This window comes from Thiobacillus denitrificans DSM 12475 (genome assembly GCF_000376425.1).
In the GTDB taxonomy this organism is placed as follows: domain Bacteria; phylum Pseudomonadota; class Gammaproteobacteria; order Burkholderiales; family Thiobacillaceae; genus Thiobacillus; species Thiobacillus denitrificans.
In genome coordinates this window covers 1-112,791 of sequence record NZ_AQWL01000006.1, presented here as the reverse complement: position 1 = coordinate 112,791, position 112,791 = coordinate 1, and the positions used below count along the sequence as shown (strand labels likewise).

106 protein-coding genes, 2 tRNA genes, 1 other RNA gene, 2 pseudogenes and 2 riboswitches (1 of these 113 only partly in view) are annotated in these 112,791 nt (G+C 64.5%); of the genes and pseudogenes, 56 read left to right on the top strand and 55 right to left on the bottom strand.

Features of this window, described 5'->3' with window-relative positions:
* Positions 1–17, top strand: the 3' portion of a protein-coding gene (locus B059_RS0111340) for a universal stress protein (RefSeq protein ID WP_018078374.1). 448 nt of this gene lie to the left of the window's left edge; only the last 17 of its 465 coding nucleotides appear in the window; its start codon lies beyond the left edge, outside the window; its stop codon occupies positions 15–17.
* A 50-nt stretch (positions 18–67) separates the two neighbouring features.
* Positions 68–628, top strand: coding sequence for an LbetaH domain-containing protein (locus tag B059_RS0111335; protein ID WP_018078373.1), 561 nt, complete (start codon positions 68–70; stop codon positions 626–628).
* Here the strand turns inward: B059_RS0111335 and B059_RS0111330 are convergent.
* Complete coding sequence (locus B059_RS0111330) at positions 625–2,799, bottom strand: SulP family inorganic anion transporter (protein ID WP_018078372.1); 2,175 nt, start codon at positions 2,797–2,799, stop codon at positions 625–627. The two genes, B059_RS0111335 and B059_RS0111330, sit on opposite strands and share 4 nt — an antisense overlap.
* Before the next feature lie 162 nt (positions 2,800–2,961).
* Between B059_RS0111330 and B059_RS0111325 the strand changes: the two genes are divergently transcribed.
* The 3 genes from B059_RS0111325 to B059_RS18970 all read left to right on the top strand — a co-directional run bounded on the left by B059_RS0111325 (position 2,962) and on the right by B059_RS18970 (position 5,069).
* Entirely contained in the window at positions 2,962–3,522 is a 561-nt protein-coding gene (locus B059_RS0111325) for an LbetaH domain-containing protein (RefSeq protein WP_018078371.1), read from the top strand.
* A 136-nt stretch (positions 3,523–3,658) separates the two neighbouring features.
* Positions 3,659–4,054, top strand: coding sequence for a DUF6627 family protein (locus B059_RS0111320; RefSeq protein WP_018078370.1), 396 nt, complete (start codon positions 3,659–3,661; stop codon positions 4,052–4,054).
* A gap of 109 nt (positions 4,055–4,163) precedes the next feature.
* Complete coding sequence (locus B059_RS18970) at positions 4,164–5,069, top strand: PA2778 family cysteine peptidase (RefSeq protein ID WP_018078369.1); 906 nt, start codon at positions 4,164–4,166, stop codon at positions 5,067–5,069.
* Positions 5,070–5,151: 82 nt separating this feature from the next.
* On the opposite strand, the gene B059_RS0111310 is transcribed toward B059_RS18970, so the two are convergent.
* Both B059_RS0111310 and B059_RS0111305 read right to left on the bottom strand, forming a co-directional pair.
* Positions 5,152–6,510, bottom strand: a complete 1,359-nt coding sequence (locus tag B059_RS0111310) for a sigma-54-dependent transcriptional regulator (RefSeq protein ID WP_018078368.1) — start codon at positions 6,508–6,510, stop codon at positions 5,152–5,154.
* Positions 6,507–8,000, bottom strand: a complete 1,494-nt coding sequence (locus B059_RS0111305; protein WP_018078367.1) for a sensor histidine kinase — start codon at positions 7,998–8,000, stop codon at positions 6,507–6,509. Before B059_RS0111305 ends, B059_RS0111310 begins: the two co-directional genes overlap by 4 nt.
* Positions 8,001–8,347: 347 nt before the next feature.
* On the opposite strand from B059_RS0111305, the gene B059_RS0111300 reads away from it, so the two are divergent.
* The 8 genes from B059_RS0111300 (at position 8,348) to B059_RS0111260 (ending at position 18,236) form a co-directional block, all read left to right on the top strand.
* Entirely contained in the window at positions 8,348–8,674 is a 327-nt protein-coding gene (locus B059_RS0111300) for a hypothetical protein (protein ID WP_211206904.1), read from the top strand.
* A 26-nt stretch (positions 8,675–8,700) separates the two neighbouring features.
* Complete coding sequence (locus B059_RS0111295; protein WP_018078365.1) at positions 8,701–10,824, top strand: SulP family inorganic anion transporter; 2,124 nt, start codon at positions 8,701–8,703, stop codon at positions 10,822–10,824.
* Between the two features lie 193 nt (positions 10,825–11,017).
* The gene (hyfB, locus tag B059_RS0111285) at positions 11,018–13,015 is read left to right on the top strand and encodes a hydrogenase 4 subunit B (protein WP_018078363.1); all 1,998 of its coding nucleotides are present in this window, start codon (positions 11,018–11,020) and stop codon (positions 13,013–13,015) included.
* Positions 13,012–13,959, top strand: a complete 948-nt coding sequence (locus B059_RS0111280) for a respiratory chain complex I subunit 1 family protein (RefSeq protein ID WP_018078362.1) — start codon at positions 13,012–13,014, stop codon at positions 13,957–13,959. The genes hyfB and B059_RS0111280 overlap by 4 nt, the downstream gene beginning before the upstream one ends.
* 1 nt (position 13,960) lies before the next feature.
* The gene (locus B059_RS0111275) at positions 13,961–14,623 is read left to right on the top strand and encodes a formate hydrogenlyase (RefSeq protein ID WP_018078361.1); all 663 of its coding nucleotides are present in this window, start codon (positions 13,961–13,963) and stop codon (positions 14,621–14,623) included.
* Between the two features lie 3 nt (positions 14,624–14,626).
* Positions 14,627–16,078: a hydrogenase 4 subunit F gene (locus B059_RS0111270; RefSeq protein ID WP_018078360.1), complete on the top strand. Its 1,452-nt coding sequence runs from the start codon at positions 14,627–14,629 to the stop codon at positions 16,076–16,078.
* Between the two features lies 1 nt (position 16,079).
* Positions 16,080–17,621 (top strand): hydrogenase large subunit, encoded by a 1,542-nt coding sequence (locus B059_RS0111265; protein ID WP_018078359.1) that lies wholly within the window; start codon positions 16,080–16,082, stop codon positions 17,619–17,621.
* 81 nt (positions 17,622–17,702) lie between these two features.
* Complete coding sequence (locus tag B059_RS0111260; protein ID WP_018078358.1) at positions 17,703–18,236, top strand: NADH-quinone oxidoreductase subunit B family protein; 534 nt, start codon at positions 17,703–17,705, stop codon at positions 18,234–18,236.
* Between the two features lie 56 nt (positions 18,237–18,292).
* Here the strand turns inward: B059_RS0111260 and B059_RS0111255 are convergent, their stop codons facing one another.
* On the bottom strand, positions 18,293–18,541 hold the full coding sequence (locus B059_RS0111255; protein WP_018078357.1) for a hypothetical protein: 249 nt from the start codon (positions 18,539–18,541) through the stop codon (positions 18,293–18,295).
* Positions 18,542–18,576: 35 nt separating this feature from the next.
* Positions 18,577–19,458, bottom strand: coding sequence for a spermine/spermidine synthase domain-containing protein (locus B059_RS0111250; RefSeq protein ID WP_018078356.1), 882 nt, complete (start codon positions 19,456–19,458; stop codon positions 18,577–18,579).
* Positions 19,459–19,652: 194 nt separating this feature from the next.
* Between B059_RS0111250 and B059_RS0111245 the strand changes: the two genes are divergently transcribed.
* Positions 19,653–19,853 (top strand): hypothetical protein, encoded by a 201-nt coding sequence (locus B059_RS0111245; RefSeq protein WP_018078355.1) that lies wholly within the window; start codon positions 19,653–19,655, stop codon positions 19,851–19,853.
* 217 nt (positions 19,854–20,070) lie between these two features.
* On the opposite strand, the gene B059_RS0111240 is transcribed toward B059_RS0111245, so the two are convergent.
* The 4 genes from B059_RS0111240 to B059_RS0111225 all read right to left on the bottom strand — a co-directional run bounded on the left by B059_RS0111240 (position 20,071) and on the right by B059_RS0111225 (position 25,484).
* Entirely contained in the window at positions 20,071–22,443 is a 2,373-nt protein-coding gene (locus B059_RS0111240; RefSeq protein WP_018078354.1) for a nitric oxide reductase activation protein NorD, read from the bottom strand.
* A 137-nt stretch (positions 22,444–22,580) separates the two neighbouring features.
* Positions 22,581–23,384, bottom strand: a complete 804-nt coding sequence (locus B059_RS0111235) for a CbbQ/NirQ/NorQ/GpvN family protein (protein ID WP_018078353.1) — start codon at positions 23,382–23,384, stop codon at positions 22,581–22,583.
* Between the two features lie 223 nt (positions 23,385–23,607).
* Positions 23,608–23,964 (bottom strand): ribulose bisphosphate carboxylase small subunit, encoded by a 357-nt coding sequence (locus tag B059_RS0111230; protein WP_018078352.1) that lies wholly within the window; start codon positions 23,962–23,964, stop codon positions 23,608–23,610.
* Between the two features lie 98 nt (positions 23,965–24,062).
* Positions 24,063–25,484, bottom strand: coding sequence for a form I ribulose bisphosphate carboxylase large subunit (locus B059_RS0111225; protein ID WP_018078351.1), 1,422 nt, complete (start codon positions 25,482–25,484; stop codon positions 24,063–24,065).
* A gap of 309 nt (positions 25,485–25,793) precedes the next feature.
* On the opposite strand from B059_RS0111225, the gene B059_RS0111220 reads away from it, so the two are divergent.
* The 4 genes from B059_RS0111220 to B059_RS0111205 all read left to right on the top strand — a co-directional run bounded on the left by B059_RS0111220 (position 25,794) and on the right by B059_RS0111205 (position 30,593).
* Positions 25,794–26,717 carry a LysR family transcriptional regulator gene (locus B059_RS0111220; RefSeq protein WP_018078350.1) on the top strand — a complete coding sequence of 308 codons (924 nt, stop codon included), beginning with the start codon at positions 25,794–25,796 and terminating at the stop codon, positions 26,715–26,717.
* Between the two features lie 211 nt (positions 26,718–26,928).
* Positions 26,929–28,548, top strand: coding sequence for a Na/Pi cotransporter family protein (locus B059_RS0111215; RefSeq protein WP_018078349.1), 1,620 nt, complete (start codon positions 26,929–26,931; stop codon positions 28,546–28,548).
* A 263-nt stretch (positions 28,549–28,811) separates the two neighbouring features.
* Positions 28,812–29,108: an HU family DNA-binding protein gene (locus B059_RS0111210; RefSeq protein WP_018078348.1), complete on the top strand. Its 297-nt coding sequence runs from the start codon at positions 28,812–28,814 to the stop codon at positions 29,106–29,108.
* 336 nt (positions 29,109–29,444) lie between these two features.
* A complete protein-coding gene (locus tag B059_RS0111205) occupies positions 29,445–30,593 on the top strand; it encodes a GGDEF domain-containing protein (protein ID WP_245538785.1) in 1,149 nt (382 codons plus the stop codon).
* A 42-nt stretch (positions 30,594–30,635) separates the two neighbouring features.
* On the opposite strand, the gene B059_RS0111200 is transcribed toward B059_RS0111205, so the two are convergent.
* The 9 genes from B059_RS0111200 to B059_RS0111160 all read right to left on the bottom strand — a co-directional run bounded on the left by B059_RS0111200 (position 30,636) and on the right by B059_RS0111160 (position 42,129).
* Complete coding sequence (locus B059_RS0111200) at positions 30,636–31,520, bottom strand: patatin-like phospholipase family protein (protein WP_018078346.1); 885 nt, start codon at positions 31,518–31,520, stop codon at positions 30,636–30,638.
* Positions 31,521–31,643: 123 nt separating this feature from the next.
* Positions 31,644–32,003 (bottom strand): hypothetical protein, encoded by a 360-nt coding sequence (locus B059_RS0111195; protein ID WP_018078345.1) that lies wholly within the window; start codon positions 32,001–32,003, stop codon positions 31,644–31,646.
* Between the two features lie 72 nt (positions 32,004–32,075).
* Positions 32,076–33,518 carry a sucrose phosphorylase gene (gtfA, locus tag B059_RS0111190; protein WP_018078344.1) on the bottom strand — a complete coding sequence of 481 codons (1,443 nt, stop codon included), beginning with the start codon at positions 33,516–33,518 and terminating at the stop codon, positions 32,076–32,078.
* Between the two features lie 110 nt (positions 33,519–33,628).
* On the bottom strand, positions 33,629–35,134 hold the full coding sequence (gene ggpS, locus B059_RS0111185; protein WP_018078343.1) for a glucosylglycerol-phosphate synthase: 1,506 nt from the start codon (positions 35,132–35,134) through the stop codon (positions 33,629–33,631).
* A complete protein-coding gene (locus tag B059_RS0111180; protein ID WP_018078342.1) occupies positions 35,091–35,882 on the bottom strand; it encodes an HAD family hydrolase in 792 nt (263 codons plus the stop codon). Before B059_RS0111180 ends, ggpS begins: the two co-directional genes overlap by 44 nt.
* Positions 35,875–37,050 carry an NAD(P)H-dependent glycerol-3-phosphate dehydrogenase gene (locus B059_RS18965; RefSeq protein ID WP_157273681.1) on the bottom strand — a complete coding sequence of 392 codons (1,176 nt, stop codon included), beginning with the start codon at positions 37,048–37,050 and terminating at the stop codon, positions 35,875–35,877. The genes B059_RS0111180 and B059_RS18965 overlap by 8 nt, the downstream gene beginning before the upstream one ends.
* A gap of 432 nt (positions 37,051–37,482) precedes the next feature.
* Entirely contained in the window at positions 37,483–39,744 is a 2,262-nt protein-coding gene (locus B059_RS0111170) for a nitric oxide reductase activation protein NorD (protein ID WP_018078340.1), read from the bottom strand.
* A 68-nt stretch (positions 39,745–39,812) separates the two neighbouring features.
* Positions 39,813–40,619, bottom strand: a complete 807-nt coding sequence (locus B059_RS0111165; RefSeq protein ID WP_018078339.1) for a CbbQ/NirQ/NorQ/GpvN family protein — start codon at positions 40,617–40,619, stop codon at positions 39,813–39,815.
* A 130-nt stretch (positions 40,620–40,749) separates the two neighbouring features.
* Entirely contained in the window at positions 40,750–42,129 is a 1,380-nt protein-coding gene (locus B059_RS0111160; RefSeq protein ID WP_018078338.1) for a ribulose-bisphosphate carboxylase, read from the bottom strand.
* A gap of 140 nt (positions 42,130–42,269) precedes the next feature.
* Here B059_RS0111160 and B059_RS0111155 point away from each other — a divergent pair, with 140 nt between their 5' ends.
* The 5 genes from B059_RS0111155 to B059_RS0111135 all read left to right on the top strand — a co-directional run bounded on the left by B059_RS0111155 (position 42,270) and on the right by B059_RS0111135 (position 45,889).
* Positions 42,270–43,166 carry a LysR family transcriptional regulator gene (locus B059_RS0111155; protein WP_026177467.1) on the top strand — a complete coding sequence of 299 codons (897 nt, stop codon included), beginning with the start codon at positions 42,270–42,272 and terminating at the stop codon, positions 43,164–43,166.
* A gap of 126 nt (positions 43,167–43,292) precedes the next feature.
* Entirely contained in the window at positions 43,293–44,630 is a 1,338-nt protein-coding gene (chrA, locus tag B059_RS0111150) for a chromate efflux transporter (protein WP_018078336.1), read from the top strand.
* 7 nt (positions 44,631–44,637) lie between these two features.
* Positions 44,638–45,012, top strand: coding sequence for a rhodanese-like domain-containing protein (locus B059_RS0111145; RefSeq protein ID WP_018078335.1), 375 nt, complete (start codon positions 44,638–44,640; stop codon positions 45,010–45,012).
* Entirely contained in the window at positions 45,009–45,464 is a 456-nt protein-coding gene (locus B059_RS0111140) for a chromate resistance protein ChrB domain-containing protein (RefSeq protein ID WP_018078334.1), read from the top strand. The genes B059_RS0111145 and B059_RS0111140 overlap by 4 nt, the downstream gene beginning before the upstream one ends.
* A 92-nt stretch (positions 45,465–45,556) precedes the next feature.
* Positions 45,557–45,889 (top strand): TusE/DsrC/DsvC family sulfur relay protein, encoded by a 333-nt coding sequence (locus B059_RS0111135; RefSeq protein ID WP_018078333.1) that lies wholly within the window; start codon positions 45,557–45,559, stop codon positions 45,887–45,889.
* Positions 45,890–45,996: 107 nt separating this feature from the next.
* On the opposite strand, the gene B059_RS0111130 is transcribed toward B059_RS0111135, so the two are convergent.
* Positions 45,997–46,344, bottom strand: coding sequence for a DMT family protein (locus B059_RS0111130; protein ID WP_026177466.1), 348 nt, complete (start codon positions 46,342–46,344; stop codon positions 45,997–45,999).
* 79 nt (positions 46,345–46,423) lie between these two features.
* Between B059_RS0111130 and purE the strand changes: the two genes are divergently transcribed.
* The 3 genes from purE to B059_RS0111115 are packed head-to-tail and all read left to right on the top strand — an operon-like array spanning position 46,424 to position 48,474.
* Positions 46,424–46,921, top strand: coding sequence for a 5-(carboxyamino)imidazole ribonucleotide mutase (purE, locus tag B059_RS0111125; protein ID WP_018078331.1), 498 nt, complete (start codon positions 46,424–46,426; stop codon positions 46,919–46,921).
* Entirely contained in the window at positions 46,911–48,047 is a 1,137-nt protein-coding gene (locus B059_RS0111120) for a 5-(carboxyamino)imidazole ribonucleotide synthase (RefSeq protein WP_018078330.1), read from the top strand. Before purE ends, B059_RS0111120 begins: the two co-directional genes overlap by 11 nt.
* Positions 48,037–48,474: a DUF192 domain-containing protein gene (locus B059_RS0111115; RefSeq protein WP_026177465.1), complete on the top strand. Its 438-nt coding sequence runs from the start codon at positions 48,037–48,039 to the stop codon at positions 48,472–48,474. The genes B059_RS0111120 and B059_RS0111115 overlap by 11 nt, the downstream gene beginning before the upstream one ends.
* A gap of 3 nt (positions 48,475–48,477) precedes the next feature.
* Here the strand turns inward: B059_RS0111115 and B059_RS0111110 are convergent, their stop codons facing one another.
* The 4 genes from B059_RS0111110 to purM are packed head-to-tail and all read right to left on the bottom strand — an operon-like array spanning position 48,478 to position 51,936.
* Entirely contained in the window at positions 48,478–49,518 is a 1,041-nt protein-coding gene (locus B059_RS0111110) for a DUF3108 domain-containing protein (protein ID WP_157273680.1), read from the bottom strand.
* Positions 49,519–49,523: 5 nt separating this feature from the next.
* Complete coding sequence (locus tag B059_RS0111105) at positions 49,524–50,276, bottom strand: DUF3108 domain-containing protein (protein WP_018078327.1); 753 nt, start codon at positions 50,274–50,276, stop codon at positions 49,524–49,526.
* Positions 50,277–50,278: 2 nt separating this feature from the next.
* Positions 50,279–50,911, bottom strand: coding sequence for a phosphoribosylglycinamide formyltransferase (purN, locus tag B059_RS0111100; protein WP_018078326.1), 633 nt, complete (start codon positions 50,909–50,911; stop codon positions 50,279–50,281).
* Positions 50,908–51,936 (bottom strand): phosphoribosylformylglycinamidine cyclo-ligase, encoded by a 1,029-nt coding sequence (gene purM / locus B059_RS0111095; RefSeq protein WP_211206902.1) that lies wholly within the window; start codon positions 51,934–51,936, stop codon positions 50,908–50,910. Before purM ends, purN begins: the two co-directional genes overlap by 4 nt.
* Between purM and B059_RS21455 the strand changes: the two are divergent.
* The 3 genes and pseudogenes from B059_RS21455 to B059_RS0111085 form a co-directional block, all read left to right on the top strand.
* Positions 51,926–52,978, top strand: a pseudogene (locus B059_RS21455) (AI-2E family transporter); the annotation flags it as partial. The gene purM and the pseudogene B059_RS21455 overlap by 11 nt on opposite strands.
* Positions 52,979–53,065: 87 nt before the next feature.
* Positions 53,066–53,962 (top strand): phosphoribosylaminoimidazolesuccinocarboxamide synthase, encoded by an 897-nt coding sequence (locus B059_RS21450; protein WP_038058640.1) that lies wholly within the window; start codon positions 53,066–53,068, stop codon positions 53,960–53,962.
* Between the two features lie 163 nt (positions 53,963–54,125).
* Complete coding sequence (locus B059_RS0111085) at positions 54,126–55,388, top strand: YeeE/YedE family protein (protein WP_018078323.1); 1,263 nt, start codon at positions 54,126–54,128, stop codon at positions 55,386–55,388.
* A 101-nt stretch (positions 55,389–55,489) separates the two neighbouring features.
* Here B059_RS0111085 and B059_RS0111080 read toward each other — a convergent pair whose 3' ends face one another.
* The gene (locus B059_RS0111080; protein ID WP_018078322.1) at positions 55,490–56,242 is read right to left on the bottom strand and encodes an alpha/beta hydrolase; all 753 of its coding nucleotides are present in this window, start codon (positions 56,240–56,242) and stop codon (positions 55,490–55,492) included.
* 178 nt (positions 56,243–56,420) lie between these two features.
* On the opposite strand from B059_RS0111080, the gene B059_RS0111075 reads away from it, so the two are divergent.
* Both B059_RS0111075 and B059_RS0111070 read left to right on the top strand, forming a co-directional pair.
* Positions 56,421–57,455: an HD-GYP domain-containing protein gene (locus B059_RS0111075; RefSeq protein WP_051068511.1), complete on the top strand. Its 1,035-nt coding sequence runs from the start codon at positions 56,421–56,423 to the stop codon at positions 57,453–57,455.
* Positions 57,456–57,465: 10 nt separating this feature from the next.
* Positions 57,466–59,418 carry an ATP-binding protein gene (locus B059_RS0111070; protein ID WP_018078320.1) on the top strand — a complete coding sequence of 651 codons (1,953 nt, stop codon included), beginning with the start codon at positions 57,466–57,468 and terminating at the stop codon, positions 59,416–59,418.
* Here B059_RS0111070 and B059_RS20360 read toward each other — a convergent pair.
* Positions 59,410–60,354 (bottom strand): annotated as a pseudogene (locus tag B059_RS20360) (IS481 family transposase); the annotation flags it as partial. The gene B059_RS0111070 and the pseudogene B059_RS20360 overlap by 9 nt on opposite strands.
* A gap of 87 nt (positions 60,355–60,441) precedes the next feature.
* On the opposite strand from B059_RS20360, the gene B059_RS0111060 reads away from it, so the two are divergent.
* Positions 60,442–61,020 carry an Hpt domain-containing protein gene (locus tag B059_RS0111060; RefSeq protein WP_245538784.1) on the top strand — a complete coding sequence of 193 codons (579 nt, stop codon included), beginning with the start codon at positions 60,442–60,444 and terminating at the stop codon, positions 61,018–61,020.
* Here the strand turns inward: B059_RS0111060 and B059_RS0111055 are convergent.
* The 5 genes from B059_RS0111055 to B059_RS0111035 all read right to left on the bottom strand — a co-directional run bounded on the left by B059_RS0111055 (position 61,000) and on the right by B059_RS0111035 (position 64,738).
* Positions 61,000–61,905, bottom strand: coding sequence for a crotonase/enoyl-CoA hydratase family protein (locus B059_RS0111055; protein ID WP_018078317.1), 906 nt, complete (start codon positions 61,903–61,905; stop codon positions 61,000–61,002). The two genes, B059_RS0111060 and B059_RS0111055, sit on opposite strands and share 21 nt — an antisense overlap.
* A 178-nt stretch (positions 61,906–62,083) precedes the next feature.
* A complete protein-coding gene (locus tag B059_RS0111050) occupies positions 62,084–62,887 on the bottom strand; it encodes a sulfite exporter TauE/SafE family protein (RefSeq protein ID WP_018078316.1) in 804 nt (267 codons plus the stop codon).
* Entirely contained in the window at positions 62,884–63,339 is a 456-nt protein-coding gene (locus B059_RS0111045; protein WP_018078315.1) for an EVE domain-containing protein, read from the bottom strand. Before B059_RS0111045 ends, B059_RS0111050 begins: the two co-directional genes overlap by 4 nt.
* 5 nt (positions 63,340–63,344) lie before the next feature.
* Positions 63,345–64,229, bottom strand: a complete 885-nt coding sequence (gene argB / locus B059_RS0111040) for an acetylglutamate kinase (protein ID WP_018078314.1) — start codon at positions 64,227–64,229, stop codon at positions 63,345–63,347.
* Between the two features lie 86 nt (positions 64,230–64,315).
* The gene (locus tag B059_RS0111035; RefSeq protein WP_018078313.1) at positions 64,316–64,738 is read right to left on the bottom strand and encodes an Hsp20/alpha crystallin family protein; all 423 of its coding nucleotides are present in this window, start codon (positions 64,736–64,738) and stop codon (positions 64,316–64,318) included.
* Positions 64,739–65,330: 592 nt separating this feature from the next.
* Between B059_RS0111035 and B059_RS0111030 the strand changes: the two genes are divergently transcribed.
* Genes B059_RS0111030 through B059_RS0111020 form a run of 3 tightly spaced genes read left to right on the top strand, consistent with a single transcriptional unit; the run spans position 65,331 to position 67,255 of the window.
* Positions 65,331–65,654, top strand: coding sequence for an HvfA family oxazolone/thioamide-modified RiPP metallophore (locus B059_RS0111030; RefSeq protein WP_245538783.1), 324 nt, complete (start codon positions 65,331–65,333; stop codon positions 65,652–65,654).
* Between the two features lie 13 nt (positions 65,655–65,667).
* Positions 65,668–66,519 carry an HvfB family MNIO-type RiPP peptide maturase gene (locus tag B059_RS0111025; RefSeq protein ID WP_018078311.1) on the top strand — a complete coding sequence of 284 codons (852 nt, stop codon included), beginning with the start codon at positions 65,668–65,670 and terminating at the stop codon, positions 66,517–66,519.
* The gene (locus B059_RS0111020; RefSeq protein ID WP_018078310.1) at positions 66,494–67,255 is read left to right on the top strand and encodes an HvfC family RiPP maturation protein; all 762 of its coding nucleotides are present in this window, start codon (positions 66,494–66,496) and stop codon (positions 67,253–67,255) included. The genes B059_RS0111025 and B059_RS0111020 overlap by 26 nt, the downstream gene beginning before the upstream one ends.
* Positions 67,256–67,361: 106 nt before the next feature.
* Here the strand turns inward: B059_RS0111020 and B059_RS0111015 are convergent, their stop codons facing one another.
* Together B059_RS0111015 and B059_RS0111010 are read right to left on the bottom strand one after the other, a co-directional pair.
* Complete coding sequence (locus tag B059_RS0111015; protein ID WP_018078309.1) at positions 67,362–67,820, bottom strand: copper chaperone PCu(A)C; 459 nt, start codon at positions 67,818–67,820, stop codon at positions 67,362–67,364.
* 13 nt (positions 67,821–67,833) lie between these two features.
* Positions 67,834–70,131, bottom strand: a complete 2,298-nt coding sequence (locus tag B059_RS0111010) for a TonB-dependent receptor plug domain-containing protein (protein WP_038058635.1) — start codon at positions 70,129–70,131, stop codon at positions 67,834–67,836.
* A gap of 226 nt (positions 70,132–70,357) precedes the next feature.
* Between B059_RS0111010 and B059_RS0111005 the strand changes: the two genes are divergently transcribed.
* The 3 genes from B059_RS0111005 to B059_RS0110995 all read left to right on the top strand — a co-directional run bounded on the left by B059_RS0111005 (position 70,358) and on the right by B059_RS0110995 (position 72,901).
* Positions 70,358–71,614 carry an ATP-binding protein gene (locus B059_RS0111005; protein WP_018078307.1) on the top strand — a complete coding sequence of 419 codons (1,257 nt, stop codon included), beginning with the start codon at positions 70,358–70,360 and terminating at the stop codon, positions 71,612–71,614.
* Positions 71,611–72,147, top strand: coding sequence for a response regulator transcription factor (locus tag B059_RS0111000; RefSeq protein WP_026177460.1), 537 nt, complete (start codon positions 71,611–71,613; stop codon positions 72,145–72,147). The genes B059_RS0111005 and B059_RS0111000 overlap by 4 nt, the downstream gene beginning before the upstream one ends.
* Before the next feature lie 70 nt (positions 72,148–72,217).
* Positions 72,218–72,901, top strand: a complete 684-nt coding sequence (locus tag B059_RS0110995) for a tellurite resistance TerB family protein (RefSeq protein WP_018078305.1) — start codon at positions 72,218–72,220, stop codon at positions 72,899–72,901.
* A gap of 4 nt (positions 72,902–72,905) precedes the next feature.
* Here B059_RS0110995 and B059_RS0110990 read toward each other — a convergent pair whose 3' ends face one another.
* Positions 72,906–73,736, bottom strand: coding sequence for an undecaprenyl-diphosphate phosphatase (locus B059_RS0110990; protein ID WP_026177459.1), 831 nt, complete (start codon positions 73,734–73,736; stop codon positions 72,906–72,908).
* A gap of 66 nt (positions 73,737–73,802) precedes the next feature.
* Positions 73,803–75,746 (bottom strand): phosphomethylpyrimidine synthase ThiC, encoded by a 1,944-nt coding sequence (gene thiC, locus B059_RS0110985; protein ID WP_018078303.1) that lies wholly within the window; start codon positions 75,744–75,746, stop codon positions 73,803–73,805.
* Between the two features lie 156 nt (positions 75,747–75,902).
* Positions 75,903–76,009, bottom strand: a riboswitch (TPP riboswitch).
* A 72-nt stretch (positions 76,010–76,081) separates the two neighbouring features.
* Here thiC and B059_RS0110980 point away from each other — a divergent pair.
* Genes B059_RS0110980 through B059_RS0110970 form a run of 3 tightly spaced genes read left to right on the top strand, consistent with a single transcriptional unit; the run spans position 76,082 to position 78,393 of the window.
* Complete coding sequence (locus B059_RS0110980) at positions 76,082–76,735, top strand: protein-L-isoaspartate O-methyltransferase family protein (RefSeq protein ID WP_018078302.1); 654 nt, start codon at positions 76,082–76,084, stop codon at positions 76,733–76,735.
* 3 nt (positions 76,736–76,738) lie between these two features.
* Entirely contained in the window at positions 76,739–77,056 is a 318-nt protein-coding gene (locus B059_RS0110975) for a rhodanese-like domain-containing protein (protein ID WP_018078301.1), read from the top strand.
* 26 nt (positions 77,057–77,082) lie between these two features.
* Positions 77,083–78,393 (top strand): TolC family outer membrane protein, encoded by a 1,311-nt coding sequence (locus tag B059_RS0110970; protein ID WP_018078300.1) that lies wholly within the window; start codon positions 77,083–77,085, stop codon positions 78,391–78,393.
* 162 nt (positions 78,394–78,555) lie between these two features.
* Here B059_RS0110970 and waaA read toward each other — a convergent pair whose 3' ends face one another.
* Entirely contained in the window at positions 78,556–79,839 is a 1,284-nt protein-coding gene (gene waaA, locus B059_RS0110965; protein WP_018078299.1) for a lipid IV(A) 3-deoxy-D-manno-octulosonic acid transferase, read from the bottom strand.
* 55 nt (positions 79,840–79,894) lie between these two features.
* Here waaA and B059_RS0110960 point away from each other — a divergent pair, with 55 nt between their 5' ends.
* On the top strand, positions 79,895–80,905 hold the full coding sequence (locus B059_RS0110960; protein WP_018078298.1) for an NAD-dependent epimerase: 1,011 nt from the start codon (positions 79,895–79,897) through the stop codon (positions 80,903–80,905).
* A gap of 47 nt (positions 80,906–80,952) precedes the next feature.
* A complete protein-coding gene (locus B059_RS20800) occupies positions 80,953–81,291 on the top strand; it encodes a hypothetical protein (protein WP_157273679.1) in 339 nt (112 codons plus the stop codon).
* 447 nt (positions 81,292–81,738) lie between these two features.
* On the opposite strand, the gene metK is transcribed toward B059_RS20800, so the two are convergent.
* Together metK and B059_RS0110950 are read right to left on the bottom strand one after the other, a co-directional pair.
* Positions 81,739–82,917, bottom strand: a complete 1,179-nt coding sequence (gene metK / locus B059_RS0110955) for a methionine adenosyltransferase (RefSeq protein ID WP_018078297.1) — start codon at positions 82,915–82,917, stop codon at positions 81,739–81,741.
* A gap of 36 nt (positions 82,918–82,953) precedes the next feature.
* Positions 82,954–84,063: a methyltransferase gene (locus B059_RS0110950; RefSeq protein WP_018078296.1), complete on the bottom strand. Its 1,110-nt coding sequence runs from the start codon at positions 84,061–84,063 to the stop codon at positions 82,954–82,956.
* Between the two features lie 191 nt (positions 84,064–84,254).
* Here B059_RS0110950 and B059_RS0110945 point away from each other — a divergent pair, with 191 nt between their 5' ends.
* Complete coding sequence (locus B059_RS0110945) at positions 84,255–85,667, top strand: DHA2 family efflux MFS transporter permease subunit (protein ID WP_018078295.1); 1,413 nt, start codon at positions 84,255–84,257, stop codon at positions 85,665–85,667.
* Positions 85,668–86,008: 341 nt separating this feature from the next.
* The gene (locus B059_RS0110940; protein ID WP_018078294.1) at positions 86,009–86,620 is read left to right on the top strand and encodes a bactofilin family protein; all 612 of its coding nucleotides are present in this window, start codon (positions 86,009–86,011) and stop codon (positions 86,618–86,620) included.
* Between the two features lie 207 nt (positions 86,621–86,827).
* Here B059_RS0110940 and B059_RS0110935 read toward each other — a convergent pair whose 3' ends face one another.
* Complete coding sequence (locus tag B059_RS0110935; RefSeq protein ID WP_018078293.1) at positions 86,828–87,568, bottom strand: pteridine reductase; 741 nt, start codon at positions 87,566–87,568, stop codon at positions 86,828–86,830.
* A gap of 74 nt (positions 87,569–87,642) precedes the next feature.
* On the opposite strand from B059_RS0110935, the gene B059_RS0110930 reads away from it, so the two are divergent.
* A complete protein-coding gene (locus B059_RS0110930; protein ID WP_018078292.1) occupies positions 87,643–88,788 on the top strand; it encodes a class I SAM-dependent methyltransferase in 1,146 nt (381 codons plus the stop codon).
* Between the two features lie 36 nt (positions 88,789–88,824).
* On the opposite strand, the gene B059_RS0110925 is transcribed toward B059_RS0110930, so the two are convergent.
* The 10 genes from B059_RS0110925 to B059_RS0110880 form a co-directional block, all read right to left on the bottom strand.
* Positions 88,825–89,679, bottom strand: a complete 855-nt coding sequence (locus tag B059_RS0110925; RefSeq protein WP_018078291.1) for an HlyC/CorC family transporter — start codon at positions 89,677–89,679, stop codon at positions 88,825–88,827.
* A 12-nt stretch (positions 89,680–89,691) separates the two neighbouring features.
* Positions 89,692–90,189, bottom strand: a complete 498-nt coding sequence (ybeY, locus tag B059_RS0110920; protein WP_018078290.1) for an rRNA maturation RNase YbeY — start codon at positions 90,187–90,189, stop codon at positions 89,692–89,694.
* Positions 90,146–91,102: a PhoH family protein gene (locus tag B059_RS0110915; RefSeq protein WP_018078289.1), complete on the bottom strand. Its 957-nt coding sequence runs from the start codon at positions 91,100–91,102 to the stop codon at positions 90,146–90,148. Before B059_RS0110915 ends, ybeY begins: the two co-directional genes overlap by 44 nt.
* A complete protein-coding gene (gene miaB, locus B059_RS0110910) occupies positions 91,099–92,439 on the bottom strand; it encodes a tRNA (N6-isopentenyl adenosine(37)-C2)-methylthiotransferase MiaB (protein ID WP_026177456.1) in 1,341 nt (446 codons plus the stop codon). Before miaB ends, B059_RS0110915 begins: the two co-directional genes overlap by 4 nt.
* 68 nt (positions 92,440–92,507) lie before the next feature.
* Positions 92,508–92,584, bottom strand: a tRNA-Met gene (locus B059_RS0110905).
* 90 nt (positions 92,585–92,674) lie between these two features.
* Positions 92,675–93,229 (bottom strand): hypothetical protein, encoded by a 555-nt coding sequence (locus B059_RS0110900; protein ID WP_018078288.1) that lies wholly within the window; start codon positions 93,227–93,229, stop codon positions 92,675–92,677.
* Positions 93,230–93,315: 86 nt separating this feature from the next.
* Positions 93,316–94,239: a tRNA glutamyl-Q(34) synthetase GluQRS gene (gluQRS, locus tag B059_RS0110895; protein WP_018078287.1), complete on the bottom strand. Its 924-nt coding sequence runs from the start codon at positions 94,237–94,239 to the stop codon at positions 93,316–93,318.
* A 7-nt stretch (positions 94,240–94,246) separates the two neighbouring features.
* Entirely contained in the window at positions 94,247–95,425 is a 1,179-nt protein-coding gene (locus B059_RS0110890; protein WP_018078286.1) for a glycosyltransferase, read from the bottom strand.
* Positions 95,426–95,500: 75 nt separating this feature from the next.
* Positions 95,501–96,118 carry a cob(I)yrinic acid a,c-diamide adenosyltransferase gene (cobO, locus tag B059_RS0110885; protein ID WP_026177455.1) on the bottom strand — a complete coding sequence of 206 codons (618 nt, stop codon included), beginning with the start codon at positions 96,116–96,118 and terminating at the stop codon, positions 95,501–95,503.
* 64 nt (positions 96,119–96,182) lie between these two features.
* Positions 96,183–98,240 carry a TonB-dependent receptor gene (locus B059_RS0110880; RefSeq protein WP_018078284.1) on the bottom strand — a complete coding sequence of 686 codons (2,058 nt, stop codon included), beginning with the start codon at positions 98,238–98,240 and terminating at the stop codon, positions 96,183–96,185.
* 59 nt (positions 98,241–98,299) lie between these two features.
* A riboswitch (cobalamin riboswitch) is annotated at positions 98,300–98,502 on the bottom strand.
* Between the two features lie 43 nt (positions 98,503–98,545).
* Here B059_RS0110880 and B059_RS0110875 point away from each other — a divergent pair.
* The 4 genes from B059_RS0110875 (at position 98,546) to B059_RS0110865 (ending at position 99,839) form a co-directional block, all read left to right on the top strand.
* Positions 98,546–98,743, top strand: a complete 198-nt coding sequence (locus B059_RS0110875) for a hypothetical protein (protein ID WP_018078283.1) — start codon at positions 98,546–98,548, stop codon at positions 98,741–98,743.
* A complete protein-coding gene (locus B059_RS0110870; RefSeq protein WP_018078282.1) occupies positions 98,744–99,046 on the top strand; it encodes a cell division protein ZapA in 303 nt (100 codons plus the stop codon).
* A gap of 8 nt (positions 99,047–99,054) precedes the next feature.
* A non-coding RNA gene (gene ssrS, locus B059_RS20355) (6S RNA) lies at positions 99,055–99,239 on the top strand.
* 9 nt (positions 99,240–99,248) lie between these two features.
* Positions 99,249–99,839 carry a 5-formyltetrahydrofolate cyclo-ligase gene (locus tag B059_RS0110865; RefSeq protein WP_018078281.1) on the top strand — a complete coding sequence of 197 codons (591 nt, stop codon included), beginning with the start codon at positions 99,249–99,251 and terminating at the stop codon, positions 99,837–99,839.
* A gap of 22 nt (positions 99,840–99,861) precedes the next feature.
* Here B059_RS0110865 and B059_RS0110860 read toward each other — a convergent pair whose 3' ends face one another.
* The 4 genes from B059_RS0110860 to B059_RS0110845 all read right to left on the bottom strand — a co-directional run bounded on the left by B059_RS0110860 (position 99,862) and on the right by B059_RS0110845 (position 104,907).
* On the bottom strand, positions 99,862–101,379 hold the full coding sequence (locus tag B059_RS0110860) for an alanine/glycine:cation symporter family protein (protein WP_018078280.1): 1,518 nt from the start codon (positions 101,377–101,379) through the stop codon (positions 99,862–99,864).
* 142 nt (positions 101,380–101,521) lie between these two features.
* Positions 101,522–101,842: a c-type cytochrome gene (locus B059_RS0110855; protein WP_018078279.1), complete on the bottom strand. Its 321-nt coding sequence runs from the start codon at positions 101,840–101,842 to the stop codon at positions 101,522–101,524.
* A gap of 145 nt (positions 101,843–101,987) precedes the next feature.
* Positions 101,988–102,785: a DUF2189 domain-containing protein gene (locus tag B059_RS0110850; protein ID WP_018078278.1), complete on the bottom strand. Its 798-nt coding sequence runs from the start codon at positions 102,783–102,785 to the stop codon at positions 101,988–101,990.
* A gap of 82 nt (positions 102,786–102,867) precedes the next feature.
* Complete coding sequence (locus B059_RS0110845) at positions 102,868–104,907, bottom strand: thioredoxin domain-containing protein (RefSeq protein ID WP_018078277.1); 2,040 nt, start codon at positions 104,905–104,907, stop codon at positions 102,868–102,870.
* A gap of 147 nt (positions 104,908–105,054) precedes the next feature.
* Between B059_RS0110845 and B059_RS0110840 the strand changes: the two genes are divergently transcribed.
* On the top strand, positions 105,055–105,633 hold the full coding sequence (locus B059_RS0110840) for an ankyrin repeat domain-containing protein (protein WP_018078276.1): 579 nt from the start codon (positions 105,055–105,057) through the stop codon (positions 105,631–105,633).
* A 64-nt stretch (positions 105,634–105,697) separates the two neighbouring features.
* On the opposite strand, the gene B059_RS0110835 is transcribed toward B059_RS0110840, so the two are convergent.
* Together B059_RS0110835 and ilvD are read right to left on the bottom strand one after the other, a co-directional pair.
* Entirely contained in the window at positions 105,698–106,303 is a 606-nt protein-coding gene (locus B059_RS0110835) for a ParA family protein (protein WP_018078275.1), read from the bottom strand.
* A gap of 92 nt (positions 106,304–106,395) precedes the next feature.
* Positions 106,396–109,173 carry a dihydroxy-acid dehydratase gene (gene ilvD / locus B059_RS0110830; RefSeq protein WP_018078274.1) on the bottom strand — a complete coding sequence of 926 codons (2,778 nt, stop codon included), beginning with the start codon at positions 109,171–109,173 and terminating at the stop codon, positions 106,396–106,398.
* A gap of 93 nt (positions 109,174–109,266) precedes the next feature.
* Here ilvD and lgt point away from each other — a divergent pair, with 93 nt between their 5' ends.
* The 5 genes from lgt to trfA all read left to right on the top strand — a co-directional run bounded on the left by lgt (position 109,267) and on the right by trfA (position 112,336).
* The gene (gene lgt / locus B059_RS0110825) at positions 109,267–110,049 is read left to right on the top strand and encodes a prolipoprotein diacylglyceryl transferase (protein WP_018078273.1); all 783 of its coding nucleotides are present in this window, start codon (positions 109,267–109,269) and stop codon (positions 110,047–110,049) included.
* On the top strand, positions 109,983–110,411 hold the full coding sequence (locus B059_RS0110820) for a VanZ family protein (RefSeq protein WP_245538782.1): 429 nt from the start codon (positions 109,983–109,985) through the stop codon (positions 110,409–110,411). The genes lgt and B059_RS0110820 overlap by 67 nt, the downstream gene beginning before the upstream one ends.
* Positions 110,412–110,432: 21 nt before the next feature.
* Positions 110,433–110,508 (top strand) — tRNA-Ala (locus B059_RS0110815).
* A gap of 538 nt (positions 110,509–111,046) precedes the next feature.
* Positions 111,047–111,376, top strand: a complete 330-nt coding sequence (locus B059_RS20350) for a hypothetical protein (RefSeq protein ID WP_081601618.1) — start codon at positions 111,047–111,049, stop codon at positions 111,374–111,376.
* Between the two features lie 3 nt (positions 111,377–111,379).
* Positions 111,380–112,336, top strand: coding sequence for a plasmid replication initiator TrfA (trfA, locus tag B059_RS18955; RefSeq protein WP_081601612.1), 957 nt, complete (start codon positions 111,380–111,382; stop codon positions 112,334–112,336).
* A 183-nt stretch (positions 112,337–112,519) separates the two neighbouring features.
* Here the strand turns inward: trfA and B059_RS21445 are convergent.
* The coding region (locus B059_RS21445) for an IS30 family transposase (protein ID WP_018078270.1) at positions 112,520–112,791 on the bottom strand (272 nt) is incomplete at its 5' end.

The window sequence follows — 112,791 nt, the reverse complement described above, 5'->3', positions numbered from 1 at the left end:
CGCAGGGGCATGCCTGAGCAGGCCGCCTGCCCGCCACTTTTCAGCCCATCCACAGGAAGGATTTACCTTGATTCGTCGCAACCCCCGAGGCGACCTGCCGGTCGTGCACGACACCGCCTTCGTCGACCCTACCGCCATCCTCTGCGGCCACATCATCGTCGGCGAGAATGTCTTCATCGGCCCCTATGCGGTGATCCGTGCCGACGAAGTCGATGACAACGGCCACATGGAACCCATCGTCATCGGCGCCCATTCGAACATCCAGGATGGCGTGGTGATCCATTCCAAGGCAGGCGGCCGGGTCGAGATCGGCGAACACACGTCGATCGCCCACCGCTCCATCGTACATGGCCCCTGCGCGGTGGGGGACCGCGTCTTCATCGGCTTCAATTCGGTGCTGTTCAACTGCGTGGTGGGCGCAGGCTCGGTGGTGCGCCACAACTCGGTGGTCGAAGGCTGTAGCGTGCCCGACGGCTTCTACATTCCCTCCACCTGCAATATCCACTCGGACGAGGAGCTGGCCCGCATCGAACGCGTCACTCCCGATGCGGCCGATTTCTCAGAAAGCGTGGCGCAGGCCAACCACGAGCTGGTCAAGGGCTACAAGCGCATCCGCAACGAGTTCTAACGCGCGATGCCCGGCTCAAGCGCGGGCAGGGACGACGGCTGTTCCTGCTGCGGCTTGCTGACCGGACAGAATAGATCGTCCCTGCCCGTCTCGCCCAGCCATTCGTAGATGGCCGCCAGCGCCTGGTCCTCGTTGGCGAAAATGTGCTGCTGGCCGATCTCGTCGAACAGGCCGGTGTTGCGCATCACGTCGAGCACCTGTTTCTTGAGGCCGGAGAACACCAGGGTGATGCCGCTTCCATGCAGGCGCTCGTTGAGGTGCTGGATGACCTCCTCGCCGGTGGCATCCAGGTTGTTGATGCCGTCGCCCACCACCAGCACGTAGCGGGCCTTGGGATGTTCGGCCACCGCTTCGAGGATGGTGTCCTCGAAGTAGGAGACGTTGGCGAAGTACAGCTGGCCGTCGAAGCGCATGGCGACGACATGCTCGCTGGTGGGCAGGCCCGGGTTCACATTGACGTCGCGCAGGGTGCCGTCGGCGTAGCGGCCGAGCTGGGCGACGCGCGGTTTCATGGTGCGGTACAGGAACAGCGCCAGCGCCAGCGCCGCGCCGATCAGGATGCCCTTGTCCAGGTGCGGGGCGGCGATCAGCGTGACGCAGAAGGTGACGATCGCCACCGCGCCGTCCGCCTTGCTGGCCTTCCAGGCATGCTTGATCGCGGCCGGGGTGAGCAGGCCGGCGACCGCCAGCAGGATGATGACGCCCAGCGTCGCCTTCGGCAGATGGTAGAGTAAGGGCGTCAGAAACAGCAGCGTGATCGCGACGAACACCCCGTTGAACACCATGGCCAGGCCGGTTTTCGCGCCCGCCTGCAGGTTGATCACCGAGCCGGTGAAGGAACCGGTGGCCGGATAGGCCTGGAAGAACGAGCCGCCCATGTTGGCGACGCCCTGGCCGATCAGTTCCTGGTTGGGATCGAGTCGCTGCTTGGTCTTTGCCGCCAACGCCTTGGCCATCGAGATGCTTTCCATGAAAGCGACCAGCGCAATGATCAGCGCGGCGGCAAACAGCTGCATGAAGGCGTCGAGCGACAGCGCCGGCACGCGGAAGGACGGCAGGCCTGCCGGGATGTTGCCGACCACGTCGCCACCGCCGGTCAGGTTCATCGTGCCGTTTTCGATTTTCTTGATGTGCCAGTGCTGGCCGTCGGTCTTCACGCCGTCGGGGACGGCGCCTTGCAGATACAGCATGGCCGACTGCTCCTCAGGCGCGTCGGCGCGCTCGAAACCCAGCTTGCGGATGTATTGCAGGCGTTCCTTGTTTTGCTGCTCGAAGCCGGAGGCCTCCAGATTCAGCAAGTCGATCTGGTAGTTGAGGTCGGCCGCGGCGCGGGCGTCGTTCGTCTTTTCCAGCACCCGCAATGCGGCCGTTTTCGCCGTGACATCGGCCTTGATGTCGTCGATGCGCGCCTGCGCCTGGGCGTAGCTCGCCACCAGTTCGCGCGCGGCGGGGTCGGCGATCGTGTCGGGCGCGCCGCTGGTCTTGTGCGCAAAGCCGACCGCAAAGCTGACCAGGGTGGTGATCACCACCGCAACCAGCACGCTGGGCTTGGCCAGCAGCGGGATCTTCTTCATCCCCAGCATCAGCACCAGCGCGAACACCGACATCGCCAGCGTGGGCAGATGGGTCTGCGGCAGGTAAGTGAACATTTCCCAGATATCCACCAGGAAGGAATCGCTGCGGCCCTTGGGGATGCCCAGCAGCAGGTCAAGCTGGGAGAGCGCGATGATGATGGCCGCCGCATTCATGAAGCCCAGAATCACCGGATGCGACACGAAGTTGACGATGGTGCCCAGCTTGAGCACGCCCAGGCTGAACTGGATGACGCCGACCATCAGCGTCAGCAGCAGCGCGAGACCGATGTACTCCTCGGAAAACGGGATCGCCAGCGGCGCCAGTGCCGCGGCCGTCATCAGCGACACGATCGCCACCGGGCCGGTTGCCAGCTGCCGCGAAGATCCCCACAACGCTCCCAGGATCGCAGGGATGAACGCCGTATACAGGCCGAAATACACCGGCAGCCCCGACAGCTGAGCATACGCCATCGCCTTCGGCACCAGCACCAGCGCGCCGGTGATGCCGGCCATCATGTCGCCGCGCAGGACGATGGAATTGACGGGAAACCAGGCCAGAAAGGGAAAAAACCGTACAAGCCATTTGTTGTCGTACATGATGCCGCCCCGAACGCTGACTAGTTGCTTACAGCAACATTAGTGTTGAAAAATGTAATATTCTAACATTTTGACACGACGTACCGGAAGCCGCCGGCCCGCCCGCACGCCGCGGATTCAGGGCAAGCCGGTTTCCGGCCCGCACATCGATCGAGGCCACGCATGATTCGTCGCAATCCCAACGGAGACATCCCCCAGGTACACGAGACCGCCTTCGTCGACCCCACCGCCATCCTCTGCGGCAAGATCGTCGTGGAAGCCAATGTGTTCATCGGCCCGTATGCGGTGATACGCGCGGACGAGGTCGATGACGACGGCGACATGGAGCCCATCGTCATCGGCGCCGATTCGAATATTCAGGACGGGGTGGTGATTCACTGCAAGGCGGGGGGCGGGGTCAACATCGGGCGCGGCACCTCGATTGCGCACCGTTCCATCGTGCATGGGCCGTGCACGGTCGGCGACCATGTGTTTGTCGGCTTCAACTCGGTGCTGTTCAACTGCGTGGTCGGCAGCCATTCGGTGATCCGCCACAACTCGGTGGTCGAAGGCTGCGAGGTGCCGCAGCGCTTCTACATCCCCTCGACCGCCAACATCCGCTCCAATGCGGATCTGGCCGGAATCGAGCGGGTGACGGCGGATGTCAGCGATTTCTCGGAAAGCGTGGCACAGGCCAACCACGAACTGGTGAAGGGCTACAAGCGCATCCGCAACGAGTTCTAGCTGTAGTTTTTCACCAGGTTGTTCCCGCCGGCCGGCCTTGCAACGATGGGGACTGTGCTATGTTGCAACAAGGTGCCTGCCTTGCGGGCAGGGTCTGCACCATCCATCCACGAGCCCAATTCGCCAAGGAGGCCCCATGCGTTTCCATCACTCAATCAAGAAATTCGCTTCCCTGTTGCTGGCCGCCTCGTTTCTGGGCGCGCAGATTGCGCCGGTCCAGGCCGGGATGGTCGGCACCGCCCAAGTACTGGCCGCCGAACAGGGCAGGATGGATCGTCACCGGCTGGCATCCCTGCTGGAACGGGAAGACCTGCAGCACCGGCTGTCTGCCCTAGGGGTCGACGTTCAAGACGCCAGGAACCGAGTGGCGAACCTGACCGATGCCGAAGTCGCCCGGATCAATCAGCACATCACTGAACTGCCTGCCGGCGGCGACGTGCTGGGCGTTGTTGTGCTGATCTTCATCGTCTTCATCATCACCGACGCCATCGGCGTAACCGACATCTTCCCCTTCGTGCATCCCATCAAGTAAGTCCGTTTCGATGAGGAATGCCTGCCGCGCCCGCCTTCTGGCGGGCGTTCTATTCATGGGTGTCCTGCTTGCGGCCTGCGCCCATCGGACACCAATCCCGGACACGCGATTGGCCGAACTCCCGGCCAGGGTGGAACTGGCCGCCACCCCCTTCTTTCCCCAGGAACGCTACCAGTGCGGGCCGGCCGCGCTGGCCACGATGCTGAATGCGCGCGGCAAAGCCGTCACGCCCGAAGCGCTCGTTCCCCAGGTCTACCTGCCCGCCCGCGAGGGCAGCCTGCAGGCGGAAATCGTGGCGGCCACGCGCCGGCAGGGATTGCTGGCACTGGCGATCGAGCCCGCACTGGATGCCCTGCTGACAGAAATTGCAGCCGGCCATCCCGTGCTGGTCCTGCAAAATCTGGGGCTGGACTGGCTGCCGCGCTGGCACTATGCGGTGGCAATCGGCTACGACCTGGAGCGGCAGGAACTCATCCTGCGCTCGGGCACCGCGCCAAGGCGCATCACGCCCTTGCGCGTGTTTCTGAACACCTGGGACCGCGCCGCACGATGGGGCATAGTCGTGCTCGCCCCCGGCGCCTTTCCGGCACGGCCCCAGGCCACACCCTACCTGGAAACCGCAAGCGCTCTCGAAAGCCTCGGCATGCATGAGGAAGCCCGTACTGCCTACCAGGCGTCGACCGAACGATGGCCGGACAATCCCGTCGCCTGGCTCGGGCTGGGCAACGCCGATTACGCCCTCGGCCACGCCCGGCAAGCCGAACAGGCATTCCGCCGTGCCCTGCGCATCGAGTCCGGCACCGCCGCTGCCTGGAACAACCTTGCCTACGCTTTGGCCAGGCAGCAATGCATCCGTTCAGCCCGGATGGCGGCGCGCTGCGCCCAGCGGATCGCGCCCGAAAACAACGAGTACGCGCTTACCCTGAACGAAATGGAAGAGCAACGGGTAGCGGGCGCGGAAAACTGCCTGCCGCCGCCCGCCTGCCCCGTTCGACAAACGCCCGGAAGCGCCTGAGTCGACCTGATTGGCCTCCTGCTCCCGCCCCGTTAAGGCAGGCAGATGGCACGAAAGCGGCCGCCTGCCGGTTCTGCCCGCATCACCCTTTCTCCACCTCGTACCGTTTCAGCTTGCGCCACAAGGACACACGATCGATGCCGAGGATTTGCGCGGCAAGGGTCTGGTTGCCGCCGGCTTCTTGCAGCACCCAGTTGATGTAGTCCTGCTCCTGCTCTTCCAGGCTGGGGATGCGCCCCTCTTTTTTGCGGAAGGTGCGGATCGACAGTTCGCGCAGGTCTTCCGGCAGCTGGGCGGGTTCGATGCGGTGGCCATTGGAGAGCGCGACGCCGCGCTCGACGATGTTTTCCAGTTCGCGCACGTTGCCGGGAAAGTCGTAGGCGCGCAGCAGTTCGAGGGTGTCGGGCGCAAGCTCGCCGACATCCTTGCCCATCAGGGCGGCGTGCTTGAGCAGGAAATGCTGGGCCAGCAGCGGCACGTCCTCCTTGCGGGCGCTCAAGGCGGGGATATGCAGGTTGACGACGTTGAGACGGAAATAGAGATCCTGGCGGAAGCCGCCGGCCTTGACCATTTCCTGCACATCGCGATTGGTGGCGGCGATGAAACGCACGTCCACCGCGATGGGCCGGGTGGCACCCAAGGGCAGCACTTCCTTTTCCTGGATCACGCGCAGCAACTTGACCTGCATGGCGGGCGACATTTCGGTGATCTCGTCGAGAAACAGCGTGCCGCCGCTGGCCGCTTCCAGCAGCCCTTGCTTGTCGGCGTGGGCGCCGGTAAAGGCGCCCTTGACGTGACCGAACAGCTCGTTGGCCAGCAGCTCCTCGTTGAATGCGCCGCAATTCACCGCCACGAAAGGACCGGACGCGCGCCGGCTGTGATGGTGCAGGTAGCGGGCGAACAGCTCCTTGCCGGTGCCGGATTCGCCGGTGATGAGGATGTTGCAGTCGGTCGGCGCAACCTGCCGCGCCATGTCGAGCAGGTGTTGCATGTGGTGATCCTGGGTGAGGATGCGCACCTTGCCCTGGTAGCTTTCCACCTGTTCCCTGAGGCTGCGGTTTTCGCGCTTGAGGCGGATTTTCTCCAGCGCTTCGGCCACCACCTTGCGCACCTCGTCCAGACGGTAGGGTTTGGCGATGTAGTAGAAGGCGCCGCGCTTCATCGCCTCGACGGCGGATTCCAGGGTGGCGTAGCCGGTGATCAGGATGACTTCGGTATCGGGGTGGCTTTCGCGGCAGCGCCGGAGTATCTGCATGCCGTCCACCTTCTCCATGCGCAGGTCGGTAAGCACCACGTCAAAGGACTGCTTTTCAAGCAGGGCCTGGGCGTTGCTCCCGCTCTGGGTGGCGGTGACCGCGTAGCCCTCCTTTTTCATCACGTGCTCGAGGTTTTTCATGGCGACTTTTTCGTCGTCCACGATCAGGAGTTTGCCGCTGGTCATGAGTTCTCCGATTGTTCGGTGCCCCCTTGGGGGCAGGGGTTTTCCTGCACGGGTAGGCAGACATGGAAAACCGTTCCCGTGCCGGGCTCGCTTTCCACGGCAATGCAGCCGCCATGTTCTTCGACGATCTCGAAGGCAATGAACAGTCCCAGTCCCGACCCCTTGCCCACTTCCTTGGTGGTGAGGAAGGGATCGAAGATGCGCGGCAGCAGGGTGGCGGGGATGCCGTGGCCGTCGTCGCGCACCGCGATGTCGGCCACCTTGCCACTGCTGGCGCAATGGCCGAAGGTAAACCGGTTTTTGCCATCCGGCGCTGCGCGCACTGCCGGACGCGACCGGGCGACAAGCGCCACATGGCCGGCGGCGTCCACCGCCTCAAGGGCGTTGCGGATGAGGTTGAGAAACACCTGCTGCAATCGCTGCCGGTCGCCGGTCACGCACAGATCCGCCGGAATATCGACCGTCACGGCGACGCGGCTGGGCACCTGGCCCTTGACGAAACGCAGGGTTTCCTCGATCAGTGGCGCAAGCGGCAGGACTTCGCGGCGGATTTCGCGGTCGCGCGCGAAGTCCAGCAACGAGCGCACGATGTTGCGTGCGCGCAGCGTCTGCGCGTCGATTTCCGCCAGCAGTTCGTCGCGCAGCACGGGATCGGTCGCCTCGCCCTCCTCCAGCAGGATCTGGCAGGAACTCGAAATATTGGACAGCGGATTGTTGAGTTCATGCGCCACCCCTGACAGCAGGGTGCCGAGCGAGGCCAGTTTCTCGGCGCGCAACAGTTGCTGCTGGCGTAGTTCCAGTTCGCGCATCATCTGGTTGAAGGCCCGGGTAAGCGAAACGATTTCGCGGTCGGGCGAGACCGGCTCCAGGCGGGTCAGCCTGCCGCTGGCCACCGCGGCCATGTCCTCTTCCAGGCGCTGCAGCGGCCGCGCGACGCGCCGCGACACCAGCAGCCCGAGCGCCACCGCCGCCAGCGCCAGAAACACGATCGAGCCTGCCAGCACCTGGCGATGCCGGGCCAGCGAGGCTTGCAAGTCTGTCCGTTCAGCGCGGGCGATCGCCTCGGCCGCGCTGACCATCGTCTTGCCGATCTGGCGGATTTCGTTTTCCAGATCGGCGGCCGGGACCGGATCGCCTGCCGTGTAGGCCTCCATGCGCGCGGCGTAACGTCTCAAAGAACGTGCCAACGCATCGGTTTGGCGCGCGCCGGCGAAGCTGACGAAAGCTGCGCGGTGATTCTGCAGCAGCGCCTGTGCCTGCCGGATATAAGCCCGGTTTTCGGTCAGATCCTCCACCTGCCGATAGAGAAAAATGTTTTTCTCGAAGCGGCGGATTTCCAGGGTGGCATCGAAGAATTCGGCAATGTGGCCGCCCGCGACGACCTTGTCGCCGATGAGCCGCAACTCGAAAAAGGCGAACACAGACAGGCCGACGGTCAGGGTGGCCAGCGCGTAATAGCCGAGCGTGATCTTGCGGCGCAGCGAATGCATGGCGCCAGCATGCCATCTGATGTTGCCAAATGCAATATAAATACACGCATTGCAACATCCTGAAAAATTTTAAGATTAATGCATAAATAACAAAGATTTAACCAAAATTTAACCTTTCTACCCGGAAAGAATGCGCTTTAACCATTTCGATACGCAACACCCGTGCTTCCGCACGCAATCGCACGGCCTGGAATTTCATGCGCTAATTCAATTCCTTGCATGAAAGCGCCGGACTGGCACGGATGCTGCTATAACGGGTTGTCCATCACTCAAGCTCGGCCATGACGCATCCCGGCAAACAACGAACCGTCCTCCTCGCCGTGCGCGAAGGCCATGTGGAGCCACGCTTGCTGACTTCCGCACTCGAACTTTGCCGCCGCCTTGAAGCCGATCTTGAAATCCAGGTCATTGCTGCCGGCAAGACGCCGCCGCCCGAGCTGGACGGCTTTCTGGCAACACTGCGCGAAGCCGGTTTGCCGTTCAGCCTGGCGGTGAAACCCAGCCTGCGGCGGCGCGATCTGGTGGACTATGCCAATGCCCACGAACATATCGCGGCGCTGGTGATCGACTCGCGCGAAGGCTGGGAGGCACTGGCTCAGGACCGCACCAGCGACCCCTGGAAACGGCTGGAATGTCCGCTGGTGACCGCCGCTGCGCACGACAAGAAGCACTGAACCCCGCCCACAGAAAAAACACGCTCATGCCTGCTTCCCTGAAAAAATTCTTTCCGTTCCTGCACTGGTTTCCCCTCAAGGGCGACATCCTCAAGGCCGATTTCCTGGCGGGCATCACCGTGGCGCTGGTGCTGATCCCGCAGTCCATGGCCTACGCGCAGCTGGCCGGGATGCCCGCCTATTTCGGCCTGTATGCGGCGTTCCTGCCGGTGGCGGTGGCGGCACTGTGGGGCAGTTCGAATCAGCTCGCCACCGGGCCGGTGGCGGTGGTATCGCTGCTCACCGCATCGTCGCTGGCGGTACTCGCCACGCCGGGGTCGGACCAGTTTGTCGCGCTGGCCATCATGCTGGCACTGCTGGTGGGCATCGTGCAGTTGCTGCTGGGCGTGTTCAAGCTGGGGGTGATCGTCAACTTTCTGTCGCACCCGGTCATCGTCGGCTTTACCAATGCGGCGGCGATGATCATCGGGCTGTCGCAGGTATCCAAGCTGTTCGGCGTGCCGATGGGGCGCAGCGAGCACTTCATCAACGACATCGTCGGCGTGTTCAGGCTGATCGGCGACACCCACCTGCCGACGCTGGCGATGGGCGTGCTGGCGATCGCCATCATGTGGAGCATCAGGAAATACAAGCCGAAGCTGCCCGGTGTGCTGATCGCGGTGGTAGTGACGACGCTGCTGTCATGGTCGATCGGCTTCGAAAGAAACGCGGCCGGCAAGCCCGAGCAGATCGCCGACCCAGCATTGCTGGCGGTGGTGCAGCAAAGCATGGCGGCCGCCAGGCGGGTGGACGATCTCAATACCTTGATCGTGGAAAAATCCGCTGCGCTCAAGTCCATGCAGAAAACGGCGGGCGAAGAAAGCGTTCGCACGGTGCAGATGGCGGCCGAGCTGGAACTGGCCCGCATTGAAGCCCGCGCCGCGGAAGATGCCTTCAACAAGGAAAAAGCCGCGCTGCGACATTTGCAAGTCGTGCGCAGCGTGGATGCGGACGGCGCGACCCTCGCCATTTATGCACTGGACCGGGCGCCGCAGGACGTGGCGCTGGACGATACGCGCTACCGGCTGCGCAAGCTCACTGCAAGCGACTTCAAGCTGGTGGGCGGCGGCGAAGTGGTGGGCGCGATCCCCGAAGGGCTGCCCAGCGTGAAGATGCCCGATTTCAATCTGGACGCCCTCGGCTCGCTGCTGTCCACTGCGCTGGTCATCTCGCTGGTGGGCTTCATGGAAGCCATTTCCATTGCCAAGGCCATCGCCGCCAAGACCCGGCAGCGCCTCGACCCCAATCAGGAATTGATCGGCCAGGGGCTTTCCAACGTGGTGGGCAGCCTGACCCAGGCGTTTCCGGTGTCGGGCTCATTCTCGCGCTCCGCGGTCAACATGAATGCAGGCGCCAAAACCGGCATGAGCTCGGTCATTACCGCGCTGTTCGTGCTGCTGACGCTACTGTTTCTGACGCCGCTGCTGTACCACCTGCCGCAGGCGGTGCTGGCTGCCATCATCATCATGGCGGTGATCGGGCTGGTGAATCTCAAGGCGGTCAAGCACGCCTGGCACGCCAGCAAGCACGACGGCATCGCCGCCGTGGCGACCTTTATCGCCACCCTTGCGTTTGCGCCGCATCTCGACAACGGCATCATGGTGGGCGCGGGTCTGGCGCTCGGCCTGTACCTGTACCGCACGATGTCGCCGCGCGTCGCCATCCTCGGCCGCTACAGCGACGGCACCCTGCGCGACCTCAAGGTCTACCCCGATCTACCCACCAGCAAGCATCTGGTGGCGATCCGCTTCGACGGCTCGCTCTACTTCGCCAACGTCGCCTACTTCGAAGACGCGGTACTGGAAGCCGTGGCCAACCATCCCGACGCCAGATACATACTGGTGGTGGGCGACGGCATCAACCAGCTGGACGCGTCCGGCGAGGAAGTCGTCCATCACCTGGTCGAACGCCTGCGCAGCACCGGTGTCACGCTGGTGTTCAGCGGCCTGAAACGACAGGTACTGGATGTGATGCGCGCCACCAGCCTGTACGACGTCATTGGCCAGAACAATCTGTTTGCCACGGAAGACCAGGCGATCACTGCAATTTACGAGCAGCTGGGCGAAAATGCAGCAGACGATCTGTTCTGCCTGATCCCTTCAGCACGATAGAGCCGATCCGACGACAACCCGCCTTCACACGCACAGGAACCGAAACAGATGAATTGCTTCCCGGCTGGCCGGAAACCCTGCTTCGGCCGCCTCCTGAAAGCCGACCTGGCGACCGCCCTGCCCGGCAGCTCGCGCGGCAAGTCGGGAACCCGGGCACGGTAGGCTTACAACAAACATGATGGAAACCCTTCCTATGCTTTTCTCCAATCCGGTCCAATGGGCCTGGGGCGTCGTGTTGTTCTGGCTGGCGCTGGGGTTTGCCGCCCTGCTGCTGCAAGATGCGCAGCAGCTGCTGAGCCGGCTGGTGTTCCCGCTCGGCGCGCTCGGCGCGCTCGCCATTGCGGGAGTGGGCGTGGCCGGGATGACCGGGCCCGTGTCCACGGCCGTGCTGCCCATCGGCCTGCCCGACCTGCCCTTCCATTTGCGGCTGGACGCGCTGTCCGCTTTTTTCATGGTGCTCCTGGGCGGGGCGGCATTCGGCGTCAGCGTGTATGCCTCCGGCTATTTCCGCAGCATGGCCGCGGGCCCGCTCGCGCTACTGGCTCTGTGGTACCACCTGTTCCTGGCGGGCATGGTCACGGTGCTGCTGGCCGACGATGCCTACGCCTTCATGGTGGCGTGGGAAGTGATGGCGCTGTCGTCCTATTTTCTCGTCACCACCGACCACAAGATTCCCGAAATCCGCCGCGCCGGCTTTCTCTATCTTCTGATCGCGCACATCGGCGCGGTGGCGCTGCTGCTGACCTTCGGCGTACTGCAGGGCGGGCACGGCGACTACACCTTCGACACCATGCGCGTGGCCGAGATGACCCCGCTCTGGGCCTCGGCCGCCTACCTGCTGGCGCTGTTCGGTTTCGGCGCCAAGGCAGGGCTGGTGCCGATGCACGTGTGGCTGCCGGAGGCGCACCCGGCCGCGCCTTCGCCGGTGTCCGCACTGATGTCGGGGGTGATGCTGAAGACTGCCATCTATGGCCTGTTGCGGGTGACCTTCGATCTGCTCAATGTGCAGATCGGTTGGTGGGGCACACTGGCGCTGGCGCTGGGTTTGATCACTGCGCTGTACGGCGTGATCTTCGCCGCGGTGCAGTCGGACATGAAGCGCCTGCTGGCCTGGTCGTCGATCGAGAACATCGGCGTGATCATCGCCGCGTTCGGCCTCACGCTGATTTTCTACACCGACGGCAAGGGTGCGCTGGCGGCGCTGACGCTGACCGCGCTGCTCTATCACGCGCTCAACCACGCCTTCTTCAAGGGCCTGCTGTTCGTCGGCACCGGCTCGGTGCTGCACGCCACCGGCGCGCGCCAGATGGGCCAGCTGGGCGGCCTGATGCGCTTCATGCCGTGGACCGCCTGGCTGACCCTGGTCGGCGCGCTGGCCATCGCCGGCCTGCCGCCGTTGAACGGCTTCGTCTCGGAATGGCTGCTGTTGCAGGCCTTCCTGCTCACTCCGGGGCTCAGCCAGCCCTACCTCAACATGGTGATCCCGGTGGCCGCGGCCACCGTGGCGCTGGCCGCGGCGCTCGCCGCCTACGTGATGGTCAAGTTCTACGGCGTCGTCTTCCTCGGCCAGCCGCGCCACCCAGCGCTGCATGACGCGCACGAGGCCGGCTGGCCGGAACGCCTCGGCATGCTGTGGCTGGCGGCCGGCTGCGTGCTGCTGGGCCTGTTCCCCGCCCAGGTCATCGGCTGGCTCGCCCCGGTGGTGTACTTGCTGACCGGGCAGACGCTGGTGAACGACGGCAACTGGCTGATACTGGCGCCGGTCTCGGCGGAACGCGCGAGCTACGCGCCGCTGATCTTCTTCGCCGTGGTGGCGGCGGTGCTGCTGCTGACCATCCTGTGGGTACGCCGCATCTACCACGGCCGGGTGCGCCGCAGCGATCCGTGGGACTGCGGCTATCCGGAACAGGATGCGCGCATGCAGGACAGCGCCGAAGGCTTCGGTCAGCCGATCCGGCAGATTTTCGAAGTTTTCATGCGGGTGGAGCGGGAAACCCCCGATCCCTTCGACCGCAAGCCGCGCTACAGCGGTGCCTCGCTGGACAAGCTCTGGTTCGTTCTCTATGAACCGATCGCACGGGTGACCGGCTGGCTGTCGGAGCAGGCCGGGCGACTACAGCATGGCCGCATCCAGTGGTACCTGATCTACAGCTTCGCCACCCTGATCTTTCTTCTGGTTTTCACACGATGAGTACCGGCATCCTTCTGCAACTCGCCCAGACCTTTCTGGCCATCCTGCTGGCGCCCCTGTTGATGGGCTGGGTCAACCAGTGCCGCGCCTGGCTGCAGGGGCGCAACGCGCCACCGATCACCCAGCCCTACCGCACGCTGAAGAAGCTGTTCCACAAGGACGCGGTGATCGCCCACAACGCCTCGCCGCTGTTCCGCTTCGCGCCCTACATGATCTTCGCCTGCATGGCGCTCGCGGCCGGCATCGTGCCGACCATCGCCAACGACCTGCCGTTCTCGCCCGCCGCCGACGTCATCGCCCTGGTCGGCATCTTCGCGCTGGCGCGGGTGTTCCTGGCGCTGGCGGCGATGGACATCGGCACCTCGTTCGGCACCCTTGGCGCGCGCCGCGAGATGCTGGTGTCCTTCCTCGCCGAACCGGCGCTGCTGATGGTGTTTTTCACCGCCAGCCTGATTTCACACTCCACCGAACTGCCAGTGATCGTCGAAACCCTGGCACACAAGGAATTCGTGATCTACCCCAGCCTGGCCTTCGCGGCGGTGGCGTTCTGGATGGTCTCGACGGCGGAAAACGCGCGCATCCCGGTCGACAACCCGAGCACCCACCTCGAACTGACCATGATCCACGAGGCCATGATCCTGGAGTATTCCGCCCGCCATCTGGCGCTGATCGAGTGGGCCGTCGCCTTGAAGCTGTTCACTTATTCGGCGCTCGGCATAGCGTTGTTCCTGCCGTGGGGCATCGCGGCGCGGGGCGATAGTGCCGGCGCGTTCTCCCTGGCCGTGGGCGCGATACTGCTGAAGCTCATGCTGGGCGGCGCCTTCCTGGCATTCATCGAAGCCATCTCGGCCAAGCTGCGGCTGTTCCGCGCGCCGGAATATCTGGGTACCGCTTTCCTGCTGGCGGTGCTGGGCATGCTGATCCATTTCCTGCTGGAGGTCTGACATGACGCTGAGCTACCACCTGCAGATCGTCAACCTGCTGGCAGCCCTTCTGCTGCTGATCTCCTTTGCCATGCTGTCGCAGCGCCGCATCACCGGGCTCATCACCCTGTTCGCCTGGCAGGGGGCGGCGCTGGCGGCGTCCACCGCGCTGGTGGCCTGGTCGACCCACCAGCATCACCTGTATTACTCGGCAGCGCTCACTCTGGTGCTCAAGGTGATCGCGATGCCCTGGTACTTCTACCGCATCGTGAAAAAACTCGACGTCGACCGCGACGTCGAGCCGATGATCAACATCCCCACCACCATGCTGATCGGCATCGTGCTGGTGATCTTCGCGTTCAACCTGGCGCTGCCCATCTCGGAACTGTCCGGCACGGTGATGCGCTCGACGCTGGGCATCGCGCTGGCCTGCGTGCTGCTGGCCTTCCTCATGATGATCACCCGCAAAAAGGCGATTCCCCAGGTGATCGGCTTTCTGGCGATGGAAAACAGCCTGTTCTTCGCCGCCACCAGCGCCACCTACGGCATGCCGCTGGTGGTGGAACTGGGCGTGGCGCTCGACGTGATGGTGGGGGTGTTCGTGCTCTCGATCTTCTTCTTCCAGATTCGCGAAACCTTCGATTCGCTGGATCTGAAGCACATGGAAAAGCTCAAGGAAAAATAAGTCGTGGAAATCTACTGGCTACTCGGCATTCCGCTGACCGGCGGCATCTTCCTTGCGCTGTGGGGCTGCCGCAGGCACGCACCGGAAATCAATGCGCTGTTCAGCCTGGCCACGCTGCTGGCGGCCGCGCTGCTGACCCATCGCATCATCGAGCAAGGCCCGATGATGGTGGGCGCCGGCTGGTTCTTCATCGACTCGTTCAACGTCTTCCTGGTCGCGTTGACCGCCTTCGTCGCCTTCACCACCGCGCTGTTCTCACGCCCCTACATGCGGATCGAGGCGGAGCACGGCAAGCTCAACGACCAGCGGCTGCGCCTGTATCACGCGAGCTACCAGATCTTCATCGGCGCCATGCTGCTGGCGCTGACTACCAACAACATGGGTATCCTGTGGGTGGCGATGGAGGCGGCGACGCTCGCCACCGTGCTGCTGGTGTCGCTGTATCGCACCCCGGCCTCGCTGGAAGCGGCCTGGAAGTATTTCATCCTGTGCGGCGTCGGCATCGCGCTGGCGCTGTTCGGCACCATCCTGCTCTACTTCGCGGCGGAGAAGGTGCTCGGCTCGGGCGGCACCGCGCTGTTGTGGACGCACCTCAACGGCGTCAAGGCACAGCTGGAGCCGACGGTGCTGTCGCTCGCCTTCGTCTTCCTGCTGGTCGGTTACGGCACCAAGGTCGGCCTGGCACCGCTGCACAGCTGGCTGCCGGACGCCCACGCCGAAGGCCCGACCCCGGTGTCCGCCGTGCTCTCCGGCCTCTTGCTCAACGTCGCGCTGTACGCGGTGATGCGCTCCAAGGTGCTGGTCGACGGTGCGCTCGGCACCGACCTGGCGGGCAACCTGATGATGGGCTTCGGCCTCCTCTCGGTGGTGCTGGCTGCCTTCCTGATCAAGCGCCAGACCGACGTCAAGCGCATGTTCGCCTACTCGTCGATCGAGCACATGGGCCTCATCACCTTCGCCTTCGGCATGGGCGGCGCGGTGGCGAACTTCGCCGCGCTCTTGCACATGACCATGCACTCGCTCACCAAGTCCGCCATTTTCTTCGCCGTCGGCCACGCCACACAGAAGGCCGGCACCCAGTTGATGGACGGCATCCGCGGCCTGATCCGCACCAATCCCACCATCGGCTGGGGCTTGATGCTGGGCACCGTCGCCATTCTCGGCGTGCCGCCGTTCGGCGTGTTCGCCAGCGAATTCCTCATCATCACCACCGCCATGCACGAACACCCCTGGGCCACGCCCTTCCTGCTGCTGGCGCTGGGGGTGGCCTTCGCCTCAATCTTCGGCAAGGTGCAGCCGATGGTATTCGGCGAGACCGAACTGCCGAAGCTGCCCTACCAGCCCGCGCTGGCGCCGGTGTTCCTGCATCTGGGCCTGGTGCTGATGCTGGGCCTGTTCATTCCGCCCTACCTGGCTGACTGGTACCGGCAGGCTGCGCAACTCCTGGGAGGCTGAAATGAAGATCGGCGAACACGACTGGCACCTCGATCCGCTAGGCAAACACATCTGGCGCGGCCGGATGGAAACCGGCCAGCTGCTTGCGCTGGCACGCGCGGTCAAGGAAGAAGGGGGACAGCTCGTCGCCCTGTGGGGTTCGGACGACCGCGCGCTGGGCGGCGGCTTCGGCATTCATGTCGTCCTGCTCACCAGTTCCGGACTCGCCTGGGTGAGCTGCGCCCTGGCGGCCGATGCGCTGGCCTATCCCGACCTCGCCCACATCTTCCCGCAGGCCGATCGCATGCAGCGCGCGACCTTCGACCTGCTCGGCATCCATGCCAGCGACGCGGTGGACGACCGCAAATGGCTGCGCCACGGCGCCTGGGCGGCGACCGCCTTCCCGCTGCGCAAGGATTTCGATCCCGGCCTGCCAGCCACCCGCGATACCGACGCCTATCCCTTCATCCGCGTCGAAGGCGAAGGCGTGCACGAGATCGCGGTCGGTCCGATCCACGCCGGCACCATCGAACCGGGACACTTCCGCTTCTCCGTCATCGGCGAGCGCATCCTCAGGCTGGAAGAGCGGATGGGCTACACCCACAAGGGCACCGAAAAGCGCTTCGAGGGCATGGACATCGATACCGGCGCCAAGCTCGCCGGACGGGTGTCCGGCGACACCCACAGCGCCTACGCCTGGGCCTACTGCATGGCGGTGGAAATGGCCACCGCCAGCACCGTGCCCGACCGCGCCGTGTGGCTGCGCGCGCTGTTCCTGGAAATCGAGCGCATCGCCAACCACCTGGGCGACCTCGGCTACCTCGGCAACGACGTCGCGCTCTCCTTCGGCTTCATGCAGTTCTGGCGGCTGAAGGAAGACTGGCTGCGGCTCAGCGCGAAACTGTTCGGCCACCGCTACCTGTACGACCGCATCGTACCGGGCGGGGTGGCGGTCGACATCACCGACAGCGGCCGCGCAGAACTCGCGGCGGAAGCCGACCGCATCGAGGCGGAAGTGCGTTCACTCAAGACCATCTACGACGAGCATGCCACGCTGCAGGATCGCTTCAGCAACACTGGCATCGTGAAGCCCGAACTGGCGGCCAGGCTGGGGCTGACCGGCCTGGCCGGCCGCGCCAGCGCGCAGGCCTGGGATGCCCGCGCCCAGTTCCCGCTGGCGCCCTACGACCAGCTCGACGTCAGCATGGCCACCCAGCGCAGCGGCGACGTGCTGGCGCGCGCCGAGGTGCGCTTTGCCGAAATTCACGAATCGCTGCGGCTGGTGCGCGCGCTTCTCGAATGTCTGCCGGCGGGCGACCTGCATGCGCCGCTCGCCGCCATTCAAAACGTGTGCGAAGGGATCGGCTGGGTGGAAAGCTGGCGCGGCGAAGTCGTGGTGGCGGTGCGCATCGGCGCCGACGGCAGGCTCGACCGCGTGCACCCGCACGATCCCTCATGGCAGAACTGGCCGCTGGTGGAGGTGGGCGTACTCGGCAACATCGTTCCCGACTTCCCGCTCATCAACAAATCGTTCAACCTCTCCTACAGCGGGCCGGATCTGTGAGCGCGCGATACTCCCCGGACATCCGCACGACGCAATCGCGGCGGGGCGCCACTCCTACAACACGCGCCAAGGATTGCTGACATGGCTACCCATCTCATCCTGCAGAAAATCTTCAAGACCGGCATCGTCTCCGAACCGGCGCCCCAGGCCGACCCCGCGCTGCGCACGCACGAGCAGGCGCTGCACGCGGACATCCTCAAGGTATTCGGCCAGTCGGTGGCGATCCGCCACCTCGACGCCGGTTCCTGCAACGGCTGCGAACTGGAAATCCACGCGCTCAACGGACCGCACTACAACATCGAAGGCATGGGGGTGAAGTTCGTGGCCAGTCCGCGCCATGCCGACGTGCTGCTGGTCACCGGCCCGGTCTCGCGCAACCTCGAAACGGCGCTCAAACGCACCCACGACGCCATCCCGGAGCCCAAGTGGGTAATCGCGGTCGGCGACTGCGGCTGCAGCGGCGGCCTGTTCGGCGAGAGCTACGCCTCGTGCGGCAGGGTTTCCAATGTCATCCCGGTCGACGTTGAAGTGCCGGGCTGTCCGCCCACCCCGATCGCCCTGTTGCAGGGGATTCTTGCGGCAGTCAGCCAGGATCGGGAAAACCCGGGGGCTTAGGCGGCTCGAACCCCGCCGCGTCCGCCGGGCGGATGCCCGGGCATCCGCAACACCGCCTAGGATGCCTTGGCTTTGGGTTTCCTGCCGGGGCTGGCGGTCGGGATATAGCCCGAGACCCGGCACAGCATCCCTTCGGTTTTCTTGCCCTTGATGAATCGCGTCGAGTGGCACACGATGATGTCCCCTCTTTTCGACATTTCCGTCAGATGAAGGCGCAAGTCCGCCAACGGGATTCGCGTTGCGGCGGCGATCTCGGAATCGAGCTGTTCGCCCCGCTCTTTCAGATATTGATGGATTTTCTGCATGGCTGGGTCACCGGGTTACTAGGAAAGGCAAGACTTTAAGGGCGGGAAGTCTTCACCCAACGCAATTCAGCCCCCTCCCGCAGGCTGCGTACGATAGCTGAAAAATCGAGCGGAAACCGATCGGCGAGTGTTCCCGCCCGTTCCTCCAGCTGCCCCCAGTCGAGGGAACAGCCGGCATCGGCAAAAGCAACGGCTATATGATTGTCGCCGCCAGGAACAGTTCCCAACTGCACGCGTCCCGCGAAGGTCTCGCCCAGCAAGGCCAGGTGCCTCGACCAGTGCTTCCTCGGCCCGGCGAAGTTGGCGACGAGCACACCGCCCGCCCTGAGCCGGCGGCGCGCTGCCCGGTAGAAACCACGATCGAGAAAGGCCGGGGCGATGCCCTTGGCGTCGAAACCATCCAGCAGCAGGACGTCGGTGTCGCCTTCGGCCGCGGGCAGATAATCGGCGGCGTCGGCCTGGACGATCGCCAGGCGTGCATCGTCGGGGACGTCGAACTCGCCGCGCAGGGCGATGACATCGGGATCGACCTCGACCACGGTCAGGCGGGTGCGCGACAGATGGCGATGGCAGAACTTGGCCAGCGAACCGCCCCCCAATCCGATCATCAGCACATGCCCCGGGTCGGGCGCGAACAACAGGAAAGCCATCATTTTGCGGGTGTAGGCAAAATCGAGGGCGAAGGGATCGTCGAGGCGCATGGAACTCTGGATGAAGTCCAGACCGAACAGCAGTTGCCGCGTCTCGCCGTCGTCGATGATGAAAGGCCTGGAATAGCGGCCGTTCAGGATCTGTTCATAGAGCCATACAGGATCGCCCTGCTCCGGTTCAAGCACGCGTACCTTGACGGGTTCGCCCGAGACGCTGCCCGGCAGTTCGAGCAGCGGACGGCGTGCGGACTGCGCCTGCCTGCTCATCGGTCGCCTTCGGAAGTGCGTACGGCGACACCCGCCCGCGATAAGCCAGCCTGCCGGGGGGGCAGGAGCGCGGGTATGGCTCTCGGATAAGGGGTGGCGGGCGCTTGATTCTTCAAACCAACACCATGTTACATGGTATCAAAATGATAATCCAGTTATCATTGCACGCACATCCCATGCACATACTAGGCTCCATGGAAAACCGCACCGCCAGAATGACGTTCCTGATCGATCCGAGAAAGAAACAACTCTTCGAGGAAATCTGCTCGCAGCAGGACCTCACCTCCTCGCAAGTGGTGCGCAGGCTGATTCACCAGTACATCCTCGAACACGCGGGATCGCGCGAACTGCCCGGATGGCTGACGACCCCCGCCGCCAGCCCGAAGACACAATAAGACCGGACAGCAGGGCCCTCCGCTGGCTTCGGCGGCGCACTCCGGCATTCGAACGGGGCCACTCCGCAGCTCGGCGCCACCTGCGCTAATCCGCGCCGAAGGCGCCCGTCACCTTGTCAGGCCCGCATAAAGCAGCGGGAGCTTTTAGCTCCGGCCGCCGCTTCACTGCTTAACTTGCTGAAGCAAGTTAGCCTGCGCTGAAACTGCCGATCAACCTTTAGCGCGTCAGGCCGGCGTAGAGCATCGGCAGTTTTTCCGGCAGCCGTTGCACATGATCGACCACCATGAAATTCTTTTGCCCGAAGATACGGCTCACGTAGTTGTCGGCGCGCGGGTCGAGGCTCATGCAGTAGGTGGTGACGCCGTGCTTGGCGACTTCTTCCACCGCCTTCTTGGTGTCGTAGCGCAGATACTGCGGATCGCGCACGTCGATGTCGGCCGGCTCGCCGTCGGTGATGACGATCAGGAGCTTCTTCGCCGAGCGCTGCAATTTGAGGTGGTGGCCGGCGTGGCGGATCGCCGCGCCCATGCGGGTCGAGAGCTGCCCGGTCATGCCGGCGAGCCTGGCCTTCGGCGTTTCGTCCCAGTGCTGGTCGAAATCCTTGAAGCGGGTGTACTCGACGTAGTGGCGGCCATCCGAGCAGAAGCCGTGGATCGCGAACGGATCGCCCACCTTGTTGATGGCATCCGCCAGCAGCACACAGGCCTGGCGCGTCAGGTCGAGCACCGAGTATTCCTGGTCCTGCACCGTCTCGTTGGTCGACTCGGAGAGATCCAGCAGCACCAGGATCGAGAAGTCGCGCGTCTTCCTGACCGAACGCATCATGATGCGGGGATCAGGCTGATTGCCGAGCCGGATGTCGGTGAAGCTGGCGATCGCCGCGTTGATGTCGATCTCGTCGCCGTCCTCCAGCTTGCGGATGCGCTGCACGCCTTGCGGCTGCATCGCGTCGAGCAGGAATTTCATGCGGTGGATCTCGCGCTTGTACCTGGCGGTGATGTCGTCGATCACCTGCAGGTCACCCGACTTCGCGCGCTTCTCCTGCACCGTCGCCCAGGCCGGGCGCTCGAGCTGGATCTGGTAGTCCCATTCCGAATAATGGAAGGGGTCGGACACCGGCTCCCTGCCTTCCGTTTCGTTGTAGGATCTGCCGTTGCTCTCGGCGCCGATGTTCTCGTAGGGGAACAGCTCGGTACCCAGCACCCAGATTTCCCCGGCGTCGTCACCCGCCGTTTCGGTGTCGATTTCGTTGACCATCTCCATCACGCTGACGTACTTGCGCACCTGCTTGACGGACTCGTAGCCAGCACCGGCCGCCTTGTCGAAATCGAATTCCTCGAATTCCCAGAAGTAGCGGTTGTCGTCGCGATACGGCGCACTCAGTACATCGGTGCGCAGGTTGAAGGCGATTTTCTTCGCGGTCAGGCTGTGCGCCAGCTGCACGCCGATTTCCCATGAGGTGTAGTTGTCGTCGAGCTTGCCGGCTTCAGCATCCTGGGCAGCGGCGGTAAACAGCGCGCGGCCCTCGGCGATCCACGGATCGCTGTCCTGGTAGCGCTCATCCAGCAGCGCGCGCGCCAGCCGGTTGAGATAGTCGCCCACGCTGTCGTCCATCTCCGGCGTGGCGGCGTGCAGCTTGCACCACAGCTGCTTCAGGCCGGGGAAACGACGGATCGCCAGGGTTTCCACGCGCGCGTCCTCGATGACCGAAATCACCGCCATCTGCATTGGATTCAGCGCCTCGGCGGAAATCGGCACGCGCGTCTCGACGATGTGCGCGGCGCAGTGCGCGGCGGCGGCGCGATACAGTTCCAGCCCGGACACCGCCTCCTGCCCTTCCACCACCCAGTCGTCGTAGGCGTCCGGCAGATGCAGCAGGTAGTCTTCGATATAGGGGCGATAGCCTTCACGCACCTCGAAGTCGCCCGAGGTCGGGCGCATGAAGAAATCGCGTGCCCACAGCGCACGCAGATACATGTTGATGCGGCGCTGCACGTCGACCAGCAGGGTGCCCTTGCGCTCCTTCTGCAGCATCGCCAGCGACTCTTTCGATTCGAGACTGAAGTACTTGATCTGCTCCTCGTAGTTGGTGCGGTGCGCGTGCGCACCCCACAGCGCCCAGCGCCGCAGGCCGCCCAGGGTCAGATGCTGGAACAGTATTTCCAACTTGTCGAGCATCGGCCGAACGCCGCGCGGCGCCTGCGCGATCAGCGTATTGATGAACTGCAGGTACTTGAGGAACAGCCCGGCATCGCCCAGCCGGCTGGCGGCGGTCGGCGCGCTGGCGAGCAGCAGCTCGATCACCGCGCCCGAGGTCTTCGAGGCCAGCATCAGCGAGGCGGTCGCCAGGTCGGCCACCACGTCCTCGCCCACTTCCTTGGCCACATGCGGCGCCTGCGTGATCCAGGTTTCCACCAGATCGTCACCACGCCCCAGCCCACGGATGGCCGACACCCCCTTCAGGTAGTTGTCGAGCCCGCGCGGCGAGAACACCTTGGTCGCTTCGTGCCAGTTGGCCTCGAGGGCATCCCGGCTGTGTGGCGACAAGTCTTCCAGCAGTTCAGCGTAGTCTTCGAGTTTGATCGACATGGCGGCTTGTCCTCAAAAGCAGAATGGGTTGTGCACGCAAATTGCGCACGACTCATTTTTTATCCGCGGAGAAACGCGAAGTGAATTCTTGAAAGGCTTTCTTCGCGACCCTTCGCGTTCTTCGCGGACAAAAGGTTTTAGAAGAACGTCGATACCGCCGCGTCCAGCGCGTCGCGCATATCCGGATCGTCGGTGATCGGGCGCACCAGTGCGACGCGGCAGGCGGCCTGCGGATTCACGCCCTTGGCGATCAGCGAGCCGGCGTAGATCAGCATGCGGGTCGACAGGCCCTCGTCGAGGCCGTGGCCCTTGAGGTTGCGGCTACGCTCGGCGATCGACACCAGCTTGCCGGCGATGTCGGCATTGACGCCCGATTCGTGCGTGACGATCTCGGTCTCGATGTCGTGCGCCGGATAGGTGAAATCGAGGCCGCCGAAACGCTGCTTGGTCGACTGCTTGAGATCCTTCATCAGGCTCTGGTAGCCGGGGTTGTAGGAAATCACAATCTGGAAATCGGGGTGGGCGTGCACCAGCTCGCCCTTCTTCTCCAGCGGCAGCACGCGGCGGTTGTCGGTCAGCGGGTGGATCACCACGGTGGTGTCCTGGCGCGCCTCGACCACTTCGTCGAGATAGCAGATCGCGCCGTGGCGGGCGGCGATCGCGAGGGGACCGTCCTGCCACTCGGTGCCAGACGCGGACAGGAGAAAGCGGCCGACCAGGTCGGAGGCGGTCATGTCCTCGTTGCACGCGACGGTGATCAAGGGCTTGCCGAGCTTGTGTGCCATGTACTCGACGAAGCGCGTCTTGCCGCAGCCGGTCGGGCCCTTCAACATCATCGGCATGCGCACCGAATAGGCGGCTTCATACAGCTCCACCTCGTCGGCGACGGGACGGTAGTAGGGTTCTGTGGTGATGCGGTACTGATCGACGATGTTGCTCATTTGGATTCCTTAATTTATTCATCCGCGAAGAACGCGAAGAAGCGCGAAGAAAGAGCTTCAGAACACGCATGCCACTTGAAGCAACCGGGAAATCATCGGGTTGCGTCCAGCGACCCGATGGGTTTTCTTCGCGCTTCTTCGCGTCCTTCGCGGATAAACAAAACCAACAAAAAGCCCCCGCGCCCTGCGGGCGACGGGGGCTGGTACGGTCACCCGTCGCGACTTAAACCGTCTTGCCGCGGAAAATCACCATGGAAGCGCCTTGCGACTGGTTGAAGTTGTTGTAACCGATCAGCCGGACGTGGTTGTCCGGATTGGCCTTGTGACACGCTTCAGCTTCGCTCAGGATCCGCGCCACATCAGTTTCGCCGAACATCGGCAGTTTCCACATATACCAATAGGAATCCTGCAGGTGAGTGGGTTCGGTATGTTCGATAGCCGGGTTCCAGCCTTTTTTCACCAGGAATTCAACCTGCTTCTTGATCTGGTCCTTGGTCATCGCGGGCAGATAGGAGAAGGTCTCGAATTTGCGGCTGGCGGGATCGCTCACGCGGCTTTTGTAATCCATTACTTCAGACATTTAATTTCCTTTCAGATAGAGGGCCAGGGCCAGAAACCGGGGATCAAGGGGGGCGACTACGCCGCGTTTTTCCCCGAATCCCGATCTCCGTATCCTGCTTACTTGTGGGCGACGTCCAGTTTGTCGACAGTGTCGAACTCGAACTTGATCTCTTTCCACGTTTCCATGGCAATCTTCAATTCGGGGCTGTGTGCGGCGGCCGTGCTCAGGATGTCCTTGCCTTCCTTCTCGATCTCGCGGCCTTCGTTACGTGCCTGCACGCAGGCTTCCAGCGCGACGCGGTTGGCGGCGGCGCCAGCGGCGTTGCCCCAGGGGTGGCCGAGCGTACCGCCACCGAACTGCAGACAGGCATCGTCGCCGAAGATGCTAACCAGCGCAGGCATGTGCCACACGTGAATGCCGCCGGAAGCAACCGGGAACACGCCAGGCATCGAACCCCAGTCCTGATCGAAGAAGAGGCCGCGCGAACGGTCTTCCTTGATGAATTCGTCACGCATGGTGTCGATCCAGCCCAGCGTCGCTTCACGGTCGCCTTCCAGCTTGCCCACCACGGTGCCGGAGTGCAGGTGGTCGCCACCCGACAGACGCAGCACCTTGGTCAGCACGCGGAAGTGGATACCGTGGTGCGGGTTGCGGTCGAGCACGGCGTGCATGGCGCGGTGAATGTGCAGCAGCATGCCGTTGTCGCGACACCAGTTGGCCAGGCCCGTATTAGCGGTCAGACCGCCAGCCAGGTAGTCGTGCATGATGATCGGCGCGCCCAGCTCTTTGGCGAACTCCGCACGCTTGTACATCTCTTCCGGCGTCGGCGCGGTCACGTTCAGGTAGTGGCCCTTGCGCTCACCGGTCTCACGCTCAGCTTTTTGGCAGGCTTCGACCACGAATTCGAAGCGGTTGCGCCAACGCATGAAAGGCTGGCTGTTGACGTTTTCGTCGTCCTTGGTCAGATCCAGACCACCGCGCAGGCACTCATACACAGCGCGGCCGTAGTTCTTGGCCGACAGGCCCAGCTTCGGCTTGATGGTGCAGCCCAGCAACGGACGGCCATACTTGTTAAAAATGTCACGCTCGACCTGAATGCCCTGGGGCGGGCCGCCGCAGGTCTTGACGTAGGCGATCGGGAAGCGCACGTCTTCCAGACGCAGTGCGCGCAGCGCCTTGAAGCCGAACACGTTGCCGACCAGCGAGGTCAGCACGTTGACGACGGAGCCTTCTTCGAACAGATCGATCGGATAGGCGACAAATGCGTAGAAGCAGGTGTCGTCGCCAGGCACGTCTTCGATGCGGTAGGCGCGGCCCTTGTAGTAGTCAAGGTCGGTCAACAGGTCGGTCCACACCGTGGTCCAGGTACCGGTCGACGATTCGGCGGCCACGGCAGCGGCGACCTCTTCGCGATCCACACCCGGCTGCGGGGTGATCTTGAAGCAGGCCAGCAGGTCGGTGTCCAGCGGGGTGTATTCCGGGGTCCAGTACGTCTGACGGTACTCTTTCACGCCAGCGTTATAAGTTTTAACAGCCATGATTACTCCTAGCAAAGGTTAGGTTTACGCGCCATGCCAGAAGTGGTCATGCACGATGGAATGCATCATGCAGGAGATGAATCATCAATAACAGTCGATTTTTTCTATTTATAGAATAGACTTATATCTATGTTCATAGCTTAAGGAGGTAAAGGGAGCGCGCCTTTGGCGCTCAAGGGTAAAGAGTAGCAACAAACACTCTTCACTCTTCACTCTTCACTCTTCACTCTTCACTCTTCACTCTTCACTCTTCACTCTTCACNCTTCACTCTTCACCCTTCACTCTTCACTCTTCACTCTTCACCCAAAATGCGCCAGCACACCACCTTCCGCCAGCTCGAAATCTTCGAAGCCATCGCCCGTCTGGGCAGCTTCACTCGCGCCTCCGAAGAACTGTTCCTCACCCAGCCCACCGTCTCCATGCAGATGAAAAAGCTGGCCGAAACGGTGGGGGTTCCGCTGATCGAGCAAGTCGGCAAAAAAATCCGCCTCACCGCCGACGGCCAGCAACTGGCGCAGGCCACCCGCGAAGTCTTCGACATCATGGATCACTACACCATGTCGGTGGCCGAGCGGCAGGGCCTCAAACAAGGCAAGCTGAGCCTGATGGCGATCACCACCGCCTCCTATTTCGCGCCGCGCCTGCTGGGCGAATTCGTCAAGCTGTACCCCGGCATCGACGTCAGCCTGCGCGTCACCAACAAGGAGCAGGTGCTCGCCAGCATCGCCGACAACCTGGACGACCTGTATTTCCTCGGCCAGCCGCCGGAAGACATCGACGTCGTCGCCACCCCCATCATGGACAACCCCATCGTCGTGCTGGCCGCGCCCGACCACCCGCTGGCACGGATGAAGAAGATTCCGCTCGAACGCATCGCCCGGGAACCCTGGCTGATGCGCGAAAAAGGCTCCGGCACCCGCAACGCCATCGAGCGCACCTTCAGCGGACACGGCCTCAACATCCATCCCCGCCTGGAGCTGGGCAGCAACGAAGCCATCAAGCAGGCCATCCTCGCCGGCCTCGGCCTATCTGCCCTCTCCCGCCACACCCTCACTCTCAACCAGCCCGGCCAGTTCGCCGTGCTCGACGTCGAGGGCTTTCCCATCCTGCGCCACTGGTACGCGGTCTATCCGGCCGGGCGGCAGCTATCGGTGGTGGCGCGGGCGTTTCTTGATTATCTGCTCGGGCGGAAGGAGACGGCATCCCAGGCAGCAGACAACAGGAAGCGTTGAACAGCGACGGCATTGGGTCGAGACGGAACGGGAGCGGAAGTCCGGGCTGACCGGGCAGCGCGCCACCTGTTCGGCCAGGCCAGGCAGCGCCAAAATGCGCACAGCCCTCTACCCCTGTTTTCAAGTCCGCCCTCAAGATCGCTCATCGAGCAAGCGCACATGACACCTATGCTAAATTCATCGAGGTCATAAAGCGCATATCTACCCTTACATGCTGGATATCTTTTTTCCGTTTGCCGGTGGCATCGGATTGTTTCTGGTTGGCATGATGCTGCTGTCCGACGGGCTCGTGGCCTTTGCCGGCGGCACCGTGGGGCGGGCCCTGGTCCGTTTCACGGGCACCCCCTCCAAAGCCTTTGTGTCCGGCACGCTCGTCACCGCCCTGGTTCAATCGTCGACCGCCACGACTGTCACCCTGATCGGATTTGTCAGTGCGGGCCTGATTACTTTTTCCCAGGCGATCGGCGTCGTCATCGGTGCCAGTCTGGGCAATACCGCCACGGGCTGGATCGTTGCCGAACTGGGCCTGAAAGTGAATCTGGGCTTCTACACCCTGCCGCTGATCGGCATCGGCGCCATGCTGAAATTGCTGGCCCCGGCGCGCGGGGCCGCGCTGGGCATGTCCCTGGCCGGATTCGGCCTGATGTTTCTCGGCCTGAATACCCTGCAGGAGGGCATGCGCGGGCTCTCTGCCATAGCCAGTCTTGCCAATCTTCCCGACGGGGGATATTCGGCGCGCATAGTGGCCATGCTGATCGGCCTGGCCATGACGGCGATTCTTCAATCGTCTTCCGCCGCCATTGCCACCACCCTTACGGCGCTGCACACCGCGACCATCAATTTCGAACAGGCGTCTGCGCTGGTGGTCGGTGCATCCATCGGCACCACCCTCACCGGCGCCCTGGCAGCCATCGGCGGCACCATTTACGCCAGGCGCACGGCCCTGGCCTACATCCTGTTCAACTCGGTGGCAGGCCTGATCGCCATCGTCCTGCTGCCGGTCTTCCTGTTCCTGATCGACCTCGCCGGAAAATACCTCGGCCTGCAACCGGGCGCCACCAGCCTGGCCGCCTTTCACACCCTGTTCATTGCCGCCGGGGCTCTCCTGTTCCTGCCCTTCACCTCACGCTTCGGTCAGATCGTCGAACGCATCCTGCCCGACCGCGGCGACAGCATGACCGAGCGACTGGATCAGAGCCTGCTCGCCATCCCTGCCGTCGCACTCGAGGCATCGCAGCGGGCACTGGAGCAGGTGGCCCAGCAGCTGCTCGATTTCTACAGTGATCTGCTGTCGCCAGGCGCGTCGGCAAGCCGGAACGGCGACCTGACGGAGGCCGGCCAGGCCCTGGACCGCAGCTATGATTTCGTCAGCCGCATCGAGCTGCCTGCCGACGACGCGCGCCTCGGCGCCCAGCGCATTGCCCAGCTTCATGCCATCGACCATTTGTTGCGCTTTCATGGCCGCCTGCACGATCTGGCCCAGGCCGGAATCGATTTTTCCGATCCGGACTACGCCTGGGCAATCGAGAACAGCCGGGAAATGCTGGCGTTGGCGCGCCAGGGCCTGGCCGAGAAAAACCTTGCCCCTGGCCTGGAACAACTGGAACTCGATGCAGTGACCCTGGCCGCCCTGTCACGCCAGGTCCGGCACGATCTGCTGCAGGATATGGCCTCCCCCGGCGCCAGCCCCGCGACGGCCCTGCGCAAGACAGATGCCTACCGCTGGATGGAACGCACGGGCCACCACATCTGGCGCGTCTGCCATTACCTCTCCCAGGGGCGTCCCATCGATGCCAAGGAGCCTCCGCAGGCAAACCCGAACCAGGGATAACCGTGATTCCCACCCTTGTCTTCGGCAACAGGAACTGCCGTCCCGGTCGCTGCGGCCGACCCGGGCAGGGTGGCGGCAGCCGCGCGCATCGAGAGGTTCGACCTCCATACATAAAAAACATGGAAGACTCGGGGCTTCAATATTTGCGCCGGTAAGCCGATAATCAATGCGGCGTTCCGATCGGCAGCCCTGCCTGCGTAAGGGTCGGCGCAGTTTGAACGCTTGCGACACCTCGTTTTCACACCAAACTTAAAAGGACATACATGAACAAATCCGAATTGATCGACGTGGCTGCCTCTGAAGCCGACATCAGCAAGGCCGCCGCGGGCAGAGCGCTCGACGCCATCCTCGACGCCGTCGTCAAAGCCGTCGCCAAGGGCGACTCCGTGACGCTCGTCGGCTTCGGCTCCTTCAAGTCCAGCAAGCGCGCCGCCCGCACCGGCCGCAACCCGCAGACCGGCAATGAAATCAAGATCGCGGCGACAACCGTGCCGCGCTTCACGGCGGGCGCCGGCTTCAAGGCTGCCGTTGCCGGAAAGAAAGCCGCCAAGAAAAAGTAATGCAGCAAACGCCGGGCATGGCGCCGCCCCGAGCGGCGCCATGCCCGCGAATCCGCACGGCTGTTTTTTCTCTCCCGAGCCTGCCGCGCAAATCGAGTCGGATCGCTCCATCCATTCGCATCGCGGCTTTGGCCGCAAAAGCCGTTAGTATTCAGCCATCGACCGCATTTTTCGTCTGCCATGACAGCCACACCTATGGCAAAAAGATTCAATCCCCGCCTATTTGTACGACAGCTCAGGCAAACCTTGATGGCTGGCGCCGCGCGCGCAATGAATGCGGATACAGCATCGGCGCCCGCCCCGGCCGACGGGTCCGTCTTTGCTGGATTCAGGCGGGTGCTCCGCACGGGCGCGCTGATTTTCGCGTTCATCATCACGCTCCTGTTCGCCATGATCTTCTACCAGCACCAGCGCTCGGAAGAGGCCGTTCGCTCGGTGGATCACACGCGGCAGGTCATCGCGTACATCGATTCGCTGCGTACCTACCTGCTCAACCTGGATACTGCGGTTCGCAAGTACGCCGAGTCGCGCAATCCCGCCGATCTTGATTCCGCCCTGATATGCCGCCAATCGTCGTGCCCCAGTGCCGAGCAGTTGATCGCCCTGGTCAGCACGGACGGCGCCCTGGCTGCCCGCCTGGCGCCGCTGCCGGGACTGCAATCGGCACTGGAAGCCGGATTCGGCGCGCTCCAGCAGCGCGCGCAGGCGGACGGCAGTGTCACGCCGCCGGAACTGGAGCTTGCGGGATTCGACAAATCCGCCATCGAGCAGATCCACCGCATTCTGATCGAGACCGGCCGGGAAGAGCTGGCGCAGCTGGAAACACGTGAAACGACGCGCGTTCGCGACCAGAACGTGTCGTTGGCGCTGCTGACCGTGGCCGGGCTGTGGATGGGACTGGCGCTCATCGGGCTGTACCGCAAGAGCATTCGCCTGATCGGGGCGGGGATCGAGGCCGAGCAGACGATCCGCCAGCTCAGTCTGCGCGATCCGCTGACAGGCCTGGCCAACCGGCGCTTTCTCAACGAAAACGAAAGGTTCATGATCGCCGGCGCCAGGCGCTCGGGAAAACAGATGGCCGTGCTGGCGGTCGATCTGGACGAATTCAAGGCAGTCAACGACCGCTATGGGCATGCAGCCGGCGATACGGTGCTGCGGGTGGCGGCGGAACGGATGAAACAGTTGCTCCGCGAGTCGGATGTGATCGTGCGCCTCGGCGGCGACGAGTTCGTCATCGTGCTGGGCCAGGTCGACGATGCGAAGGCTGCGCGCGAGGTCGCCGGCCGTGTGGTGGACAGCCTGCGCCAGCCCATCCCGCTTGCCACAGGAGGTAGCGCACGCATCGGGGCTTCGGTGGGGATCGCCCTGTGCTGCACCGACGGCGAAACGCTGGATGAGCTGTTGAAGCAAGCTGACGCAGCGCTGTACGCGGCAAAGCGTGACGGCAGGAACACCTACCGCGAGGCCGCCGCTTCAGCCGCGTGAAGCCGTTCACGCGGCGGGACGGGGTTCCGCCTGTGCTTGCCGTCAGCGCGCCCGCGCTCTGGCGAGCCGGGCCTTCAGTTTCGGCATGACCGCGGCGGCAGCCTTTTCGCCTTCCAGGATGGCGAGGTGCCGGTCTTCGAAATCGGTGCTGCTCACCGCGCCTGTCTTCGGCCGGATCACGACGTCCGCATCCTCCAGCTCGTGACTGCTTATGGCATGACCCATGATGGCGAAGGTCTGCAGCAGCACATCGAGGGTGCCGCTGAGCCTGTCGCGGCGGCTGACGTTGGAAATGTCCACCGCGATGACGAAGTCGGCCCCCATGCTGCGCGCGACCAGGGCCGGCACCGGCGAGGTGAGGCCACCATCGACGTAATCTCGGCCACCGATCTCGACCGGCTGGAACATCCCCGGCACGGCGCTGGAGGCACGCACCGCCATGCCGGTGTCGCCGCGGCGAAACAGCATTTTTTCGCCGCTTTGCAGATCGGTGGCCACCACGCCCAGGGGTTTGGGCATCTTCTGGATGGGCAGGTTCTTCACCTTCTGGTTGATGAACGCCTGCAGCGCTTCGCCCTTCAGCACGCCGCGGTTGGGCAGGGTCCAGTCCGCCAGCATGTTCTCCTGCATCGTCAGCGCCAGGTTCTGCAGCTCGAAGCCGCTCATGCCCGAGGCGTAGAGTGCCCCCACCACCGAACCCGCGCTGGTGCCCACCACCATGTCCGGCACGATGCCCTGGGCCTCCAGCGCCTTGATCACGCCGATGTGGGCAAAGCCTCGCGCCGCGCCGCCGCCCAGCGCCAGCGCGATCTTGAGCGGCGGCTTGGGCAGCGGGGCCGGCGGCGGGATGGTCGGGGCCGGGGGCGGGACCGCACAAGCGGAAAGCAGGGCGGCGAGCAGGAACAGGGGCAGGAACAGGCGGCGCATGGGACGAACCGGTATTGGACGGAATACCGGATTATGCGGCGAGGGAGATGAAACCGGCAGGTTCAGGCCAGGGCGTGCGGCAGGACGGCCAGCAAAACCCGGGGCACCCGCTTCACGCTCGATTCATTTGAACAGGGTTTTGACGATGTTGCGGCCATTCACCAGGACGTGCATGAGGAACAAGGCGAATGCGAGCATCCATAGCGTGAACAGGATATAGGCGTCGTACGTGTCTCCCAGCTGAAAGCGTCCGACCAGCAGCACGCCCGTCGCCGCCAGGACGATCTGCATCAGGTCCAGCACCAGGAGCTGGGCCTTGATCGTGCAGCACTTAGCTGCGCTGAGCGTCGTGCCGTCGGCGGGCGGGGCGGTGAGTCTGTCCTTCAATTCCTTGTACGGAATGTTGCGGATGTAGGCGACCACGGCAAGCACCACCGCCAGCAGGGTGTATTGCACGGATCCATCCAGCGAATAAGGCGTCATGGACGTGTTCCTTTCACGCTCCTGGACGTATCAACCTAGCACGCCCATCGTGCATCGTGCAGCACGGGCGGGTCAGCAGCGCATGCTCAGCCAGCGCCTGGACTTCACGTCCACATAGCTGATCGTCGCCTTCTTGAAGTTGAGGTCGACGAAGAGTTCGCAGCGCAGTTCGCCGTGGCGCCAGCACATGGCAACGCTGCTTTCGTTCGAATACATCAGGTGGAACACGCCGTCGAACGCAGGATAACTGCTGCGGAATTCCATCAGCTTGAGCAGACGTTTGACCAATGCCTGCTTCACCGCCTCGGCGACCTCGTCCGCGCTGTAGCGGTGGCGGTTGATGTCGCGCAGCTCGCCGGTGGCCTCCATCAGTTCAAGGTCGTTGCTGCCGGCGAGCAGGCCGACATAGTAGACCTGCGGAATGCCGGGTGCGAAGAACTGGATCGCACGCGCGGCGATGTAGGCATCGTCGTTGCGCTTCAGCGCATCGTAATAGGTGCAGGTGAGCTGGTAGATCGCGCCGACACTGTGCACGTTGGCGGCGGAGCGACGCAGGATGGGGTCGGCCGAACGCTGGCTGACGTTGTCTATCACCGCCTGGATCTTGTCCTTCGGCAGCACGCCCTCGACGTCGGGGATGCAGATGCCGTCGTGGGTATCGAGCACGGTGATCTGGTTGCGCGGGCACATGCGCAGCCACTGCTTGAGATACACGCTATTTGCATCGAACAGCGAATACAGCAGCAGCGGCGCCAGCGCGAAGCCATAGGGACGCATGCCGTGCAGCGCGATGGCGTACTGGAAGCTGGCGTGGTCGTGCACCTCGGGCAGCGTCTCCGCGCCGTGCTCGCGGGCGACGCCGTCGATCCACTTGAGGATGTCGTAGACGTCCGGCTCGACGAGGAAACAGCTGGTGCCGATCTTCTTGGTGGTGTAGCCGAAGGCGTCCAGGCGGAACAGCCTGACGCCGCGCGCGGTGAGGAACCTGATGGTGTCCTCCATCAGCGCATAAGTCTTGGGCGAATTGTAGTTGAGGTCGATCTGGTGCTCGGTGAAGGTGCACCAGACGCGGCCGCCGCTGCCGTCGGCGAAGATCACCTCGCGGAAGGGCTCCTTTTCCTTGCGGATGTGGATGCGCGCCAGATCGTCAGGCGAAATCGGGCCGAGCTGGTCGACGTGCACGAAGAGGTCGGCGTATTCGGAATCGTAGCCGCGAGCGATGAAATCCTTGAACTCCTCGGATTCATCCGAAATGTGGTTGAGGGTAATATCGAGGCAGAGATCGAAACGCGCCGCAATTCTTTCGACGTCGGCCCAGCTACCGTATTTCGGATCGATTTCCTTGTGGGTCAGCGGTGAGAAGCCACCGTCGGCGTTCGACGGGTACGGCGGCAGGATGTGGATACCGCCGATGGCTTGCGAAAAATGCGTGTCGACGATGTCGTACAGCTCGGCCAGGTTGGCGCCCATCCGGTCGGGGTAGGCGATCAGCTGGACCTGGTTGCGCAGGGTCATGGGATGTCCTCATAGGTCATGCCGGTGCCGGCCCGCCGGTCGTCCGGCGGGCGCAGGCATGGCTGCAAATCGGAAAAAACGAATGGGGTCGGTACCCTGGCGGCAAAGCGTCAGGCCGCTTGCCGGTTTTCGACGGGCTGCGCGCGCAGCTGCGCGAAAACCTCCAGCACGTGGTGGGTCCAGTGGTCGATGTCGTAGCGGTCGATCAGCGCATCCATGCGCTGCATACGTGCGCGCTGCTCCTCGCGCGGCATGTCGAGCGCGCGGTCGATGGCCGCGTCCATCTGGGTGAGGCTGTAGGGGTTGACCAACACGGCGTCCTGCAGCTCGACCGCGGCACCGGCGAATTCAGACAGCACCAGCACGCCGCTTTCGTTGACGTGGGCAGCGATGAATTCCTTGGCAACGAGATTCAATCCATCGCGCAGCGGAGTAATCCAGCAGATGTCGGCAGCGCGGTAGTGGCACAGCGTGTCGGCGAACGGCATCGGCGTGGTCGACAAGAGAATCGGTTGCCAGGACAGGGTGCCGATGTGGCCGTTGATGCGTCCCACCAGTTGCTCGATGGACTGCTGCGCTTTCTTGTAGGCGCGCATGCCGTCGGCCGCCGCCACCGCGGTGACCAGCAGCTTGACCTTACCGTGCAGTTCTGGGCGCCGCTGCAGCAGGCGCTCATAGGCCAGCAGCATCTCACGCGTGCCCTTGGCGTAGTCGACGCGGCCGATCGAGACGATGATCTTTTCCTGTGGGATGTCGCGTCGGATCTGCGCGACCTGCGCTACCTTGTCGGCCTGCTGCACGGTGCTGCGGATCATCTGGGCGTGGGTGCCGATGGGGAAGGCGTCGATCTGGATCTGGCGTCCCCCGCACTTGATCGACACCGGGGTGACGGGCTCGGACAGCGCGGTGCCGGTGGCGCGCAGTTCGTCGGGCACCTCGCGCTCGACCACGTCGTCGACCGGACGCAATGACTGCACGGTGGCGACGAAATTGCGCGCATAGCGCGGGATGTGGAAGCCCACCACGTCGCAGGCCAGCAGGCTGTCGATGATTTCGTCGCGCCACGGAAGGATGTTGAAGACATCCGCCGGCGGGAACGGCGTGTGGTGGAAGAAGGCGATGCGCACGTCGGGCCGCATTTCGCGAACGAATTTCGGCACCAGCCACAGGTTGTAGTCGTGCACCCACACCACGGCGCCGGGCGCGGCTTCTTCGCAGGCCGCTTCGGCGAACAGGCGGTTGACTTCGCGAAAGGTGGCCCAGTCGCAGTTTTCGGTGGAATACAGCGAGGGGAAGCTGTTGAGGATAGGCCACAGCGCCTCTTTCGAGGTGACGTGGTAGAACTGGCCGATCTGCTCGCTGGTAAGCGGCAGCCGCACCACTTCGTAGCTGCCGTAGCTGTCTTCCACGGTGATGCGGCGTTCGAATTTGAGCGGCTTGCCGGCAGGCGCCTTTTTCCAGGCAACCCAGCTGGCGCGCTCGGTCTGTCCGATGAAGCCTTTGAGCGCGGGCACGATGCCGTTGGGGCTGGCGTTTTCCCTTAGAACGGTTTTGCCGTCGACGACATGTTCCTCATAAGGCTGCCGGTGATAGACGATGACCAGTGATGAAGCCATGGGAGTCCTCCGTTCGGTGAAAACGTTGCAGCGCGTCGAGCACGCCGGCCGCGCCCGGATGCGGGCTGCGGTACACGTTGCAGTGTTGCCGGATGGCCGCGTCGAGCGCGGCTTCGCGGTTGCCCACGGCGACGCCGGCCAGACCGGTGTCGAACATGGACAGGTCGTTGAGCGTGTCGCCGGCGACCAGGGTGCGGTGCGCGGGCAGGTCGAGCGCCTGCAGGATGCGCAGCAGGGTGGGGCCTTTCTGCACGCCGCGCGGCAGCACGTCGAAATACAGGTTGTCCGAGATCAGGGCGTCGAAACCCAGTTGCTGGAGGTCTTGTCGCGCAGCCAGCGCATGGGCAGGGTCCTTGAAGTAGTAGGACCGGCGCCGGCCACCGACGATGGGCTGCTCGCTCAGCCCCGGGTGCTGCTGCATGGCCTGCTCGATGCGGTCCGATGCATCGGCCGGCCAGCAGGCGTCCAGCCACTGCTCGAGATGCGGCAGGGGCGAGTACCACGGGCCGCACGCGACGCTGGTGCCGACATCGCCGACCATGTGGTCGGGCTGCACCGGCAGCTCCTTGGCCAGGCCGCGCATGAAATCGATGCCGCGTCCGCTGACAAAAATGAGCACGATTTCGTCGCGGCGCTGCGCGATCCAGTCGTACAGCGTGGCGCGTTCTTCACTGCTGCCGCCCAGAAAGGTGCCGTCGAGGTCGGTGGCGAGGATGGTCTGCGGCGTGTTGCCGGCCGCCTTACGCATAGCTCAGGCTCCAGGGCTGCGCTGCCGGATGCGCGTCGCTGTCGTGGCCGATGCGGGGCCGCACGGCGGCAGGCCGCGGCGGCCGCACCGCGGACGCTGCCATGCCCGGCGCGCTTTCGTGCAACAGGCGGTGCAGCGCCTGTTCCGGTGTGGCCTGGTGCTGTAGCACGTCGCGTACGGCGGCGGCCACATTGAGGCGCTGTCCGTACTTGCGCTCGAGGATCTCGACCGACAGTGCGCTGACCGCACCTTCTGCGAGTTCGTCGACTGCGGCCACGGTGCCCGGCCGCCCGAGCCGCATGCCCAGCCGGGTATTGCGCGAATGCTCGGACGCCGCGGTGAGAAACAGATCGCCGACACCGCTGCAGCCGAACAGGGTTTCCATGCTGCCGCCCATGGCCAGGGTGAGGCGGCGCATGTCATCGAGGCCGCGCGTGATGATGCCGGCACGCGCGTTTTCGCCCATGCCCTGCGCGGTGGCCATGCCGCAGGCGATGGCGATCATGTTCTTCAACGCGCCGCCCACCTGTGCCCCCACGACATCACGGGTCAGTTCCAGCGTCACGCCTGCGTAGGCAAGCTGTTGCTGCAGGCTGTCGACGAGCCTGCGCGCGTCCCTGTAGCATGGATGAAAGCGTTCCAGCGCCGGCATGGCAAGGGTCAGCAGCGTGGACTTGCCGCATGCCACTTCGTCGGCAAAGCTCGGCCCGCTGATCGACCCGGTCATCACGGACTTGTCCAGTTCCTCGTCCAGCACCCGAGTCATCAGCGCCCCGCTGCCCTGTTCGATGCCCTTGCTGGCGGTCAGCACCAGCGTGCCCGGAGCCATCATCCGCGCTGCCTGGCGGGCGATATCCCGCGTGGCGGCCGAAGGCACGGCGAGGATGGCCAGCTTCGCTCCGTGCAGGGCGTGCGCCATGTCGGCGGTGGCGCCGAGTCCGGACGGCAGGGCGATCCCGGCCAGGCAGTGCGGATGATGGTTGCGGCTGCGGATCGCTTCCGCGACCTCCGGACGCCGCGCCCACAGCCAGGTCGGCACGCCGCCGCGCTGCAGCGCACTGGCCAGGGCAGTGCCCCAGGCACCGGCGCCCAGCACCGCTGCGCTGGCAAGGGGTGGATGCCCGTGCGGCGCAGGGGCAGGCGGATTCGGATGGAAACCTTCAGTCATGTCGAACAATGTCATCTCCAAGGTCGGGGCGGCGAGGGTCGCGCGCTCGTTGGAAGACCGGACCCGGGTATCGAGGGATAGCCGGGCATGCGGGCGACACCTCCTTGAGAAGGCGTCATCGCCGGGAATGGCGGATGGAAAAAATCACAGGCGCGGAAGGCGCTGGGCAATTATGGTTTTAATGGTGTCGGCCGCTGCCTACAGGCGAACCGGCACAACAAGCACGCAATATTGTTTTGCGCAAAAGGATTCTAACCGAAATATCCCCGCGAGGCAATCCGGGCCTCGCCCGCGGCAAAAAAGCATGCGCGCATGGCCTGCTCTCGGCCAGCTTGGCCTGTGCCGGACGCCCCCTCTTCGTGACACTCACCCGCAGTGCCCTGAAAAATACGGGCGACGTGTCGTAGCGGCGGTCGCTACGCGACTTGGCGTCTACTTCGTTAACGCCATAAAGAGTTCTGGCAGCTTTTCCGGCAGGCGCTCGATGCGGTCGATGACGGTGACCTGACGGCCGAAGATGTCGCTGACGTATTCGTCGGCCCTGGGGTCGAGGCTGATGCAGTAGGTGAAAATATTGTCCCGGTCGAGTTCCTTCACCGCTTGCCGCGCGTCTTCGATCAGCAGGCGTTCGTCGTGGACATCGACGTCGGACGGCATGCCGTCGGTGAGGATGAGCATCAGTTTCTTGTCGGCCGGACGCGCGCCGAGGGTGTGCGCGGCGTGGCGCATCGCCGCGCCCATGCGGGTGGAGTAGCCCGCCTCCATCGCGGCCAAGCGTGCCTTGACCTCGTCGTTGAAGTGCTCGCCATAGCCCTTGATGTGCAGATAACGCACGTCGTGGCGGGTATTGGAATGGAAGCCGGCGATGGCGAACGAATCGCCCAGCTTCTCGATCGCCCAGGCCAAGAGCGAGACCGCCTCCTGGGAGAGTTCGAGGATGGTCTGATCACTGCCCGCCGCCTTCTCGTTGAGCGATTCCGACAGGTCGAGCAGCAGCATCACGGCGATGTCGCGGCCGTCGGTGCGGTGGCTCATGTTGATGCGCGGGTCGGGGATGGCACCGCCCTTGAAATCGATCAGCGAACGGATGGCGACGTCAAGGTCGAGCTCGCTGCCTTCCTCCTGATAGCGGATACGCACCTTGTCTTGCGGCTTCAGGAGGTCGAGCATCTTCTTCAGCCGCTTGGCGAGCACGCCGTGCTTGGCGAGCAGGCGGTCGATATCGGCCGGGTCGCCGCCGGGATGCAGCGCCTCGTAGACGCTGGCCCAGTCCGGACGGTAGGTCTGGCTGCTGTAATCCCATTCCGGGTAATGGCGCGGCGGCAGGCCGTGGATTTCCTCGCCCGGCTCGATCTTGCGCTTCTCGTCGAAGGCCTCTTCTTCGTCGCCCGCCTCGATGAATTTCCACAGCTGGCGGTTGTCGTCGCGGTAGTCGACCACAGTGTCGGCGAAGTGAACCCGGGCGAACTGGTCGCTCTGGCGGCGGGTTTTTGCGACATAACTTAGCGCCAGCGCGGCGATGTCCTTGGTACTGGATGCGCGGTCATCCATGATCGCGTGGAAACGCTTAACGTAATCGTTGAGGTCGGCATCGACGTAGCCGTGATCGGGGCCGAGCAGCGCGCGCGACAGCATCGCCATGCGGTGACGCAGGCAGGAAGTGGTCTCGGGATCGCAGGCGGTCTCTGAAGGCCGCGGATGCAGCGCGAGGAACAGGCGGCGCAGGCCGGGGTATTCGCGGATCAAGAGCGTCTCGACGCGGCAGTCCTCGAAGAACTCCACCGCCATGCGCTGGAACGGGCTCCAGTTGTCGGCAACCTGCGCCTCGGACCAGCGGCGGTGGCCGACGATGTGGGCAAGCGCGGCACGGTAGCGATCGAGACCCGTGATCTCGCCGGCATCGTCGTACACGTCGGGCAGGCGAATGCCGAGCTTGTCGTAGTAGGGAATGGGTTTGCGGATTTCGTCGAACGCGGTGGAATACGGCACCAGGTGGTCGCCGTCCCGCCACAGGCCGCGCAGGTACAGATCGAGCCTGCGCTCGACGTCGACCAGCAAGGTGCCGTGGCGCTCGCGCTGCAGCACGGCGCGGCTGTCGGCCGATTGCAGGCTGAAGTAGTCCTTCTGCCGCTCGGGATGCGTGCGGTAGTTGCGGATGCCGTATTCGACCCAGTTCTTCAGGCCGGCGAGCGTGAGCTGGCTGAGCAGGTGCGGCGCCTGGGTGAAGAATTCTGGCAGGCCCGGGCTGGGAAAGGTGGTGTGGTGGCCGTGGATGGAGCCGGTGGTGCGCGTCTTGAGGTCCAGCGCGATGTCGAGGTAGTGCTGCAGCAGTTCCTGCGACTGCAGGCGTTTGGCAACCGACGCCAGCGTCTGCAGGAAAGGCGTGATGGCGCGGCCGTTGGGCGACTTCTGCAAGCGCTGGATCAGCGCCATCACCGCCGGCAAGGCCGATTCGCCCGTGGCGCTGGCAGTGGACGGCCACGCTTCCAGGAACGCCAATATCGGCTCGACGCCGCGCCCCAGTTTGCCGATGACACGGCCGGCTTCGAGGCAGGCGTCGATGCCTTCGCGCGTCAGCACCGTCAGCGCTTCCGCCATGACGTCGTCGAAGACCTCCTCCACCTGCGGAAAGCGGGTGTCGAGCTGCTTCCAGTAGGCAGCCATGAGGGGATGCTGGTAGGCGGTTTCGGTCATGTGTTTATCCGCGAAGTGCGCGCAGGGACGCGAAGAAAAACGTCATCTCCCTCTGGCTCGATCCCCGCTCAGGCTGCAAACGTCGCGTCGATGGCGTGATCGAGCGTGTCGCGGATGTCGGTGTCGTCGGTGATCGGCCGCACCAGCGCCATGCGGCAGGCGTCCGTTGGCGCCACGCCGTCCTTGATCAGGGTCGCGGCATACACCAGCAGGCGCGTCGAGATACCCTCGTCGAGGCCGTGCCCTTTCAGGTTGCGCGCCACGCCACCGATCTTCACCAGCTTCGCGGCGGCCGCTTCGTCCATGCCGGTCTCCTTCGCCACGATCTGCGCTTCCAGCGCGGCGTTGGGGTAGTCGAAGTCGAACGCGGTGAAGCGCTGCTTGGTCGACTGCTTGAGATCCTTCATCAACGTCTGGTAGCCGGGGTTGTAGGAGATCACCAGCTGGAAGTCGGGATGCGCGTGGATCAGCTCGCCCTTCTTGTCGAGCGGCAGGGTGCGGCGATGGTCGGTGAGCGGGTGGATCACCACGGTGGTGTCCTGGCGCGCCTCGACGATCTCATCCAGGTAGCAGATGGCGCCGATGCGCGCGGCGGTGGTGAGCGGGCCGTCGAGCCAGCGGGTGCCGTTGGCTTCCAGCAGGTATCGGCCGACCAGATCGGACGCGGTCATATCCTCGTTGCAGGCCACGGTGATCAGCGGCTTGCCGAGCTTCCACGCCATGTATTCGACAAAGCGCGATTTACCACATCCGGTTGGCCCTTTCACCATCACCGGCAGACGGTTGCGATAGGCGGCCTCGTACAGCGTGACTTCGTTCTTCTGCTGCTGGTAGAAGGGTTCCTGCTCGACCTTGTACTGATCCTTGTTCGTCATCTTTATTCCTCGCGATGGAAGAAAAAAACGCCCCCGGAAAGCCGGGGGCGTGTAGCGCGGGAACGGTTCTCGACGGCTAGGAGACCGCTTCGAACCCAACCCGCAGGGATGAGGATTCATCCCCGCATGCTTATTTGTGCACGCCCAGCTTCTCGCGCCAGCCCGGGAACAGCTTGTCGGCGTCGCCCGGGAAGGACTCGAAGGCGCGGGCGAATTCCTTGTGGCTCTTGGCGAACTCGATCGGGTCGGCGCCGGCCTTCCAGCATTCGTACGACTGGCGCAGCGAGATCGCGCCGGCGGCCGGGCTGTCGATGTGGCCGTAGGAACCGCCGCCGGAGGTGTTGATGACGTTGCCGTGGCCCAGGTTCTCGAAGAAGCCGGGCAGACGCAGCGCGTTCATGCCGCCGGAAATGATCGGGGTGGTGGGCTTCATGCCGTACCACTTCTGGAAATAGACCGGGCCCTGGCACTCGTCGCGCTCGATCATGTAGGCGATCAGCTTGTCGGTGTTGTCGCCTTCCATCTTGCCGTAGCCCATGGTGCCGACGTGGATGCCCGACGCGCCCTGCAGACGCGAGATCTTGGCCAGCACGAACGCGGTGTAGCCGCGCTTGGCGGACGGCGAGGTGATCATGCCGTGGCCGGCGCGGTGGTAGTGCAGATACTGGCCGGGATACTGACGGCGGGCAGTGGTGATCATGCCGGGGCCGCCGACGAAACCGTCGACCAGGAAGGCCAGCTTGTCGGCGTCGGGGCCGAAGGTTTCCAGCGCGAAATCGGCGCGGGCACACATTTCGAAATGATCGTCGGCGGTGATGTTCATCGAGAACAGCTTGGGCTGGCCGGTTTCGTCCTGGGCGCGCTTCATCGCGTCATACACCAGCGGAATGGTTTTCTTCAGCGGCGAGAACACCTGGTTGCCCTGGGGTTCGTCGTTCTTGATGAAGTCGCCGCCCAGCCAGAACTGGTAGGCCGCATGGGCGAAGGGCTCGGGGCGCAGGCCCAGCTTCGGCTTGATGATGGTGCCGGCGATGTAGCCGCCGTTCTGGACCGGGCGACCGAGGATGCGCCACAGGTCGGAAATATCCTTGGCGGGGCCGTCGAACAGCTGGATGGCGCGCTCGGGCACGTAGAAATCGTGGATCTTGGCATGTTCGATGTCGCCCATGCCCTGGTTGTTGCCGATCACCAGCGTCAGGAAGGAGACGATCATCATGCGGCCGTCGGTGACGTTGCGGTCGAACAGGTCGAGCGGATACGCAATCCGCATGTCTTCGGTGGCTTCGTCGATGTAGTACACCAGCGCGTCGACGCCCTTGGTGAATTCATCGGTGGTCGACACTTCGACGTTGGTGCCGGTGGAGGACTCGGCGGCAAAGTGCGCGGCGGCTTCGAGGTAGCCGTGGCCGGCCTTGGGCTTCATCTTGTAGGCGACGAGGATGTGCTTGCCACCCTTGATCAGATCTTCCTCTTTCAGGGAGAGGTCGGCATAACGTGCGGATTGATCCATTGCATGACTCCTGCGGTAGATAAACAAAGCATCAGGCGCTTTTCCCTGATCACGACAGGGACGGACTATACGCAGGGGCTTATATAATTAAAATTCAGTTGTTATGATAAAAACCATATCATTAACCTTATACATAAATAATGCGCCGATTGACGCTTCGCCAGTTCCGGGTATTCGAAGCCGTTGCCCGCCGCCTGTCGTTTTCGCGGGCAGCCGAGGAATTGCACCTGTCGCAGCCTGCCGTCTCCATGCAGATGCGGGGAATCGAAGTCATTCTCGGCATGCCGCTCACCGAGCAGCTGGGGAAAAAAATCTTTCTCACCGAGGCCGGGCGCGAAGTGCTGCACGCCAGCCAGGCCATCACCGCGCGCCTGGACGATCTGCAGGCCAACCTGGCGCAGCTGCGCAGCATGGACAGCGGCCAGCTCAACATCGCCGTGACCACAACCGTGAGTGCCGTCGCCACCGGCATCCTCGCCCGCTTTCGCGGCGAGCACCCCAGGGTAGCGATCCATCTGGACGTATCCAACCGCGAGTCGGTACTGGGGCAACTGGCCGCGAACCGCATCGATCTGGCCATCATGGGCCAGGTGCCGGATGGACTGGACCTGGAAGCCACCCGCTTCATGGACAACCCGCTGGTGGTGATCGCTCCGCCCGGCCACTCGCTGGTCCGCAAAAAGCGGATCGCCGTCCGCGACCTGGCGTCCGAGCCCTTCCTGGTGCGCGAAGCCGGCTCCGGCACCCGCGGCGCCATGGAACGCTTCTTCGCCGCCCGCGGGCTGGAAATCCGCAGCAGCATGGAAATGAGCAGCAACGAAGCGATCAAGCAGGCGGTCCAGGCCGGGCTGGGCCTCGGCATCCTGTCGCTGCAGACGCTAGAGATGGAACGGACGCTGAAGCGGCTAGCCGTGCTCGCGGTCGAGGGCTTTCCCATCATGCGCCACTGGTACATCGTCCATCGCGCCGACAAACGGCTGTCACCGGTGGCACAGGCGTTCAAGGATTTCGTGCTGGGGCCGGATTCGCTTGGCTGACCGCCCCACCCGGTATTAGAATTGCACCTGCCGGGGCACCAGCCCCCGGCGCCAGGGTGCAATCCCATCCGCAAGACGGTGTCCCGTCCAAGTCTGGCTTTAATCCTTCGACTTGGAGCATTTCTCTTGGACACCGCCCCTATCGCCGCCCCCGCGCCCGTCACCCTGCGCGAATCCTTCAAATACTGGCTCAAGCTCGGCTTCATCAGCTTCGGCGGCCCCGCCGGGCAGATCGCGCTGATGCATCAGGAACTGGTGGAAAAACGCCGCTGGATTTCCGAGCACCGCTACCTGCATGCGCTCAACTACTGCATGCTGCTGCCCGGCCCCGAAGCGACCCAACTGGCGATCTACATCAGCTGGCTGTTGCACGGCGTGAAAGGCGGCGTGATCGCGGGCACGCTGTTCTTCCTGCCCGGTTTTCTGCTGCTGGCGCTGCTGGCCGCCCTCTATCTGGCATGGGGCGACGTGCCGCTGGTGCAGGGCATTTTCTACGGCATCCGGCCGGCGGTGGTGGCGGTGGTGCTGTTCGCCGCCTGGCGCATCGGCTATCGCGCGCTGAAGAACGAGGTGCTGTGGGGCATGGCGGCGCTCGCCTTCATCGGCATTTTCGTGTTCGACATCGGCTTTCCGTGGATCGTGCTCGCGGCGGCGATTCTGGGCGCCGTCGGCGGCCGGCTCGCGCCGCACAAATTCAAGGCGGGCGGCGGGCACGGCACCGGCCACCGCCAATACGGCCCGGCGCTGATCGACGACGACACGCCGCCGCCCGCCCATGCACGCTTCAGCTGGGGCCGGCTCGCGGCCACCAGCGGCGCGTTCGTGCTGATCTGGCTGGGCGCGATGCTGGCGCTCTACGGCGCCGCCGATCTCGCCCACATGGGCGACTTCTTCACCCGTGCAGCCTTCCTCACCATCGGCGGCGCCTACGCCGTCCTACCGTACGTCTACCAGGGTGCGGTGGAGCACTACGGCTGGCTTACCGGCGCGCAGATGATGGACGGTCTGGCGCTCGGCGAAACCACGCCGGGACCGCTGATCATGATCGTCACCTGGGTCGGCTATCTCGGTGGCGTCGCCAAGGGGGTGTTCGCCAATCCGCTGGTCGCCGGCTTCGCCGGCGCGGCGGTGGCGACTTTCTTCACCTTTCTGCCCTCGTTCTTTTTCATCCTGGCGGGCGCGCCGTTGATCGAGGCCACGCGCGGCGAACTTCGCTTCACTGCGCCGCTGACCGGCATCACCGCCGCGGTAGTGGGCGTCATCCTCAATCTGGCGGTATTCTTCGCCTGGCACACCTTCTGGCCGCAGGGCACGGCAGCGGCGCCGTTCGCCGGCAGCTTCGAATGGTTCCCCGTCATCGTCGCGATTGCCGCATTTGTCGCCCTGTGGAAATACCAGGCCGACATCATGAAGGTGATCGGCGTATGCGCCCTCCTGGGGCTGGCTTATTCACTCTTTTCGTGAGGACAACATGGAGATCAAGATCCAGGCACCGAAGCGTTGCGGCTGTTCCAATCCCACCGATAAATGCGAGGAGCTGGCACGCACCATCAAACCCGCCAAACTGGACCCCGACACCACCCTGGTGTTCGACGTGCGGCGCGAAAGCGACTATGCCGCGTCCAGCGAGACCATTCCCGGCGCGATGTGGAAAAACCCGGACAAGATCGACGCCTGGATCGGCGCCGTCCCGCGCACGCTCGACGTAGTGATCTACTGCGTGCGAGGCGGCACAGTATCGAACAGCGTGGTCGACCGCCTGCAGGCTGCCGGCGTCAAGGCACGCTTCATCGAGGGCGGCTTCGAAGCCTACAAGGCCGCGGGCGGCAAGGTCGCTGCCAAATGAAATGGGTCACCCGCGAACGCCCGAAGATCGACCGCATCGCCTGCCCCTGGCTGATTGCGCGCTTCATCGATCCGGCCGCTGAATTTCTCTACGTACCCGCCGCCGAGGTGCTGAAAGTCGCGCAAGAAACCGGCGCGACACCCTACGACATCCCTGGCGTGGAATACGGCCATGTCGGCGAGCTGTGCAGCTTCGATGCCTTTTTGCGTTTGCACGATCTGCGCGACCCGGCCTTGCAGCAGCTCGCCGTCATCGTGCGCGGCGCCGACACCGCGCGGCTTGATCTCGCGCCGCAATGCGCCGGCCTGCTGGCGCAATCGCTCGGCCTTTCGGCGCTGTTCGCGGACGACCACGTCATGTTGCAGCACGGCATGCTGATGTACGACGCCTACTATGCCTGGCTCAGGCAGGCGCGCGACGAGCCCCATGGCGGGAAACCGGCGGCGGCGTAAGCCGCGCCATGCCCATCGAAATTAGTTGACTAGTTTACTAGGTTATTCTATTGTGTGGCCTCGCAAATTTTATTGGACGCAAGGACTGCAACATGGAACGTGAAATCAACGGAAAAATCGTCGAAACCGACCCCGAAGGCTATCTGGTCAATCTGGATGACTGGTCCGAGGAACTGGCGGTCGAACTGGCCAAGGAAGACAAGCTGGAGCTGGGCGAAAACCACTGGAAGATCATCCATTACATGCGTGACCAGTTCGCCCAGAACGGCACCGCGCCCAACCTGCGCTTCCTGCAGAAGGGCCTGAAGGAAGAGTTCGGCAACGAATGGGGCGACAAGAAATTCCTGTTCGACCTGTTCCCGTTCGGCCCCGCCAAGCAGGCCGGCCGCTACGCCGGCACCCCGAAGCCGACCGGCTGCGTCTGAGGCCCCCCCCGCCGCCGCATCAAACGCCCCGCCCCGTGCGGGGCGTTTTGTCTGGGCGCCCCATGGTGCACGTGCAGCAAGGCCGCAGGCTGCGCGCGGCGCAGCATCTACACCGATTCGCGGAACATGAAATAGATCGCGCCCATCAGGCACAGCGCCGCCCACAGGAAATCCCACTTCAGCTCCACCTTCATGTAGAGCACGGCGAACGGAATGAACACCGACAGCGCGATGACTTCCTGCATGATCTTCAACTGCGGCAGGCTCATCACGGTGAAGCCGATGCGGTTGGCCGGCACCTGCAGCAGGTACTCGAACAGGGCGATGCCCCAGCTGGCGAACGCCGCGACGATCCACGGCTGGTTGTTCATGTCTTTCAGATGGGCGTACCACGCGAAGGTCATGAACACGTTGGACAGCGTGAGCAGGGTCAGGGTCTGCAGGGAAGCGGGCATGGTCGTCTCCGAAATCGTACGCGCGCCATTGTAGGGAGTCTGCGCGCTAAAATGCCGGCTTTCGCATTCAGGAATCAGCATGATGAACGCGCCTCAGGTGGGTGTGGTGATGGGGTCTTCCAGCGATTGGGAGGTGATGAAGCATGCGGCGATGCTGCTGAAGCAGTTGGGCATCCACCATGAAACGAAGGTGGTGTCCGCGCATCGCACCCCGGATCTGCTGTACGAATACGCTTCCACTGCGGCGGCACGTGGCATCAAGGCGATCATCGCCGGTGCCGGTGGCGCCGCCCACCTGCCCGGCATGATCGCGTCGAAAACCATTGTGCCGGTGCTCGGCGTGCCGGTACCGTCGAAATACCTCAAGGGCCTGGATTCGCTGCTCTCCATCGTGCAGATGCCGAAGGGCATCCCGGTCGCCACCTTCGCCATCGGCGAGGCTGGCGCCGCCAACGCCGCGCTGTTCGCCGCCGCCCTGATCGCGCGCTACGACAACGGGCTCGCCGACCAACTCAACGACTTCCGCCGCGGCCAGGCGGATTCGGTGCTGGCAATGGAACTGCCCGATGTCGACTAGGCCGCTGCCCATCCTGCCCGGTGCCACCCTGGGCATCCTCGGCGGCGGCCAGCTCGGCCGCATGTTCACCATCGCCGCGCGCACCATGGGTTACCGGGTCATGGTGCTCGACCCCGATGGCGCCAGCCCCGCCGGGCAGATGGCCGATGTGCACCTGCAGGCGGATTACGCCGACCACGCCGCGCTGAAGCAGCTCGGCACCGCCTGCGCCGCCGTGACCACCGAATTCGAGAACGTCCCGGCGGCAAGCCTGATCGAACTGGCCAGCCATTGCCGGGTGTCGCCAGGCGCCGCCGCGGTGGCGATCGTGCAGGACCGCAGCCACGAAAAATCCTGGCTCGCCGACAACGGCTTCGCCACCGCGCCGTTCGCGCTGGTCTACAGCGAAGGCGACCTCGACGCCGCGCTGGCGGACACCGGCACGCCGGCGCTGCTGAAAGTGTCGCGCTTCGGCTACGACGGCAAGGGCCAGGCGCGGGTCGGCACGCTTGAGGAAGCCCGCGCTGCGTTCCGCGAATTCGGCGGCCAGCCCTGCGTGCTGGAAGGTTTCGTCGAACTGGAGCGCGAGGTATCGGTGGTGCTGGCGCGCGACGATGCCGGCGAGTGCGCGCTGTTTCCGGTCGCCGAAAATCGCCACGACAATGGCATTCTCGACGTCTCCATCGTTCCCGCCCGCGTGCCCGACAGCCTCGCCGCGCAGGCGCGCGACACGGCACGCGCGGTGGCCGACCGGCTCGGCTACGTCGGCGTGATGGCAGTCGAATTCTTCGTCGCCGGGGGCCGCCTGATGGTCAACGAAATCGCCCCGCGCCCGCACAACTCCGGCCACTACACGCTCGACGCCTGCGTCACCGACCAGTTCGAGCAGCAGGTGCGCGCGCTGTGCGGCCTGCCGCTGGGCGACACCCGCCTGCTGTCGCCGGTGGTGATGGTCAACCTGCTCGGCGACCGCTGGCGCAACGACGGCCCGCGCTGGGACACGCTGCTGGCGCACCCGGCCATCAAGCTGCATCTGTATGGCAAGCAAGCCGCGCGTCCGGGCCGCAAGATGGGGCATTTCAACGTGCTCGATGCCGATCCGGCCGCCGCGCTGCAACTGGCCGAACGGCTGCGCGATGCCTTATAGCGCATGGCTCAGGGCCGGCCGTTACAGCGCGCTTGCATTGCTCGTTTCATGCGGCGCCGCCGCGAACGACGCATCGCTGCCGCTACGCATCGGCCCGCATGTTTTCCAGGTTGAAGTCGCGGCCACGCCGCAGCAGCGCGAACGCGGCCTGATGGGCCGCACGCAGCTCCCCGCCGACGGCGGCATGCTGTTCGTGTTCGGGCAAGCGGCCCGGCATTGCTTCTGGATGCGCAACACCCCGCTGCCACTGTCGATTGCATTTGCCGACGCCCGCGGCCGCATCGTCACGCTCGCCGATATGCAGCCGCATAGCGACACCCTGCATTGTCCCGACACGGATGCGCGCTATGCGCTGGAAGTGCCGCAAGGGGAATTCCGGCGGCGCGGCATCGCGGCAGGCGCACAGATAGACGGCCTGCCGCAGTAGCTTTCAGGGCGCAATCGATTTCACCCTGAGTTCCACCGTGCTGCCCTTCTCGTCGCTGCGCAGCACGCGTACCGGCAGGTAATGCCGGTCGATCGCCAGCCATGCCTCGAAGCGGCCATCGTCGTCGGCCACCCGTGCAAGATGCAGGGTGCGCAATTCACCCAGCGCGGTCTGCAGGATTTCTTCGCCGCGCACCTCGTAACGGTAATCGCGCAGCCTCTTGCCGTTGAACACCGTATAGGTCAGCTGCCCGTCCGGCGGCGGTGCGGTCAGCGCCAGCTGGAAAAACAGGCTGAGCGCATCCTGCACATCGCCCTGATAGGCGAAATGGCGTGGCGCCCCCTTCGCCGGGATCAGCGTGAGGCTGTTGTTGGCCGCATCGAAGCGCGCGCGGCTGCGCTTGTCGCCACGCTGGTCCCAGAATTCCTCCGGCTGCAAGCCATGCGGCGTGATGCGGCCACGGCTGGTCTGCACGAAGCGGCCGCGGTAAAACACACCGGCGAGACCGCTGGCCGCCGCCACACTGGTCAGCGTGTAGTGCTCACCCTGGTTCACCCAGAGTAGCGTCTGCTCGCCCGCCGCCACACCGTAATGCACCCGAAAGTGCAGGTCGAGACGCGGCGGCAACGGGTTCAGTGTCGGCGGCGGTGCTTCGACCGGCGCTGCTGCGATGACGGGGGCTTCGTCGAGGCGCCCTGCGGGCGCATTGTTCAAATCGGTCGCCGCAACGGCCGCAGCTGCGGCCGCCTCGGTTTCCACTTCGGTTTCCACTTCGGTTTCTGCTTCGGTTTCTGCTTCGGCAGGCAATTCAGGCGGCGGCGCGGCGCGGGCCGGCGGCGCCCGGGAGGCGGCCGGTGGAGCCGGCAAGAGCGCGGCGGCCGTCACGACGGTGGGCGGTTTGGCAAGCAGCCGCGCTTCGAACGGGGGCGGTTCGGCAGGCGGCTGCCACTGCGGCAGCCGCCAACCCAAAGCGCCGATCAAGGTGCCGTGCAGTAGCAGCGAAGCCGCCAGGGCCAGCCACCAGGGGCGTAGCCTGCGCCCCATCGGCATCAGCCTTTGATGCTGGCGCTCACCAGGCGCTGTTCGAGCGTGGCGCCGTCATCGAATACCCGGATCTGCACCGGCAGGTTCTGACGCGCCGGCGCAACCCATACGGTGATGGCTTTCTCGCCCGGCTTCTGTTCGACGCGCTGGTATTGCTGGGTGGCCAGCGTCCCCAGCGGCGTCACGATGGCACCGCCATCGCTGCGCGTGTAATGGTAGTCGTCCAGATCGCGCCGACTTACCACCTGCAGGGCATAGTCGGCGGGCAGGCTGGGGGCGAACATGAACTGGTAGAGCTGCGACAGCTGATCCTGTGTCCCGTTCTTCAGGCCTTTCATCTGCCATGACTCGCCCTTGTATTGCCAGGCAATGCTGCGTTGTTTCCAGTCGAGGCGTGCACTCGCCAGCTTGTGCGGCGCATCGCTGCGGGCATACTGGAAACGTGTCGGCCGCAGTCCCTGCGGCGTCACCACGCCGCTGCTTTCGAGGCGGATGCTGCCCGGCCACAGCATTTTCAGCGGGCCGTTGGCGCGGGTTTCGCTGCTTAGCATGTAGCGGCTGCCGTTGCGGGTAAAGGTATCGATCACCTGGCCGAGCTTGTGGCCGTTGCGGTAGAAGTCGTACACCAGGTTCATTTGCGTCGGCGGCGCATACGACTCCACACGGGCTTCAGCCCGCGGTGGATCGGGGTCCCTGGGCGCGGCCTGGGCCGTCGCCGCGATCATGAAACCGGATGCCAGTAACAGATGTTTGAACATGCTCACACTCCGTGGGGAAACACAGACTGTGACGCCGGATCGTCCATCAAGTTTACCCGGCCATGCTGATTGAGCAGGCGGCCCTCGGCAAACCAGCGGATCGCCTGCGGGTAGATGCGGTGTTCCTGTTCCAGGACCCGCGTGGCGAGGGCATCGGCCGTATCGTCCGCCCGCACCGGCACCGCGGCCTGGATGACGATGGGGCCGTGATCCAGCTCGGCGGTAACGAAGTGCACGGTGCAGCCGTGGATTTTCACGCCTTCCGCCAGGGCGCGTTCGTGCGTCTTCAATCCCGGGAAAGCGGGCAGCAGCGAGGGGTGGATATTCAGCAGGCGGCCTTCGAAACGCGCGATGAAGGCCGAACTGAGGATGCGCATGTAGCCCGCCAGCACCACCAGGTCGGGCTGGTGGCGCGCGACTTCGTCGGCCAGCAGGACGTCGAAAGCGGCGCGATCGGGATGCGCGATGTGGTCGAGCACGACGGTGGTCAGGCCGTGCTCATGTGCGTAGGCCAGTCCTGCCGCCTGCGGGCGGTTGCCGATGACGGCGACGATATCAATTGGCAGCTGCGCTTCGGCGATCGCCTGTAAATTGCTGCCGCGCCCCGACAGCAGCACGACGACGCGGCAGGTCACAGATAAAGCACCTGCTCCGCGCCATCGGGACGCGCGACGATTTCGCCGACCTGCCATACGGTTTCACCGCTCGCCTGCAGGTGCGCCATCGCGGCGGCGGCGTCCGCGGCGGCGGCGACGACGCACAGGCCGATGCCGCAGTTGAAGGTGCGCAGCATTTCATCCGGCGCGACGTTGCCGGCCTGCTGCAGCCAGTCGAACAGCGGCGGACGCGTCCACGCGGCCTGATCGATCCGGGCTGCCACGCCCTCCGGCAGGCAGCGCGGCAGATTGCCGGTGATGCCGCCGCCGGTGATGTGCGCCATGCCCTTGACCGGCAGCTTCTCCAGCAGCGCCAAGAGCGGCTTGACGTAGATCCGCGTCGGCTCCATCACGGCGTCGGCAAACGGACGGCCGTGGAAATCGGACTTGAGGCCGATGCCGGACACGTCGATCAGCTTGCGGATCAGCGAATAGCCGTTGGAATGCGCGCCGGAAGACGCCAACCCGAGCACCACGTCGCCCGGCACGATGGACTGGCCGCCGATGAGCCTGGATTTTTCCACCACGCCGACGGCAAAGCCGGCGAGGTCGTATTCACCCTCGGCATACATGCCGGGCATTTCGGCGGTCTCGCCGCCGATCAGCGCGCAGCCGGCCTGCTCGCAGCCCTTCGCAATGCCGGCGATCACCGCTTCGGCGGTGTCCAGCGTGAGCTTGCCGCAGGCGAAGTAGTCGAGGAAAAACAGCGGCTCGGCGCCCTGCACCAGGATGTCGTTGACGCTCATCGCGACGAGGTCGATGCCGACGCTGTCGTGGCGGTTCAGTTCGAACGCCAGTTTGAGTTTGGTGCCGACGCCGTCGGTACCGGACACCAGCACCGGTTCCCGGTATTTCTTGGATATCTCGATCAGCGCGCCGAAGCCGCCGATGCCGGCCAGCACTTCGGGGCGCATGGTGCGTTTGGCCAGCGGCTTGATGCGTTCGACCAGCGCATCGCCGGCGTCGATATCGACGCCAGCATCTTTGTAGGAAATGGATGACACGCCCGGCTCCAGAAGCAAAAAGTGCGCTATTTTACCGCCTATGAACGCGATCCGCCCGCTCAACATTCCCTGGCTTGCCCTTGCCTTCCTGCTCGTCACGGGCGGACTGATCTACCTGCTCGGCCCCATCCTCACGCCGTTTCTGGCAGGCGCCCTGCTCGCCTACATCTTCGATCCGCTGGTCGACCGGCTGGAGGCGCGCCGCATTCCACGCGCGGCCGGCACCGTGATCGTCATCGTGCTCGCAGGGCTGCTGCTGCTCGCGCTGCTGCTGGTGGCGCTGCCGCTGTTCCAGGGGCAGTTCGCGGAATTGTCGCAGCGCGTTCCACGCGCACTCGATCTCTTGCAGACCCGTTTTCTGCCGTGGCTTGCGCAGACTTTCGGCATTACCATCGACCCCAATCTGGACGCGCTGAAAACCTGGCTCACCGAGAAAGCCGCGCAGACCGGCGCCGCCTGGCTGCCCACCCTGCAGACCGGCGCACTCGCCGTCGTCGGCGTGCTGGCCAACCTGCTGCTGATCCCGGTAGTGATGTTCTATCTGCTGAAGGACTGGGACGTGATGGTGGCACGCGTCGCCACGCTTACGCCGCGCGCCTGGATGGCTGGCGTCGGCCGCGTGGCACGTGACATGGACGCGGTGGTCGGCGAGTTCCTGCGCGGGCAGATGGCGGTGATGGCCACCCTTTCCCTGTATTACACGCTGGCGCTGTGGGTAGCGGGACTGGATTACGCGCTACCGATCGGCATCCTCACCGGCGTGCTGTCCTTCGTGCCCTTTCTCGGTTTCGGCCTCGGCATGATCCTGGCGCTGCTGGTGGCCTTGCTGCAGTTTGCCGACTGGATCGGGGTAGCCTGGGTGGCGGGTATTTATCTGGCCGGTCAAGCGCTGGAAAGCTATGTCGTCACCCCGCGCCTGGTCGGCGAGCGTGTCGGCCTGCATCCGGTGGCGGTGATCTTCGCGCTGGCTGCGTTCGGCCAGTTGTTCGGCTTCGTCGGCGTGCTGCTGGCGGTGCCGCTGGCAGGCGTGCTGCTGGTGGCGCTGCGCGAACTGCGCGACGCCTACCTCGCCAGCACATTCTATCGCGACAGCTATAATGCCGGCTCTTCCGATTCCGCAACGCCCACCATGTCCGCATCGCCCCTCGGCCAACCCCTGCTCGAATCGCGCATCACCTCGCTGCCGCTGGTGCACCGCGGCAAGGTACGCGACATCTACGCCGTCGGCGACGACGCGCTCCTGATCGTCACCACCGACCGCCTGTCGGCGTTCGACGTGGTGATGCCCGTTCCCATCCCCGGCAAGGGCGAGGTGCTGACCCGGGTATCGGCCTTCTGGTTCGACCGCCTGAAATCCATCGTGCCGAGCCAGGCGCTTGGTATCGCACCGGAATCGGTCGTCGCGGAAAACGAACGCGACCAAGTAGCCGGCCGCGCCATCGTGGTGAAAAAGCTGAAGGCACTGCCGGTGGAAGCGATTGTGCGCGGTTATCTGGCGGGTTCGGGCTGGAAGGAATACCAGTCCAGTCAGTCGGTGTGCGGCATCGCCCTGCCTGCCGGTCTCAGGCAGGCCGACCGCCTGCCGCAACCGATCTTCACGCCGTCGACCAAGGCGGCACTCGGCGCGCACGACGAGAACATCAGTTTTGACCAGATGGCCACGCTGATCGGCGCCGATCTGGCCGCCCAGGTGCGCGACGTCAGCCTTGCGCTGTATAAGGCTGCGGCGGAATATGCGCTTACACGCGGCATCATCATCGCCGACACCAAGTTCGAGTTCGGCCAGGATGAAGAGGGCCGGCTGGTGTGGATCGACGAGGCGCTGACCCCCGATTCGTCGCGCTTCTGGCCGGCCGATCAGTACCGGCCCGGCAGCAATCCGCCCAGTTTCGACAAGCAGTTCGTGCGCGACTGGCTGGTGGCCAGCGGCTGGAACAAGCAGGCACCGGGACCGGCGTTGCCGGCCGAGATCGTCGACAAGACCAGCGCGAAATACCGCGAGGCGATGACGCGGCTGCTGGGGTAAAGCCCCCTCCTGCAGACAAACCGGCCTACGCACAACAGTAGGAATGGACCTGTTCCCGGCGTTCGCATGGCATTACCATTCAGGACTAGGCAGCTCGCGTACCCTCTTTCATCCGGGCGCGCGGCACACGCCGCTTCCCCTGTTCCGCACAAGAGATAGAGTCATGATCTACGAAGATTTTGCAAGCGCTCAATCATTTTTCCTGTGGTCGACCTTTGGGATCGCCCTGATCATGGGCGCCGTCGTCAACAAAACCGGCTTCTGCACCATGGGCGCCGTCTCCGACTGGGTCAACATGGGCGACACCGGCCGTATGCGTGCCTGGATACTGGCCATCGCGGTCGGCGTACTCGGCGTGACGGGCCTGGAAGCCGCCGGCCTGGTCAACGTCACCAGCACCTTCCCGCCCTACCGCCAGACCAATTTCGTCTGGCTGGAGAACGTGCTCGGCGGCGTCCTGTTCGGCATCGGCATGACGCTTGCCTCGGGCTGCGGCAACAAGACCCTGATCCGCATCGGCGGCGGCAACATCAAGTCGGTCATGGTGCTGCTGGTCATCGCCGTGATTGCCTATTTCATGATCAACCCCTTCCCTGGCAGCGACAAGACCCTGTATTCCACCCTGTTCTATTCCTGGACCAATCCGACCGCAGTCGCACTGACCACCAACCAGGATCTCGGTGCGATGCTGTTCGGCGACAACGCCGCCACCGGCCGCATGGTGGCGGGTGGCGTCATCGGCGGCCTGCTGCTGGTCTGGGCGTTCAAGTCGGCCGAATTCCGCACCAGTTTCGACAACCTCCTCGGTGGCCTCGTGGTCGGCCTCGCGGTGCTCGCCGCCTGGTATGTCACCAGTAACATCACGGTCAACGCCGACGGCGAAATGATGGCGCTGCAAGCCTACGTGCAGGACTGGGATCTGTATGCGCCGGCCGATGCGGTCCGGCCCGCCGCCGCCGGCCCGCTCGCTTCGCAGTCTTTCACCTTCATCAACCCGATGGGGCAAACCCTCGGCTACGTGGCGGGCGGCTTCGACCGCACCCTGCTCACCTTCGGCATCATGGCGCTGGCGGGCGTGATCGCCGGCTCCCTGCTGTGGGCGCTGATCTCGCGCAGCTTCCGCATCGAGTGGTTCGCCTCCGGCCGCGACTTCATCAACCATTTCATCGGGGCGATCCTGATGGGCTTCGGCGGCGTGCTGGCGATGGGCTGTACCATCGGCCAGGGGATTACCGGCTTCTCCACCCTGGCGCTGGGCTCCATCTTCACCTTCGTCGCCATCGTGTTCGGCAGCGCCGTCACCATGAAGGTGCAGTACTACAAGATGGTGTATGAGGCCGATGCCACGTTCCTCAAGTCCTTCGTCACTGCGCTGGTCGACCTCAAGCTGCTGCCCGCCGGCATGCGCAAGCTGGAAGCGGTATAAGTTCTGTGCAGCTTCCTTGCCCGGCAAAAAGCCCCGCTCCTGGCGGGGCTTTTTGCCGGGCTGCAACACCGGGCCTCACGCACGACGGCTCACTGCCCGGGCTATTCCAGCGTCGCGTCAAGGAAGCCGGCTACGGCGGCCACCATCTCGGCTTCGTGCCCGGTGAAGAAATGGTCGGCACGGGCAATCACCGTCTGCTTCGAAGCAGACGCAGCCAGGCTTTGCTTGCGCTTGCCCGCATTCGCCAGCACCGCCGGCAGATCGTTGTCGCCGTACAAATCCAGAATCGGCAGTTTCAGCGCGGCATAGTCGTCCACCGAAATGCCCAGGCTGGCCCACGATTTCACCGCCGGATCCAGTTTCCCGGCCAGGAATACCCGGCTCATGCGCGAGCCCATGCTATGGGAAACAATGGCCAGCTGGGTGTAGCCCTTGGCCTTGAGAAATTCGACCGCCTCGGCGATGCGCTCGGCCGCTTCGGGGAAGGTCGGCGTATAGGCCTCACCCTTGGCATCGGCCGCCAGCACCGGCATCTGGATCGACAAGGTGGTGAACCCGCGGTCCGCCAGTTCGGTGCGCAGTGTACCGACCATGCCCCAGTCGGGATGAATACCCATGCCATGGACGACCACCACTGCCTTGTGGGTGTCGGCCACCGGCGTGAACAGCGCAAGGAATTTGTGATGCCCGCGCGGGGTTTGCAGATAAACCGGATCGCCCACCACCAGTCCGGGCACCACCTCATCCGCCCATTTCTTCTCGCGTGCATAATCCGCCGCCGGCTCGGCAGAAACCGCCAAGGAAAACAGCGCCGCCAGCCCGGCCATCAGACCCAGCAACAGGTTTTTCTTCATCTCTCCACTCCTGGACGTTAAAGTTCATATTCGACTTGCCCGATAATTCAACGAAATTGCAGTTTTATCAACCATTTCAGAGTTAAAGACAGTGACTGCCAAGCAGCTGCGTATTGTGCCTTCCTTCGGGCCGCCTGGTCCGGCACGCGACACACGCCCGCGCAGCGGGGCGCGCGTGATGATCGTCGACGATCGCAGCACCGCCCGCAGCCTGCTGGAAGGCCTGGCACGCACGCTGGAGCCGGGTGTCATCGTGGAAAGCTTTGCCGATCCACAGGATGCACTGGTGCGGATGCACCTTGCGACACCGGATCTCATCATCACCGACTACCGCATGCCCGGCATGGACGGCATCGAATTCACCCGCCGGGTCCGCGCCGAACGTCACCTGGCTGAGATACCGATTCTCATCGTCACCGTGGTGGAAGACCGTCAGGTCCGCTATCAGGCGCTGGAAAACGGCGCGACCGATTTCCTCACCCGGCCGATCGACCCGCAGGAATGCCGTGCCCGCTGCCTCAACCTGCTGGCACTGCGGCGCAGCCAGAAAATGGTGAACGACCGCGCACTATGGCTGGAAGAGCAGGTGATGCAGGCTACCCGCGAAGTGCGCACGCGCGAACGCGAAACCCTGATGAAGCTGGCCAAGGCAGGCGAATATCGCGACCAGGAAACCGGCAATCACATCATCCGCATGTCGAAGTACGCCCGTCTGATCGCCGAGAAACTCAATCTCTCCGCAATGGAATGCGATGAGATCGAAGCCGCCGCGCCGATGCACGACATCGGCAAGATCGGCATCCCCGATCTGGTTCTGCTCAAACCCGGCCGGCATACCCCGGAGGAGCAGAAAATCATGCGCCGCCACCCGCTGATCGGGCACGAGATTCTCGACGGCAGTCCGTCGCGCTATCTGCAGATGGGCGCGGTGATCGCACTCGGCCACCACGAAAAATTCGACGGCAGCGGTTACCCGCAAGGTCTGGCCGGCGAGGACATCCCGCTGCCAGCGCGCATCGTGGCGGTGGCCGACGTATTCGACGCGCTCACGTCCGACCGCCCCTACAAGCGCGCCTGGTCGTTCCAGGACGCGCTGAACTACATCCAGTCGGAAAGCGGCAGACACTTCGATCCTGCTTGCGTGCGCGCCTTCGAGTTGCGCATCGATGCCGTAGCGGCCATCATGCGCGATCTGGGCGACGCGCCCGGCTGAATCTCTGCCTGTGTTGAACCTGCTCTCCCGCCCCGCTTTTGTCGAACGCTTGCAAAGGCGGGTTCAGGCACGCCCGGACACCGAGTTTCAGCAGGCATTGATCCGCCTGTGCATTGTTGCCGGCTTCTATCTGTATTTCTCGCTTGGCGGCCCGGGACACGGCGCCACCCTGTCCGAGCAAGTCCATTTTCTTGGACTGAGCTTCACGCTGGTTTCCCTTGCACTGCTGATCGGCACGGTCGTCGATCCGGGCGTCTCCGTGATCCGTCGCGGCACCGGCATGCTGCACGACTTCACCGTCGCCACCTACATGCTGGCCATCTCGAACGAAACCGGGGCGCCCATCGTCGCCATCTACCTTTGGGTCACGCTGGGCAACGGTTTCCGCTATGGCGTACCGTATCTGCTGGTTTCGATGCTGGCGTCCGCGGCCGGATTCATCGTGGTTTACCAGTTCAATCCCTTCTGGCACGCACATACGCCACTCTGGTGGGGCATGTGGCTGATGCTCATCGTCGTCCCGCTTTACACGTCCAGCCTGCTGAGGCAGCTGCACGGTGCCGTCAGGCGGGAAAAGGTGGCCAACCAGGCCAAATCGAGCTTCCTCGCCAACATGAGCCATGAACTCCGCACGCCGCTCAACGGCGTCATTGGCGTTGCCGATCTGCTGGCGGAAACGAAGCTCGACAAGGAACAAAAGGAATTTGCCCAGATCATCCGCGCATCGGCCCACACCCTGCTGGAGCTGATCGACAACGTGCTCGACATTTCGCGCATCGAAACCGGCCGCCTTGCCACGACGGAAGAGGACTTCGACCTGCACCGCCTGGTCAACGGCACGGTCGTGATGCTGGAAACCCTGGCGCAGCGCAAGGGGCTCGTGCTGGGGGCGCACATTGCGCCGCAGACGCCGTTTCAGCTACATGGCGATGCGCGCCACCTGCGCCAGATCCTCATCAACCTGATCGGCAATGCCATCAAGTTCACCGAACACGGCCGGGTCGACGTCTACATCCGCCCGGCCGGGCAAGGCCACCCGCAACGCCTGCGCTTCGAGATCGTCGATACCGGCATCGGCATTCCGGAAGCCGCGCAGGCACGCATATTCGACAGCTTTACCCAGGCCGATCCCTCCGTCACCCGCCGCTTCGGCGGCAGCGGGCTGGGCACCACCATTGCCAAACAGCTGGTGGAAGCGCTGGATGGGCACATCGGCCTGCACAGCCGCGAAGGGGAAGGCACGACATTCTGGTTCGAGCTGCCATTCGCATTGCAAGCCGCCCAGCCCGTCGTAGCCACGGAACAATTCGACACGCCTATGCGGGTGGCGATTCTGGCGGGCGGCGAACTGAGCGCCCGCATCCAGACGATGATCCGCAACTGGGGTGCCGAAACCGTGACGGTGGACAACACCGCCCGGCTTGCCGCCGAATTGTCCGCCTACCTGTCGGGCGGCACACCGCTGGGCGCGGTGGTGGTGGAACGCGGTGTGCTGCCGGGCGACCCGGGCGCCTTCCTGCACCTGCTGCGCGACGATCCCGGCCTGGCTGCGTTGCCGGTCATCCTGATCGAGTCCGATGCCGGCATGGCTCTGACACGCGACACGCAGTTGATGCGTGACGGCTACGCGTCGGTGCTGCGGACGCCGGTCAATACGACGCTTTTGTTCAATGCCATTCACGCGGCCGTCAGCCATGACATGCCGCACAACGTGGTATCGCTGGCCAACCGCTTCCAGGCCCAGACCGGGCAGACAGCCCCGCTGCGCATCCTGGTGGCGGAAGACAATCCGGTCAACCAGCGGGTGATTCGCGGCCTCCTGGAGCACGCCGGGCACGAGGCTTATCTGGCGCACGACGGCGAGGAAGCCCTGAGCATGCTCGAATCCGGCGATCACACTTACCATCTGGCCATTATCGACATGCACATGCCGCAGCTGTCGGGGCCCGAAGTAGTTGTGTAACCCCACCAGGTTATTCAGCGAATTCAAGCGGCTGACGGGAGGCAAGTATCCCAGACTGGCGTGGGGTCGATGCCAGTTGTAGCGATGCAGCCATCCCGGTAATTGTTCCGTTCGCTGGGCCGAGGACTCGTAGCAACGCGCATACGCCCACTCACGCAACGCCGTCTGAATGAAGCGCTCCGCCTTGCCGTTGGTACGCGGCGTATACGGTTTCGTGAACTTGTGCCGGATGCCGAGACGGCGGCACAGCCGCCCGAACTTGCGCGAGCGATACGCCACACCGTTGTCGGTCAGCACCCGCACAAAGCGGATGCCCAGACGGCGGTAATACCGGACGGCGTCCAGCAAGGCCCGGCAAGCGCTCCGGGCGGTTTCGTCCGGCAGCACGCTGGCCGTGGCGAGGCGCGTATGGTCGTCGATGGCGATATGCACGTACTCCCAGCCCGCGCCGCGCGAATGCACCGTCCGATCCGCCGTCACCCGGTGGCCGGGGCGCTCGAAACGCCCGAGTTTCTTGATGTCGAGGTGCAGCATCTCGCCGGGCGCGTCGTGTTCGTAGCGCTGAACCGGCGGCGCAGGCTCCAGGCTGGCGAGCCGGTTCAAACCTTGACGAACCAGCACGCGTCCGACGCTGCTGTGGCCGACGTTCAGGCTCTGGCTGATCTGGCGATACGTCTGGCGTTCGGTACGCGCAGCGACGATGCTTGCCTGAGTGGCTTCGGGAAGCGCCTGCGGACAGTGATGCGGGCGAGAGCTGCGATCGACGAGCCCATTCGCGCCTTCTTCGCGGAAACGGCGCAGCCATTTGTAGGCGGTGCGCACACTCACGCCCGCAGACTGCGCGGCTTCTTCGGGACGCAGGCCGTGCTCCAGGATGCGTTCGACCAACAGGGCTCGACCGCGCGGCGTTAATCGGGCATTTTTATGGCTGTTCATTCGGGGCTCCGGGTCATTGGTTTGGTTTCGCAGCCCCAATTCTCCGGGTAAGTCCCGAGTGAACAACCTATTGAGAGATCACAAGTAGTGCAACGCTGGCGCTTCATGGAAAAGGGGCATCTGCCCATCATCATGCTCACCGCCGACGCGCGCGCCGAGGCACAGGATGCCTGCGAGGCAGCGGGGGCGGACAGCTTCCTCACCAAGCCGGTCAACAGCCGCGAACTCGTGGATCTCATTGCCCGGCTGGCCAGCCAGCAGGTGCAAGCCCCTGCCGCCGCCCCGCCCCGCGCGCAGCAGCGGGAAGAGCTGGATGAATCGGTACTGGACGATCTCGCCCAACTGGGCGGGCATGATTTTGTGCGGGATCTGCTCACCAGTTTCGAGGAGGACAGCGAACGTTCACTGCGCGATATCGAGCGCGCCCTGGCCAGTCAGGACTATGGCCAATGGCACGACCAGCTGCACATGCTGAAAGGCGGCGCCAGCGATGTCGGAGCCAGCCGGCTGGCACAGCTTTGCACCGAAGCCGAGCGCATCAAACCCTATGAGATGGGCGACGCGTGCACGCGCCAAAAGCTGGACGACGTGCGGCTTGCGCTCAACGAGGCGCAAACCGCCCTGATGGCCTATCTGGACCGGAAATTACGCGCCGAAAGCCTGTGACGGCTCCGCTGCAGCAACCGTTCCGGTCTTGCTGGTTTGTCGGCTGACCAGCCGCTCCATCATCCGCAAATCCTTTGCTTCCAGACGCAGGGCAGCATCCACCCAGATTTCGGTGATGTGGACCAGCTCATCGTATGGCGCGGGCTGGCTGACTTCGCGCGCGGCGCGCAAGGCGAGGATCCCGTTGCGGGATTTCTCCTCGCGCCGGATATAGTCGCAAACCGCACCCTCCCCCTCGCCCGGCTCCGCCAGCACATCCACCACACCCATTTCGTACAGCTCCTCAGCCAGATAGAGCTTGCCGCTACGGATGATTTTCTCGGCCTGGTGATGCCCTACACGACGCCCCAGAAAAGTCATCGCGCCCATCCCCGGGAACAGATTGAAGAGGATTTCCGGCAGCCCCATTCTGGCGCCGCGTTCGGCGATCAACACATTGGCCGCCAGTGCGCTTTCGAATCCACCGCCGAGCGCCTGCCCCTGAACCAGGGCGATGCTCGTTACATTGGGCCGGTTCAGGTGGCTGTGCACCGCATAGGAACAGTCGATGCAGGAAATGGCGTAATGAAGCAGCGCATCGCGATCACGCGCCTCGATATGCCGCATGAAGAGGCTCAGGTCGCCTCCCAGGCTGAAGGTGTCGGGCACCTTCGAGGCGAGAACGAAATATTTCACGTCCATCTGCGCGTGATCATCGATCATCCCGATCATGCCGTTGCCCCAGGCCAGCAGTTCACTCAGCAAGGTTGGCGTAAAACAAGGACGTGGTTCCGCGTGCATATACCCCCAGGCGACCTGGCTGTGCGGATCGAAATACGTGGTGAGCTGCGTGTATGCGTTTTGTTGGGGTTGCAGCGTGGTGTGTACAGCTTGCAGGTGTGCCATGAGTATCTCCGCGTAGTTATTGAATTAATCGGCCATGCGATGAGTTTTCGGCATGTGTCGAAAGACTAGCGCGGCAGATGCAGCCACTCAAGCATGAAATCGTTACATATGGCTCGTCTCAACATCTGGTGCAGCAGCGTGTCACCGAAGGCTAGATCGTGGTGCGGCCCTACGCCGCCTAGAATGTCCATGCCATGCGCAGCGCCAGCACCATCAGCAGCAGCGCAAAAACCCGCTTCAACGGCCTCACCGGCAGGCGATGGGCGGTGCGCGCACCGAGCGGCGCGGTCAGCACGCTGCCCAGCACGATGCCGAAGAGCGCCGGCAAATAGACGAAACCGAGACTGCCGGCGGGCAAGCCGCTGGCGCCCCAGCCACCCAGCACGTAGCCGGCCGCGCCGGCGATGGCGATCGGAAATCCGATCGCCGCGGAGGTGGCGATCGCCCGGTGCAGCGGGACGTTGTGCCACAGCATGAAGGGAACCGACAGGGTGCCGCCGCCGATGCCGACCCAGCTCGACACCGCGCCGATGACGCCGCCCGCCAGCGTCATCGCAGCCGGCCCCGGCAGGCCGCGATGCGGCGCCGGTTTGAAGTCCAGCCACATCTGGATGGCGGCATAGAACAGGAAGGCGACGAAGAACAGCTTCAGCAGCGTCGCCGGCATCTGCGCTGCCAGCACCGCACCGGCCAGCGTGCCGAGCACGATGCCGGGCGCGATGCGCCGCAGCAGCGGCCAGACGACCGCGCCGTGGCGATGGTGCGCGCGCACGCTGGACAGCGAGGTGAACAGGATCGAGGCGAGCGAAGTGCCGAGCGCCAGTTGCGGTTCCAAGCCGGCAGCCAGCCCCTGCGCGTGCAGCAGGAAAATCAGCACCGGCACGATGATGAGGCCGCCGCCGACACCGAGCAGACCGGCGACGAAGCCGACCACCAGCCCCAGTCCGCCGTAGCCCGCCAGCAGCGCAGGGTCGGCGATCACAGGTGCTTGACGATGAAGTCGTACTCGGCCGGGTCGACCGGCGTGATCGACAGGCGATTGCCTTTCTGCAGGATGCGCATGCGGGCGAGCTCGGGATAGCCGCGGATTTCCCTCAGCGGCATCAGCCGCGTCTTCTTCACCAGCCTGACGTCGACGTTGAACCAGCGCGGCGTTTCCGGCGTCGCCTTGGGATCGAAGTACGTGTTCTTCGGATCGAACTGGGTGGCATCGGGGTATGCCGCCACGTTGACCTCGGCCAGCCCGGCGATGCCCGGCTCGGCGCACGACGAATGGTAGAACAGCACCTTGTCGCCGGGCCGCATCTGGTCGCGCATGAAATTGCGCGCCTGGTAATTGCGCACGCCGTACCAGGCGACGCTCTGCTCGGGCATGGCGGCGAGGTCGTCGATGCTGACGTCGGAGGGTTCGGATTTCATCAGCCAGTAGCGCATATCGCTCAGTCCCGCTTGATCAGAGTGCCGACGCCTTCCGGGGTGAGCACTTCCAGCAGCAGCGCGTGCTCGACGCGGCCGTCGATGATGTGCGCGGTCTTCACCCCGCTGTTGACTGCGTCGACCGCGTAGCCCACCTTCGGAATCATGCCGCCGGAGATGGTGCCGTCGGCGATCAGCTCGTCGACCTCGCGCGGCGTGAGCCCGGTCAGCAGCTGCATTTGCTTGTCGAGTACACCCGGGGTGTTGGTCATGAAGATGACCTTCTCCGCCTGCAGCACGCCGGCGATCTTGCCCGCGGCGACGTCGGCGTTGATGTTGTAGGCATTGCCCGCGGCGTCGGTGCCGAGCGGTGCGACCACCGGGATGAAGTCGCGCGCGTCGAGCACCTGGATGATCTCCGGGTCGATGCTGGTGATCTCGCCGACCTGGCCGATGTCGAGCATCTCGTCGGCCTTCTCCTTGCTCTTCACCAGCATCTTCTTCGCATGGATGAAGTTGCCGTCCTTGCCGGTCAGCCCCACCGCGCGGCCGCCGTGCTTGTTGATCAGCGTCACGATGTCCTGGTTGACCAGCCCGCCGAGCACCATCTCGACGACGTCGAGCGTCTCCTCGTCGGTCACCCGCATGCCCTGGATGAACTCGCTCTGCTTGCCGATGCGCTGCAACAGGCCGGCGATCTGCGGGCCGCCACCGTGCACCACCACCGGGTTCATCCCCACCAGCTTCAGCAGCACCACGTCCTTGGCGAAGGCCTCCATCAGGTGGCGTTCGGTCATGGCGTTACCGCCGTACTTGATGACGATGGTCTTGTCGTAGAAACGCTGGATGTACGGCAGCGCCTCGGACAGGATGTGCGCCTTCTCGGCGGCAGTATGAGAGGGGGTCATGGCGATTCCGGATTGAGTTTGAGGCGGATTTTACGCCAATAGAAAAGGCGGCGCGAAGCCGCCTTTTCAACTGCGCGGGACTGCGTTTACTGCACTGCCAGCCGCCTGGCCGCAGTCGCGACCTTCTTCGGCAGCACCAGTTGCAGCACACCGTCCTGGTAACGGGCGGTGGCGGCAGCTTCGTCCACCTCGTGTTCCAGCGCGAAGCTGCGACCGACGCGGCCGAAATAACGTTCGCGGCGCAGCACTTTTTCACCGTCCTTCTGCTCGGTGTTTTTCTTCACCTCGGCGCTGATCGCCACGGTGTTGCCGTCGATCGTGACCTGGATGTCATCCTTGGCCACGCCCGGAATATCGGCATGAACGGCATAACTTTTCTCATCCTCTTTCACGTCCAGACGAATTTGCGGTGCCTCCCTGTCCAGCTGCACCGGACGGAAAAAACCGCGGAACAGGGTATCCAGCGGATCGGCTGCTTCAAACGGGTCATAACGGGTGATATGGGCCATGGTGTCCTCCTTCGGGTTGACAAACACACTCTGCTAAAACCGATCTGGGGCGCTCCATCTCCATTTCAAGAGCCCGGCTTGCCGCTGCGTGCGCGTCTGCCGAATACCCGCACAGCAGGCAATGCCAGACCGGGAACGGACATTCACCGGCGCATTGAAGGCGGGGCGGCGTAAAATGGCGCCGGTGTACGGGGAAGTACGGAACTTGCGTCGCCGGTCATGGACGAACGACTACCGTTTGCCGGCCGCCCGGCTGAAACGACCGTCCGCCAAGGCTACGGCCGGAACCGCGCGCCGTTCGGGGAAGGTTTCGCCTGTTCCGGAATGAAACGGCAGCAGGCGAGGCCGCCCGGAGCGCGGTGCCGGCGGCGCAGCGAAAGAGGATTGCCAAAGAAACCCGATTCATGGGTTTCCTGCAATAAAAACCACCGGGCTTCCGGTGCATTGTGTTGTTATTGAGCCATTCGAACCGTTATTTAGAGAGAACATTATGTCCAGCAAAAAACCCCTGATTTCCGTCGCTATTGGTTCCGCATTTGCTGCTGCCCTTGGCGCAGCGCCCATCGCCTCCGCAGCCGAGAACCCTTTCGCCATGCAATCCCTGGACAAGGGCTACATGCTTGCTGACGCCGGGAAAATGGGTGAAGGCAAGTGCGGTGCGGGCAAGTGCGGCGCCGCCATGATGAAAGCCGACAAGGATGGCAAAAACTGCATGGCCGATACCAATCAGGACGGCAAGGTCAGCAGGGAAGAGTTCACCAAGCAGCATGAAGCCATGTTCGACATGAAGGATGCCAACAAGGATGGCTTCATCGACAAGGATGAAATGGCCAAGATGATGGAGGGCAAATGCGGCGGCATGAAGGCAGGGGAAGGCAAATGCGGTGCGGGCAAGAGCGGCACCATGACGAAATAATCACTGGCCTGCCGTGAACTCCCTGCGCCTTGCCGGCGCGGGGCTGGGCTTCCGGCGCGAGCTCATTGCCGCGCTGAAAATCCAGGTCCCCGCTGCCATCGATTTCTTCGAACTCGCTCCGGAGAACTGGATCGACCTGGGTGGCGCGCATGGCCGCGACTTGCGCTGTTTTACCGAACGCTATCCGTTCGTCTGTCACGGCCTGTCGCTGTCGCTCGGCGGCCCGACCCCGCTCGACGAGCTGCTGCTGCATAAAACGCGGCAATTCATGGATACGCACGGCATCCAGCTGTATACCGAACACCTGTCGTACTGCTCGGACGACGGGCACCTGTACGATCTGCTGCCGATCCCCTTCACGGAGGAGGCGGTGAAATACGTCGCCGCGCGCATCCGCCGCGCGCAGGACATCCTGGAACGCCGCATCGCCATCGAGAACGCGTCGTTCTACGTTGCCGCGCCGATCGCCGACATGGACGAGGCGGACTTCATCCGCGCGGTGCTGCTCGAAGCCGACTGCGACCTGCATCTGGACGTCAACAACGTCTATGTCAACAGCGTCAACCACCGCTACGACCCGGTCGAATTCATCCGCACCCTGCCCACCGGACGGATCGTCTACATGCACATGGCGGGACATTACCGGGAAGCGGACGATCTGCTGATCGACACCCACGGCGCCGCCGTGATCGACCCGGTATGGGCGCTGCTCGATGAAACCTACCGCATCCACGGCGTCGCCCCCACGCTGCTGGAACGCGACTTCAACATTCCGCCGCTGGCCGAACTGACGCGCGAGGTCGAACGCATCGCCCGCATCCAGGCCGCGCACCAAGCCCATGAGCGAGCCGTCCGCGCTTCCTGAATTCCAGCGCTATCAGCTCGCCTTCGCCGCGCACATCCGCGACCCGCAGGCACATCCGCGTCCGGCCGGCGTCGCGGCGCGGCGCATGAAGGTTTACAACGCAATCCTGTTCAACAACGTCGAGAGCTTTCTGCTTTCCTGCTTTCCGGTGCTGCGGCAGGTGCTCGGCGCCCGCAAATGGTCCCGGCTGGTGCGCGTCTTCTTCAGCACGCACCGCAGCCGCACGCCCTACTTTCGCCAGATCCCGGACGAGTTTGTGCAGTTCCTGCAGAACGAATGGGCCCCGGCGCAAGGCTATCCGCCTTTCACCCTGGCGCTGGCCCATTACGAATGGATCGAACTGGTGCTGTCGGTATCGAATCGCAGCATCGCCTGCGGTGTCGATGCGCAGGGCGATCTGCTCGACGACGTCCCCGTGCTGAATCCGGTGCTGGCCAACCTGCGCTACGACTGGCCCGTGCACCGGATCGCTCCGCGCCGCAAGATTCAGCCTGCCGAAACCTGGCTGCTGGTGTTCCGCGACGCAGCCGACCGGGTGCAGTTCAGCGAAATCAACGCATTCACCGCACGCCTGCTGACCCTGCTGGAGCGCGGCACGCTGAACGGGCGTGCCGCGCTGGCAGGCCTCGCCGCGGAAAGCCGCCATCCCGACCCTGCGCTCATCCTGCAGGCCGGCACAGCATTATTGGAGGACCTGCGCGCACGCGGTGTCATTGCGGGAACCTGCGTGGCCTGACCCGGCATGCCGCGTGCGCGATGCGTATTGAGGATCAAAAGGCGGCGTTCCGGGCTTCAGACCGAACCGCCTGCGCCGCCGCAGGCACCACACGCACCGCGCTGCCTCAGTGATGCCGATGCGCCGCGCCACCATCCATGCGGGCGGCGCGTGCGACCGCATTCACCTCGACCGTCTGCCGTTTGCCGCCGGACTCGACCACCAGGGTGAGCGGAATGACATCACCTGCTGCAATCGGCTTTTTCAGATTCATCAGCATGATGTGAAAGCCGCCAGGCTTGAGCGTAACCGTCTTGCCTTGCGGCAGGTCGATCGCCTTCACTTCGCGCATGCGCATCACGCCGCCGTCCATTTTCATTTCGTGCACCTCCACCCGCGGCACCGCCTGGCTGGATGCGCCGATCAGACGCGCATCGGCATCGGCCCGGAGCTGCATGTAAGCGCCGCTGACCGGCTGCCCCGGCATGGTGGCGCGCACCCACGCGTCGGTCACGCCGATATTGGCGGCCCAGGCAGGCAGGCCGGCGGCACTGGCCAGGAGCACGGCGGCAACAAGCGCTTTCATCGATAACTCCTCTTCAGAACTGGTAATTCAAGGCAGTGTAGATCGAACGGCCCATGCCTGGAACCGGGGTACCCCATTGCGGCACGGTCATTGCCGTGGTGCTGGCGGTCATCGTCGTGCCCTGGCCGATATAGGCGCCGCCGAGCGGATGGTAGTAAAGACGGTCGAACACGTTCTCCACGCCGAAATCGACACGCAGTTTTTTCCACGCATGGCTGCCGCGCAGGTTGAGGAGCGCGTAGCCGGGGGTTTCCATCTCGTTGCGCATGGCGGAGACGTCATCCTTGCGGCCGACCATCACCACTTCGGCGGCGTTGTCCCAGCCGCGCAGCTTGTGCGTCAGCGTCAGCCTGGCGTTGAGCGGCATGATGTTGTAGAGGTTGTCGCCGGTATCACGGTTCTCGCCCCGGGTGTAGCTGACGAGACCCTTGAGTCCATACTCACCCGTGTCGGTCTTCGCCAGCGGCATCTTGCCCGACAGGTCGATGCCGTAGAGCCGCGCCGACTGGTTGGCGAACTTGAGTACCGTGAACTGGTCAGTCACCAGCGTCGTGCCCGGCGCGTTCGCCGCGGCGTTCCACTGGACCGCGTCGACGTAGTCGGTGACATGGGTGTAGTACGGCGTGGCCTTGAGCTCCCAGCTGCGATCGGCCGCGTGCCAGTCGAAGGTCGCGGACACGGTATTGGCCTGCTCGGGGTCGAGGTCGAGGTTGCCGATGTAGCCGTTGCCGTCGCCGGCCCAGTTGACCATCAGCGCCGCCATCTGCCAGGTCGACCAGGCGTAGCGCTCGTGCAGGTTGGGCGAACGCGTCTTGTGGGCGAAGCCGAACTCGATGTCGCGAGTGGCGTCGGGCGTGTAGCGCGCCAACACGGTCATGTCCCAGTTGTTATCCGTCTTCGAGCGATCCGCGGCGTTGAACGCGGCGCTGTCTCGCAACTGGTTACCCGAGTCCGGCGCGGCCGTCTTGTAGCCATGCACCTCCCCGGCATCCATGCTCACCCGCTCGAAGCGCACGCCGGCGAGCGTCATCCACTGCGGGCTGTGCTGCCTTTCCCATTCGCCGAAGACCGCCGCGCGGTCGCGCTCGCCGTCGTTGACGTTCAGGAAGGCGTTGGGCCACATGCCCGCGCCCGAGGCCGGCCACCAGTCGTCGAGCCGGTAGCGCTGGTATTCGGTGCCGACGCGCAGCAGGTCCTGCTGCGTCAGGTCGATATCGGCCTTGACGACGACCCCGGTGTTGGTGCTCTCCGTATTCATCGGCATGCCGGTGGCGCAGGTTGCGCTGGGGCCAGCACAAGGAGCACCGAGATAAGCGGGGTTTCCTGCCTGATACCAGTATTTCTTGTCGGCGCCGAAGTCCATGAAGTGCTCGACGTCCTCATGGTAGACGCGCGCCTCCAGTTTGCCCCAGGCGAGGTCGCCGGCGTAGCGCAGGTTGACGCGCTTCTGCTCGTTGGCGAGCAGGTCCATGCGCTGGTTTGGCCACAGTTGCTCGGGCATGTCCTGGTAGCCGAATTTTGCCTCGAAGAGATGGCTGCCGCCGCGGAACGCCAGGCCCAGCGTGTGGTTGCGCGTGTCGTACGCGGTCGAACCGACTTCGTCGGCCGGCAGGGTGTGCCCCGGGCGGCCGGTGAAGCCGGCGGGCGTTCCCGCGACGAAGAGTCTGTCCTTGAAGTTGCCGCCGGCGTCGTAGTTGTCCGATCGGGCGATGGCGCCGGTATAGGAAATGTTGAACCCCTCGGTCGCGTAGGTGGCTGCCGCGTTGGCGCCTTTGGCCTTGCCGTTGCTGCGGTAGTAGGTGCCGACCTCGCCCTTGACGAGGCTGCCCTCGCCCGGCTTGGCGAACACGGGATCCGCGGTCTTGGCGACGATCGCGCCGCCGATGCTGTCGCCACCGACGCTGACCGGTGCGATGCCGGCGTAGACACCGATCGATTCGACCTGCGACGGATCCAGGTAGGACAGTGCCGGATTCATGTGATTGGGGCAGGCCGAGATCAGGTCCATGCCGTCGACCTTGATGCGCAGACGGTCGTCCGCCAGCCCGTGGATCGCGGGCAGGCTGGAGATCCCGCCGGCACCGTACAGGCCCACCCCCGGAACGTCCCTGAGCAGGCTCGCCGTGTCGCTCGTCGTGGCACGCAGTGCCGGCGCATTCCTGACCTCGGCGGCGAACGGTGCAGCCTTCTCCAGGGTATCCACCACCTCGACGGTCGGCAATTGCGCTTCGTTCGCGCTGGCGCCGAGCGGCAGCAGGCTGGCGGCAATCAGGGCCGGCAGCAGACGGGGGGCAAAAACAGGACACGGCATGTCGATCACGCTCCGAAAGAGAACAAAAGGGACTCGATTGTCCTGTTTCAGGCGTGCCCGCGGAATGTGGCAAATCGTCGCAGAGCGCGTGACCGCGCCGGAAAATGCCGCTGCGTAGACAGCAGCGCATGGGTCGAACGCATTACCTGGCGCGCAGGTTGCGCACGCAACCGGACAAATTGTCGCACCCCACGGTGTATCGCAATGCGCGGATTACAATGCCGCCATGCCGTCTGCAACCGATTTCACGCTGTCGTCCACACTGCCCGCGCATGCCCTGCTGGGACGGCTGCTGGCGGTACGCGTATCGCTGCTTGCCGGCTGGGCGGCGGGCATCACCTGGCTGCACTGGGGCATCCACATTCCGGTGCCGCTCCTGCCGATGGGTTCGCTGCTGGCGCTGATGGGGCTGTTTGTTGTGGCCACCGCCTGGCGGCTGCGGCAGGACATTCCCGCCACCCAGATGGAGTTTCTGGCGCATCTGCTGGCCGACCTTTCCCTGTTTGCGCTGCTGCTGTACTTCAGCGGCGGCGCCACCAATCCCTTCGTCTCGCTGATGCTGGTGCCGATCGTCATCGCCGCCATCAGCCTGCGTCCGCGCTGGGTATGGCTGCTGGCGGCGGTGGCGGCCGGCTTCTATACGCTGCTGCTGTTTTTTTACCAGCCGCTGGCGATCTCCGATCCGCTCGCCGCCCACGGCATGCACCTCGGCGGCATGTGGTTCAATTTCCTCGTCAGCGCAGGCCTGATCGCATTTTTCGTCACCCGCATGCACGCCGGATTGCGCGCGCGCGACCAGGAGTTGTCCGCCCTGCGCGAAAAGCAGTTGCGCGACGAACGCATCGTGGCGCTCGGCACCCAGGCCGCGCTGGCGGCGCACGAACTCGCCACCCCGCTCGCCACCATCCAGACCACTGCGCACGAACTCGCCAGCGAGTTCGCCAACGACCCCGACATCGGCAACGACTGCCGCCTGCTCGAACGGCAGGCGCAGGCGTGCAAGCGCATCCTCACCCAGCTCGCCGCCCGCGCGCAGGACGGCACGCCGGCGGCGCAGCCGCTCGACGCCTGGCTTGCCGCGCTGATCGAACGCTGGCAAGTGTTGCGCCCGGATGCGCAGCTGCTGGGCGCGCCGCCGTCCACAAGCCGCAGTTTCAGCCCGCCCGACGGGCTCGAACAGGCGATCCTGAATGTGCTGAACAATGCGGCCGACGCTTCGCCCGATGCGGTTGAATTCAGCGCGGAAATGGACAGCGGCATGCTCGTGATCGACATCGCCGACCGCGGTCCGGGCTTTTCCCCTGAACGCAAAGCGCAGGCCGGGCGCATCCAGTTCAGCAACAAGCCGGGGCGCGGCTGGGGCATGGGGCTGGCGCTCACCCACGCCACGCTGGAACGGCTGGGCGGGACGCTCCTTCTCGACGAACGCGATGGTGGCGGCACCCGCGTGCGCATCACGCTACCCTGGGATCAAACGACATGAGCATGAAACTTCTGATCGTCGAGGACGATGCCGATTTTGCCGCCGCCTTGTCGCGCGCCATGGGCAAGCGCGGCTTCAACGTCGCCCTGGCGCACGACGCCATTGCCGCCGAGGCCGCCGCGGAAGCGTTCGCCCCCAGCCATGCGATCGTCGATCTGAAACTGCCCGGCGACTCGGGGCTGAAAGTCGTTTCGCAGCTTGCCGCGCGCACCCCCGCCCCCGCCATCGTCGTGCTCACCGGCTATGCCAGCATCGCCACCGCGGTCGCGGCGGTACGGCTGGGCGCCCGGCATTACCTGGCCAAGCCGGCGGATGCCGACGAAATCCTCGCCGCGCTGCTGCGTGACCGGCCCGACGATACGGCGCTGGAAGTCAGCCCCGAGCCGCTGTCGGTCGCCCGGCTGGAATGGGAGCACATCCAGAAGGTGCTGAACGAGCACGACGGCAATATCTCGGCCACCGCACGCGCCCTGAAAATGCACCGCCGCACCCTGCAGCGAAAACTCGACAAGCGGCCGCCCAGGGCCGGCTGAAGCGCGCACGGAACTTCGCGCCGCTGCGGCAGGTCTGCCAACGACACTGCCATGTTGATGACCTGCCGCCATGAATGCAAAAAACCTGCTCGACCAATTGCTGAGCTCCGGCCAGTCCATGCTGTCGGAAACCCTGGGCAGCCGTGCCGATACGGGCGCGCCCGCCAGGCCCGGCTACGCCAACTTCGGCACCGGCATGCTCGCCGGCGGCGTGCTGGGACTGCTGCTGGGTGATAAACGGGTGCGCAAATTCGGCGGCAAGGCATTGGCCTACGGCGGCGCCGCGGCGCTCGGCGCGCTGGCGTTCCGTGCCTACAGCGACTGGCAGCGAGGGAAGTCCGCGCCGGGCGCAGCGGGCGCCGCGCCCACGCAATTTCTGCCGGCGCCGGCATCGGAAGACCACAGCCGCGCGGTGCTGAAAGCACTGATCGCCGCCGCCAAGTCGGACGGCCATATCGACACGCGCGAGCGCGGCCTGATCGAAGACAAGCTTGCTGCGCTGGCCGACGACCCCGCGCTGCGCAGCTGGATCGACGCCGAAGTGGCGCGCCCGCTCGACCCGGCCGACGTGGCTGCCGCCGCCGGATCGATGGAAGTCGCGAGCGAGATGTACCTGGTGAGCGTGCTCGCGGTGGATGCCGAAAGCTTCATGGAGCGCGCCTACCTCGACGAACTGGGGCGCAAGCTCAATCTTCCGGACGACCTGAAACTGCAGCTTGAAACCGAAGCAACGCAAGCGCTCGCCGCGGCCTGAATGCTCAGTGCCCGGCGCCCCAGTCGACCACCCCGAAATAGGCCGTCGCCAGCACCACCCCGCCGAACACGATGCGGTACCAGGCGAACAGGGTGTAGTCGTGACGGCTGACGAACTTGATCAGCGTGCGCACCGCGATCAGGGCGCTGACGAACGCCGCCACCCCGCCGACCATGAACAGCGGGACGTCGTGCACGTCGAACAGGCGCCAGTTCTTGTAAAGGTCGTACGCCGTAGCGGCGAACATGGTGGGGATGGCGAGGAAGAACGAAAACTCCGCCGCCGCCTTACGCGATAGTCCGAGGAACAGCCCGCCGATGATGGTCGCGCCCGAACGCGAGGTGCCGGGGATCATCGCCAGCGCCTGCGCGAAGCCCACCGCCAGCGCGCGGCGCCAGTCGAGGTCGTCCACCGTCGGCGTGGCGACCACGTGGCGTCTCCGTTCCGCCCACAGGATCAGCACGCCGCCAATCACCAGCGCCGATGCCACCACGATGGGGTTGAACAGATAGCCCTTGATCTCTTTGTAGAACAGGAAGCCCAGCACCGCCGCCGGCAGAAAGCCCGCCATCAGGTTGACCGCCAGCCGCCGCGATGCCGGCTCGGTGTGCAGCGTCACTGCCACGTGCGAGAGCCGCATCCGGTATTCCCACAACACCGCAAATATCGCCGCCAGCTGGATCGCGATCATGAACACCTTGGCCTTCTCGCCGTTGAAGCCCAGCAGCTGCCCGGCGAGGATCAGGTGCCCGGTGCTGGAAATCGGCAGGAATTCGGTGACGCCTTCGACCAGACCGAGGATGAGGGCATTCAGCAGCAGGGTGGGGTCGGTCATGGCGACGTTCTGGACATAAAAAAGGCGCGCCAAAAGGGCGCGCCTGCGGATTATACGCGGCGCGGATTACACCTTGCGATAGACCTCGGCGCCCTGCTGCACGAACTCCACCGCCTTCACTTCCATGCCCTTCGCCAGCGCCGCGGCCTCGTCGAGGCCTTCCCTGGCGGCATACTCGCGCACGTCCTGGGTGATCTTCATCGAGCAGAAGTGCGGGCCGCACATCGAGCAGAAGTGCGCGACCTTGGCCGATTCCTTGGGCAGCGTCTCGTCGTGGAAGGATTTCGCCTTGTCGGGGTCGAGGCCGAGGTTGAACTGGTCGTCCCACCTGAATTCGAAGCGCGCCTTGGACAGCGCGTTGTCGCGGATCTGCGCGCCGGGGTGACCCTTGGCGAGATCGGCCGCATGCGCGGCGAGCTTGTAGGTGATGATGCCTTCCTTCACATCATCCTTGTCCGGCAGGCCGAGGTGTTCCTTCGGCGTGACGTAGCACAACATCGCGGTGCCGTACCAGCCGATCATCGCGGCGCCGATGCCGGACGTGATGTGGTCGTAGCCGGGCGCAATGTCGGTGGTCAGCGGGCCGAGGGTGTAGAACGGCGCCTCGGAACAGGATTCCAGCTGGATGTCCATGTTCTCCTTGATGAGCTGCATCGGCACGTGGCCGGGGCCTTCGATCATCACCTGCACGTCATGCTTCCACGCCACCTGGGTGAGCTCGCCGAGCGTGCGCAGTTCGGAGAGCTGTGCTTCGTCGTTGGCATCATAAATGGAGCCGGGACGCAGGCCGTCGCCGAGCGAGAAGGCGACATCGTAGGCCTTCATGATTTCGCAGATGTCCTCGAAGTGCGTGTAGAGGAAGCTCTCCTTGTGGTGCGCGAGGCACCACTTGGCCATGATCGAGCCGCCGCGCGAGACGATGCCGGTCAGGCGGTTGGCGGTCATCGGCACGTAGCGCAGCAGCACGCCAGCGTGGATGGTGAAGTAGTCGACGCCCTGCTCGGCCTGTTCGATCAACGTGTCGCGGAACATCTCCCAGGTCAGTTCTTCCGCCTTGCCGTCGACCTTCTCCAGCGCCTGGTAGATCGGCACTGTTCCAATGGGTACGGGCGAATTGCGGATGATCCACTCGCGCGTCTCATGGATGTTCTTGCCGGTGGACAGGTCCATCACGGTGTCGCCGCCCCAGCGGATCGCCCAGGTCATCTTCTCGACTTCTTCCTGGATACTGGAGCCCAGCGCCGAGTTGCCGATGTTGGCGTTGATCTTCACCAGGAAATTGCGGCCGATGATCATCGGCTCGGATTCGGGGTGGTTGATGTTGTTGGGGATGATGGCACGGCCGCGCGCGACCTCGTCGCGCACGAATTCGGGGGTGATCTCGTTCTGCAGGCTGGCCCCGAAGTTCTGCCCCGGATGCTGGCGGTTCATCAGCGCGGCGAGCTTCGCCCCCTGCGGACCGGAGGCCTTCAGCGATTCCAGGTAGGCGGCGCGGTTGTTGTTCTCGCGGATCGCGATGAATTCCATCTCCGGCGTGACGATGCCCTGCCGCGCGTAGTGCATCTGCGAAACGTTCATCCCGGCCTTGGCGCGGCGCGGGGTGCGATGCAGGCCGGGGAAGCGCATCGCGGCAAGCGCCGGGTTGGCCGCCTGCTGGCGGCCGTATTCCGAACTCAGGTCGGACAGGATTTCGGTGTCGCCGCGCGACTCGATCCAGCGCGTGCGCAGCGCCGGCAGGCCGGTGCGGATGTCGATTTTCGCGGCCGGGTCGGTGTAGGGGCCGGAGCAGTCGTAGACGAAGATCGGCGGGTTGGGCTCGGAGCGGGCGGCACCGGAGCCGGATTCGCCGCTGAACATCAGCGGCGTGTCGGCCTGGCTGATTTCGCGCATCGGCACACGGATGTCGGGCTGGCTGCCCTCGACGTAGATCTTGCGCGAATTGGGCAGGGGCTGCACCGCGGCCTCGTCGACGTGGGCAGTGGCAGCGAGGAATTGAGGGTTGGCGTTCATGTGGCGCTCCGGAAAACAGGAGGCGTCAGATCGGCCTCGCTGGAATGGCAATGGAGGCTGGGAATCAGCCTCGCTAAATTCAATGCAGGAGGCTGTGAATCAGCCTCGCTGGTTCAACGCAGAGGCTGTAAATCAGCCTCGCTAATTCCAATGAAGGAGGCTGTACATCAGCCTCCCTACGGCGGTCTCAACCGCATCAGGTTCGAAGGGTATGTCTCACTCCATCCGGTGCAACCGCCGGCTGGAGACCCCTGGCAAGCGGCTCAAGGTAGCCGAAATGTGGAATAATTGCAAGGCAAGACCCCATCTAACTTATTGATATTCAAGGGTACCGCATGGACATCGAGCAGGCGCGCTACAACATGGTGGAGCAGCAGATCCGCCCCTGGGATGTGCTGGATCAGGAGGTGCTCGACCTTTTGTTCAAGGTGCGCCGCGAGGATTTCGTGCCGCAGGCGCACCGTGCACTGGCTTTTGTCGACATGGAAATTCCGCTTGGCCATGGCCAGGCGATGTGGACGCCCAAGCTGGAAGCGCGCGTCATCCAGGAACTGGCGATCCGCGCCACCGACCGGGTGCTGGAAATCGGCACCGGCAGCGGCTATCTCACTGCCCTGCTGGCGGCCGAAGCCGCCGCGGTGGTGTCGGTCGACATCGTGCCGGAATTCACCGTTGCGGCGACGCAGAAGCTGCACGCGCATGGCTTCGGCAATGTGACGCTGCACACCGGCGACGCCGCCCGCGACTGGCCCGACGAAGCCGGTTTCGACGTGATCGTGCTGACCGGCTCGACTCCGCTGCTGGCGGATGCTTTCCGCCGCCGCCTCAGCGTGGACGGGCGGCTGTTCGCAATTGTCGGGCAGGCGCCCGTCATGGAAGCGCAGCTCATCACCTGCACCGCACCCGGCGCCACCCGCAGCGTGACCCTGTTCGAAACCTGCGTGGCCTCCCTGCAAAATGCGCCGCATCCGGCCGCGTTCGTATTCTGAGCCATGCGCCAGCTGCGCCCTGCCGAACTCGCCGTCCACCTGCAGACCGGACACGCGCCGGTGCTGCTCGACGTGCGCGAGCCGTGGGAATGGAATCTCTGTCATCTGCCCGGAGCCATCCTGATCCCGATGCGCGAGCTGCCCGCGCGCCTGCAGGAACTGGACAAGAACGCCGAAACCGTGGTCATCTGCCATCATGGCGTGCGCAGCTATCACGCCGCCCGCTATCTTGAGACACTGGGTTTCGGCGACGTGGTCAACCTGTCGGGCGGCGTGGCCGCCTGGGCCGACGAGGTCGATCCGGCCATGCCGCGCTATTGACTCCCGATACAAGAACTGGATCCATCATGCCATTCAAGCCCCTGTTTCTTGCCCTGACGCTGGCACTGGCACCCGCCGCCCACGCAGCGAACCTGTCCGACATCTTCCGCGACGCGCAGGCCTACGACGCCCAGTACGCCGCCGCCCGCGCCGCCTGGCAGGCCGGCCAGGAAAAAGCCGCGCAGGGCCGCGCCGGCCTGCTGCCCAACGTCAACCTGGGCGGCAACCTGCGCTACAACAATGTCGATTCCAGCCTCAGCGGCGGCGACGCCGATTTCGCCTCCAACGGCCTGTCCGTCAACGCCGCGCAGCCGCTGTTCCGCCGGCAGAATCAGGTGCTGTACGAACAGTCCAAGGGCCAGGTGAAAATCGCCGGGATGCAGTTCGATGTGGCCGCGCAGGACCTGATCCTGCGCGTCGCGCAGGCCTATTTCGACGTGCTGCAGTCGCAGGACAACATCGACTTCATCAATGCGCAAAAGGCCGCCATCACCGAACAGCTGGCCGCCGCCAAACGCAACTTCGAAGTCGGCACCGCCACCATCACCGACACCCACGAAGCGCAGGCACGCTACGACCTCGCGGTAGCGCAGGAAATTGCCGAACGGAACAGTCTCGACATCCGCCTGCGCACGCTGGAAAAGCTGATCGGCAAGCCGGCGGGCGCGCTCGACATACTGATCGAGCCGGCGCAGCTGAAGGCCGAATCCGACAACATCGACGACTGGGCCGCACGCGCCGCCGACGGCAACCTGCAGGCCGAGATCCAGCGCATCGCCAAAACCATCGCCGACCAGGAAGTCGAGCGCAACCGCGCCGGCCACTACCCCACGCTCGATGCGGTGGCCGGCTACACCGTCAACAACAAGCAGAATTTCGGCACCACGCAGGTGGACACCCGCATCGCCAGCATCGGACTGGAACTCAACCTGCCGATCTACCAGGGCGGACTCACCAGCTCGCGCGTGCGCGAAGCCGTCGCCAACCAGGAAAAGGCGCGCCAGGATCTGGAAAACGCCACCCGCGAGGCCAGCCTGCAGGCCCGCCAGGCCTGGCTCAACGTCAGCAGCGGCGTCGCCCGCGTGCAGGCGCTGGAACAGGCGCTTACCTCCAGCAAGGCGCAGCTCGAATCCACCAAGCTCGGCCTGCAGGTCGGCGTACGCACCAACCTCGACGTGCTCAACGCCGAGCAGCAGGTGCTGTCCGCGCGCCGCGACCTCGCCGGCGCGCGTTATGCCTACCTGCTGTCCGGGCTGTCGCTCAAGGCCGCCGCCGGCAGCCTTGGCCCGGCCGACCTGGCCGAAATCGACCGGCACCTGAAACCCGCGGCGCAGTAACACGGCACAGCAAGCCGCCCATCGCGGCGAGCACCCGGAGGGGATAAAGGCGCCGGTGCGTGCCTGTTGCCGATTGAGCGGCTACAACCACGGCCAGCCCTTTATGCCCTTTGGGGTGCTTGCGGGTGCTCTACCTGTAGCAGGCCCGCCGCGCGCCGATCATCATTGCGCCGTCTTCAGCAACGGCGACACAAGCCCCGCCACCCGCGCCGCCGCGCCGCGATGGTGCGCGGCAAACGCCAGCCCGGCCGCGCCCATGCGGGCGCGTGCCGCATCATCGCCCAGCAGCTGCAGTGCGCGCTCCAGCAGCTCGCCGGCATCGTTCACCCGCACCGCCGCGCCCGCCTCGATCGCCCGCCGCGTCGCCTCCTCGAAATTGAAGGTGTGCGGCCCCACCAGCACCGGCCGCCCCACGCTCGCCGCCTCGATCAGGTTCTGCCCGCCCAGCGGCAGCAGACTGCCGCCGACGAAGGCGACATCGCACGCGGCGTAATAGGCGAACAATTCGCCGAGGCTGTCGCCCAGCAGCACCCGTGTGCCGGCTTGCAGTTGCGCCCCGTCCAGCGCGCTGCGCCGCTGATATGCCAGCCCCGCCGCTTCGATCAATCCGGCCACCGCGTCGAAACGCTGCGGATGGCGCGGCACCAGCACCAGCAGCAGCCCGGCCGGTGCGGCTGCGGCAAACGCGCGCAGCAGCGGCGCCTCCTCGCCTTCGCGCGTACTCGCCGCCAGCAGCACCGGGCGCTGTCCCCATTGCACCGTCCAGGCTGCGCCGCGTTCGAGCAGCGCAGGCGGCGGCGCGATGTCGAACTTGAGATTGCCGCTGACATGCGTCGACGCGGCGCCCAGCCCGAGCAGGCGCGCGGCGTCGGCCTCGCTCTGCGCGGCGACGGTGGCGATGCGCGCGAGGCACGCCCGCGTCAGCGCCGGCAGCCGCGTGTAGCCGCGCGCCGAGCGCACCGACAGCCGCGCGTTCGCCAACACCATGGGAATCCTGCGGCGCGCCGCGGCATGGATGAGATTGGGCCACAGCTCGGTCTCCATCAGGATGCCGGCACGCGGCTGCATGCGGCGCAGGAAGCGGCGCACCAGCCAGGTGTAGTCGTAGGGCAGATAGACGATGGCCGCAAAGCTGCCATACAGCGCTTCGGCGGTGGCGCGCCCGGTCGGCGTCATGCAGCTGAGCAGCACCGGGGCATCCGGGTGCGCGGCGCGCAGGGCGGCGATCAGCGGCTGCGCCGCGCGCATCTCGCCGACCGACACCGCATGGATCCACAGCGCGCCGGCCGCCGGCGCAGGGCCGAGCGCCAGCCGTTCGTTCCAGTGTTGCAGGTAGCCGCGCTCGCGGCGGCCACGCCACAACAGGCGTAGCGGAATCAGCGGCGCTGCCAGCAGCAGGACCAGCCGGTAGATCGTCCAGTCGAATAGCAGGCGCAGGGTGGGCATCGCCGGATTGTAAAGGCGCCGATGCTAGAATCGATGCCACCTTGGAGGCCAGATCATGAAAATCCTGCTCACCGGCGCCGCCGGATTCATCGGCATGCACGTCGCACAGATCCTGCTCAAACGCGGCGACGAGGTCATCGGCATCGACAACCTCAACGACTACTACGACACGGCGCTCAAGCTGGCGCGGCTGGAGCAGCTGAAGCCCTTCCCCAACTTCCGCTTCCTCAAGGACGACATCTCCGACCGCATGATGATGGAGGATCTGTTCGAGAAGGGCCACTTCGACGCCGTCATCAACCTCGCCGCGCAGGCCGGCGTGCGTTACTCGCTGAAGAATCCGCACGCCTACGTGCAGTCGAACATCGTCGGCTTCGCCAACCTGCTCGAAGGCTGCCGCCACCACGGCGTCAAGCACTTCGTCTACGCCAGCTCGTCTTCCGTGTATGGCGCCAACACCAAGATCCCGTTCTCCACCCACGACCCGGTCAACCACCCGGTGAGCCTGTATGCCGCCAGCAAGAAGGCCAACGAGCTGATGGCGCACACCTACTCGCACCTCTACGGCCTGCCCACCACGGGGCTGCGCTACTTCACCGTCTACGGCCCGTGGGGCCGGCCCGACATGTCGCCGTGGCTGTTCACTTCAGCCATATTGGAAGGCCGCACCATCGACGTCTTCAACCACGGCGACATGATGCGCGACTTCACCTACATCGACGACATCGCCGACGGCACCGTGAAAGTGCTCGACCGCATCCCGCAACCCAACCCCGACTTCGACCACGCCAACCCCGACCCGGCATCGAGCCACGCACCCTACCGCGTCTACAACATCGGCAACCACACTCCGGTGCAACTGATGGATTTCATCGGCACCATCGAGAAGGCGCTGGGGCAGGAGGCGAAGAAGAACTTCCTGCCGATGCAGGACGGCGACGTGCAGGCGACTTACGCGGACGTCGACGACCTCATCCGCGACACCGGCTTCAAGCCGGCGACATCGCTGGAGTATGGGATCGGGAAGTGGGTGGAGTGGTATCGGGGGTACAAGCGCTTAGATTGAAAGCGGGTTATTGATTTTGAACCTGCGGCAGATTTCGAGGAGAGACGATGGATTTAAAAGACTTTGTTTCAGAGACGCTTCAACAAATCGTTGAAGGCGTAAAAGCCGCTCAAGATTCAGTTCAGCAATCCGGAGCTTCAATCAACCCGAACCTTCTCGGCGACTATAAGGAACATGCAAAGCATGGATTACTACTTTCTGGGACGGGGAAGGTCGCACAACTTGTTCAGTTCGACGTGGCACTAGAAGTAAAGGAGGACACAGGAACAAAAGGTGGCATCGGAGTTGTTGCTGGAGTTTTCGCGCTTGGCAGCCAGGGGCAATCTAATACCGAAAACAGTTCACTTAGCCGAGTGAAATTCTGTATTCCCCTCTCGCTGGCATAGCAGCCGAACCTTTCGACGCCTGGCATACGCAGTTGTATGCGCAGCGCAATATGGTTCATCTAAGGAGGAAATCAGCTATGGGATTACGTGATACATGAAGACTGGAGACAATACCGATTGTGGGACTTCGTGGCAGACATAAATTCTGATGGCGCCGTAACCATCAGTGATATTTGGCTCTGGTTTAAGTGGCTTTATTTCATGCCAGGGGACTCGATCGTATCTAATATCGGACCAACTAATTTAGGTAGGTTCCTAGAAATGACTCCAGATAGCTATGGTGGCTTCGGCTCCGGAGTCATGTCCTTGTTTCTGTGGCTCTTGCTAATTCATGTTGTAGCCACAACTTACGAAAAAGTGGCCGCTCTGTTTACAAATGGGGTCCGACACGATTGATTTTCTGGTTTGAAAACAAACGCACTGCCCAACCCCAACACCCAACCCGCATCAGCCCTTGTACCCCGTCAGCTTCTCCGCCTGATCCGTACGCTCCCAGGTGAACTCCGGCTCGGCCCGACCGAAATGCCCGTACGCTGCGGTCTTCCGGTAGATGGGCCGTCTCAGGTCGAGGCTTTCGATGATGCCGCGCGGGGTGAGCCTGAAGCTGCAGCGCACCATGTCTTCCAGCTTTTCATCGGATACGGTTCCGGTGCCGTAGGTATCGACCAGCAGGGACACCGGCTCGGCGACGCCGATGGCGTAGGCCAGCTGCACCAGGCATCGTTTGGCATAGCCTGCCGCGACGAGGTTCTTGGCGATGTAGCGCGCCATGTAGGCGGCCGAGCGGTCGACCTTGGTGGGATCCTTGCCGGAAAACGCACCGCCGCCGTGCGGGCAGGAGCCGCCGTAGGTGTCGACGATGATCTTGCGGCCGGTGAGGCCGGTGTCGCCGTTGGGGCCGCCGATTTCGAACGGACCGGCGGGGTTCACCCACAGCCTGAAGGTCGGCGTGCGCAGCTCGGCCGGCACGAGGGGGTCGACGATTTCGCGCGCAACTTCCTGCGCGACCCAGGCGGGGTCGAGGCCACGCGCGATCTGGGTGGAGATGATCACGGTTTCGACGCCGGCCATCTTGTTGCCTTCGTAGGCCACGGTGACCTGGCTTTTTGCGTCGGGACGCAGCCACGGCAAGACGCCGGACTTGCGCAGCGCGGCCTGCTTTTGCACCAGCCGGTGCGCGAGCCAGAGGGGATAGGGCATCAGGTCGGGGGTTTCGTCGCAGGCGTAGCCGAACATCAGGCCCTGGTCGCCGGCGCCGATGTCGCCGCCTTCGAGGGTGATGCCTTTGTGAATCTGGATCGACTGGTGGTTGAAGCGGACCTGCACTTCGCAGGCGTCGGGGTCGATGCCGGTTTCGGCGTCACGGTAGCCGATGTCACGCAGGACTTGGCGGGCGATGGATTCGGCGCGGGCCCGCACCTCGTCGAACAGCTCCTTGCGCACGGTTTTGAATTCGCCGGTGATCACCACCAGGTTGTCGGCCACCAGCGTTTCACAGGCGACCTTGGCCTCGGCTTCTTCAGTCAGGAAAGCGTCGAGGATGGCGTCCGAAATCTGGTCGGCGATCTTGTCCGGATGGCCTTCCGACACGGACTCGGAGGTAAACAGATGGCGGCGGGTATTCATGGTGCATTTTCCTGTAAAGCGTGGGGCGTTTATTGATTAAGCCTTGCGTGCGATGAGGCGCCACAGCGAGGTGACCTCGGCCGCGCGCGCGGCATGCAGCGGGTCGCTGTCGTCCGCGGCGCGGGGATGCGTGGGCCGGGTGTCCATCCGCTCCACCACGCTCAATCCGGCTGCATCGAACGCGGCGAGCAAGCTCTCGCGGCTGCGCAGCCCCAGATGTTCGGCCAGGTCCGACAGGATCAGCCAGCCTTCGCCGCCCGGCTCCAGATGCGCCGCCAGCCCGTTCAGGAAGCCCCGCAGCATGCGGCTGTCCGGGTCGTAGATCGCATGTTCGAGCGGCGAGTTGGCGCGCGCGGGTAGCCACGGCGGATTGCAGATGATAAGCGGTGCGCGCCCTTGCGGGAACAGATCGGCCTCGATCACATCCACCCGCCCCGCGAGTCCAAGCCGGGCGACATTCTGGCGTGCACACGCCAGGGCGCGCGGGTCCTGGTCGGTGGCAACGACATGCTTGACCCCGCGCTTGGCCAGCAGCGCCGCCAGCACGCCGGTTCCGGTGCCGATGTCGAAAGCCAGCTTCGATGTCGGCAGTGGCGCCGCGGCCACCAGCTTCAGATATTCGCCGCGCACCGGCGAAAACACCCCATAGTGCGGATGAATGCGCTCGCCGAGTTCGGGGATATCCACGCCTTTCTTGCGCCATTCGTGGGCGCCGATCACGCCGAGCAATTCGCGCAGCGAAACCACCGAGGGCTCCTCCCCCACGCCGTAGGCTTCGGCGCAGGCTTCTTTGACATTCGGCGCGCGGCGCAAGGGAATGCTGAAATCCGCCTCCAGCGGCAGCAGCAGCATCCCCAGGGTGCGGGCGCGCTGGGACTGGGCCTGACGATGAAAATTGAAGGCCTCGGCCGGCGACGACGCAGGCTTGCGTGGCTTGCGGTCGATGCGGCGCGCCATGGCCTGCAGCAATTGGCGCGCATTCTGAAAATCGCCGCGCCACAGCAGCGCGGTGCCCTCGCTGGCCAGACGAAAGGCCGCATCCGCGCTGAGGCGGTCGTCGACGACCATCACGCGCCTGGGCGGCGGCGCGCCACCCTCCGAGCGCCAGCGGGCAGACCGGCTCGCGTCGGCCTCGGTCCAGCTCACAACAGGATCAATCGTGTCAGGCACTGCGGGTCACCACGAAAATAACGGGGAAGAATACATGGGGTCAGTTCAGCCGCGATTATGCGCTGTGTGACGGGACGGCATGGAGGTTAATCCGCCCATACCAGTTGGTTGGGCGCAGGCTGACGTAAACTAGTTTGTCCGGTACTGCCCTACCCCCACCTGCACAGATGAACCCCTCCACGGTCAAAACCTACCTGCCCTGGGTCGTGGCCGTGGCGCTGTTCATGGAACAGCTGGACACCACCATCGTCAATACGGCGGTGCCGGCGATGGCGGAGGGCCTGCAGGTGACGCCCTTGAGCCTGAAGGCGGTGGTGACCAGCTACATCCTGAGCCTGGCAGTGTGCATTCCGGTCAGCGGCTGGATGGCGGACCGCTTCGGCACGCGCCGCGTGTTCGGTATTGCGATCGCTCTCTTCACCCTGTCCTCGATCCTGTGCGGCCTGGCGCAGAACCTGCCGATGCTGGTGGCGGGGCGCATCCTGCAGGGCGTCGGCGCGGCGATGATGATGCCGGTGGGGCGGCTGGCGATCATCCGCACCTTTCCCAAATCGGAGCTGCTGCGGGCGATGAATTTCGTCATCATCCCGGCGCTGATCGGGCCCCTGCTCGGGCCCACGGTCGGCGGCCTGATCGTGCACTGGCTGTCGTGGCACACCATTTTTTTCATCAACGTGCCGGTGGGGCTGATAGCGCTGTGGCTGGCGTATCGCTACATGCCGGATTACCGGGGCGAGACACGGCGCCCGCTGGATGTCGTCGGCCTGGTGCTGTTCGGCAGCGGCGCGGCGCTGCTGTCCTGGCTGCTGGAAATCTTCAGCGAGCACGAACTCGGCACGGCCTCGGCGGCCCTGCTGCTGGCGCTCAGCCTCGGCCTGCTGGCGGCGTATGTCTGGCACGCCCGCCAGGCGCCGCATCCGCTGCTGCGGCTGGGGCTGTTCCGGGTGCGCACCTTCCGCGTCTCGGTGATCGGCGGCTTTCTCACGCGTCTGGGGGTGGGCGGGATGCCGCTCCTGCTGCCGCTGCTTTTCCAGCTCGGCCTGGGGATGCCGGCGTGGCAGTCGGGGCTGCTGATGATGCCGATCGCGGCGGCGGCCATGAGCATGAAGCTTGTCTCCGCGCGGGTGCTGGCGCGCTTTGGCTACCGGCGCATCCTGATCGTGAACACGGTCATGATCGGCGTCGTCGTCTGCCTGTTCTCGCTGGTGGTCCCGGCGATGCCGATCATGCTGATCGTGCTGCTGGGCCTGGCTTTGGGCTTCTTCAATTCGCTGCAATTCACCAGCATGAATTCGCTGGCCTACGCCGACATCGACATTCCCGATTCGAGCGCAGCCAGCACCATCGCCAGTTCGCTGCAGCAGATGTCGATGAGCTTCGGGCTGGCCTGCGGCTCGCTGATCGCCGGCGGGTATCTGGGCGACCTGCCGCAGACCGACCGCGCGGCGGTGACGGCCGCGCTGCACTACGCCTTTCTGACGCTGGGCGGCTTGACGATGCTGTCATCGCTGTCGTTCTGGTCGCTGCGGCCGCGTGATGGCGAAAGCGTCAGCCGGGGAAGCGTGCGCGAGACGATATAGGCGCTGAAATTCACGACAGCGCGGCCGCGGCTTCCCGCAACCGCACCGAACCATTCTGCCCGCCGATACCGGGTGCATGTCGCCATCGGGCGACATGCACAATCCTTCCTATCTTGCTGTTTTATCGAGGAATGATTCAAATCCGCCGGATACGGTGTCGCCATTGAGCGACATTTGGCCCCGTTTTTGCCGCGTACCTGCCTCCATCGGACGCTTTATCTGACTGTTTTTAAAAAGGTTTTCACTGCTGGTGCGCGTATTGCTACGTGCCTCCTGCGGCCAGTTCCGGCCGCAACCACACCAGAGCGTTTTACAACCCAGCACCGAAAGAGACCCATTCCATGCTCAAGACCTTCATGCACTCCGGCAATTCCAGAAACGACACGGCCCGGCCGGGCCATACCGGCTACCCGGCCAAACCGGCCGAATCCCCCAGGCCGGCCGAGACGGTCCGCGAGGAAACCCTGCCGCAGGCTGCCAAATCCACGCGCAACGACGAGGGCAGCAAGCTCATCGTCGGCCCCAACATCAAGCTGAAAGGCTCCGAAATCACCGATTGCGAAATCCTGGTGGTGGAAGGCCGCGTGGAAGCCTCGATGAACAGCCGCGACATCCGTATCGCCGAAGGCGGCATATTTTCGGGCAAGGCCGAGATCGACGTGGCGGAAGTGCGCGGCACCTTCGAGGGCGAACTGACCGCCCGCAAGCGCCTGGTGGTGTATGCCACCGGCCGGGTCAACGGCACGATCCGCTACGGCGCACTGATGGTCGAGGAAGGCGGCGTCATTTCCGGAAACATGGCGATGCATTCCGCCAGCCCCAGCCTGGCCAAGCTTACGGACAGCGCCGCGCAAACCCCGGTGCCCGAAGCGGACGCGGAAAAGACAGCGGCGCTGGAGCAGGCCCATTCCGGCTCTCCATTCGCCGCCCGCGGCCAGAGGCGACAGGCTTGACTCGAGCCGGGGGCAGCGGGCGCTGTCGTCGGCAAACGACAGTGTCGAAGCAAGGCCGCGGGCCGGACCGCAACATCCTGCGCTTCGGCTCACGCAGGGTGGCATCGCGCTTGCGCGCGGTGTGGGCTGATGACGAACTGAACCGCCTCGCGGCGCTGATGCTCTACCGGGTGCTGGCCATGACGAGGCTGCAGGCTTTGGCGCCGGCTAAAGCTTCGCGCTGCGCCCGCCGTCGACCGCCAGGATCTGCCCCGTCACGTAGTGCGTATCCATCGCGAAGAAGCGCACCGCCAGCGCAATGTCGCTGGGATCGCCGGCGCGTTTCAGCATGGTGTGCGAGACAATGCGCTGGCGCGAGACCTCGTCGAAATTCGCATCGCCCTCGGGCCACATGACCGGCCCCGGCGCGATGCCGTTGACGCGTACTTCAGGCGCCAGCTCGCGCGCCAGCGACTTGGTGAGCCCGACCAAGCCGGCCTTGGCGACGGAATAGACGACGTAGCTTTTCATCGGACGGTCGGCGTGGATGTCGGTGATGTTGATGATGCAGCCACGGCGCTTCTTCAGCTCGGGGGCGGCGGCCTGCGACAGGAACATCGGCGCCTTGAGATTGCTGCCCATCAAGTCGGTCCAGTCCTTCTCGGTGATGTCGCCGACGGGAGTGGGATAGAAGCTCGACGCATTGTTGAGCAGCACGTCGAGGCCGCCGAAGGTGGCGACGGTCTGGTGGATCAGGCCGGGCAGGCCGCCGGTGTCGTGCAGGTCGGCCTGGATCAGGGCCACCGAGCCGGGGCGGATGGCGTTGAGTTCGTCCTGCAGCACACGCGCCTCGGTGGCCGAGCTGCGGTAGTGGATCATCAACTGGGCACCGGCCGCGTGCAGCAGGCGCGCCGCTGCCGCGCCTACCCGCCGGGCCCCGCCGGTAATCAATACAACTTTGCCTTGCATCGGGGTTCGCCCTTATAGTCACTCGATTCTGGATTATCCAGCCATTCCGCATTATCCCTGAACTGTCCCGCCGCATGCTGCCCGCTCCCTCCTCCGACGCCCTCGCCCACAGCCAGCGCGTCGCCGCGCATCTGCGCGCGCTGATCGAAAATGCCGGCGGCTGGATCCCCTTCTCGCGATACATGGACGCCGCGCTGTATGCGCCGGGTCTCGGCTACTACGCTGCCGGTGCGATGAAATTCGGCGCGGCGGGCGACTTCGTCACCGCGCCGGAACTCACGCCGCTGTTCGGCCGCACGCTGGCGCATGCGATCGCGCCGCTGCTGGCAGAGGCCGGCGGCGAAGTGCTGGAACTGGGCGCCGGCAGCGGGCGGCTGGCGGTGGACCTGCTGGGCGAACTGGAGCGGCTTGGCGCAGTGCCGGCCCGCTATTGCATCCTGGAGGTGAGCGCCGATCTGCGCGAACGCCAGCAGCGCATGATTGCGCGCGAACTGCCGCATCGGTGCGAGCGGGTGCAGTGGCTGGACGAATTGCCGGCGCATTTCAGCGGCGCCATCCTCGGCAACGAGGTGCTCGACGCGCTGCCGGTGGAACTGGTGCACTGGACGGAAAGCGGACCGCTTGTGCGCGGCGTGGCGCTGGAAGGCGAGGCGTTCGCCTGGCGGGACCGCCCCATCGCCGACCCCGCACTGCGCGCCCGCGCCGCGGCGCTGGGCCTGGCGCCCGGCTATCTCTCCGAGATCAACCCGGCAGCCGATGCGCTGGTCGCGTCGCTCGGAAAAATGCTCGATCGCGGCCTGCTCCTGCTGATCGACTACGGCTTTGCCGCCGCCGAGTACTACCACCCGCAGCGCCACATGGGCACGCTGCGCGCGCACGTCCGCCACCACGCGCTAGACGATCCGTTCTACCTGCCGGGCCTCGCCGACCTCACCGCGCACGTCGATTTCAGCGCGGTGGCGCGGGCGGGAATGGCGGCGGGGCTCGAACTCGCGGGCTACACCAGCCAGGCGGGCTTTCTGCTGAACGGCGGCCTCGCCGAGTTGCTGATGCAGACATCGCCTGCCGACGCGGCGGCCTGGCTGCCGCAGACCAACGCGGTGCAGCGGCTGGTGTCGCCAGCAGAAATGGGTGAGCTGTTCAAGGTGATCGGCTTCGGCAAGGGGACCATCCCGCCGCTGGCCGGCTTCGCCCGTGGCGACCGGCGGCACACGCTGTAAGGCTTGCGCCGCCGGGGAATGGGCAGGCGCGGCGCCTTAAGCCAGCGGCAGTTGCGCCTCCGCTTCCGGCGGCAGGCGGGTGACGCGCACCGCGTGCAGGCGGCGGCTGTCGGCACGCAGGATGCTGAAATTGAATCCGTCGAATTTCACCGATTCGCCGCGCTTGGGCAGGTGGCCGAAACGCGACACGACGAGGCCGCCGACGGTGTCGAATTCCTCGCTGGAAAAGTGTGCGCCGAGGACCTGGTTGAAGTCGTCGATCTCGGTGGCGGCCTTGACGCGAAACACGCCTTCGTTTTCGCGGATGATGTTGTCCTCGGTCTCGTCGAAGTCGTATTCGTCCTCGATGTCGCCGACGATCTGTTCGAGCACGTCCTCGATCGTCACCAGCCCGGCAACGCCGCCGTATTCGTCGACGACGATGGCGATGTGGTTGCGGTTGGAACGGAATTCCTTCAACAGCACATTGAGCCGCTTCGATTCGGGGATGAACACCACCGGGCGCAGCATGCCGCGGATGTCGGCATCGGCCTCGGCGTAGTGGCGCAGCAGGTCTTTTGCCAGCAGGATGCCGATGATGTCGTCGCGGTCCCGGTCGATGACCGGAAAGCGCGAGTGCGCGGTTTCGATGGCATGCGGAATGAAGATTTCAGGCGCATCGTTGATGTCGATGACTTCCATCTGCGCGCGCGGGATCATGATTTCGCCGACCCGCATTTCGGACACCTGCAGCACGCCTTCGATCATCGCCAGGGCATCGGCATCTATCAGACTGTTTTCGTAGGCGCCGTGCAGCAGTTCGATCAACTGTTCACGGTCTTCGGGTTCGCGCATCAGCCAGTGGGAAATGCGCTCAAGCAAACTCGGCTTGGGACTACTGTCGGGCTCCATGTGGGCAAAAGCTCAGGATGAATAGGGATTGGGGATGCGAAACCGCTTCAGTATAGCGATTTCGTGCGATTCCATGATGTCGGCGTCCGCCGGGTCGATGTGGTCGTAGCCTTGCAGGTGAAGCACGCCGTGGACGGTCATGTGGGCGTAATGATGCTGCAGCGGCTTGCCCTGTTCGCGCGCCTCGCGCTCGACCACCGGCGCGCAGATCACCACGTCGCCGCCGAGTACTCGGGCGCCGGATTTGTTCAAGGGCAGCTCGCCGTATTCGAAAGTCAGTACGTTGGGCACGTAGGCCTTGTCGCGGTAGTCCCGGTTGAGTGACTGCGCCTCCTCGGCGTCGACGATGCGCACCGTGATTTCCGCATCGTGTTCCAGCGCGGCAGCAACCCAGCGGCGGATTTGCGCGCGTTCCGGCAGTTCGGCCGCGGTGCTGGCGAACTGCACCGCCAGCCGCAATTCAGGGTCAGGGTCGTCCATCGGTTTGCGCACGGCGCGCGGCGTAGGCATCGACGATGCGGCCGACCAGCGGATGACGCACCACGTCTTCGGACTGGAAGTGGGTGAAGGCGATGCCGCGCACCTCGCCCAGCACCTCGGCCGCATCCATCAGCCCCGATTTCACGTGCTTGGGCAGGTCGATCTGGGTCGGGTCGCCGGTGACGACGGCGCGCGCGCCGAAGCCGATGCGGGTGAGGAACATCTGCATCTGCTCGGGGGTGGTGTTCTGCGCCTCGTCGAGAATGATGAAGGCGTGGTTGAGCGTGCGCCCGCGCATGAAGGCGAGCGGCGCCACTTCGATGGCGTGGCGCTCGATCAGCCGCGTCACCTTGTCGAAGCCCATCAGGTCGTACAGCGCGTCGTACAGCGGGCGCAGGTAGGGATCGACTTTCTGCGTCAGGTCGCCGGGCAGGAAGCCGAGCCGCTCGCCGGCTTCCACCGCGGGACGCGTCAGCACCAGGCGCTTGACCTGTTCGCGCTCCAACGCGTCGACCGCGCAGGCCACCGCCAGATAGGTCTTGCCGGTGCCGGCCGGGCCGATGCCGAAGGTGATGTCGTGGCTGCGGATCTGTTCGATGTATTCGCCCTGGCGCGGGGTGCGCGCACGCAGGTCGGCCCGCCGCGTGCGCAATGCGGGGCCCTCCTCGTCGGCGCGGCCGCGCGTGAGTTCGACCAGGCCCAGCTGGATGTCGTCGAGCGAGAGCACATCGTGCGCGCGGTTGTAGAAATGCTCGATCGCCTGGCCGGCTTTTTCCGCCTGCGCGGCATCGCCGCTGAATCTAAAACTGGCACCACGGCGGCCGATGGTGACGTCGAACGCCGCCTCGATCTGCCGCAGGTTCTCGTCCAGCGGGCCGCACAGGTTGGCGAGCCGCCGGTTGTCCTCGGGGGCGAGGCGCAGTTCAACGATGTCGGTCTTCAAGCGCTTTCGGTCTCGGTGAGGGCGGCTTCGCCGCGCAGGCTGTGCGGCAAGGCCTGGGTGATGGTGACGTCGACGAAGCGGCCGATCAGGCGCGGCTGCCCGGCGAAGTTGACGATGCGGTTGTTGTCGGTGCGGCCGGCGAGCTCGGCGGCATTCTTGCGCGCGTGGCCCTCGACCAGCACCCGCTGCACACTGCCGACCATGGCCTGGTTCACCTGCTGCGCCTGCGCCTCGATCTGCGCCTGCAGCCGCATCAGCCGCCGGGTCTTCAGTTCGGCCGTCACGTCGTCCGGGTAGTCCGACGCCGGGGTGCCGGGGCGCTTGCTGTAGATGAAGGAAAAGCTGGCGTCGAAGTCGAGTTCCTCGATCAGCTTCATGGTCGCCTCGAAATCGGCCTCGGTCTCGCCCGGGAAGCCGACGATGAAGTCGGACGAAAGGCAGAGGTCGGGCCGCTGTTCGCGCAGCCTGCGCACGATCGACTTGAATTCGAGCACGCTGTGGCCGCGCTTCATTGCCGCAAGGATGCGGTCGGACCCGGACTGCACCGGCAGGTGCAGGTGCGAGACGAGCTTGGGCAGCTTGCCGTAGCAGTCGATCAGGCGCTGCGTCATTTCGCGCGGGTGGCTGGTGGTGTAGCGGATGCGCTCGATGCTGGGGATCTCGTGCACCATCTCCAATAAAAAGGCGAAGTCGGCGCAGCCGCCGTCGTGCAGCGCGCCCTGGTAGGCGTTGACGTTCTGGCCGAGAAGCGTGACTTCCTTCACCCCGCGTCCGGCCAGATCGGACACTTCGGCGATGACGTCGTCGAACGGCCGCGAGACTTCCTCGCCGCGGGTGTAGGGAACGACGCAAAAGGTGCAGTACTTGGAGCAGCCTTCCATGATCGAGACGAAGGCCGACGCGCCCTCGACCCGCGCCGGCGGCAGGTGGTCGAACTTCTCGATTTCGGGAAAGCTGATGTCGACCTGGGCGCGCCCGGTCTCGCGTTTTTTCGCGATGAGTTCGGGCAGGCGGTGCAGCGTCTGCGGGCCGAACACCACGTCGACGAAGGGCGCGCGCGACACGATCGCCGCGCCCTCCTGGCTGGCCACGCAGCCGCCGACGCCGATGATGAGATTCGGGTTGGCCACTTTCAAGTGGCGCACCCGGCCGAGGTCGTGGAACACCTTTTCCTGCGCCTTCTCGCGCACCGAGCAGGTATTGAACAGAATCACGTCGGCGTCGTCCGGCGTGGCGGTCGGGGTCAGGCCTTCGGCCACATTGAGCACATCGGCCATCTTGTCCGAATCGTACTCGTTCATCTGACAGCCGAAGGTTTTGATGTAGATTTTTTTCATGCGCGTGTGCCGGGACAGTGAATAGACTGGGGGCGGAGATTTCGCAGAACCGTGCTGCAAAAGGAAAGTGGTGGTGATGAGTGGACTTGAACCACCGACCTACGGATTATGAATCCGTCGCTCTAACCGACTGAGCTACATCACCCTGGGGATTGCTTTCCCGGCGCAGGACCGCCGAAAAGGCGCGCATTTTAGCTGACGCCGGCACGCACTGTCAAAGTACCCCCGCGCCCGCCTACTGCGGCCGCAGCCTGGCCAGCTCGTCGAGCAAGCTAATCAGCAGTTCGCGCCCCAGCGGCCCCATGCCAGCAGCCAGCGGGTCGGCGTCGCGCTCGCCATTGACCAGACGGCGCATGCGCCCGCCCAGGAGCGCCATGTCGCCACCCGCCTTCATCATCTGCTCGGCCATGTTGGCGAGCACCGACATCGCCTGTGCGTCGCCGCGCGCCGCGGCGTCGATCAGCGCGGCGAGGCCCGGCGCAGCGGCGCTGCCGTCCGGCTGGGCATCGAGCGGCGGCAGCGTGGCGGGGTTGTCGATGCCGCGCAGGATGGCGTCGAGCAGGATGCTGTCCTCCTCGTCCAGCCCCAGCTTGATCGACGGATCGCGGCGGCCGTTGACGACATGACGCAGCGCACCGACCAACCGCGCCCAGCCGGCCTGCTCGGCGGCGTCGAGCTGCTTCAGCAGGTCGGGCAACTGGCTGCGGTCGCGCAGCGCGTTGACCACGGTGTGGATGAATGCGGCGTGAACGCGCAGGACTTGTTCGACGGCGGGAGGGAGCTGGGCCATATCAGGAGCTAAGGGCTAGGGGCTAGGGGCTAGGGGCTAGGGCTAGGGGCTAGGGCTAGGGGCTAGGGCTAGGGCTAGGGCTAGGGCTAGGGCTGATTGTCGAACGCGAGGGAGGGATTGGCAATCCTCGCTTGGATCGGCACGTTTTCGATCCGCCAGTGAGCACTTGCCCACACCAGAAGCTCGGCCGCCCGGGCTTCGCTCAGCCCGGGCGGCGGCGGGTGACCAAGCGCGGCGAGCGCCTGCGCCAGCATCGCGCCCTGCCCGCTGGCGGGCAGGGCGGGCGCCCGCGTCTGTTTGGACAGTTTCTGCCCGGCGGTGTTGGTGATGAGCGGCACATGCGCGTAGGCCGGCGTCGGCAGGCCGAGCAGGCTTTGCAGATAAATCTGGCGCGGGGTGTTCCACAGCAGATCGGCGCCGCGCACGACGTGGGTGACACCCTGGTAGGCATCGTCGACCACGACTGCCAGCTGGTAGGCGAACAGGCCATCGGCGCGCCTGACGATGAAATCGCCGACGTCGCGCGCCAGGTTCTGCTGCAGGTCGCCGTGAATGCGGTCGTGAAAGCGGGCGCTCACATCCGGTACCCGCACCCGCCACGCACGCGCGATCGCGCCGGCCGGCAGGCCGTTGCGGCAGGTACCGGGGTAAATGATCTCACCCTCGTGGCTGCGCGGTGCCTGCGCGAGCTGCCTGCGGCTGCAGGCGCAGGGGTAGGCCGCTCCGCTGGCCTGCAGTGTGGCGAGCGCCGCGGCGTAGGCATCATCGCGCTGCGACTGGACCAGCACCGCGCCGTCCCAGTGCAGTCCGTACGCCTCCAGCTGGCGCAGGATGGTGTCTGCCGCGCCCGCCTCGCAACGCGGACGGTCGAGGTCTTCCATGCGCACCAGCCAGCGCCCGCCGGCCGCGCGGGCGTCGAGAAAGCTCGCCACCGCGGCGACCAGCGAGCCGGCGTGCAGGGGGCCGGTGGGAGACGGCGCAAAGCGCCCGACGTAAGGTGCGGGGTTCACCCCGCGATTATGCCGCGCGCAGCCTGGGTCGGGATGCGGCCTCCGGTTGCAGGCTCTGGTAGAGCGCTAGAATGGTTTCGCCCATGCGCGCCTCGCTCCAGTTCGCCGCGTAGGCCTTGCCGGCCGCGCCGAGCGCCTGCGCCGCCGCGCGGTCGGCCAGCAGCGGCAACAGCACCCGGGCAAAGCCTGCGACATCGTCCGGCGCGATGCGACAGCCCTGCCCTTCCTGCAGCACGTCCCTGGTGCCCATCTCGGCCAGGCCGACCACCGGCACGCCGAGCGCCATCGCCTCCAGCAGCACCAGACCCTGGGTTTCGGTTTGGGAGGCGAAGACGAACACATCCGCTGCACAGTAGCAGGCCGGCAGTTCGGTTTTGCGTTCTAGGTAGCCGACGAAGCGCACGTTGCCGGAGAGGCCGCGTTTCGCCACCGCGCGCTCCAGTGCGCCGCGTGCCGGGCCTTCGCCGGCAATGACGAACCGCACGTCGGGCAGGCTGTGTCGTACCTGTTCGGTCACCCGGAGCAGGAACTCCAGGTTCTTCTCGAACGCCACCCGCCCCACATAGGCCATCACCGGATGCTCCGGCGCAATACCATGACGGGCGCGAAACGCGGGGCCGTCGCAGTGGTCGAAATCGGCCAGCCTGAGCCCGGTTGGGATGATGTGGACGGGACGGCTGACGCCGTATGCCAGCAGCGTATTCTTCATCGCCGACGACGGCGCGATCACCGCGCTGACGCCATCGCATTCCTTGCGCGAAATCCGCCGCGCAGCCGCCGCCAGCCAGGACTTGGGCAGGAACGGCAGGTAGTGATGAAAATACTCCTCGAACAGCGTGTGGTAGGTCTCGACGCACGGCAGGCCATGTCTGCGCGCCCAGCGCACGCCGGCGCGATGGGCGAGAAACGGCGTGTGGATGTGGACGAGATCGAAGTCTGCGGGACTGTGCGCATCCAGCGCCGCGGCGAGCGCACGCGGATGCATCAGGCGGTCTTCCGGGTCGCGTGGAATGGGCCAGCCGGGAACGCGCACGATGCCGGCCTCGGCCACCGTGGCCGGATAGTCCGGCGCCACCAGCACGCTGCTGTGTCCCGCCACTGCCAGCGCCTGGCGCAGGGTCTGGATCGAGGTCGACACGCCGTTGACGCGCGGAAAATACACGTCGGATACCATCAGGATACGCACGGCAGACTCCGGCAGGAGGAAAACCTGCGTTGTATGGCAGCGCGGTTACAGGATGATGACGCCGCGCCTGCGGCCCTACAGATCGATACCGGGCTGTGCCTTGACTCCGGCGCGAAACGCATGCTTTTCGTCGGCGATGACCGACACCGTATCGGCCAGTTCGGTAAGGGTATGCGGCGCGGCGCGCCCGGTGACGACGGCATGCTGCATCGGCGGCCGCTGCGCCAGCGCATCGAGCACCGTGTCAGCGTCGAGATAGCCGTAGCTCAACAGATAGGTCAACTCGTCGAGCACGACCAGCTGGTACGACGGATCGGCCAGCATGCGCGCGGCAATCGCCCAGCCGCGGCGGGCGGTGGCGATGTCCTGCTCGCGGTTCTGCGTGTCCCAGGTGAAACCGTCGCCGGTGACGTGCCACTCGACGCCGGGCTGGCGGCCGAGAAAGGCCTCCTCGCCGGTATCGGTGCGGCTCTTGATGAACTGCACCACGCCGATCTTCATGCCGTGGCCGAGCGCACGCGCCACCATGCCGAAGGCTGCGGTGCTCTTGCCCTTGCCGTTGCCGGTGATGACGAGCAGCAGTCCGCGCGCGTCGGTGGCGGAGGCGATGGCGGCGTCGATCAGCGCCTTCTTGCGCGCCATGCGGGCAGCGTGGCGGGCGCTGCGATCGGACGGGGCCGATTCAGCACTCACGAAACACGTCCATCGACAGGTGAACGAAAGTCACACATCCGCGCATTATCGCCCCTCGCTCCGCTTATTTGAACGTGTACTCGACACTCACCCAGCCGTTGCGACCCGGCAGGGGGTAAGCGTTGAAGCGGTCGGTGTTGCTCGTGCTGTGCACGGCATAGCTGTAATAGTCCGTGTCGAACACGTTGTTGAGCGCAACGGCCAACTGCCAGTTTCCCACCTGCCGCATCAGCTTGAGATCGACCAGGGTGTAGGCTGGAATTTTCTGGCTGAAGCGATTGGGCTCATCGTTTTCCATGCGCTGATTGCCGACATACTGGACGTCGGTGGACAGCCGGGTCTGCTCATCGATATGCCACACTGCGCCGAGCGACAGCTTGTGGCGCGGAACCAGCGGAACTTCCCTGCCTTTGAGCGCGACGCCATCCAGCATGCCGTCGGTAAATTCCGCAAAGGCGAGCGTATAGGCCGCGCGCAGAACCACCGGACCCAGACGGTCATACGCTTCGAATTCCGCACCATAACGCCGCAGCGGCGAGAAATTGGTATTGCCGATGCCCGTCGTGTAGGTGTCGAGGTGGATTTCGTCCTTCACCCGCATGTAATACGCTGCGGTACGCAGCCGGCTGGCGCCGCTGCCCCACTCCCAGCCGGCCTGGACATCCTGCGAAGTCTGCGGTTTGAGAAACTGGAATTCGTGCGTAAAGCCGGGCGAGAATCCATACACTTCGTCCACCGTGGCGAAGCGAAAGCTGCGCGCCAGCCGCGCAAACAGCGCATGTTGCGGATTCAGGCGGTGATGGATCCCCATTTCCCAGGCATATTCGGCCTCGTTCTGGCTGCCGGCCAGCGCTCCGCTGCCGAACAGGCCGCCCGGCGCTGCCGCGTCGAACCGGTCGTCCGCATCGATCTCGAACCACTCGTAGCGGCCGCCCAGCGAAAATTTCGTGGCCGGATTCAGCTGCATCTCGTCGCGCACATACAGGCCGGTCGAATTCTGCACGGCCGCCACCCTATTGATGGGCGTGCCAATGTTGGCCGGGGCGTTCGACGTACGCAGCCGGTAATCCCAGCGCTGGACGTCGGCGCCCAGAACCAGGCTGTGCGCGATGCCGCCCGCTTCGAACGGCCGTCGCACGCGTGGCGAGAAATTCCACATGTCGAGATCGGCATCCTTGAATTCGGGAAACCCGCCGAAATCGAAGTAGGCCTGCTGCTGCTTGTTGCGGTAGTCCAGATCGAGCATCACGTCAGTGCGCCCGAATTCGAAGCTGCCGTTCAGCCCCGCCTGGTAGCTCTTGCGCTTCGCCCAATCGAGCGGGGTGTGGGTGCCTTCCGGGTCGGTCGCCACTTCATTCAGCCCGATATCGGGCTCGACCGTGCGCGGGCCGGGCAGGCGTGTCTCCTGCGTTGCACCGCCGAACTTGAAGACCAGTTCGCCGCGGTCGTGTTTCCAGCGCGCATCGCCATTGAGGCTGCGCTGTGTGCTTGCATTGTTGTCGCGCCAGCCGTCGGAGCGGAAATGGTCAGCGGTGATGCGGAGACCCGCCGTGTCGCTCGCCAGGTTGCCGGTCAACTGGGCGTTCCGGGTACTAAAGCTGCCCAGCTGCACCTTGGCGGCTGCCTGGTTTGACATCCTGAGCGGGGAACGGGTGATGATGTTGACGACACCGGCCACCGCGCCCGCGCCATGCAGCACGCTGGAACCGCCGCGCACGATCTCGATGCGCTCGATGGTAGAAAGCGGTAGCGCCGCCCAGTCGATCGCCGAGAGGTCGATGTCATTCAGGCGGCGGCCGTCCAGCAGGATCAGGGTGTTCTGGTCGCCCGCGGCGCCGAAGCCGCGCAGGTCGACCGTGCTGGCGGCCGCATTGTTGCCGTACAGGTCGCGCATGCCGATGCCGGCTTGCTGCGCCAGGATTTCCGGCAGTGTGGCCTGCGGGCTGTCCGCGATGTCCTGCCGGGTGATCACCGTGGCGTTGGCGGCCTGGTCGGAAAGCGCTTGCGGAAAACGGCTCGGCGTAACGACAATGGTATCCCAGACATATTCCGACAAGGCTTCCGCGTGAGCGGGCGAAGCGAGGGCGACGCCGAGGGCGAGCGCAAGAGAGGTTTGACGCATGATGACTTCCGGTTTAGGCGCCTGCTTCCCCGCAGGCGCGTTGCACGATCCGCTGCCGCAACGACGGCAGGGTCCAGGCCGGTATCCGGGCTCGCGCCTGAAGTGCATCGCCTTCCCGGGCGAACCCAGTGGCTGTGTGATGGACCGTTTAGCGCTTACCGTTGCGGGGGCAGCACAGGCATGGCGACAAGATCGCGCACCTGTTTCCCGTTTATCCTCGGCGGCGGAAAGCCGCGTCGGCACCTGAAGGCGCGCATTATACGGGCCGGATTGACCGGCCGCACATCGCCCCCTATAGTCCCGCAATGCAAGCCGAACTCGAGACCCTCGAAGCTAAAATCCGCCAGGTGGCCGCGCTTTGCCACACGCTGCGGCAGGAAAACATCGCCCTGCGCCAGCAGCTGCTGGCCGCGCAGCAGGACGGCAAACAGCTGACGTCCCGGCTGGACGCCGCCAAAAGCCGGCTGCAGGCGCTGCTCGAAACGCTGCCGGAGGACGTCTGATTGGCCGGCCCGCGTTCCATCGAAATCCACATCCTCGGCCGCGCCTACAAGGTAGCGTGCTCGCGCGAGGAAGAATCCGCGCTGATCGCAGCGGCCGATTATCTCGATGAAAAAATGCGCGAGATCCGCGACAACAGCAAGGTAATCGGCGCCGAGCGCATCGCCATCATGACGGGACTGAACCTAGCACACGAACTGCTGACTCAGGGCGGCGGCGGGCTGGCCGAGGAAGCACGCGACCGCCTGGCGCATTGCAACAGCCTGCTCGATTCAGTGCTGGAAGATCAGGACAAACTCTTCTAAACTAGAGACGTTCCCTGCGGTGTTCGAGGCTGGTTGCAATTTCTCTGAACCAATGCATACGTGCAAGGCTGCGGTCTATTCCGATGCAGGTGTGCGCGTGACACGTTTCATGTGCCCAAAGCGTCTTTGAACGCGGCCATCTTGGACCCCGGTTCAAGAGTCCGCAGCCAGTCACGGCACAGGCGGGGAGCCTTACCCCTTGATGAATAAATCCACCCTGCGACGCCAGCTCAAGGCCGCACGCAACGCGATGCGACCGACCGAGCGCCGTCATGCCGCGCGCGCGTCGCTGCGGCTGGCGCTGCGCCACGGCCTGTTGCTGCGCGCGCAACGCATCGGTTTCTATCTGCCGCAGGGCGGCGAGTTCGACGTTCACCCCCTGCTCAATCAGGCGCTGTGCATGCAGCGCGACTGCTATCTGCCGATTCTGCCGCGCCGTGGACGGGTAATGCGCTTCGGACACGTCGGGCGCAACACGCGCATGTCGCCGAACCGCTACGGCATTCCCGAGCCGCTGGATGCAAAGCCGCTGCGCGCGCGCCAGCTCGACCTGCTGCTGATGCCGCTGGTGGGATTCGATCTGCAGGGCCATCGACTGGGAATGGGCGGCGGTTACTACGATGCGACACTGGCTTTCATGCAGTACCGGCGGCTGTGGCGCAAGCCGCGCCTGGTGGGTGTCGCCTACGAATGCCAGCGGGTGGAGGCGCTGCCGCACGAACCGTGGGACATGCCGCTCGACGCGGTGCTGACCGAGCGCCGGCTGCACCGCTTCAACTCGACCCCTCGCTGAACTGGCGTCGGCCAGGCGGTATTCAGTCCTTCAAGATTTCGCGGTCGAGTTCGCCACTTCTCAGCTTGTTTTGGTAGTCGGTCAGCATCGCCCGCACCTTGCCGCTCAGCAGGTAAAGCCCCAACAGGTTGGGAAAGGCCATCGCCAGCACCAACAGGTCGGTGAAGTCGACCATGTTGGACGCACTCGCCACCGAGGCGATGACAATGAACGCGAGGAAGGCCACCCGGTAGGCAATCGAGGTCCGTTCGCCGAAGAGATAGGCCCAGCAGCGCTCGCCGTAGTAGGACCACGAGATCATGGTGCTGTACGCGAACAGCACCACCGACAGCGTGAGGATGGCCGGGAACCAGTCCGACACCGTGGCGAACGCCACCGAGGTCAGCGCCGCCCCCTTGCTCGCCTCACGGATCGCCAGGGTGGCCGGATCGTTGTAGACGCCGGTGATGACGATGACCAGCGCAGTCATGGTGCAGATGATGATGGTGTCGATGAAGGGCTCGTAGAGCGCGACCATGCCCTGGCGGATCGGGTACTTGACCGAAGCGGTCGAGTGCACGATCGCGGCCGAGCCGAGGCCGGCCTCGCTTGAGAACGCTGCGCGCTTGAAACCCTGCACCAGCGCGCCCACCATGCCGCCCGCCACCGCGATCGGCGCAAAGGCTTCGGTGACGATCTTGGCGATCGCCTGCGGGAGCTGGTCGATATTACCCAGAATGATCCACAGGCAGGCCGCCAGGTAGATCAGGATCATGCTCGGCACCACCGCTTCGGCGGTGTGGGCAATACGGCGCAGGCCGCCGATGATGACCACACCCACCGCCACCCCCATGATGAGGCCGTAGGCGATCGGCGTGTCGTTGAAGAAAGGGATCTGTTCCTGCACCGCGCCCAGCGACTGGCTCACCTGGAACGCGCTGCCGGCACCGAACGAGCCGAGCACGGTGAACACGGCGAACATGCCGGCCAGGACTTTGCCGGTGCGCGGCAGATTGAATTCGGCAAAACCCTTGGACAGGTATTCCATGGCGCCGCCCATGATGTGTCCGTTGGGACGCACTTCGCGGTAGCGCTGCGCCAGCGTGGCCTCGGTGAATTTGGTGGTCATGCCGAGAAAGCCTGCGACGATCATCCAGAACGTGGCCCCTGGCCCGCCGATCGAAATCGCGATCGCAACGCCAGCGATGTTGCCGAGCCCGACCGTGGCGGAAAGCGCGGTGGTCAACGCCTGGAACGAGCTCACCTCGCCCTTGTCGTCCGCCGTATGGTACTTGCCTCGCAACACCCTGAATCCGTGACGCATCATGCGCAGGTTGACGAAGCTGAAGCGCAGGGTCAGGTAGACCGCGCCGATTATCAGCCAGGCGACGATGAAAGGCATCGACGGTTCGCCGGGAAACACGTCGTAGAAGATGACGCTGGCGAGATAGCCATTCAGGCTGCCGAAGAAGGCGTCGATTCGGCCAGGCTCGGCTGCCTGGGCGAACTGCGAAAACAGCGCTGCGGCTGCGAATGCGAAGAACCGATAAAGATGAACCACCGCCTGACCCCATTGAAATAATTTGTTATCGGCGGCAACGATAACAAACTTGTGGCCCTAACGGGCTGCGCTGCACGTGCGTCCCTTCCGGAAAAGCAAAGGCCGACCCATGGGCCGGCCTTTGCTCGGGCACGTCTTCAGATCACTTCAGGCTCAACACCCACTTCACAATCTTCTCCACATCTTCCTGCTTGACCTGTGCGTTCGGCGGCATGGGAATCGGCCCCCACACCCCTTTGCCGCCGGTTTTCACCTTGGCGACCAGCTTGTCTTCCGCGGTCTTGTCGCCGGCATATTTCTTGGCCACGTCCTTGAAAGCAGGGCCCACAATTTTCTTGTCCACGCCATGGCAGGACATGCAGGCGTTTTTCTGGGCCAGCGCCTGCTCGGAATCGGCAGAAGCGGCGCCGGACATCGCCAGCAGGGCAGCGGATGCTGCAGTCATTATCCATTTCTTCATCATTACAGTGTCTCCGTGGAGGTCGAGTTGAGCGCGCGCTATATATCTAGCCACTACCGCGCCTCCCATATTAAGGAAAATCCTCCGCCGCGCAAGACACGGGCCTGGTTTTTTGCTACCAAGCCCGGTAAAACATTGTTATTCGTGGTTATTCGTGTTCGACCAGTTCACGGTAGGCATGCCAGCTGGCATGCCCAAGCCAGGGGAAAATCACCGCCATGGCGACGAAATCCGTCGCCATCCCGACCGCAATCAGGCCTGCAATCAACGCTCCCCACAGCAGCATCACCGGAAAGTTGAGCCGGGTCGCCATGAAGCTGGTGACCAGCGCGGTAGCAAAATCGACCTTGCGGTGCAGCAGCATCGGCAGCGACACCACCGAGAGGCTGAACATCATCAGCGCCAGCACGCCGCCGAATGCCAGGTAGGCCAGCACGAAATCGGTATGCTGCTGCACCGCACCGATGCTGAGCAGATCGGACAGGCCGCCGATGCCCGAACCGTTGAGGAACAGCCCCACCAGGATTGCCGAAATGCGCTCCCATGAAATCAGGACGAATACCAGCATCACGGCGAACAGCCCCAGGGAGGATGGATTGCTGCGCCATGACAGCAGGGGAACGAACAGTCTGGGGAGCTTGTGGTGGTGCTCCAGCCGGTGGCTCAGACAATAAAACACGGTGGCCAGCAGCGGGGCGACGAACAGGAAGCCCGAAGCCAGCGCCATCGCCAGATGCGGCCTGCCCTCCGCAGCATGCACCAAGGCGTAGCCCAGCAGCGCGAAGACGACTCCATAGAACAGGCTCAGCGGCCACGCCCGGGCAAAATCCCTTGCGCCGTCGCGCAGCCAGTGCAGCGGTTGATCGAACGTCACGTTGCGAATGCCCGGCAGATTCATGCTGGCCGCTTGTGGATGGAAAACTGCGGTCCCGGGATGTATGCGCATGATTGCTCCTGATGACGGACGGACTGTCTACTTGATAGCAGGCGCCGCTACAGGCTCCTAATAGCAAATGCTGATAAACCCCTTATTCCATTACGCCGGCCAGGTCGGTCAGCGGCGGCTGGCACGCCGTTCCGCTGCAGATCCAGGCAGTGGGGCGATCCGCTTCCGGCTTCGCCAGCCCCTGCGGCAGGCTCAAGCCATTGGGCAAGGCCAGCAGCATGTCGCGCGCACCGAGTTTCGGTGTCAGCGCCTGCACCCATGTGCGCAGGGCGGATTCCGGGCCGCGCAGCAGGATCACCCGTGGCGGCACCAGCGCTTCGTCGAGCACGGCCAGCAGCGTCGGATAGGCGACCGGCTGCTGACTCAGATGCGGGTAAAACACCCTCAGGCAGCGCATGCCGGCGTCGATATAACGCGTTTCGCCGAGCAGATGCCCGAGCCGCTGCAGCGCAAACGCAGCGACGCCGTTGCCCGATGGCATGGCGTTGTCGTAGCCCGGCTTGGGACGGGTGATGAGTGCTTCATGGTCGTGGCTGGTGAAGTAAAAGCCCCCTGCTTCGGCATCCTCGAAATGCGCCAGCAACGCATCGGCGAGTTCGCATGCCCAGTCCATGTCCGCTTCGCGATAGCCGGCCTGCAGGCTTTCCAGCAGCGCATCAAGCAGGAACGCATGGTCGTCGAGATAGGCATTGAGCCGCGCTTCGCCGTGCTTGAAGCTGGCAAGCAGACGGCCGTCGCGCCAGAGATTCCGGCGCAGGAAATCGGCCGCCGCATGCGCCGCCTCCACCCAGTCGGCACGGCTCATCACCCGTCCGGCATGCGCCAGCCCGGCGATCATCAACGCGTTCCAGCTGGTGAGCTGCTTGTCGTCGCACCCCGGCCGCACCCGGGTTTCGCGCGCGGCAAACAGCGTGGCGCGCGCGCGTGCCAGCCGTGCCGCTGCCGTCTCTGCGGTCAGTCCCAACTCGGCCGCAACCGTGTGCAACGGGCGCGCAAGGATCGGGTTCCAGTTCGCGTTCTCGAAATTCGGCGGCTGGTCGAAGCCATACACCGGCGCCGCCACTGCGTATTCCCCGGCTGGCAGCAGCGCACGCACCTGGTCCGGTGTCCACACATAGAACTTGCCCTCATGGCCTTCGCTGTCGGCGTCGAGCGCGGAATAAAAGCCGCCGTCCGGCGCGCGCATCTCGCGCAGCAGCCAGTCGACGATGCCCTCGGCCGTGTCCTTGAAGAGCGTTTCTCCGGTCAGCGCCCAGGCATCGGCATACAGATGCAGCAGCGGGCCGTTGTCGTAGAGCATTTTTTCAAAGTGCGGAATCGCCCACTGCGCGTCCACAGAATAGCGGCAGAACCCGCCGCCGAGCTGGTCGCGCACACCGCCGGAAGCCATCTTGCGCAAGGTGAGCAGCGCCATCTCGCGCGCCTCGGCGTTGCCGCTGCGCTGGGCCCGCCCTTCATCCCGATTGGCTTGGCGCAGCAGGAAGAACAGTTCGCCCGGACGCGGGAATTTGGGTGCGCGCGAAAATCCACCCCACACCGGATCGAAGGCCTGCGCCAGATCACGCAGCGCCGCGGCAAACGGTGCATCGCTCAGGCCCTGGGCGATGCCCGCCACCGGCTGCTGCTGCGCCAGTGCTTCGCGCACCGTTGCGTTCTGCGCCAGCACTTCGTCGCGCCGCTCGCGCCAGGTGCGGTCGACCTTCTGCATCAGGTCGATGAAGCCCGGCAACATGTAGCGCGGCGTCTTGGGAAAATAGGTGCCGGCGAAAAACGGCGTCTGATCGGGAGCGAGAAACACCGTCAGCGGCCAGCCGCCGCCACGCCGGGCCAAGAGCTGGTGCGCGGCCTGATAGATCTGGTCGAGATCGGGGCGTTCCTCGCGGTCGACCTTGATATTGACGAACAGCCGGTTCATCACCGCCGCCACCTCGGCGTCCTCGAAGCAGTCGTGCGCCATCACGTGGCACCAGTGGCAGGCCGAATAGCCGATCGACAGCAGGATCGGCTTGTCCTCGCGGCGCGCCTTTTCCAGGGCTTCTTCGCCCCACGGATACCAGTCGACCGGGTTGTCGGCGTGCTGCAGCAGATAGGGGCTGGGTTCGGTGGCGAGACGATTGGGCATGGCGGTGTTTTGGCTTCGGCACCAAGCAGGACAGGCGGGCCGTCGGCGAGACGGCATTCAAGCCTGGTGCGCACCTCAATAATAGTTGATAAAATCGGTCAACAATTGTACGCTCACTGCCCATCGCTTAAAACGCAGGAGCCCCCCATGTCGCAAGAATTATTCGCCGCCGCCCGCTCGGGCGATGCCGCCCAGATCAAGAACCTGCTTGAGGCCGGTGCGGCCCGCGACGCCGCCGACGAGGCCGGCGAAACCGCGCTGATGCACGCCGCCCATGGCGGCCACATCGCGGCGGTGCAGGCCCTGATCGCCGCCGGCGCCGACGTCAATGCCAAAGCCCAGCAGGGCTGGACCGCGCTCGCCAAGGCCGCCTACAACGGCGAGATCGGGCATGGCTACGTCGAGGTGATCGAAGTGCTGCACCGGGCCGGCGCCTCGCTCGACGAGCGCATCTTCTTCGGCATCACCCCGCTGATGCTGGCCGCCGGCGGCGGCGACGCCTCGGTGGTGGAATGGCTGATCAACAACGGCGCCGACGTGCTCGCCGCCAACGAAGGTGGCCGCACCGCACGCATGATGGCGAACGACAAGTTCTACGTGGACGTGATCAACCTGCTGACCGATGCCGAGCGCCAGCTCGGCGTCTCCGAAGAGGGCGCCTGCCCGACGACCAAGAGCACCGTCAAGCCGCAGGTGGTCAACCTGATGAAGCCGGCCACGCATTAATCGGTCGGGTGCGCGCCGCGCTCGCTTGCCTCCTCCCGCAAACGGGGAGGGGCACAAGATCAAATCAGCGCTCCAGCCAGCCGATCAGCCCTTGCCACTGCTCGACGTCGCGCTCGGCGACATGGTGCGGCAGGTCGAACAGGCTCTTGCCCTCGAACGCGGCGTTGACGTAGTGCTGGGTGTTGCGCAGATAGGCCAGCACCGGCAGGTCCTGCTGCGCCATGAACTGCTCCAGCGTGACGCCAGCACGGGTGCGCGGATCGACGCGCATGCCGACCACGGCGACGAAGGCATGGCCCTTGCGTACCGCTTTTTCGGCATGCAGCGCGGCGAGAAAATCCTGGCTGGCGCGAATATCGAATAGCGAAGGGGCGATCGGCACCACCACCTTGTGCGCCAGTTTCAGCGCGCGTTCGAGATTCTTGCCGTGCAGACCGGCGGGCGAGTCGATCACCAGCCAGTCGCTACCGTCCTTCTGCCCTTCGCGCAGCAAGCCGATGTCGGGCAGCGCCATGTCGCGCATCGCCAGCCAGTGGGTGGCGGATTTCTGCCGGTCGAGATCCAGCATCGCCACGCGTTCGCCCCTGGCGGCCAGATAGCCGGCCAGGTTGGTCGACAGCGTGGTCTTGCCGCTGCCGCCCTTTGGATTGGCCACCAGAATCACGCGCATGTTTGCTCCTTGGTTTGAAAAACACTTATCCGCGAAGGATGCGAAGGAACGCGAAGAAATTCATCAAAACCCTTATTCGCGGATGAAATGCCTTACAGCTTTTCCACGCTATATGTCACCGCCAGCGTGTGGGTCTCGCCCGGCGCCACGGTGACGACGTTGTCCATCGCGTTGGCCGATTCGACGCAGACCATTTCGCGCCAGCCGGCGCCTGTTTTGCCTGTGCCCATGTCGCCCATCTTCTCGGCCTTTTCAGTCCACGGTGTCCATACCACGGTGGACAGCGAGCCGGTTTTGGCAATGCGGATGCGGCGCTTGAGGCCCGGGTCGACGATGACGCAGTCGGCCGGCGTATCGACGTAGACGCGGTCGACTTCACCGCCGAAGGCAATCGCGCCGCGCTGCTGTTTACGCGCGAAATTGTCGACCTTGTCATGGTAGTCGCTGCCTTCGAGGCCGGTGACCTGCACCGCGCCGATGTCGCTGACGTGGAAATAGGTGTGCAGCGCCTCGCCGACCTGCAGCGGCGCATCGCCCGTATTGGTCGTGGCAAGGCGCATCTCCAGCTTGTCGCCGACGACGACCGTCAGCGTCAGCCGGCTTGAATGCGGCCACTGGCTGCGGGTCTGGTGGGTGTCGACCAGCTGCAGGGTGATCTCGGTCCTGGCGTCATTGCGCTTGCGGCTGCCGGTGACCTTCCAGTCGACGGTGCGGGCGAAACCGTGCGCCGGGTAGCTGGCCTCGCTGGCGTGCGCGCCGAACCACGGCCAGCACACCGGGGCGCCGCCGCGGATCGATTTGCCGGCGGCGAATTTGGCGGCGTCGGACACCCACACTACGGGTTCCGCCTGCGATTTGGGGCGGAAGCTCACCACGTGCGCGCCCTGCAGGCAGAGCGTCGCGCGGCCGCCGTGGTTGTCGATGTCGGCGTAGGTCAGTCCGCCGGCGCCAACGCGGAAACTCAGCTGGCCGGGAATGGCGAAGCGCGCCAGCGGATCGGCGTGCGCCTGCGCCTCGCTGGGGTGCTCGACCTGGCTGACATCGCGCACCGCACCGAAGGCGGCGGAGGTCGTCATCGCCGCGTAGGCGCGCAGTGCAGCCGACACGCTGCGCACCCGGTTGACCGGCTTCCACGCGGCGGCTCCCCTGGCATCCATCGCAGCGCGGCGGCGCTCCAGTTCGGCGTCGGTCACGCGCAGGCTGATCGTGCGCTGCGGGATGTCGATATCGACCAAGTCGCCTTCCTCGACCAGACCGATGTTGCCGCCTTCGGCTGCTTCCGGCGAAGCGTGGCCGATCGACAGCCCCGAGGTGCCGCCGGAGAAGCGGCCGTCGGTAATCAGCGCGCAGGCCTTGCCGAGGCCCATGGACTTGATATAGCTGGTCGGATACAGCATCTCCTGCATGCCGGGGCCGCCGCGCGGGCCTTCGTAGCGGATCACCACGACGTCGCCAGCAATGATCCTGTTGCCGAGGATGGCCTCGACCGCGGCGTCCTGCGATTCGAACACACGCGCAGGGCCCGAAAATTTCAGGATGTGTTCGTCGACGCCCGCGGTCTTGACGATGCAGCCGTCCGCCGCGAGGTTGCCGTACAGCACGGCGAGGCCGCCGTCCTTCGAGTAGGCATGCTCGATGTCGTGGATGCAGCCGTTGGCGCGGTCGTCGTCGAGCCTGGCGAAGCGGCGGTCCTGCGAGAACGCGGTCTGCGTCGGCACGCCGCCGGGCGCGGCGCGGAAGTAGTCCTTCACATCTTTATCATTGGTGCGGCGGATGTCGTAGACGTCGATCTGCTCGCCCAGCGTCTTCATCAGCACCGTCGGCACGTCGCGGTGCACCAGTCCGCCGCGCTCGAGCTCGCCCAGGATCGCCATCACGCCGCCGGCGCGGTGCACGTCTTCCATGTGGTAGGTCTGGATCGACGGCGCGACTTTCGACAGATGCGGCACGCGGCGGCTCATGCGGTCGATATCGGCCATCGTGAAGTCGACACCGGCCTCGTGCGCGGCTGCGAGCAGGTGCAGCACGGTGTTGGTCGAGCCGCCCATCGCGATATCAAGCGCGATCGCGTTCTCGAAGGCGTCGAAGCTGGCAATCGCGCGCGGCAGCACGCGGGTGTCGCCGTCCTCGTAGTAGCGGCGCGTGTTCCTGACAATCAGCCGCGCGGCGGCGAGGAACAGGTTGCGGCGGTCGGCGTGGGTCGCCAGCAGCGAGCCGTTGCCGGGCAGCGAAAGGCCGAGCGCCTCGGTCAGGCAGTTCATCGAGTTGGCGGTGAACATGCCCGAGCACGAGCCGCAGGTCGGGCAGGCCGAACGTTCCAGCTGCTCGACCTTGTCGTCGCTGAACGCCGCATCGGCCGCCGACACCATGGCGTCGACCAGGTCGAGCTTGATGGTCTGCTTGTCCCACACCACCTTGCCCGCTTCCATCGGCCCGCCGGAGACGAACACGGTGGGGATGTTGAGGCGCAGCGCGGCGTTGAGCATGCCGGGGGTGATCTTGTCGCAGTTGGAAATGCACACCAGCGCGTCGGCGCAGTGGGCATTGACCATGTATTCGACCGAGTCGGCGATGAGGTCACGGCTCGGCAGCGAATACAGCATGCCGCCGTGGCCCATGGCGATGCCGTCGTCGACCGCGATGGTGTTGAATTCCTTGGCCACGCCGCCGGCCGCCTCGATCTCGCGCGCCACCAGCTGGCCCATGTCCTTGAGGTGCACGTGGCCCGGGACGAACTGGGTGAACGAGTTGGCGATGGCAACGATGGGCTTGTTGAAATCGCCGTCCTTCATGCCGGTGGCGCGCCACAGCGCACGGGCACCGGCCATGTTGCGGCCGCGGGTGGTGGTCCAGGAACGGTAGTCAGGCATGATGCTCACTCAATCTATAATCAGCCTCGCATTTTACCCGGGCGCTTCGCCAAACCCCTAGCCCCTAACCCCTGACTCCTGGCCCCCTTATACATGCTCGTCCATCCGCAATTCGACCCCGTCGCCCTGCAGCTCGGGCCCGTCGCCGTCCACTGGTACGGCCTCATGTACCTCGTCGCCTTCATCCAGGTCATCCTGCTCGGGCGCTGGTGCATCGCGCACCGGCCGTGGACCGGCTGGAACGCGCAAATGCTCGACGACGCGCTGTTCTACGGCGTGCTCGGCGTCATCCTCGGCGGCCGGCTCGGCTACGTGCTGTTCTACAAACCCGCCGAATACCTGGCCCACCCGCTCGACATCATCAAGCTGTGGGAGGGCGGCATGAGCTTTCACGGCGGCTTCCTCGGCGTCATCATCGCGATGGCGCTGTTCGCGCGCCGCCACCGCCTGCGCTGGCTCGCCGTCACCGATTTCATCGCCCCACTGGTGCCGCTGGGGCTCGCCGCCGGGCGGCTCGGCAACTTCATCAACGGCGAACTGTGGGGGCGCGCCACCGACCTGCCGTGGGGCATGGTGTTCCCGCAGGCGGCCGACGGCATTGCACGCCACCCCTCGCAGCTGTACCAGTTCGCCGGCGAAGGCCTGCTGCTGTTCGCCGTCCTGTGGTGGTTTGCGCGCAAGCCGCGCCCGGTCGGCGCCGTCTCCGGCGTCTTCCTGATCGGCTACGGCGTGTTCCGCTTCCTCGCCGAATTCGCGCGCGAGCCCGACAGCTTCCTCGGCCTCTTGGGGCTGGGCCTGTCGATGGGGCAGTGGCTGAGCCTGCCGATGGTCGTCGCCGGCATCGCCATGCTGCGCTGGGCGCAGCGCCAGCCGTGATCGAGCGCCTGTGGCGGGCAGGCGGCTGGCTCGGCGTCGCCATCACCCTGGTAGTCTCGCTGATGCCACCCCCACTGGGCGACAGCGCCGGCCACGCCGACAAGATCGTCCACCTGACCGGCTACGCCGCGCTGATGTTCTGGTGGGCGCAACTCGTCGTCCGCCAGCGCCGGAAGCTCGCCCTCGCCGTGGTCTTGTTCGGCATCGCCATCGAAGGACTGCAAGGCTTCACCCCCAGCCGCATGCCCGACCTGCTCGATGCGCTGGCCAACAGCGGCGGTGTGCTGCTCGGCTGGCTCCTCGCCCGCTTTTTGCCCAACCTGCCCAACCGCCTCGTCGCGCTTCCCGCATGGCCCCGCTGAGGCTATAATCCCGCCGCACGTGGGGCGGTAGCTCAGCTGGGAGAGCGTCGCGTTCGCAATGCGGAGGTCGGGAGTTCGATCCTCCTCCTCTCCACCAAGTATTTCATTAAAAACAACGAATTGTATCTTGCATTGTGGTGCGTTGTTTTGCTTTAAGAGGCGTTGTTTGGCAGTATTGATGTGGCGAAATTGTGGCAATGTGGGTCGCCGCGAAATCGTTCAAATGCTCGACACTGCTTACGTTTGCAGTTATTCTGGCCTTGGAAGCACTGGGGAAACGTAACGAGATCTTCGGCAGTAATAAAAACGATCATGTCAGATGGCAATCTGACGATGGTCAACAGAGCCGAAGGCGCGGGCCGTCCAGGAACCACCCAACGAAAAGCGGACGTAGTTGGGTGCTAGAAAAGATGCCGTAAGGCAATCGCCCTTGAGAGTGTTGCCGCCGGTCAGAATGAGGCCGGAGCCAAAGCGCAGCACTTCGGGGAGAGTGGACCGAAATGGGGCACAACCCCGCCATGGTGAAAGTTCTCGTTGCTTGGCAAAGTCAACGAACCTGACAAAACTCCATGGCTGCCGCGGACTCGTTCGAGCCAAGCTGGTTCAGCCAGCATGGCCCGAAGAGGTCACGCCCCATGCAAGCGCTACTCACAGTAGAACAGCTCTCGAAGTACCTTCACAAATCTGTCGCCAGCATCCGCAGCGACGCCACCCGAAATCCCGCTTCGCTACCGCCGATTTGTCGCCTTCCCGGTACCAAGCGGCTCCTATGGCGCATTGAGGATGTAGAAGGCTGGATCGCCCAACACATTCACGGCAAATCTGCTGCTCTCGCGGCCCTGTCAGCCAGCGACAATGCAAGACCGAAACGAGGACGGCCCACCAAGGCCGAACAGGTCGCACGGCAGCGCCAGCAGTCCAAAGAATCAGGCATCGGCCAGGCCACGGTTTCCACAGGCGCTTGAGCGATGGATTCCCCGATAACGAGCGCGGCCAGGCCGCGCCAAGCTTTTGCGTCTACAGACCTCCTCGCGGCCGTTCGTCAGCGAAGCATCGAGCGCGCCTTGGCCGACCCACAGTTGCCGCTTTGGCCGGAACCAGTGCGGGGCGTTCCCAATGGCGTGCTTCGTTCGGCGCTGTTCGGCGCGATCAAGCGCGGCAAACGCCGCTTCATAGAGCGCGAACCCATCGCCTGCCTCAAAGGCGTTTCCATCATCTACACCGGCCCACGGCTCGACCAATCCGACCTCGACGTATGGGAGGGCGCGCTGCACCTGGCGCGCACGGTCAAACTGGGCAACCGGATCGAGTTCACTGAGAAAGGGTTTCTCCGCCTGATTGGCCGAGGTGGTCCGAGCGGCGATAACATCGGAAAGAGTGACCGCGAATGGCTGCGGAAGGTACTCGCCAGGCTGACGGCCACAGCCGTTGAAGTCACACAAGGCCCCTACACCTACGGCGGTTCGCTGATCGACGAATATTTCCGTGACAACACGAATAGCCGCTACGTGGTAATCCTGAATCCGCGTATGAAGGCGCTCTTCAATCGCGACAGCTACACGCGAGTCGATTGGGGTATCCGGCATGCCCTCATCGGCCACCCGCTGGCGCAATGGCTTCACGGCTTCTACTCGACACACGCCGCGCCCATCCCCTACAAAGTCGAAACGCTGCATCGCCTCTGCGGCAGTGAATCTGGAGAGCGCGCGAAGACCGACGCGGAGCGGCACAAGGCCATGCTCGGATGGCGAGACGATAGCCTTATACCGGCCCTATGCGCGCTGGAGAATGTCAGTAGTCAGGCCGGACAACATTTCGCCTGGGAGATCGGCGGCGGCGGTCTGGTGTGCGTAAATCGCGCCCCTACGGCATCCCAGCAAAAACACCTGCGAGGAAAGACAGCGAGGCGGAAGCGTGGGGGATAGAATCCGAACAAGCGGGGGGATAGAACACGAAGGCGGGGGGACAGAACCGGAAGGTGAAGGGGGATAGCACCCGAGGAAGGGGGGGATAGAGTCGGATCTATCCACAAGTAAGAATCGCCCAACTCCTTGTCGCAGCCGAGTTTTCTTATAAGCGTTCGTTCCCTCTAATCTGTTCTGGCGGATTCAAGTCTGAAGTGCAACGACGTTATGACGCGATTGTAGCTGCGTCATGAAGACCTCGTGTGGTGTTTTGAAGCCGAGGCATTTTCTGGGCCGATGGTTGAGTCGATGCATGGCGAAAGCGATCTGATGAGGGGTGATGGAATCAAAGCGCAGCTTCTTCGGGAAGAACTGCCGGATGAGGCCGTTCATGTTCTCGTTGGCGCCGCGCTCCCAAGAGGCATAGGGATGCGCGAAGTAGAAGTCGGCATCGAGTGTCCGGGCGATCCGTTCAT

What these genes read in the sequence shown, in the direction of transcription:
- B059_RS0111330 (WP_018078372.1), bottom strand. Translation starts at nt 2,799, where the DNA reads ATGTACGACAACAAATGGCTTGTACGGTTTTTTCCCTTTCTGGCCTGG.
- B059_RS0111325 (WP_018078371.1), top strand. Translation starts at nt 2,962, where the DNA reads ATGATTCGTCGCAATCCCAACGGAGACATCCCCCAGGTACACGAGACC.
- B059_RS0111320 (WP_018078370.1), top strand. Translation starts at nt 3,659, where the DNA reads ATGCGTTTCCATCACTCAATCAAGAAATTCGCTTCCCTGTTGCTGGCC.
- B059_RS0111310 (WP_018078368.1), bottom strand. Translation starts at nt 6,510, where the DNA reads ATGACCAGCGGCAAACTCCTGATCGTGGACGACGAAAAAGTCGCCATG.
- B059_RS0111305 (WP_018078367.1), bottom strand. Translation starts at nt 8,000, where the DNA reads ATGCATTCGCTGCGCCGCAAGATCACGCTCGGCTATTACGCGCTGGCC.
- B059_RS0111295 (WP_018078365.1), top strand. Translation starts at nt 8,701, where the DNA reads ATGCCTGCTTCCCTGAAAAAATTCTTTCCGTTCCTGCACTGGTTTCCC.
- hyfB (WP_018078363.1), top strand. Translation starts at nt 11,018, where the DNA reads ATGCTTTTCTCCAATCCGGTCCAATGGGCCTGGGGCGTCGTGTTGTTC.
- B059_RS0111280 (WP_018078362.1), top strand. Translation starts at nt 13,012, where the DNA reads ATGAGTACCGGCATCCTTCTGCAACTCGCCCAGACCTTTCTGGCCATC.
- B059_RS0111275 (WP_018078361.1), top strand. Translation starts at nt 13,961, where the DNA reads ATGACGCTGAGCTACCACCTGCAGATCGTCAACCTGCTGGCAGCCCTT.
- B059_RS0111265 (WP_018078359.1), top strand. Translation starts at nt 16,080, where the DNA reads ATGAAGATCGGCGAACACGACTGGCACCTCGATCCGCTAGGCAAACAC.
- B059_RS0111260 (WP_018078358.1), top strand. Translation starts at nt 17,703, where the DNA reads ATGGCTACCCATCTCATCCTGCAGAAAATCTTCAAGACCGGCATCGTC.
- B059_RS0111255 (WP_018078357.1), bottom strand. Translation starts at nt 18,541, where the DNA reads ATGCAGAAAATCCATCAATATCTGAAAGAGCGGGGCGAACAGCTCGAT.
- B059_RS0111250 (WP_018078356.1), bottom strand. Translation starts at nt 19,458, where the DNA reads ATGAGCAGGCAGGCGCAGTCCGCACGCCGTCCGCTGCTCGAACTGCCG.
- B059_RS0111245 (WP_018078355.1), top strand. Translation starts at nt 19,653, where the DNA reads ATGGAAAACCGCACCGCCAGAATGACGTTCCTGATCGATCCGAGAAAG.
- B059_RS0111240 (WP_018078354.1), bottom strand. Translation starts at nt 22,443, where the DNA reads ATGTCGATCAAACTCGAAGACTACGCTGAACTGCTGGAAGACTTGTCG.
- B059_RS0111235 (WP_018078353.1), bottom strand. Translation starts at nt 23,384, where the DNA reads ATGAGCAACATCGTCGATCAGTACCGCATCACCACAGAACCCTACTAC.
- B059_RS0111230 (WP_018078352.1), bottom strand. Translation starts at nt 23,964, where the DNA reads ATGTCTGAAGTAATGGATTACAAAAGCCGCGTGAGCGATCCCGCCAGC.
- B059_RS0111225 (WP_018078351.1), bottom strand. Translation starts at nt 25,484, where the DNA reads ATGGCTGTTAAAACTTATAACGCTGGCGTGAAAGAGTACCGTCAGACG.
- B059_RS0111220 (WP_018078350.1), top strand. Translation starts at nt 25,794, where the DNA reads ATGCGCCAGCACACCACCTTCCGCCAGCTCGAAATCTTCGAAGCCATC.
- B059_RS0111215 (WP_018078349.1), top strand. Translation starts at nt 26,929, where the DNA reads ATGCTGGATATCTTTTTTCCGTTTGCCGGTGGCATCGGATTGTTTCTG.
- B059_RS0111210 (WP_018078348.1), top strand. Translation starts at nt 28,812, where the DNA reads ATGAACAAATCCGAATTGATCGACGTGGCTGCCTCTGAAGCCGACATC.
- B059_RS0111200 (WP_018078346.1), bottom strand. Translation starts at nt 31,520, where the DNA reads ATGCGCCGCCTGTTCCTGCCCCTGTTCCTGCTCGCCGCCCTGCTTTCC.
- B059_RS0111195 (WP_018078345.1), bottom strand. Translation starts at nt 32,003, where the DNA reads ATGACGCCTTATTCGCTGGATGGATCCGTGCAATACACCCTGCTGGCG.
- gtfA (WP_018078344.1), bottom strand. Translation starts at nt 33,518, where the DNA reads ATGACCCTGCGCAACCAGGTCCAGCTGATCGCCTACCCCGACCGGATG.
- ggpS (WP_018078343.1), bottom strand. Translation starts at nt 35,134, where the DNA reads ATGGCTTCATCACTGGTCATCGTCTATCACCGGCAGCCTTATGAGGAA.
- B059_RS0111180 (WP_018078342.1), bottom strand. Translation starts at nt 35,882, where the DNA reads ATGCGTAAGGCGGCCGGCAACACGCCGCAGACCATCCTCGCCACCGAC.
- B059_RS18965 (WP_157273681.1), bottom strand. Translation starts at nt 37,050, where the DNA reads ATGACTGAAGGTTTCCATCCGAATCCGCCTGCCCCTGCGCCGCACGGG.
- B059_RS0111170 (WP_018078340.1), bottom strand. Translation starts at nt 39,744, where the DNA reads ATGACCGAAACCGCCTACCAGCATCCCCTCATGGCTGCCTACTGGAAG.
- B059_RS0111165 (WP_018078339.1), bottom strand. Translation starts at nt 40,619, where the DNA reads ATGACGAACAAGGATCAGTACAAGGTCGAGCAGGAACCCTTCTACCAG.
- B059_RS0111160 (WP_018078338.1), bottom strand. Translation starts at nt 42,129, where the DNA reads ATGGATCAATCCGCACGTTATGCCGACCTCTCCCTGAAAGAGGAAGAT.
- B059_RS0111155 (WP_026177467.1), top strand. Translation starts at nt 42,270, where the DNA reads ATGCGCCGATTGACGCTTCGCCAGTTCCGGGTATTCGAAGCCGTTGCC.
- B059_RS0111145 (WP_018078335.1), top strand. Translation starts at nt 44,638, where the DNA reads ATGGAGATCAAGATCCAGGCACCGAAGCGTTGCGGCTGTTCCAATCCC.
- B059_RS0111140 (WP_018078334.1), top strand. Translation starts at nt 45,009, where the DNA reads ATGAAATGGGTCACCCGCGAACGCCCGAAGATCGACCGCATCGCCTGC.
- B059_RS0111135 (WP_018078333.1), top strand. Translation starts at nt 45,557, where the DNA reads ATGGAACGTGAAATCAACGGAAAAATCGTCGAAACCGACCCCGAAGGC.
- B059_RS0111130 (WP_026177466.1), bottom strand. Translation starts at nt 46,344, where the DNA reads ATGCCCGCTTCCCTGCAGACCCTGACCCTGCTCACGCTGTCCAACGTG.
- purE (WP_018078331.1), top strand. Translation starts at nt 46,424, where the DNA reads ATGATGAACGCGCCTCAGGTGGGTGTGGTGATGGGGTCTTCCAGCGAT.
- B059_RS0111120 (WP_018078330.1), top strand. Translation starts at nt 46,911, where the DNA reads ATGTCGACTAGGCCGCTGCCCATCCTGCCCGGTGCCACCCTGGGCATC.
- B059_RS0111115 (WP_026177465.1), top strand. Translation starts at nt 48,037, where the DNA reads ATGCCTTATAGCGCATGGCTCAGGGCCGGCCGTTACAGCGCGCTTGCA.
- B059_RS0111110 (WP_157273680.1), bottom strand. Translation starts at nt 49,518, where the DNA reads ATGGGGCGCAGGCTACGCCCCTGGTGGCTGGCCCTGGCGGCTTCGCTG.
- B059_RS0111105 (WP_018078327.1), bottom strand. Translation starts at nt 50,276, where the DNA reads ATGTTCAAACATCTGTTACTGGCATCCGGTTTCATGATCGCGGCGACG.
- B059_RS21450 (WP_038058640.1), top strand. Translation starts at nt 53,066, where the DNA reads ATGTCCGCATCGCCCCTCGGCCAACCCCTGCTCGAATCGCGCATCACC.
- B059_RS0111085 (WP_018078323.1), top strand. Translation starts at nt 54,126, where the DNA reads ATGATCTACGAAGATTTTGCAAGCGCTCAATCATTTTTCCTGTGGTCG.
- B059_RS0111080 (WP_018078322.1), bottom strand. Translation starts at nt 56,242, where the DNA reads ATGAAGAAAAACCTGTTGCTGGGTCTGATGGCCGGGCTGGCGGCGCTG.
- B059_RS0111075 (WP_051068511.1), top strand. Translation starts at nt 56,421, where the DNA reads ATGATCGTCGACGATCGCAGCACCGCCCGCAGCCTGCTGGAAGGCCTG.
- B059_RS0111055 (WP_018078317.1), bottom strand. Translation starts at nt 61,905, where the DNA reads ATGGCACACCTGCAAGCTGTACACACCACGCTGCAACCCCAACAAAAC.
- B059_RS0111045 (WP_018078315.1), bottom strand. Translation starts at nt 63,339, where the DNA reads ATGCGCTACTGGCTGATGAAATCCGAACCCTCCGACGTCAGCATCGAC.
- argB (WP_018078314.1), bottom strand. Translation starts at nt 64,229, where the DNA reads ATGACCCCCTCTCATACTGCCGCCGAGAAGGCGCACATCCTGTCCGAG.
- B059_RS0111035 (WP_018078313.1), bottom strand. Translation starts at nt 64,738, where the DNA reads ATGGCCCATATCACCCGTTATGACCCGTTTGAAGCAGCCGATCCGCTG.
- B059_RS0111030 (WP_245538783.1), top strand. Translation starts at nt 65,331, where the DNA reads ATGCAATCCCTGGACAAGGGCTACATGCTTGCTGACGCCGGGAAAATG.
- B059_RS0111020 (WP_018078310.1), top strand. Translation starts at nt 66,494, where the DNA reads ATGAGCGAGCCGTCCGCGCTTCCTGAATTCCAGCGCTATCAGCTCGCC.
- B059_RS0111015 (WP_018078309.1), bottom strand. Translation starts at nt 67,820, where the DNA reads ATGAAAGCGCTTGTTGCCGCCGTGCTCCTGGCCAGTGCCGCCGGCCTG.
- B059_RS0111010 (WP_038058635.1), bottom strand. Translation starts at nt 70,131, where the DNA reads ATGCCGTGTCCTGTTTTTGCCCCCCGTCTGCTGCCGGCCCTGATTGCC.
- B059_RS0111005 (WP_018078307.1), top strand. Translation starts at nt 70,358, where the DNA reads ATGCCGTCTGCAACCGATTTCACGCTGTCGTCCACACTGCCCGCGCAT.
- B059_RS0111000 (WP_026177460.1), top strand. Translation starts at nt 71,611, where the DNA reads ATGAGCATGAAACTTCTGATCGTCGAGGACGATGCCGATTTTGCCGCC.
- B059_RS0110995 (WP_018078305.1), top strand. Translation starts at nt 72,218, where the DNA reads ATGAATGCAAAAAACCTGCTCGACCAATTGCTGAGCTCCGGCCAGTCC.
- B059_RS0110990 (WP_026177459.1), bottom strand. Translation starts at nt 73,736, where the DNA reads ATGACCGACCCCACCCTGCTGCTGAATGCCCTCATCCTCGGTCTGGTC.
- thiC (WP_018078303.1), bottom strand. Translation starts at nt 75,746, where the DNA reads ATGAACGCCAACCCTCAATTCCTCGCTGCCACTGCCCACGTCGACGAG.
- B059_RS0110980 (WP_018078302.1), top strand. Translation starts at nt 76,082, where the DNA reads ATGGACATCGAGCAGGCGCGCTACAACATGGTGGAGCAGCAGATCCGC.
- B059_RS0110975 (WP_018078301.1), top strand. Translation starts at nt 76,739, where the DNA reads ATGCGCCAGCTGCGCCCTGCCGAACTCGCCGTCCACCTGCAGACCGGA.
- B059_RS0110970 (WP_018078300.1), top strand. Translation starts at nt 77,083, where the DNA reads ATGCCATTCAAGCCCCTGTTTCTTGCCCTGACGCTGGCACTGGCACCC.
- waaA (WP_018078299.1), bottom strand. Translation starts at nt 79,839, where the DNA reads ATGCCCACCCTGCGCCTGCTATTCGACTGGACGATCTACCGGCTGGTC.
- B059_RS0110960 (WP_018078298.1), top strand. Translation starts at nt 79,895, where the DNA reads ATGAAAATCCTGCTCACCGGCGCCGCCGGATTCATCGGCATGCACGTC.
- B059_RS20800 (WP_157273679.1), top strand. Translation starts at nt 80,953, where the DNA reads ATGGATTTAAAAGACTTTGTTTCAGAGACGCTTCAACAAATCGTTGAA.
- metK (WP_018078297.1), bottom strand. Translation starts at nt 82,917, where the DNA reads ATGAATACCCGCCGCCATCTGTTTACCTCCGAGTCCGTGTCGGAAGGC.
- B059_RS0110945 (WP_018078295.1), top strand. Translation starts at nt 84,255, where the DNA reads ATGAACCCCTCCACGGTCAAAACCTACCTGCCCTGGGTCGTGGCCGTG.
- B059_RS0110940 (WP_018078294.1), top strand. Translation starts at nt 86,009, where the DNA reads ATGCTCAAGACCTTCATGCACTCCGGCAATTCCAGAAACGACACGGCC.
- B059_RS0110935 (WP_018078293.1), bottom strand. Translation starts at nt 87,568, where the DNA reads ATGCAAGGCAAAGTTGTATTGATTACCGGCGGGGCCCGGCGGGTAGGC.
- B059_RS0110930 (WP_018078292.1), top strand. Translation starts at nt 87,643, where the DNA reads ATGCTGCCCGCTCCCTCCTCCGACGCCCTCGCCCACAGCCAGCGCGTC.
- B059_RS0110925 (WP_018078291.1), bottom strand. Translation starts at nt 89,679, where the DNA reads ATGGAGCCCGACAGTAGTCCCAAGCCGAGTTTGCTTGAGCGCATTTCC.
- ybeY (WP_018078290.1), bottom strand. Translation starts at nt 90,189, where the DNA reads ATGCCTACGCCGCGCGCCGTGCGCAAACCGATGGACGACCCTGACCCT.
- miaB (WP_026177456.1), bottom strand. Translation starts at nt 92,439, where the DNA reads ATGAAAAAAATCTACATCAAAACCTTCGGCTGTCAGATGAACGAGTAC.
- B059_RS0110900 (WP_018078288.1), bottom strand. Translation starts at nt 93,229, where the DNA reads ATGGCCCAGCTCCCTCCCGCCGTCGAACAAGTCCTGCGCGTTCACGCC.
- B059_RS0110880 (WP_018078284.1), bottom strand. Translation starts at nt 98,240, where the DNA reads ATGCGTCAAACCTCTCTTGCGCTCGCCCTCGGCGTCGCCCTCGCTTCG.
- B059_RS0110875 (WP_018078283.1), top strand. Translation starts at nt 98,546, where the DNA reads ATGCAAGCCGAACTCGAGACCCTCGAAGCTAAAATCCGCCAGGTGGCC.
- B059_RS0110865 (WP_018078281.1), top strand. Translation starts at nt 99,249, where the DNA reads ATGAATAAATCCACCCTGCGACGCCAGCTCAAGGCCGCACGCAACGCG.
- B059_RS0110855 (WP_018078279.1), bottom strand. Translation starts at nt 101,842, where the DNA reads ATGATGAAGAAATGGATAATGACTGCAGCATCCGCTGCCCTGCTGGCG.
- B059_RS0110850 (WP_018078278.1), bottom strand. Translation starts at nt 102,785, where the DNA reads ATGCGCATACATCCCGGGACCGCAGTTTTCCATCCACAAGCGGCCAGC.
- B059_RS0110845 (WP_018078277.1), bottom strand. Translation starts at nt 104,907, where the DNA reads ATGCCCAATCGTCTCGCCACCGAACCCAGCCCCTATCTGCTGCAGCAC.
- B059_RS0110840 (WP_018078276.1), top strand. Translation starts at nt 105,055, where the DNA reads ATGTCGCAAGAATTATTCGCCGCCGCCCGCTCGGGCGATGCCGCCCAG.
- B059_RS0110835 (WP_018078275.1), bottom strand. Translation starts at nt 106,303, where the DNA reads ATGCGCGTGATTCTGGTGGCCAATCCAAAGGGCGGCAGCGGCAAGACC.
- ilvD (WP_018078274.1), bottom strand. Translation starts at nt 109,173, where the DNA reads ATGCCTGACTACCGTTCCTGGACCACCACCCGCGGCCGCAACATGGCC.
- lgt (WP_018078273.1), top strand. Translation starts at nt 109,267, where the DNA reads ATGCTCGTCCATCCGCAATTCGACCCCGTCGCCCTGCAGCTCGGGCCC.
- B059_RS20350 (WP_081601618.1), top strand. Translation starts at nt 111,047, where the DNA reads ATGCAAGCGCTACTCACAGTAGAACAGCTCTCGAAGTACCTTCACAAA.
- trfA (WP_081601612.1), top strand. Translation starts at nt 111,380, where the DNA reads ATGGATTCCCCGATAACGAGCGCGGCCAGGCCGCGCCAAGCTTTTGCG.